107 protein-coding genes, 5 tRNA genes, 1 pseudogene and 1 riboswitch (2 of these 114 cut by a window edge) are annotated in these 115,343 nt (G+C 35.9%); of the genes and pseudogenes, 106 read left to right on the top strand and 7 right to left on the bottom strand.

What is annotated here, in order from left to right; genetic code table 11:
- The 61 genes and pseudogenes from hslO to PGC14_RS08415 all read left to right on the top strand — a co-directional run.
- A protein-coding gene (gene hslO / locus PGC14_RS08720) for an Hsp33 family molecular chaperone HslO (protein WP_271628689.1) crosses the window boundary here: on the top strand, window positions 1-375 show its end. Its footprint begins 483 nt before the window's first position; the window shows 375 of its 858 coding nt (coding positions 484-858); the start codon falls outside the window, past its left edge; its stop codon occupies window positions 373-375.
- Window positions 376-553: 178 nt separating this feature from the next.
- Window positions 554-629 (top strand) — tRNA-Val (locus PGC14_RS08715).
- Window positions 630-637: 8 nt separating this feature from the next.
- Window positions 638-714, top strand: a tRNA-Asp gene (locus PGC14_RS08710).
- 11 nt (window positions 715-725) lie between these two features.
- Window positions 726-801 (top strand) — tRNA-Phe (locus tag PGC14_RS08705).
- A gap of 18 nt (window positions 802-819) precedes the next feature.
- Window positions 820-895, top strand: a tRNA-Gly gene (locus PGC14_RS08700).
- Window positions 896-917: 22 nt separating this feature from the next.
- Window positions 918-992, top strand: a tRNA-Cys gene (locus PGC14_RS08695).
- 163 nt (window positions 993-1,155) lie between these two features.
- The gene (locus tag PGC14_RS08690; RefSeq protein ID WP_039765347.1) at window positions 1,156-3,291 is read left to right on the top strand and encodes a sodium-translocating pyrophosphatase; all 2,136 of its coding nucleotides are present in this window, start codon (window positions 1,156-1,158) and stop codon (window positions 3,289-3,291) included.
- A gap of 178 nt (window positions 3,292-3,469) precedes the next feature.
- A complete protein-coding gene (locus tag PGC14_RS08685; RefSeq protein ID WP_015907310.1) occupies window positions 3,470-3,796 on the top strand; it encodes a hypothetical protein in 327 nt (108 codons plus the stop codon).
- Between the two features lie 918 nt (window positions 3,797-4,714).
- Window positions 4,715-4,999: an Asp-tRNA(Asn)/Glu-tRNA(Gln) amidotransferase subunit GatC gene (gene gatC, locus PGC14_RS08680; RefSeq protein ID WP_013403791.1), complete on the top strand. Its 285-nt coding sequence runs from the start codon at window positions 4,715-4,717 to the stop codon at window positions 4,997-4,999.
- A 30-nt stretch (window positions 5,000-5,029) separates the two neighbouring features.
- Window positions 5,030-6,490 (top strand): Asp-tRNA(Asn)/Glu-tRNA(Gln) amidotransferase subunit GatA, encoded by a 1,461-nt coding sequence (gene gatA, locus PGC14_RS08675; RefSeq protein ID WP_271628688.1) that lies wholly within the window; start codon window positions 5,030-5,032, stop codon window positions 6,488-6,490.
- A gap of 41 nt (window positions 6,491-6,531) precedes the next feature.
- Complete coding sequence (gene gatB / locus PGC14_RS08670) at window positions 6,532-7,974, top strand: Asp-tRNA(Asn)/Glu-tRNA(Gln) amidotransferase subunit GatB (protein ID WP_271628687.1); 1,443 nt, start codon at window positions 6,532-6,534, stop codon at window positions 7,972-7,974.
- Between the two features lie 35 nt (window positions 7,975-8,009).
- Window positions 8,010-8,345, top strand: coding sequence for a nucleotidyltransferase domain-containing protein (locus PGC14_RS08665; RefSeq protein ID WP_271628686.1), 336 nt, complete (start codon window positions 8,010-8,012; stop codon window positions 8,343-8,345).
- Entirely contained in the window at window positions 8,317-8,718 is a 402-nt protein-coding gene (locus PGC14_RS08660; RefSeq protein ID WP_271628685.1) for a nucleotidyltransferase substrate binding protein, read from the top strand. The genes PGC14_RS08665 and PGC14_RS08660 overlap by 29 nt, the downstream gene beginning before the upstream one ends.
- 94 nt (window positions 8,719-8,812) lie before the next feature.
- On the top strand, window positions 8,813-10,069 hold the full coding sequence (gene yfmF, locus PGC14_RS08655) for an EF-P 5-aminopentanol modification-associated protein YfmF (RefSeq protein WP_422653025.1): 1,257 nt from the start codon (window positions 8,813-8,815) through the stop codon (window positions 10,067-10,069).
- Between the two features lies 1 nt (window position 10,070).
- Window positions 10,071-11,351 (top strand): EF-P 5-aminopentanol modification-associated protein YfmH, encoded by a 1,281-nt coding sequence (gene yfmH / locus PGC14_RS08650; RefSeq protein WP_271628683.1) that lies wholly within the window; start codon window positions 10,071-10,073, stop codon window positions 11,349-11,351.
- Window positions 11,352-11,376: 25 nt separating this feature from the next.
- On the top strand, window positions 11,377-12,180 hold the full coding sequence (gene lgt, locus PGC14_RS08645; RefSeq protein WP_039765313.1) for a prolipoprotein diacylglyceryl transferase: 804 nt from the start codon (window positions 11,377-11,379) through the stop codon (window positions 12,178-12,180).
- Between the two features lie 97 nt (window positions 12,181-12,277).
- The gene (locus tag PGC14_RS08640) at window positions 12,278-12,457 is read left to right on the top strand and encodes a Spo0E family sporulation regulatory protein-aspartic acid phosphatase (RefSeq protein WP_039765308.1); all 180 of its coding nucleotides are present in this window, start codon (window positions 12,278-12,280) and stop codon (window positions 12,455-12,457) included.
- Between the two features lie 169 nt (window positions 12,458-12,626).
- Entirely contained in the window at window positions 12,627-13,058 is a 432-nt protein-coding gene (gene mraZ / locus PGC14_RS08635; RefSeq protein WP_039765306.1) for a division/cell wall cluster transcriptional repressor MraZ, read from the top strand.
- Between the two features lie 26 nt (window positions 13,059-13,084).
- Window positions 13,085-14,008 (top strand): 16S rRNA (cytosine(1402)-N(4))-methyltransferase RsmH, encoded by a 924-nt coding sequence (gene rsmH, locus PGC14_RS08630; RefSeq protein WP_271628682.1) that lies wholly within the window; start codon window positions 13,085-13,087, stop codon window positions 14,006-14,008.
- Between the two features lie 27 nt (window positions 14,009-14,035).
- Window positions 14,036-14,530 carry a cell division protein FtsL gene (locus tag PGC14_RS08625; protein ID WP_271628681.1) on the top strand — a complete coding sequence of 165 codons (495 nt, stop codon included), beginning with the start codon at window positions 14,036-14,038 and terminating at the stop codon, window positions 14,528-14,530.
- A 34-nt stretch (window positions 14,531-14,564) separates the two neighbouring features.
- Entirely contained in the window at window positions 14,565-16,724 is a 2,160-nt protein-coding gene (locus PGC14_RS08620; protein WP_271628680.1) for a stage V sporulation protein D, read from the top strand.
- A gap of 26 nt (window positions 16,725-16,750) precedes the next feature.
- Window positions 16,751-18,211 carry a UDP-N-acetylmuramoyl-L-alanyl-D-glutamate--2,6-diaminopimelate ligase gene (locus PGC14_RS08615; RefSeq protein WP_039765296.1) on the top strand — a complete coding sequence of 487 codons (1,461 nt, stop codon included), beginning with the start codon at window positions 16,751-16,753 and terminating at the stop codon, window positions 18,209-18,211.
- The gene (locus PGC14_RS08610; protein WP_271628679.1) at window positions 18,208-19,560 is read left to right on the top strand and encodes a UDP-N-acetylmuramoyl-tripeptide--D-alanyl-D-alanine ligase; all 1,353 of its coding nucleotides are present in this window, start codon (window positions 18,208-18,210) and stop codon (window positions 19,558-19,560) included. Before PGC14_RS08615 ends, PGC14_RS08610 begins: the two co-directional genes overlap by 4 nt.
- A gap of 4 nt (window positions 19,561-19,564) precedes the next feature.
- Window positions 19,565-20,521 carry a phospho-N-acetylmuramoyl-pentapeptide-transferase gene (mraY, locus tag PGC14_RS08605; RefSeq protein WP_039765291.1) on the top strand — a complete coding sequence of 319 codons (957 nt, stop codon included), beginning with the start codon at window positions 19,565-19,567 and terminating at the stop codon, window positions 20,519-20,521.
- A gap of 17 nt (window positions 20,522-20,538) precedes the next feature.
- A complete protein-coding gene (gene murD / locus PGC14_RS08600; RefSeq protein ID WP_039765289.1) occupies window positions 20,539-21,900 on the top strand; it encodes a UDP-N-acetylmuramoyl-L-alanine--D-glutamate ligase in 1,362 nt (453 codons plus the stop codon).
- 38 nt (window positions 21,901-21,938) lie between these two features.
- Window positions 21,939-23,024: a putative lipid II flippase FtsW gene (gene ftsW / locus PGC14_RS08595; protein ID WP_307742511.1), complete on the top strand. Its 1,086-nt coding sequence runs from the start codon at window positions 21,939-21,941 to the stop codon at window positions 23,022-23,024.
- Window positions 23,021-24,133, top strand: a complete 1,113-nt coding sequence (murG, locus tag PGC14_RS08590) for an undecaprenyldiphospho-muramoylpentapeptide beta-N-acetylglucosaminyltransferase (protein ID WP_271628677.1) — start codon at window positions 23,021-23,023, stop codon at window positions 24,131-24,133. The genes ftsW and murG overlap by 4 nt, the downstream gene beginning before the upstream one ends.
- 66 nt (window positions 24,134-24,199) lie before the next feature.
- Entirely contained in the window at window positions 24,200-25,462 is a 1,263-nt protein-coding gene (gene murA, locus PGC14_RS08585; protein ID WP_039765427.1) for a UDP-N-acetylglucosamine 1-carboxyvinyltransferase, read from the top strand.
- Entirely contained in the window at window positions 25,437-26,240 is an 804-nt protein-coding gene (locus PGC14_RS08580; protein ID WP_237738205.1) for a cell division protein FtsQ/DivIB, read from the top strand. The genes murA and PGC14_RS08580 overlap by 26 nt, the downstream gene beginning before the upstream one ends.
- A 5-nt stretch (window positions 26,241-26,245) precedes the next feature.
- Window positions 26,246-26,989 (top strand): DUF881 domain-containing protein, encoded by a 744-nt coding sequence (locus PGC14_RS08575; RefSeq protein ID WP_271628676.1) that lies wholly within the window; start codon window positions 26,246-26,248, stop codon window positions 26,987-26,989.
- A 7-nt stretch (window positions 26,990-26,996) separates the two neighbouring features.
- A complete protein-coding gene (locus PGC14_RS08570; RefSeq protein ID WP_011916489.1) occupies window positions 26,997-27,362 on the top strand; it encodes a small basic family protein in 366 nt (121 codons plus the stop codon).
- Window positions 27,355-28,437 carry a cell division protein FtsZ gene (ftsZ, locus tag PGC14_RS08565; RefSeq protein ID WP_011916490.1) on the top strand — a complete coding sequence of 361 codons (1,083 nt, stop codon included), beginning with the start codon at window positions 27,355-27,357 and terminating at the stop codon, window positions 28,435-28,437. Before PGC14_RS08570 ends, ftsZ begins: the two co-directional genes overlap by 8 nt.
- A 177-nt stretch (window positions 28,438-28,614) precedes the next feature.
- Window positions 28,615-29,448, top strand: coding sequence for a sigma-E processing peptidase SpoIIGA (locus tag PGC14_RS08560; protein ID WP_271628675.1), 834 nt, complete (start codon window positions 28,615-28,617; stop codon window positions 29,446-29,448).
- Window positions 29,449-29,474: 26 nt separating this feature from the next.
- Window positions 29,475-30,209, top strand: coding sequence for an RNA polymerase sporulation sigma factor SigE (gene sigE / locus PGC14_RS08555; protein WP_039765419.1), 735 nt, complete (start codon window positions 29,475-29,477; stop codon window positions 30,207-30,209).
- A gap of 87 nt (window positions 30,210-30,296) precedes the next feature.
- Complete coding sequence (gene sigG, locus PGC14_RS08550; RefSeq protein ID WP_011916493.1) at window positions 30,297-31,064, top strand: RNA polymerase sporulation sigma factor SigG; 768 nt, start codon at window positions 30,297-30,299, stop codon at window positions 31,062-31,064.
- 124 nt (window positions 31,065-31,188) lie between these two features.
- A complete protein-coding gene (locus tag PGC14_RS08545; protein ID WP_271628674.1) occupies window positions 31,189-32,850 on the top strand; it encodes an AMP-binding protein in 1,662 nt (553 codons plus the stop codon).
- A gap of 80 nt (window positions 32,851-32,930) precedes the next feature.
- Window positions 32,931-34,232 (top strand): diaminopimelate decarboxylase, encoded by a 1,302-nt coding sequence (lysA, locus tag PGC14_RS08540; protein ID WP_271628673.1) that lies wholly within the window; start codon window positions 32,931-32,933, stop codon window positions 34,230-34,232.
- A 24-nt stretch (window positions 34,233-34,256) separates the two neighbouring features.
- Complete coding sequence (locus PGC14_RS08535) at window positions 34,257-34,889, top strand: site-2 protease family protein (protein WP_271628672.1); 633 nt, start codon at window positions 34,257-34,259, stop codon at window positions 34,887-34,889.
- A 38-nt stretch (window positions 34,890-34,927) separates the two neighbouring features.
- Window positions 34,928-35,905 carry a tryptophan--tRNA ligase gene (gene trpS / locus PGC14_RS08530; RefSeq protein ID WP_011916497.1) on the top strand — a complete coding sequence of 326 codons (978 nt, stop codon included), beginning with the start codon at window positions 34,928-34,930 and terminating at the stop codon, window positions 35,903-35,905.
- On the top strand, window positions 35,902-36,603 hold the full coding sequence (locus tag PGC14_RS08525; protein ID WP_271628671.1) for a segregation and condensation protein A: 702 nt from the start codon (window positions 35,902-35,904) through the stop codon (window positions 36,601-36,603). Before trpS ends, PGC14_RS08525 begins: the two co-directional genes overlap by 4 nt.
- Before the next feature lie 18 nt (window positions 36,604-36,621).
- On the top strand, window positions 36,622-37,155 hold the full coding sequence (scpB, locus tag PGC14_RS08520; RefSeq protein WP_271628670.1) for an SMC-Scp complex subunit ScpB: 534 nt from the start codon (window positions 36,622-36,624) through the stop codon (window positions 37,153-37,155).
- A gap of 75 nt (window positions 37,156-37,230) precedes the next feature.
- Window positions 37,231-37,776 carry a hypothetical protein gene (locus PGC14_RS08515; RefSeq protein WP_271628669.1) on the top strand — a complete coding sequence of 182 codons (546 nt, stop codon included), beginning with the start codon at window positions 37,231-37,233 and terminating at the stop codon, window positions 37,774-37,776.
- Window positions 37,760-38,143 carry a GerW family sporulation protein gene (gene ytfJ / locus PGC14_RS08510; RefSeq protein ID WP_271628668.1) on the top strand — a complete coding sequence of 128 codons (384 nt, stop codon included), beginning with the start codon at window positions 37,760-37,762 and terminating at the stop codon, window positions 38,141-38,143. The genes PGC14_RS08515 and ytfJ overlap by 17 nt, the downstream gene beginning before the upstream one ends.
- A gap of 87 nt (window positions 38,144-38,230) precedes the next feature.
- The gene (locus PGC14_RS08505; RefSeq protein WP_271628667.1) at window positions 38,231-38,818 is read left to right on the top strand and encodes a M23 family metallopeptidase; all 588 of its coding nucleotides are present in this window, start codon (window positions 38,231-38,233) and stop codon (window positions 38,816-38,818) included.
- 102 nt (window positions 38,819-38,920) lie between these two features.
- Window positions 38,921-40,583, top strand: a pseudogene (locus PGC14_RS13490) (HD domain-containing phosphohydrolase).
- The gene (locus tag PGC14_RS08490; protein WP_011916505.1) at window positions 40,570-41,694 is read left to right on the top strand and encodes an RNA-binding domain-containing protein; all 1,125 of its coding nucleotides are present in this window, start codon (window positions 40,570-40,572) and stop codon (window positions 41,692-41,694) included. The pseudogene PGC14_RS13490 and the gene PGC14_RS08490 overlap by 14 nt, the downstream one beginning before the upstream one ends.
- 18 nt (window positions 41,695-41,712) lie before the next feature.
- The gene (locus PGC14_RS08485) at window positions 41,713-43,098 is read left to right on the top strand and encodes a tetratricopeptide repeat protein (protein WP_039765257.1); all 1,386 of its coding nucleotides are present in this window, start codon (window positions 41,713-41,715) and stop codon (window positions 43,096-43,098) included.
- 65 nt (window positions 43,099-43,163) lie between these two features.
- On the top strand, window positions 43,164-45,083 hold the full coding sequence (thrS, locus tag PGC14_RS08480) for a threonine--tRNA ligase (protein WP_039765254.1): 1,920 nt from the start codon (window positions 43,164-43,166) through the stop codon (window positions 45,081-45,083).
- Window positions 45,084-45,199: 116 nt separating this feature from the next.
- Window positions 45,200-46,417 (top strand): iron-containing alcohol dehydrogenase, encoded by a 1,218-nt coding sequence (locus PGC14_RS08475; RefSeq protein WP_039765414.1) that lies wholly within the window; start codon window positions 45,200-45,202, stop codon window positions 46,415-46,417.
- Between the two features lie 73 nt (window positions 46,418-46,490).
- Entirely contained in the window at window positions 46,491-47,528 is a 1,038-nt protein-coding gene (cheB, locus tag PGC14_RS08470) for a chemotaxis-specific protein-glutamate methyltransferase CheB (protein WP_039765250.1), read from the top strand.
- A gap of 318 nt (window positions 47,529-47,846) precedes the next feature.
- On the top strand, window positions 47,847-51,494 hold the full coding sequence (gene rpoB / locus PGC14_RS08465) for a DNA-directed RNA polymerase subunit beta (RefSeq protein ID WP_271629872.1): 3,648 nt from the start codon (window positions 47,847-47,849) through the stop codon (window positions 51,492-51,494).
- Window positions 51,495-51,521: 27 nt separating this feature from the next.
- Window positions 51,522-55,013, top strand: coding sequence for a DNA-directed RNA polymerase subunit beta' (rpoC, locus tag PGC14_RS08460; protein ID WP_271628664.1), 3,492 nt, complete (start codon window positions 51,522-51,524; stop codon window positions 55,011-55,013).
- Window positions 55,014-55,178: 165 nt separating this feature from the next.
- The gene (locus PGC14_RS08455) at window positions 55,179-55,430 is read left to right on the top strand and encodes a L7Ae/L30e/S12e/Gadd45 family ribosomal protein (protein ID WP_011916514.1); all 252 of its coding nucleotides are present in this window, start codon (window positions 55,179-55,181) and stop codon (window positions 55,428-55,430) included.
- A 25-nt stretch (window positions 55,431-55,455) separates the two neighbouring features.
- Window positions 55,456-55,893: a 30S ribosomal protein S12 gene (rpsL, locus tag PGC14_RS08450; protein ID WP_011916515.1), complete on the top strand. Its 438-nt coding sequence runs from the start codon at window positions 55,456-55,458 to the stop codon at window positions 55,891-55,893.
- A 71-nt stretch (window positions 55,894-55,964) separates the two neighbouring features.
- On the top strand, window positions 55,965-56,438 hold the full coding sequence (gene rpsG, locus PGC14_RS08445) for a 30S ribosomal protein S7 (RefSeq protein ID WP_011916516.1): 474 nt from the start codon (window positions 55,965-55,967) through the stop codon (window positions 56,436-56,438).
- Between the two features lie 32 nt (window positions 56,439-56,470).
- Window positions 56,471-58,546 carry an elongation factor G gene (gene fusA / locus PGC14_RS08440; RefSeq protein ID WP_039767328.1) on the top strand — a complete coding sequence of 692 codons (2,076 nt, stop codon included), beginning with the start codon at window positions 56,471-56,473 and terminating at the stop codon, window positions 58,544-58,546.
- Window positions 58,547-58,629: 83 nt separating this feature from the next.
- Window positions 58,630-59,832 (top strand): elongation factor Tu, encoded by a 1,203-nt coding sequence (gene tuf, locus PGC14_RS08435; RefSeq protein WP_039767326.1) that lies wholly within the window; start codon window positions 58,630-58,632, stop codon window positions 59,830-59,832.
- 143 nt (window positions 59,833-59,975) lie between these two features.
- Entirely contained in the window at window positions 59,976-61,505 is a 1,530-nt protein-coding gene (hflX, locus tag PGC14_RS08430) for a GTPase HflX (RefSeq protein ID WP_011916519.1), read from the top strand.
- Window positions 61,506-61,601: 96 nt separating this feature from the next.
- Entirely contained in the window at window positions 61,602-62,024 is a 423-nt protein-coding gene (locus PGC14_RS08425; RefSeq protein WP_011916520.1) for an NUDIX hydrolase, read from the top strand.
- Between the two features lie 166 nt (window positions 62,025-62,190).
- Entirely contained in the window at window positions 62,191-62,811 is a 621-nt protein-coding gene (locus tag PGC14_RS08420) for a YigZ family protein (RefSeq protein ID WP_271628663.1), read from the top strand.
- Window positions 62,798-63,463, top strand: a complete 666-nt coding sequence (locus tag PGC14_RS08415) for a hypothetical protein (protein ID WP_271628662.1) — start codon at window positions 62,798-62,800, stop codon at window positions 63,461-63,463. Before PGC14_RS08420 ends, PGC14_RS08415 begins: the two co-directional genes overlap by 14 nt.
- On the opposite strand, the gene PGC14_RS08410 is transcribed toward PGC14_RS08415, so the two are convergent.
- On the bottom strand, window positions 63,434-64,921 hold the full coding sequence (locus PGC14_RS08410) for an oligosaccharide flippase family protein (protein ID WP_271628661.1): 1,488 nt from the start codon (window positions 64,919-64,921) through the stop codon (window positions 63,434-63,436). The genes PGC14_RS08415 and PGC14_RS08410 overlap by 30 nt on opposite strands.
- Before the next feature lie 134 nt (window positions 64,922-65,055).
- Between PGC14_RS08410 and PGC14_RS08405 the strand changes: the two genes are divergently transcribed.
- The 3 genes from PGC14_RS08405 to PGC14_RS08395 all read left to right on the top strand — a co-directional run bounded on the left by PGC14_RS08405 (window position 65,056) and on the right by PGC14_RS08395 (window position 66,913).
- Window positions 65,056-65,784, top strand: a complete 729-nt coding sequence (locus PGC14_RS08405) for a YebC/PmpR family DNA-binding transcriptional regulator (RefSeq protein ID WP_011916524.1) — start codon at window positions 65,056-65,058, stop codon at window positions 65,782-65,784.
- Window positions 65,785-65,857: 73 nt separating this feature from the next.
- Entirely contained in the window at window positions 65,858-66,430 is a 573-nt protein-coding gene (locus tag PGC14_RS08400; RefSeq protein ID WP_271628660.1) for a BofC C-terminal domain-containing protein, read from the top strand.
- An 87-nt stretch (window positions 66,431-66,517) separates the two neighbouring features.
- Window positions 66,518-66,913 carry a hypothetical protein gene (locus tag PGC14_RS08395; protein ID WP_011916526.1) on the top strand — a complete coding sequence of 132 codons (396 nt, stop codon included), beginning with the start codon at window positions 66,518-66,520 and terminating at the stop codon, window positions 66,911-66,913.
- 72 nt (window positions 66,914-66,985) lie between these two features.
- Here PGC14_RS08395 and PGC14_RS08390 read toward each other — a convergent pair whose 3' ends face one another.
- Window positions 66,986-67,735: a fumarylacetoacetate hydrolase family protein gene (locus PGC14_RS08390; protein WP_271628659.1), complete on the bottom strand. Its 750-nt coding sequence runs from the start codon at window positions 67,733-67,735 to the stop codon at window positions 66,986-66,988.
- Window positions 67,736-67,999: 264 nt separating this feature from the next.
- Here PGC14_RS08390 and PGC14_RS08385 point away from each other — a divergent pair, with 264 nt between their 5' ends.
- From PGC14_RS08385 to PGC14_RS08335, 11 genes are all read left to right on the top strand, one after another.
- Window positions 68,000-68,410: a 4Fe-4S binding protein gene (locus PGC14_RS08385; protein ID WP_011916528.1), complete on the top strand. Its 411-nt coding sequence runs from the start codon at window positions 68,000-68,002 to the stop codon at window positions 68,408-68,410.
- 1 nt (window position 68,411) lies between these two features.
- Complete coding sequence (locus tag PGC14_RS08380; protein ID WP_011916529.1) at window positions 68,412-70,172, top strand: aldehyde ferredoxin oxidoreductase N-terminal domain-containing protein; 1,761 nt, start codon at window positions 68,412-68,414, stop codon at window positions 70,170-70,172.
- Window positions 70,147-70,377 (top strand): MoaD/ThiS family protein, encoded by a 231-nt coding sequence (locus tag PGC14_RS08375; RefSeq protein WP_011916530.1) that lies wholly within the window; start codon window positions 70,147-70,149, stop codon window positions 70,375-70,377. The genes PGC14_RS08380 and PGC14_RS08375 overlap by 26 nt, the downstream gene beginning before the upstream one ends.
- Before the next feature lie 6 nt (window positions 70,378-70,383).
- Window positions 70,384-71,064, top strand: a complete 681-nt coding sequence (locus PGC14_RS08370) for a HesA/MoeB/ThiF family protein (RefSeq protein ID WP_011916531.1) — start codon at window positions 70,384-70,386, stop codon at window positions 71,062-71,064.
- Window positions 71,059-71,193: riboswitch (molybdenum cofactor riboswitch) on the top strand. Its footprint overlaps the gene before it by 6 nt.
- Before the next feature lie 82 nt (window positions 71,194-71,275).
- On the top strand, window positions 71,276-72,091 hold the full coding sequence (locus PGC14_RS08365; protein WP_011916532.1) for an extracellular solute-binding protein: 816 nt from the start codon (window positions 71,276-71,278) through the stop codon (window positions 72,089-72,091).
- 19 nt (window positions 72,092-72,110) lie between these two features.
- A complete protein-coding gene (locus tag PGC14_RS08360; RefSeq protein WP_011916533.1) occupies window positions 72,111-72,743 on the top strand; it encodes an ABC transporter permease in 633 nt (210 codons plus the stop codon).
- The gene (locus PGC14_RS08355) at window positions 72,736-73,311 is read left to right on the top strand and encodes an ATP-binding cassette domain-containing protein (RefSeq protein WP_011916534.1); all 576 of its coding nucleotides are present in this window, start codon (window positions 72,736-72,738) and stop codon (window positions 73,309-73,311) included. The genes PGC14_RS08360 and PGC14_RS08355 overlap by 8 nt, the downstream gene beginning before the upstream one ends.
- Window positions 73,312-73,317: 6 nt before the next feature.
- The gene (glp, locus tag PGC14_RS08350) at window positions 73,318-74,532 is read left to right on the top strand and encodes a gephyrin-like molybdotransferase Glp (RefSeq protein WP_011916535.1); all 1,215 of its coding nucleotides are present in this window, start codon (window positions 73,318-73,320) and stop codon (window positions 74,530-74,532) included.
- Window positions 74,529-75,692, top strand: coding sequence for a molybdopterin molybdotransferase MoeA (locus PGC14_RS08345; RefSeq protein WP_011916536.1), 1,164 nt, complete (start codon window positions 74,529-74,531; stop codon window positions 75,690-75,692). Before glp ends, PGC14_RS08345 begins: the two co-directional genes overlap by 4 nt.
- Before the next feature lie 16 nt (window positions 75,693-75,708).
- A complete protein-coding gene (gene moaA, locus PGC14_RS08340; protein WP_271628658.1) occupies window positions 75,709-76,635 on the top strand; it encodes a GTP 3',8-cyclase MoaA in 927 nt (308 codons plus the stop codon).
- 5 nt (window positions 76,636-76,640) lie between these two features.
- Complete coding sequence (locus PGC14_RS08335; protein ID WP_271628657.1) at window positions 76,641-77,564, top strand: cyclic pyranopterin monophosphate synthase MoaC/MOSC-domain-containing protein; 924 nt, start codon at window positions 76,641-76,643, stop codon at window positions 77,562-77,564.
- 1 nt (window position 77,565) lies between these two features.
- Here the strand turns inward: PGC14_RS08335 and PGC14_RS08330 are convergent, their stop codons facing one another.
- Window positions 77,566-78,060, bottom strand: a complete 495-nt coding sequence (locus PGC14_RS08330) for a MogA/MoaB family molybdenum cofactor biosynthesis protein (RefSeq protein ID WP_039767304.1) — start codon at window positions 78,058-78,060, stop codon at window positions 77,566-77,568.
- Window positions 78,061-78,175: 115 nt separating this feature from the next.
- Here PGC14_RS08330 and PGC14_RS08325 point away from each other — a divergent pair, with 115 nt between their 5' ends.
- The 11 genes from PGC14_RS08325 to PGC14_RS08275 all read left to right on the top strand — a co-directional run bounded on the left by PGC14_RS08325 (window position 78,176) and on the right by PGC14_RS08275 (window position 86,563).
- A complete protein-coding gene (locus tag PGC14_RS08325; protein WP_271628656.1) occupies window positions 78,176-78,559 on the top strand; it encodes a GNAT family N-acetyltransferase in 384 nt (127 codons plus the stop codon).
- A 25-nt stretch (window positions 78,560-78,584) separates the two neighbouring features.
- Window positions 78,585-79,367, top strand: coding sequence for a CheR family methyltransferase (locus tag PGC14_RS08320; protein ID WP_127352318.1), 783 nt, complete (start codon window positions 78,585-78,587; stop codon window positions 79,365-79,367).
- 29 nt (window positions 79,368-79,396) lie between these two features.
- Window positions 79,397-79,870, top strand: coding sequence for a hypothetical protein (locus PGC14_RS08315; protein WP_039767336.1), 474 nt, complete (start codon window positions 79,397-79,399; stop codon window positions 79,868-79,870).
- Window positions 79,870-80,850 carry an MraY family glycosyltransferase gene (locus PGC14_RS08310; RefSeq protein ID WP_039767298.1) on the top strand — a complete coding sequence of 327 codons (981 nt, stop codon included), beginning with the start codon at window positions 79,870-79,872 and terminating at the stop codon, window positions 80,848-80,850. Before PGC14_RS08315 ends, PGC14_RS08310 begins: the two co-directional genes overlap by 1 nt.
- Before the next feature lie 92 nt (window positions 80,851-80,942).
- A complete protein-coding gene (locus tag PGC14_RS08305; RefSeq protein WP_039767296.1) occupies window positions 80,943-81,932 on the top strand; it encodes a GerMN domain-containing protein in 990 nt (329 codons plus the stop codon).
- A 17-nt stretch (window positions 81,933-81,949) separates the two neighbouring features.
- Window positions 81,950-82,726, top strand: coding sequence for a ribonuclease PH (gene rph, locus PGC14_RS08300; protein WP_271628655.1), 777 nt, complete (start codon window positions 81,950-81,952; stop codon window positions 82,724-82,726).
- Window positions 82,695-83,309 (top strand): XTP/dITP diphosphatase, encoded by a 615-nt coding sequence (locus PGC14_RS08295; RefSeq protein ID WP_271628654.1) that lies wholly within the window; start codon window positions 82,695-82,697, stop codon window positions 83,307-83,309. The genes rph and PGC14_RS08295 overlap by 32 nt, the downstream gene beginning before the upstream one ends.
- A complete protein-coding gene (locus PGC14_RS08290) occupies window positions 83,287-83,763 on the top strand; it encodes a metallophosphoesterase (RefSeq protein WP_039767290.1) in 477 nt (158 codons plus the stop codon). Before PGC14_RS08295 ends, PGC14_RS08290 begins: the two co-directional genes overlap by 23 nt.
- Window positions 83,764-83,767: 4 nt before the next feature.
- Complete coding sequence (locus PGC14_RS08285) at window positions 83,768-84,316, top strand: GNAT family N-acetyltransferase (protein WP_039767288.1); 549 nt, start codon at window positions 83,768-83,770, stop codon at window positions 84,314-84,316.
- Between the two features lie 55 nt (window positions 84,317-84,371).
- On the top strand, window positions 84,372-85,793 hold the full coding sequence (locus PGC14_RS08280) for a rhamnulokinase (protein ID WP_271628653.1): 1,422 nt from the start codon (window positions 84,372-84,374) through the stop codon (window positions 85,791-85,793).
- Window positions 85,794-85,801: 8 nt separating this feature from the next.
- The gene (locus PGC14_RS08275) at window positions 85,802-86,563 is read left to right on the top strand and encodes a DeoR/GlpR family DNA-binding transcription regulator (RefSeq protein WP_011916550.1); all 762 of its coding nucleotides are present in this window, start codon (window positions 85,802-85,804) and stop codon (window positions 86,561-86,563) included.
- Window positions 86,564-86,628: 65 nt separating this feature from the next.
- On the opposite strand, the gene PGC14_RS08270 is transcribed toward PGC14_RS08275, so the two are convergent.
- The 4 genes from PGC14_RS08270 to PGC14_RS08255 form a co-directional block, all read right to left on the bottom strand.
- A complete protein-coding gene (locus tag PGC14_RS08270; RefSeq protein WP_271628652.1) occupies window positions 86,629-87,858 on the bottom strand; it encodes an aspartate kinase in 1,230 nt (409 codons plus the stop codon).
- A gap of 93 nt (window positions 87,859-87,951) precedes the next feature.
- Window positions 87,952-88,878: a homoserine kinase gene (gene thrB / locus PGC14_RS08265; RefSeq protein WP_271628651.1), complete on the bottom strand. Its 927-nt coding sequence runs from the start codon at window positions 88,876-88,878 to the stop codon at window positions 87,952-87,954.
- Between the two features lie 39 nt (window positions 88,879-88,917).
- On the bottom strand, window positions 88,918-90,174 hold the full coding sequence (locus PGC14_RS08260; protein WP_271628650.1) for a homoserine dehydrogenase: 1,257 nt from the start codon (window positions 90,172-90,174) through the stop codon (window positions 88,918-88,920).
- A 27-nt stretch (window positions 90,175-90,201) separates the two neighbouring features.
- Window positions 90,202-90,654 carry an ACT domain-containing protein gene (locus PGC14_RS08255; protein WP_271628649.1) on the bottom strand — a complete coding sequence of 151 codons (453 nt, stop codon included), beginning with the start codon at window positions 90,652-90,654 and terminating at the stop codon, window positions 90,202-90,204.
- A 128-nt stretch (window positions 90,655-90,782) separates the two neighbouring features.
- On the opposite strand from PGC14_RS08255, the gene PGC14_RS08250 reads away from it, so the two are divergent.
- From PGC14_RS08250 to PGC14_RS08155, 20 genes are all read left to right on the top strand, one after another.
- Window positions 90,783-90,977 carry a CLC_0170 family protein gene (locus PGC14_RS08250; protein WP_039767274.1) on the top strand — a complete coding sequence of 65 codons (195 nt, stop codon included), beginning with the start codon at window positions 90,783-90,785 and terminating at the stop codon, window positions 90,975-90,977.
- A 15-nt stretch (window positions 90,978-90,992) separates the two neighbouring features.
- On the top strand, window positions 90,993-92,588 hold the full coding sequence (locus PGC14_RS08245; protein ID WP_271629871.1) for a spore germination protein: 1,596 nt from the start codon (window positions 90,993-90,995) through the stop codon (window positions 92,586-92,588).
- Window positions 92,585-93,685 (top strand): GerAB/ArcD/ProY family transporter, encoded by a 1,101-nt coding sequence (locus PGC14_RS08240; RefSeq protein WP_039767270.1) that lies wholly within the window; start codon window positions 92,585-92,587, stop codon window positions 93,683-93,685. The genes PGC14_RS08245 and PGC14_RS08240 overlap by 4 nt, the downstream gene beginning before the upstream one ends.
- Window positions 93,682-94,977, top strand: coding sequence for a Ger(x)C family spore germination protein (locus PGC14_RS08235; RefSeq protein ID WP_271628648.1), 1,296 nt, complete (start codon window positions 93,682-93,684; stop codon window positions 94,975-94,977). Before PGC14_RS08240 ends, PGC14_RS08235 begins: the two co-directional genes overlap by 4 nt.
- A gap of 72 nt (window positions 94,978-95,049) precedes the next feature.
- Window positions 95,050-95,742, top strand: a complete 693-nt coding sequence (locus tag PGC14_RS08230; protein ID WP_011916559.1) for a stage II sporulation protein R — start codon at window positions 95,050-95,052, stop codon at window positions 95,740-95,742.
- A gap of 147 nt (window positions 95,743-95,889) precedes the next feature.
- Window positions 95,890-96,417 carry an adenine phosphoribosyltransferase gene (locus PGC14_RS08225; RefSeq protein ID WP_011916560.1) on the top strand — a complete coding sequence of 176 codons (528 nt, stop codon included), beginning with the start codon at window positions 95,890-95,892 and terminating at the stop codon, window positions 96,415-96,417.
- A 47-nt stretch (window positions 96,418-96,464) separates the two neighbouring features.
- A complete protein-coding gene (locus PGC14_RS08220; RefSeq protein WP_271628647.1) occupies window positions 96,465-98,645 on the top strand; it encodes a RelA/SpoT family protein in 2,181 nt (726 codons plus the stop codon).
- Window positions 98,646-98,651: 6 nt separating this feature from the next.
- Window positions 98,652-99,101, top strand: coding sequence for a D-aminoacyl-tRNA deacylase (gene dtd / locus PGC14_RS08215; RefSeq protein WP_011916562.1), 450 nt, complete (start codon window positions 98,652-98,654; stop codon window positions 99,099-99,101).
- Window positions 99,102-99,148: 47 nt separating this feature from the next.
- Window positions 99,149-99,748: an MBL fold metallo-hydrolase gene (locus PGC14_RS08210; RefSeq protein ID WP_271628646.1), complete on the top strand. Its 600-nt coding sequence runs from the start codon at window positions 99,149-99,151 to the stop codon at window positions 99,746-99,748.
- A 54-nt stretch (window positions 99,749-99,802) separates the two neighbouring features.
- A complete protein-coding gene (locus PGC14_RS08205; RefSeq protein WP_271628645.1) occupies window positions 99,803-101,263 on the top strand; it encodes a coproporphyrinogen III oxidase in 1,461 nt (486 codons plus the stop codon).
- A gap of 17 nt (window positions 101,264-101,280) precedes the next feature.
- Window positions 101,281-102,183, top strand: coding sequence for a radical SAM protein (locus tag PGC14_RS08200; protein ID WP_011916565.1), 903 nt, complete (start codon window positions 101,281-101,283; stop codon window positions 102,181-102,183).
- Window positions 102,184-102,211: 28 nt separating this feature from the next.
- Window positions 102,212-103,384, top strand: a complete 1,173-nt coding sequence (gene wecB, locus PGC14_RS08195) for a non-hydrolyzing UDP-N-acetylglucosamine 2-epimerase (RefSeq protein ID WP_271628644.1) — start codon at window positions 102,212-102,214, stop codon at window positions 103,382-103,384.
- Between the two features lie 69 nt (window positions 103,385-103,453).
- Window positions 103,454-107,269, top strand: coding sequence for a fibronectin type III domain-containing protein (locus tag PGC14_RS08190; RefSeq protein ID WP_271628643.1), 3,816 nt, complete (start codon window positions 103,454-103,456; stop codon window positions 107,267-107,269).
- 17 nt (window positions 107,270-107,286) lie between these two features.
- The gene (locus PGC14_RS08185) at window positions 107,287-110,910 is read left to right on the top strand and encodes a fibronectin type III domain-containing protein (RefSeq protein ID WP_271628642.1); all 3,624 of its coding nucleotides are present in this window, start codon (window positions 107,287-107,289) and stop codon (window positions 110,908-110,910) included.
- Window positions 110,911-110,926: 16 nt separating this feature from the next.
- Entirely contained in the window at window positions 110,927-111,754 is an 828-nt protein-coding gene (locus PGC14_RS08180) for an S-layer homology domain-containing protein (protein WP_271628641.1), read from the top strand.
- A gap of 101 nt (window positions 111,755-111,855) precedes the next feature.
- Window positions 111,856-112,656, top strand: a complete 801-nt coding sequence (locus tag PGC14_RS08175; protein ID WP_271628640.1) for an ABC transporter substrate-binding protein — start codon at window positions 111,856-111,858, stop codon at window positions 112,654-112,656.
- A gap of 16 nt (window positions 112,657-112,672) precedes the next feature.
- Complete coding sequence (locus PGC14_RS08170) at window positions 112,673-113,335, top strand: amino acid ABC transporter permease (protein ID WP_039766955.1); 663 nt, start codon at window positions 112,673-112,675, stop codon at window positions 113,333-113,335.
- The gene (locus PGC14_RS08165; RefSeq protein ID WP_271628639.1) at window positions 113,322-114,104 is read left to right on the top strand and encodes an amino acid ABC transporter ATP-binding protein; all 783 of its coding nucleotides are present in this window, start codon (window positions 113,322-113,324) and stop codon (window positions 114,102-114,104) included. The genes PGC14_RS08170 and PGC14_RS08165 overlap by 14 nt, the downstream gene beginning before the upstream one ends.
- A gap of 115 nt (window positions 114,105-114,219) precedes the next feature.
- Window positions 114,220-115,131 (top strand): DMT family transporter, encoded by a 912-nt coding sequence (locus tag PGC14_RS08160; protein WP_156823679.1) that lies wholly within the window; start codon window positions 114,220-114,222, stop codon window positions 115,129-115,131.
- 4 nt (window positions 115,132-115,135) lie between these two features.
- Window positions 115,136-115,343, top strand: the start of a protein-coding gene (locus PGC14_RS08155; protein ID WP_271628638.1) for an MBL fold metallo-hydrolase. It continues 2,258 nt past the right edge of the window; the window shows 208 of its 2,466 coding nt (coding positions 1-208); its start codon is at window positions 115,136-115,138; its stop codon lies beyond the right edge, outside the window.

The raw sequence follows: 115,343 nt of genomic DNA, 5'->3' as shown, positions 1-115,343 counted from the left end.
TTGATAGACAAGGACGAGAGTGTAAGGTCAGCTGGGGGATTTATAATCCAAGTACTCCCTGAAACACGCCCTGATATTATTCTCAACCTTGAAGAAAGGCTCAAAAGTTTTTCAAATATCTCTTCTATTCTGGCTGAAAATGATATTGTTGATATTGTAACAGAACTTTTTGGAGACATTGAATATGAGATTTTGGATGAGTATTATCCAAAGTACAAATGTGATTGTTCAAAACAAAAGGTAGAGAGTATAATTCCACTTCTTACTGACGATGAGATATCTGATGAGAAGATAGAAATTGTCTGTAGCTTTTGTGAGAAGAAATATTATTTTACAAGAGAAGAAGCTTTTAAAATTAAATATGGCTCGAAATAATAAGAAAATTTAAGCTATCTTTAGCCTGGACGAGAAAATTTGAAAAAAATCAAAGAAAATTATAAAATTTAGCTTGATTCTGCCTAAAAAATGCTATTGAAAAACACTAAGATGTCAAGTATAATAAAACATGTCGCCGCTGATTAAATGCGGCGACGACAAAAAAAACAATAAATATGGGCGGTTAGCTCAGCTGGGAGAGCACCTGCCTTACAAGCAGGGGGTCGCAGGTTCGAGCCCTGCACTGCCCACCATCTAAAATGGCCCAGTAGCTCAGTCGGTTAGAGCGCCAGCCTGTCACGCTGGAGGTCGAGGGTTCAAGTCCCTTCTGGGTCGCCAGTTTAAGACATGCCTCGGTAGCTCAGTTGGTAGAGCAGAGGACTGAAAATCCTCGTGTCGGTGGTTCGATTCCGCCCCGAGGCACCAAAGAAAATATTATAATGAGCGGGAATAGCTCAGGTGGTAGAGCGCTACCTTGCCAAGGTAGATGTCGCGGGTTCGAGTCCCGTTTCCCGCTCCAAAATTTTATATAGTAAGAATGTGGCGCCATAGCCAAGCGGTAAGGCAAGGGTCTGCAAAATCCTGATTCCCCGGTTCAAATCCGGGTGGCGCCTCCAATATATGAAAGTTATCAAACCTGCTTAAGAAAAATTGAGCAGGTTTTTTGTTTTTCTGAAAGAAGGATTTTTTGACCTTTGCGTAGAATAAAAATATATTGTATGCTTTTTTAAAGGTCGACAAATTGTTGACAAAAAATTTTATCTTTAAGGAGGGATTATTGTGGGAGCCTACATAGCTTTAATCTATGGAGTAATTGTGTTTGCAATTCTTGTAATCATTGGCCTTGTCAAATTTATCTTCTCTCAAGAAAAAGGTAATGAAAAGATGCAGGAGATTGCAGGTGCAATCAGAGAAGGTGCCATGGCATTTTTAAACAGGCAATACAAAACTATTGGTATTCTTGCATTGATTGTTGCTGTTATAATTATAATTGCAAATTATTTTGGTAACCTTTCAAAAGGTTCATCACAGGCCGCTTCGATTGCTTTTCATATAGGTTTTGCTTTTATAACAGGTGCACTCTGCTCAGCAATATCTGGGTATTTGGGAATGTATATTGCAGTGAACTCTAACGTCAGAGCTGCAGCAGGTGCAAGAAAAGGTTTAAATAGAGCTTTGCAGATAGCTCTTCGTGGCGGTGCTGTGACAGGTTTGGCTGTGACAGCCCTGTCGCTTTTGGGTGTTGCAACACTATTTTTACTGTACGGTGGAGCTTCTGGAAAAGAAAATCTTATAAAAGAAGCACCTTCGCTAATTGTCGGATTTGGATTTGGTGCATCGTTTGTGGCACTGTTTGCTCAGCTGGGCGGCGGAATTTATACAAAAGCTGCTGACGTTGGTGCTGACCTTGTTGGTAAAGTAGAAGCAGGAATTCCTGAAGATGACCCAAGAAACCCGGCTGTTGTTGCTGACCTTGTTGGTGACAATGTAGGAGACTGTGCAGGCCGTGGTGCTGACCTTTTTGAGTCAACAGCTGCTGAGAATATTGGTGCTATGATACTTGGTGTTGCATTATATCCTGTATTTGGGTGGAAAGGAATTTTATTCCCACTGGTTGCGCGTGCGATAGGTATTGTTTCCTCTGTCATTGGACTTTTCTTTGTAAACACGAAAGACGAGAGTAAGGATCCAATGAAGGCTTTGAATAAAGGATATTTTGTGACCACGATTTTGAACTTGCTTGTTTTGATATTTGTAGTAAAGGCAATGTTAAGTGGAGAGCTTCCAAATGGTCAGAAAGTTAACTGGTGGCTTTTATATGGTTCTGCAGTTACAGGAATTATACTGAGCTATATTTTCGTATGGCTTACAGACTTTTATACCTCATATCACTACAGACCTGTTAAGGAGATAGCAAAAGCTTCAACAACTGGTCCTGCAACAAATATCATAACAGGTATGTCTGTTGGTATGGAATCAACTGCACTGCCAGTTATATTTATCTCAATTGCAATTTATATTGCATACAAGCTTGGTCAGCATGCACTTCCTGGGTTTGCAACCGGAGGACTTTATGGCACAGCTATTGCGACAATGGGTATGCTTTCAACCTGTGCATATATTTTAGCAATGGACACATTTGGACCGATTACAGACAATGCCGGTGGTATCACTGAGATGTCAGGCGCACCAGAAGAAGTAAGGAATGTCACAGACAGGCTTGATGCTTGTGGAAATACAACAAAGGCTCTTACAAAAGGTTATGCAATTGGCTCTGCTGCTCTTGCAACTTTCTTACTTTTCTCAGCTTACCTTGATGAGGTCAAAAAGATACTGGGAAGACCACTTGAGTCTTGGTTCTCTGTTGATATTGGAAAACCTGAAGTATTCATCGGTGCATTTATCGGTGCGATGGTGGTATACCTCTTCAGCTCAACTGCAATAAGAGCAGTTGGAAGAGCTGCTCAGTATGTTATCTTGGAAGTAAGAAGACAGTTTAAAGAGATACCTGGTATTATGGAAGGAAGAGCAAAGCCAGATTATGCAAAGTGCGTTGACATTGTTACAAAGGGTGCTTTAAAAGAAATGGTGGTGCCTGGTATGATAGTTGTAATTGCACCAATACTTGTTGGAATACTACTTGGCAAAGAAGCAGCAGCAGGATTTTTGATGATTGGCACAATTGCAGGTGTGATTTTGGCACTATTCCTCAACAACGGTGGCGGTGCATGGGACAATGCTAAAAAATACATTGAGCTTGGCAACTACGGTGGCAAGAGGTCAGATGCGCACAAGGCAGCAGTTGTTGGCGACACAGTTGGAGATCCTTGCAAAGATACAGCAGGTCCATCTTTGCATGTTCTTGTAAAGCTCATATCAACAATTACTCTTGTATTTGTGTCTCTATTTAGATAATAGTTTTGACAATTCAGAGGAAGTTTTTGAAAAAAGATAAGGGGAAGGGACTGAAAAAAGCCTTTCCCCTTTATTTTTTTGTTTTTGAGAGTAGTATTGTTTAAAATTAAATTGAGTTGTTAAACAATTTTCAAAAATGGTATAATAAAATTAAGGAAATGAATAGGGGGGAGCACAGATGGGTCTGTTTGGATTAGGTGTGCCAAAACAGATAAAAGAGCTTGGGCGCGACATCTGTGAACCGCTCGATGTTGAGTACATTGAAGGTCATCCAGACATAAAGTATCAGGGTAGAATGAAGTTGCATGTCTGTCAAAACGGTTTTTACCTAATTGACCCATCAAAAAAGCACTTTGGAGTTGTTAAGTGGACAGATTTTAAAGATGCATATCCCAGCAAGACAGGTGACAGAAGAACAGTGATTGCAACAAATAATTTTAAGATCTACTTACTTGGTATTGAAGAAAGAGTTTGCGAGGTTTTGACAAAGAGGATGGCAAGCTAAGGTGAGGTAAGTATATGCTTGAAAGGTGTTTTATAAGGAGAGGGACTGCGCTTTGCAGTCCTTTATTTTTTGGACCAAATACGTCAAAATATTTATACTTCTACAGAAAAGTTATTGAGATGGGAATTTTTAATTTAATCGAGGTCTAAACTCAAAAAATGAAATTACTTTGACGAAAAAAGCAAAATTGAGCATTGACAAAGTTGCAAGTAGTTGTATAAAATTTTAACAGAAAACTACAGGGAATAAGTGGTTAAAAGATTAATTGTAGCAAAAATCATAAATGAACAAGAAAAAACATAAAAGCTATATTTTAGCAAAAGGATAAGGATAATGAAGTAAAGAGGTTATAACAAAATATTTTTGAACTTTCATCATAATTGGGAAACAACATATTTCATACCTTCTGTTTCGATTTCTAATGTGGGACTCGATGGTCCTCTGGTTATTCACTTAATGTAACTTACTCCTCTGTAAATAAATATTGGCAAAGATGCAGTGGAGGTCAAACAATTAATTAATATTGCAAACTTAAGGAATGATTCGATATTGAACAAACAAAACGATTGGAAATTTGCTTTAATGGTTATAGGAACAATAACTTTTGTTTTAATGTTTATAGCCATCTTTATATTCAAAGATACAAACACATCTCTTTTATTTCTTCTTTCAGTGTTAACTGCTACCTATATATATCAAACCATCTTTAATAAAAATAAATAATAAAACGATTCAATATCAATAGTTGGGGTGGGTAAAATAACTAAATGCCTACCCCTGTTTAATTTATTGAGAAATTTAGGTTCTTTATAAATAATTCTACCCTTCTTATTTTTCTTGATAATGAGATTTTTTTACTATAAAATAAAAAAGAGTAGCAGAAAAAAGCTTTAAAAACAAAAGGAGATGAGATAAAGCATGATTACAAGAAACGATGTTGAATATGTTGCAAACCTTGCAAGACTAACTTTGACAGAAGAAGAGATAGAGAAGATGACAAAAGAGCTTGGTGCTATAATTGAATTTGCAAATAAGCTTTCTGAGCTAAATACTGAAGGGATTGAACCAACTGCGCACGTTTTTAACCTTTACAATGTTTTTAGAAGCGATGAGGTAAAACCTTCATATCCACGTGAAGAGATTTTGAAAAATGCTCCATCTCATGACGATGTTTGTATAAAAGTCCCAAAAATAGTAGAATAAATCTTTATATGTAAGGAGGCAAAACAGAAGATGCTCTACAGACTGACTGCGCACGAGGCAATTGATCTTATCAAGAAAAAAGAGGTCAAGTGCCAAGAAGTTGTTGAAAGTGTTCTTGAGAGAATTAAACAGGTTGAAGATAAAGTAAAGTCGTATATAACAATCACAGAACAAGAAGCTTTAGAAAATGCAAAGAAGATTGATGAGAAGATAGCAAAAGGCGAAGATGTAGGGGTGCTTTACGGTCTTCCAATTGCCTTGAAAGATAATCTTTGCACAAATGGAATAAAAACAACCTGTGCATCTAAAATCCTTTACAACTTTGTTCCCCCTTACGATGCAACTGTTGTGAAAAAGCTAAAAGAAAATAATATGACGCTTTTAGGAAAGCTCAATATGGACGAGTTTGCAATGGGCTCATCAACAGAAAACTCTGCTTTCCACACAACAAGAAATCCGTGGGATTTGGAAAGAGTTCCGGGGGGTTCATCAGGTGGGTCTGCTGCGGCTGTTGCGGCAGATGAAGCATTTTTCACACTTGGCTCTGACACAGGTGGGTCTATCAGACAGCCAGCTTCACTTTGCGGAGTTGTTGGCATGAAACCAACATATGGAAGAGTTTCGCGATTTGGGCTTGTTGCTTTTGCATCTTCTCTTGACCAGATAGGGCCTTTGACAAAAGATGTTGAAGACTGTGCTTTAGCTATGAATATCATCTGCGGACATGACCCATATGATGCAACATCAGCACCAGTTGATGTTCCTGACTTTACAAAGGCTCTTGTAAATGATGTCAAAGGTCTTAAGATTGGAGTTCCAAGAGAATATATGGAAAAAGGAATTAACCATGAAGTAAAAAAAGCTGTTGAAAAAGCCCTTGAACTTTTAAAGTCTTTGGGTGCAGATTATGAAGAGTTTTCAATACCAATTGTTGAGTATGCGCTCCCAACATACTACATCATTGCATCATCTGAGGCAAGTTCAAACCTTGCAAGGTACGATGGAATCAAATATGGGTACAGAACACAAAACTATGAAGACCTAATAGATTTATATAAAAAGACAAGGTCTGAAGGGTTTGGGGCTGAAGTAAAAAGAAGAATTATGCTTGGCACATATGCACTTTCTGCGGGGTATTATGATGCATACTACAAAAAAGGGCTTCAGGTAAGAACATTGATTAAGCGAGCATTTGATGAAGCTTTCCAAAAGTATGATGTTATTGTGACACCAACAAGCCCGACAACAGCGTTCAAAATTGGTGAAAAGGTATCAAATCCGCTTGAGATGTATATGTCTGATATATGTACAGTGCCTGTAAATATTGCAGGACTTCCTGCTATTTCTATTCCATGCGGATTTGATAGTAATGGTCTTCCAATAGGTCTTCAAATAATAGGAAAGGCGTTTGATGAAGAGACTATCTTGAGAGTTGCATATACCTATGAACAAAATAGTGGATATAAAAACCTAAAACCCAAGAATTTATAAATCTTTACAAAAAGTTATTAATCAAGAGGTGAAAAAAGAAGATGGAATATGAGGTTGTGATAGGTTTAGAAGTACATGCAGAGCTTGCAACAAAATCAAAGATATTTTGCAGCTGCACCACAGAGTTTGGCGGTGAGCCAAATACCCACTGCTGTCCCATTTGCACTGGTATGCCAGGTGTTCTTCCTGTTTTGAACAAAAAGGCAGTTGAATATGCCATAATGGCAGGGCTTGCAACAAACTGCAAGATTGCAAAATATAGCAAACAGGATAGAAAAAACTATTTTTATCCTGATCTACCAAAAGCATATCAGATCTCGCAATATGATCTTCCACTTTGCTATGATGGTTATATAGATATTGAAGTTAATGGTGAAAAGAAGAGAATAGGTATAAAGAGAATTCACATTGAAGAGGATGCTGGGAAGCTTCTTCATGACCAATGGGAGGAAGGTAGTCTTGTTGACTTTAACAGATGTGGTGTGCCTTTGATTGAGATTGTTACAGAACCTGATTTACGTTCAAGTGAAGAGACACGAATTTTCCTTGAAAAGCTAAAGGCAATTTTGCAATACACAGGGGTTTCTGACTGCAAGATGCAGGAAGGTTCGCTCAGAGTAGATGTAAATCTTTCTGTAAGACCAAAAGGTTCAAAAGAGTTTGGAACAAGGACCGAGATGAAAAACTTAAACTCATTTAGGTCTGTTGTCAGGGCTATTGAGTATGAAGCAAAGAGGCAAATAGAGGTTTTGGAAAGTGGCGGTGTTGTTGTACAAGAGACAAGAAGATGGGACGAGGCAAAAGGTATAACCCTTTCAATGAGGACAAAAGAAGAAGCGCACGACTATAGATACTTTCCGGAGCCTGACCTTCCACCTATAATTGTAGACGACAACTGGATTGAGGAGATCAGAAAGAGAATCCCTGAACTTCCTGACCAGAAAAAGGAAAGGTATATAAAAGAGTATGGGCTTCCAGAATATGATGCTGGAGTTCTTACATCATCAAAGGCAATAGCAAACTATTTTGAAGAGTGCATAAAATACACCCAAAATATAAAGGCTGCAAGCAACTGGATGATGGGAGAGATTATGAGGATATTAAATGACAAAGGATTAGAGCCTGAGGAAATTGTCAACATAAAAATTAGGCCAAATCAGCTTGCAAGCTTGATTAACCTTGTTGATAACAAGACAATTTCCAATACTATTGCAAAACAAGTCTTTGAAGAGATGTTCGAAACAGGCAAAGATCCAGAGGTCATTGTAAAGGAGAAAGGACTTGTTCAGATAACAGACAGGAACGTAATTTTAGAAGCTGTGAAACAGGCAATAGTAAACAATCCAAAATCAGTAGAAGACTACAAGAATGGAAAAGAGAAGGCGTTTGGATTTTTGGTAGGACAGGTTATGAAGATAACAAAAGGCAAGGCAAACCCACAGCTTGTAAATGAAATCTTAAGAGAGGAGCTTGAGAAAATTTAAGCTCCCTCTTTTTTAAATTTTTTGAAAAGGTGAGAATGAAGGTGGAAACCAAAAGGTTTGGAATTGAGGAAGAAATCTTAGATAAGATTATCGAAATTTTTAAGAAATACAAGCAAGTAATAAAAGCTTGTATCTTTGGTTCGAGGGCAAGAGGAGACTATAGAAGAGGTTCTGACGTGGACATATGTATTTGGCTTGAAGAGGAGAGTGAAAATCCAATTTATAAGATCCAGGATGAATTAGAAGAAGTTAATACAATATTGCTGTTTGATGTTGTTGCGTTCAATAGCATTACAAAAGAAAGTCTCAAAGAAAGTATTATGAAAGAAGGAGCAGTTATATATGAAAGAGAGAATAGTAGAGAAGTTTGAAGATTTTAAGAGTGCTTTAAAAAGATTGGAAGAAGGTATAAGTATACAGCCAGATAGGGACATCATTATGGACGGGACAATCCAGAGATTTGAATTTGTCTTTGAACTTTCATGGAAGCTCATGAGGGAATATTTGAAGTATACTGGTTTAGAGATTAACAATCCTCGGGGCGTTATAAAGTATGCATATCAAAACGGCATTATAGAAGACGGTGACAGGTGGCTTAAAATGCTTTCAGATAGAAATATGACTTCACACTTATATAACCAGAAAATGGCTTACGAGATTTACCAAAACATTAAACTTGAGTACGTAGAGCTATTTAGGAAGCTGCTTTTAAAATTTGAAGAGATAATATCTTCTGAGCTGTGAAGATGGCAAATTTGTTGATGGATTTGCAAAAAAAGGGTAAAATAAAATTAAAAACATTGTTGGTTTAAACGTAGTTTTTGAGGAGATGAGAAAAGTGCAGAAGATAGACTCAAATAACAATTTTTATATGGCATTTTACGACGATAGATTCAAGATAAACAGAGTTGTGGTAGCATTTATAGACAGGCTTGAAAAAGAAAAAAACACTTTAAATGCGCTATTTCCAATGGTTTTGATTAGGGGAAACAATAAGTACAAGGATATGAAAGAGATAAACAGGGTTTTGGATAATATGTATGGTGCAACTCTGAGCATTGACGTGGATAAAAAAGGCGATTTGCAGACAATTACCTTTTCAATAAGTTTTTTAAATGACAGATATGCTGGCGAACAGCTTTATGAGAAGTCCTTGCAATTTTTACATGACATAATCTATGGACCAATAGAATATGGTGGTGGATTTAAAGAAGATGTGATAGAACAAGAAAAGAACAATCTCAAACAGGAAATAGAAGGCAGAATCAACGACAAGGTCCAGTACGCAATTGACAGGTGTATAGAAATAATGTTTGAAGGACAAAATTATGCCCTTTACGAAAAGGGGAATGTTGATGATTTGAAGACCATAACGAAAGATAAACTATTTTTGCAGTACAAAGAAGTAGTTGAGAAAAAGCCTATGTATGTGATGATTTATGGCGACTACAACGAAGAGTACGCAATTTCTAAGGCCTTAGAAGTATTTGGACAAAATCAAAGAGAAGATATCAAAAATGATTTTTCTATTAATTTTCCTTTTGCTGGTACAAGGTATATTACAGAGGAAATGGAAGTAAACCAAGGCAAGATTTCAATTGGTATAAGGACAAATGTTGACACAAGGTCCACTGATTACTACAAACTTTTGATGTTAAACGGAGTTTTAGGTGCGTCACCAAAATCAAAGTTATTCGAAAATGTGCGTGAAAAGGCTTCGCTTTGTTACTATGCATTTTCAAGGGTTGATAGATTCAAGTCAGTCATGGTTATAAGTTCTGGAATAGAGATTGAAAACTATGAAAAAGCTTTGAATCTGATTTTACAGCAGCTTGAGGATATCAAAAAAGGCGTGATCACAACGGTTGAATATGAAAGTGCCATAAATTATTACAAAACAGCGCTGATGGCTATTTATGACAGTCCAAGAGATCTACTTGGATTTTACCTCAATCAGGCTTTAGTGGGTGAGATGCTTGAGCCAAAAGAGATTTTTGAAATGCTTAAAGATGTGAATGTTTCAGATGTAAAAGAGATTGCTAACAGATTTGAGGTTGATACAGTATATTTCTTGAGAAACAGAGGTGCAATGTAAGATGGAGAGAATATACGATGACGTTTTGCACGAAGAAGTTTATGTAAACTCATATACAAATGGACTAAAAGCGTTTGTTATCAAGAAAAAGAACTTTAGTAAGGCCTTTGCTGGCTATGCTACAAAATATGGATCTGTCGACAGCAAATTTATTCATCCTAAAACAAATGAGATAGTTGAAGTTCCAGATGGAATTGCGCATTTTTTGGAGCATAAACTGTTTGAAGAACAAGAGGGAAATGTATTTGACAGGTTTGCAAAGTTTGGTGCCATGGCAAATGCCTTTACTTCATTTAAAGAGACAGTTTACTATTTCATCTCAACCCAAAACTTTTACGAAAACTTTGAAATACTTTTGGATTTTGTACAAAACCCATATTTTACAGACCAAAATGTTGAAAAAGAAAAGGGTATAATTGCACAAGAGATAAGAATGTATCAGGACAATCCAAATTGGAGAGTGTATTTTAACCTCTTGAACGCCCTATACGTTGAACATCCTGTTAAGATTGACATAGCAGGGACACTTGATAGTATCCAAAAAATTACAAAAGATGACCTTTACCTATGTTACAATACATTTTACCATCCAAGCAATATGATTATTGTAGTATGTGGTGATGTTGACCCACAGAAGGTTTTTGATATGATTGAAAAAATGGAAAAGACAAAAGAATATCAGAGCTTGATCGAAAGAATCTATCCTGAAGAACCCGATAGGGTAAATCAAAAGAGGATAGAGGTAAAGCTGTCTATTTCGACGCCTATTTTTTATATAGGTTTTAAAGACCATTTAAACGACCTTCCACCGTATGAGATGATAATGAAAGATATAGAAACACAAATCTTAGCCGAGATACTCTTTGGAAAGTCCACAGATTTTTATGAGCAGCTTTACAAAGAAGGATTGATCAATCAGAATTTTGGTTTTGAATATAATTGCGAGCCTGATTACTCCTTTTTCATGATAGGAGGAGAGAGCAAGGACCCGGACCAGGTGTACCAAAGGGTGTTAGAGCACATAGAGAATGTGAAGAATAATGGTATTGAAAAGAACGAATTTGAAAGAGCAAAAAAGGTTGTTCTTGGAAATCACTTGCGAAAGTTTGACAATCCAGAAAAGCTATCAGTTGAGTTTATATATAGCTACTTCAAAGGCATAAATATATTTGAGTATGTAAAAGAGATAAATTCAGTGTCCTATGAAAGTTGCCAAAATAGGCTAAAAAACTTTTTTGAGGAAGACAAAAGCTGTATTTCTATTGTTTGGCCGATACAATAAAAAATTGTTGGATGTGAGAAAACAAATGTATGACAACAGTATAGTATTTCCGGGGTTCCACCTTAAGTTTAATTTTAGTCCAATAGCGTTTAAGATTTTTGGCCTTGAAGTTAGATGGTATGGGATAATAATTGCATTTGGTTTTTTATGCGGCTTTCTTGTTTCGAGCTATATTGCAAAAAAGGAAAATGTACAAACAGAAGTTTTACTTGACATTGCAATAATTGCAACACCTGTTGCGATTATATTTGCAAGGGTGTATTATGTATTGTTTAATTTTAAAGAGTTCAAAGATAATCTTCTTAGTATATTTGCAATACGCCAAGGTGGTATTGCAATATACGGTGCGGTGATAGGTGCACTTGTCAGCACTTATATATACTGTAGAACAAAAAGAATAAGTTTTTTGAAGATATGCGACATAGGTGCACATGGTCTTATTTTAGGGCAGGCAATTGGAAGATGGGGAAACTTTGCAAACCGCGAGGCATATGGTTATGAGACGAATCTTCCCTGGCGTATGCAGATTTATAGTGTGGAAGCAGGAAAGCGTATAGAAGTCCATCCAACATTTTTGTACGAATCAGTATGGGATTTTCTTGTGTTTTTTACCTTGCTTATTTTGAGAAAATATAAGAAGAAAGATGGCGAGATTTTAGGGTTTTATTTAATTTTATACTCTATTGGAAGATTTTTTATAGAAGCTCTGCGAACAGACAGTCTAATGCTCGGTCCGATAAGAGTGTCCCAACTTGTTGCAGTAATTTGTGTCATTATTGGATCAACTATTGTTTTAAAATTGAGATTACAATATTTCGACAAAATATAGCAAAAAATCAGTACAATGTATTTTTAGAGTATTTTTGTTGACAAAATGCGCATTTGGTTTTATAATTAAAATACAATCTCTGTAAGATGGTGGGAATATGATAACTGAAAAGATAATGAAACTCAGAGAGAAGCTGGATGAGCTTATAAACAGTAATGCAGATTATGATGCGATATACCATGTCAGTACTGAGCTGGACAAACTGATTTTGGACTACTATAAAGAGCAGAATGAGGTAGTTTTTAAGAAGCTGGTACAAAAAGAGGGGAAGGTCTAAAAACTTTTTTTTAGCAGAGGCGGGGGGTACATTTACAGAAAAAATTTTAAAAGAAAGGCATAAAAATAGGGCGATTGAATTGCCCTATTTTTTTTCTTTTATTGAAGGATTTTTCGAATTGATATAGAATATTTTTATAAAGTGGTTCAAAGTGGAGTAAAGTGGTTGAATGTTAATAGGTGAGTATAAACACGTGGTGGATAACAAGGGAAGGGTAACTTTACCTTCTAAATTCAGAGAAGAACTTGGTGAAAGATTTATATTGACAAAAGGGCTTGACAACTGCCTTTTTGGGTACTCGCTCAAAGAGTGGGCAGTGTTAGAAGAAAAGTTAAAGAAGTTGCCACTTACAAGTAAAGACGCAAGGGCATTTTTGAGGTTTTTCTTTGCGGGGGCGTGCGAATGTGAGGTTGACAAGCAAGGGAGGATACTGATACCACAAAATTTGAGAGAATATGCAAACTTGCAAAAAGAGGTATTTATCATTGGTGTTATGACCAGAATAGAGATATGGAGCGAAGAAAACTGGCAAAGAGAAATGGCAGATGAAAGTCTTTCTGTTGAAAAAATTGCACAGAAAATGGAAGAACTTGGGATATGAGAATTAAACATTACAGGTGAAGAGAGATGTATGAGCACATACCAGTTTTGCTTGAAGAATCCACATCGTATTTAGTGACCAAACCAAATGGGATATATGTTGATGCAACATTCGGTCTTGGAGGACATTCGAAGAAGATACTTGAAAAACTATCAAGTAATGGTTTTCTGATTGCAATAGACAAAGATGAAGAGGCAATAGAGCTTGGCAAAGAAAAGTTTAAGGAATGCAACAATATAAAGATTGTTCATTCACCATTTTCAAGGTTAGATGAGGTACTTAACTTTCTTAGGATTGACAAGATTGATGGAATATTGTTCGACCTTGGTGTATCGTCTTTACAACTTGACAAGCCAGAGAGGGGTTTTTCATACAATAGTGACTCTTTTTTAGACATGAGGATGGACAAGACAAGCAAGCTCACAGCATATGATGTTGTCAACAAGTACTCTGAAAAGGAGCTTGAGAGAATAATAAGAGAGTATGGGGAAGAAAGGTGTGCCAAAAAAATTGCAAAAGAGATTGTAAAAAGAAGGAAACAGAAGCCAATTACAACTACAAAAGAGTTAAATGATTTAATAAACTCGGTTGTCCCGAGACCAAAAGACGGTTCAAATCCTGCAAAAAGAACTTTTCAAGCAATCAGGATTGAAGTAAATGGTGAGCTTGAAGAGATAAAAGTAGCACTTGAAAAAAGTATAAGATTTTTAAAAAGTGGTGGGAGAATTTGTGTTATATCATTTCATTCTCTTGAAGACAGGATAGTAAAGGAATTTTTTAAGTATCACTCACTTGAGTGTATATGTCCAAAGGATATACCAGTTTGTGTGTGCGGGAAAAAGAAAGAGCTGAATATTCTCACAAAAAAACCCATAACCCCTACCAAAGAGGAGATTGAGAGGAACAAGAGAAGCCACAGCGCAAAGCTGAGAGTGGCCGAGAAGATATGAAACAAATTTAAGGGGGTTTTATTTATTATGGCAAAAGAAGCTTCTGTGCTGTATGATGATGATTTTTTAGAGGAACTCAAGAGAAGAGAGGTAGAAGAAGAGATAATTAAAAAAAATGAGCTAAGAAAGGAGATAAGTAAACAAAGAAAGCTTGAGAAATTAAAGTTGGTGAAACGCCTTATATTTGTAAGTGTATTTTGTGGTATCTCAATAATCTTAATGTGCGGATATGTAAATATTACAGCAGAGAGGGCAAAACTTGCAAAACTCCAAAATGAGTTGAAAATCCAAAGTGACATAAACAAAGAGTTAAAACTTCAGATAGATGGTAAGTTTACACTTTCTGAAATAGAAAGAATTGCAACTGAGAAGTACTCTATGACCCATCCTGATTCATCGCAAGTTATTTATGTAACTGTTGACGACAGCAGCAGTAATAATAAGGTTTTGGCAAAGAAAGATAAGGCAAACTATAATAATAGAATATTTTCAATAATAAACTTTATTAAGAAACTATTTTGATTATTTTTAAACTTACAATGGGGGAAGCGAAAGCTTGAAAGAGGCATCGATCAAGATAAAAAAGAGAATTATATTTATGATGGCAATATTTTTTTTGAGTTTTGTATTGCTTGTTGGAAGACTTTCATATCTTCAGCTGATAAAAGGAGAAGAGCTCAAAAAAAAGGCGTTTTCGCAGTGGACCAGAGAAAGGCTTGTTGCTCCAAAAAGAGGTAGTATAGTTGACAGAAACGGCAAGATTTTAGCAATGTCAATCACAGCAGAAACAGTTGTTGCTTCTTTGAGTCAGGTCAAAGACAAAGAGTATACAGCAAGAGTGCTTTCAGGTATTTTGGGTATGGACTATGAAAAGATTTTGAAAAAACTCAATACAAAAGGAGTTTCTGACGTTTACATAGCACGCAATATTGACAAGGACAAAGCAAATAAGATAAGAAAATATGACCTTCCCGGGGTCTATCTTACAGGCGGTGCAAAAAGGGTTTATCCAAACGGGAATTTCTTAGCACAAGTGCTTGGATTTACTGGTGTTGATGACCAGGGGTTAGCAGGACTTGAGCTTTATTATGACAAGTATTTGAGAGGGAAACCAGGCAGCATTGCTGCCCAAACAGATGCAAGCGGGAGGGCAGCACCATTTTCTGAGGAGTTTTTCAAAAAACCTGTTGATGGCTATGACGTTATGCTCACAATTGATGAAACAATACAGCACTTTGCAGAAAAATACGCACAGAAAGCTTTGTATGATAACAAGGCAAAAAGTGTAACAATAATAGTTGAAAAGGTCGAAACAGGTGAGATATTAGCTATGACATCAAAACCTGACTTTGATCCAAACAAGCCTTTTGACCTGCTTTACAAAGACAGATTCCCTGATTTTGATAAACTTCCACAGTCTGAGAAGGTCAAGATTATTCAGTCAATGTGGAGAAACAGGGCACTTAACGATGTGTATGAGCCAGGTTCTACATTTAAGATAGTCACTGCAGCCGCAGGCCTTGAGGAAGGAGTTGTAAATGAAAACTCTCAGTTTTACTGTAGGGGTTATGTAAAGGTTGCAAATGCTATACTTAGATGTTGGCGATACTACAATCCGCATGGTGCAGAAAATTTTGTGGAAGGTGTGCAAAATTCGTGTAACCCAGTATTTATAGAAGTTGGTCAGAGACTTGGCAAAGAAAAACTGTATAAGTATATAAACCTATTTGGGTTTGGGCAAAAGACAGGAATTGATCTTCCTGGTGAGGCGAAGGGCATTGTACAACCTATTGACAAGGTTGGACCAGTTGAACTTGCAACAATATCGTTTGGTCAAGGTATTTCAGCAACACCTATTCAGGTAATTAGTATGATAAATACCGTTGCAAACGATGGTGTTTGGGTCCAGCCTCATATTGTCAAGGCCATTTATGATAAAGATAAGAAAGTAATAAAGTCGTTTGACAATCCACAAAAAAGAAGGGTTATGAATCCTGAGATAGCAAGAAGACTGAGAAGTATTTTACAGTCTGTTGTAACAAATGGTACTGGTCACAATGCTTACCTGTTAGGATATAAAGTTGCTGGCAAGACAGGTACATCACAAAAATATGATAAGACGGTGAAAAGGTATATAGCATCATTTGGTGGGTTTGCGCCAGCTGACAATCCAAAAGTGTCTGTGCTTGTGATTATTGACGAGCCAGACCCATCGCTTTACTATGGCGGTTTGATTGCAGCACCTGTTGCACGTGACCTGTTAAATGATATTCTAAGATACCTTGAAATACAACCACAATATACAGCCGAGGAATTAAAGAAAATTGAATTTTACAAAGAGTATATTGTACCTAATGTTACTGGTATGGACATTGAAAGCGCAAAAAAGACAGTTTTAGACAGCAAATTTAATGTCAAAGTTGTAGGCAATGGCAAAAATGTAATTGACCAAATACCTAGGGCAGGATTTATGCTAAAAGAAGGTTCAACAATAGTTCTTTTTACTGTGCAGAACAATGAATCAGAAGTTGTTGTACCAAATGTGGTAGGGCTGAGTATGCAAGATGCACAGAAGGTCTTGACAAGTAATATGCTTAATATAAAGATAAAAGGGATAAAAGGCAAGGCCATAAGACAGGACCCTCAGCCAGGTACAAAAGTGCCAATTGGCTCAATAGTTGAAGTTGAGTTTGCTGACAAAGAAAATGCTGAATAGAGCTTGAAAGACAAGGGGGCTTTGAGGTGAAAATAAACAAGCTAATAGAAGGTTTGGATATGATTGAAACAAATATAAAAAATTTTGATGAAGATATAAAAGATGTTGCTTATAGTTCAAAAAATGTAGAAGATGGCTTTGCATTTGTGTGTATAAAAGGATTTAAGACAGATGGGCATGAGTATATAGATGAGGCAATAGAAAGAGGTGCAAAGCTTATAATTGTCGATGAATTTTTCGACACCTCAAAGTTGAAAGATAAGGTCCTCTTTATAAAAACCTCAAATACAAGGAAAGCTCTTTCGGTTATTTCTGCTAACTTTTTTGAACATCCATCAAAAAACTTTTTACTCATTGGTGTTACAGGGACAAACGGCAAGACTTCGACCACCTTTATGATAAAGTCAATCCTTGAACAAAGTGGTCGTAAGGTCGGCCTTATTGGAACAGTTAAGAATATGATTGGTCAAAAGGAGATAGAAGCAAAGCACACAACACCTGAATCCTACGATTTGCAGAAACTATTCTTTGAGATGAAAAAAGAAAATGTAGACAGCGTTGTAATGGAAGTGTCATCACATTCGCTTGAACTGCATCGGGTTGATTGTTGTGACTTTGATGTGGGAGTATTTACCAATCTTACCCAAGACCATCTTGATTTTCATGGGACAATGGAAAATTATTTTGCTGCTAAGTTAAAACTTTTTGAGATGAGTAAAAAAAGAGTTGTCAATGTAGACGATGAATGGGGGAGAAAAATTGTCAATATTTATCCGGATTCCGTCACATATGGTATAAATTCTAAAGCAGACGTTTGTGCAATGAATGTAAAGCTTTATGTAAATAAAAACCAATTTGAGCTTTGGCAATTGGACAATAGAGAGCAAGTAACGCTTAATATTCCCGGCATCTTTTCTGTATACAATGCCCTGGCAGCTGCAAGCTGTGCCTATGCGCTTGGAATAGACTTAAAAACAATAAAGGCAGGCCTTGAATCTGTTAAGTCAATACCTGGTAGGTTTGAGATAGTTGAGTCAAATGACAAATTCACAATTGTAATTGACTATGCACACACGCCAGATGGGCTTTTAAATCTTATGAAGACAGTGGATGAGGTTGCAAAAGGAAGAAAGGTGCTTCTTTTTGGCTGTGGAGGCGACAGAGACAGGACAAAAAGGCCGATTATGGGTGAGATAGCTGGGAAAATGGCTGATTTTGTGATTGTCACATCTGACAATCCGCGGACTGAAGATCCGATTAAAATAATAGAGGATATTCTTGTGGGTTTGCAAAAGACAAACGCCGAGTATGTAGTTATTCCAGACAGATTTGAAGCAATCAAATATGCTATAAAAAATGCTAAAGAGAATGACTTTATTGTCCTTGCTGGCAAAGGTCATGAGACTTACCAGATACTAAAAGATAGGACTATTCACTTTGATGAGAGAGAAGTTGTGAGAAGTATCTTGGAGGAACTAAAAAAATGAGTCTTTGGCTGTCAGAAATTGCAGAAACATTGCACACGAACATAGAGAATTTCAGGGATGATGTATTAATAGAAAGCTTTTCAATTAACAGCAAAAACATAGGCAAAAACACACTATTTATTCCATTAAAAGGAAATAAATTTGATGGACATGATTTTATTCAAGAGGCAATAAGCCGAGGAGCTATTAGTTTTATTACACAAAAAGATGTTAACACAGAAAAAAGCTGCCCGTATTTAAAAGTAGAGGATACATTAAAGGCCATGCAGATTTTGGCTAAAGCTTACAGGGAGAAAAGAAAAGATCTTATTGTAATTGGAATTACAGGAAGTGTAGGCAAGACAACAACAAAAGAATATGTATTTAATGTGTTGAGTAACAAATTTAGGTCGTATAAAAACGAAGGAAATTTTAACAATCATATTGGGCTTCCGTATTCTATATTGAACATTCCTGATGAGGCAAAAGTGGCCACTTTAGAAATGGGCATGAGCAATTTTGGAGAAATATCTTTTCTCTCGAAAATTGCAAAACCTAATATAGGAATAATTACTAATATTGGAGTTGCACATATTGAGAATCTTAAAACAAGATACAATATCTTTCTTGCAAAGTCTGAGATACAAGATGGTATGCCAGAGGATGGAATATTAATTGTTAACAATGACAATGATATTTTATATTCGCACAAGCATGAACTAAAAAGAAGAGTTGTGACAGTTGGCATTGAAAATGATGCAGACTTTAGAGCCGAAGACATTCAAAAAGTAGACAATGGATTTTTCTTTGTGGTAAGTAATCACAAGTATTTTATAGAAAGCTTTAACTTTCATGATATCTACAATTCACTTTTTGCAATCGCAGTTGGCGAAATTTTGGGAATTGAGAAAGAGGCAATTGAGAAAGGGATATTGAAAAAATGTGGGCTTAGAAGAAGGTTTGAGGTAATAAAGAAAAATGGGGTGACAGTTGTAGACGATAGTTATAATGCAAGTACACATTCGATGATGTCTGCAATAGATGGTGTTTGTGGTTTTAGTGGCAAAAAGATTTTAGTACTTGGAGATATGTTAGAGCTTGGTGAATTTTCTGAACAAGAGCATAGAAAAGTTGGTAAATACATAGTGTCAAAGCCAATTGATGTTATCATTTGTACTGGTAAAGATGCTTTTTATATATTTGACGAGGTGAGAAAAAACAGCAGCAGTATAAAGGCTTATTATGCCTCAAAGGAGGAATGCCTTAATATTCTTAAAAAAGAAATTGAAAAAGAGGCGATTGTGCTATTTAAAGCATCACGAGGTATGAAGCTGGATGAACTTGTAGATAACTTTCTCAGGGGGCTTTAAAAATATGCTTGACGTTGATACAATACTTGCAATTATAATCTCATTTTTGATCGTACTGATTGTAATGCCAATTGCAATTCCGTTTTTAAGATATTTAAAATGTGGTCAGGTAGTCCGTGACGACGGACCACAAACTCACCACAAAAAAAGTGGTACTCCAACAATGGGCGGACTTGTAATATACTTAAGTATTTTGATAACTTCCTTGCTATTCTATAAAAAATATCCACAAATAGGAGCACCGCTTGTTTGTGCATCTGCCTTCGGACTGATTGGCTTTATTGATGATTTTATAAAAGTTGTTTTGAAAAGGTCGTTGGGGCTGCGTGCACGTGAGAAGTTGGTTTTGCAGTTTTTAATTAGCATAACATTTTTGTATATTGTAAAAAAGTATTTGGGCACCGATGTCTACATACCCATTTTGAACAGGTATGTAGATTTGAACTGGGCATATATACCCATAATGTCAGTTCTCATGGTGTTTACCGTGAATGCTGTTAACTTGACAGATGGGCTTGACGGACTTGCAAGTGGTGTTACTCTTATTGTAGGTTTATTTTTAGCAATTGTTTCAATTTTTTCAAAAAAACAAGACATGGCAATCTTCAGTGGAGCAATTGTAGGCAGCTGTATGGGGTTTTTAAGATACAATGCACATCCTGCAATGGTGTTTATGGGAGATACAGGGTCACTGATGCTTGGAGGAGCAATTTTTTCAATTGCTGTTATGCTAAAGCAGCCCGTCTTGGTGATGATAATAGGGGGGCTTTATATCATAGAGGCTATTTCTGTCATGTTACAAGTGATGTATTATAAGCTTACAAAAAGGCGAATATTCAAGATGGCACCTTTACATCATCACTTTGAGCTTTTAGGATGGGATGAGGCGAAGGTTGTTGTTGTATTTTGGATATTCACAATCATCTTCTGTTTAGTGGCTTTAGCAATAATACAAATATGAATTGGAGGTATTTAAAATTGGATTTATTTGGCAAAAAGGTTCTGGTCATCGGAATGGGAAAAAGTGGGATATCATCAGCAAGATTTTTAAAAAAACATGGCGCTTATGTTGTTGCATTTGATGAGAAAAGAGAAGATGAGATGAAAAACCAACAAAAAGAAACTATAAAAAAATTTGCGGATGAACTTTACTTTAATGATTTACCAGATGCTGTAGTAGATACATCTGACATGGTGGTTATAAGTCCTGGTGTTCCCCTTACCAAAAGATATATTACACTGGCACACAAGAGAGGAATTGAGGTAATTGGTGAGATAGAACTTGCATATAGATTCTGTAGAAGTAAAAATATAGTTGCAATCACAGGCACAAATGGTAAAACCACAACTACAACCCTTGTAGGTGAGATTTTAAAAAAAGCTTTTGACAACGTAATTGTTTGTGGCAATATTGGTTTTCCTTTTATTGACTATGTTGAAAGTTCAACTGATGATACTATCTTTGTTATAGAGATTTCAAGCTTTCAGTTGGAGACAATTAAATACTTCAAGCCAATGGTTGGGTGTATTTTGAACATAACGCCTGACCATCTAAATAGGCATATGAATATGGAAAACTATATAAGAGCAAAGATGAGAATATTTGAAAATATTGACCAAGAAGGTTACTCTGTGCTTAATATGGACAACAGTATAACAAGGGATTTGATAGGTTGTGCAAAAGGCACGGTAATAACATTTTCAAAAAACGAGTCAGATACACAAAACAGCGTTTTTGTTGATGGAGATTTTATATACCGTAACTTTTTAGGTAAGGTAGAGAAAGTGATGAGAAAAGATGACATATTTATGCCAGGTGAGCACAATTTAGAAAATGCTCTTGCAGCAATTGGCTGCGTTCTGCCTTTTGAAATACAACCTTCGATCATTGAAAAAACTCTTAAGGAGTTCAAGGGTGTCGAACACAGAATAGAGTTTGTGAGAGAGATAAATGGTGTTAGATTTTACAACGACTCTAAAGGCACAAATACAGATGCTTCTTCAAAGGCTTTAAATTCGTTTGAAGTGCCAATAATCTTAATTGCAGGTGGTTATGACAAAGGAGAGAGTTTTGAAAAGTTTGCAAAGCTAATTTCACAAAAGGTCAAAAAGGTATTTTTGCTTGGTCAGACAAAACAGAAAATAGCAGATCAGCTTCAAAAAATAGGATACTTAAACTTTGAGTTTGTAGAGGATTTAAAAGAGGCAGTTAAAAAGAGCTTTGAGATTGCAAAAGAAGGTGATGTGGTTTTGCTATCACCTGCATGTGCAAGCTGGGATATGTTTGAGAGTTATGAACAAAGAGGTAGACTTTTCAAACAATATGTAAATGAGCTTTGAGTTTGTTTATGGGATGTGAAGGATGAATGGAAAAGAGGATGATTGACTATCCGCTTTTGTATATTGCACTTTTGTTATCTCTAATTGGGGTTGTTATGATATTTAGTGCAAGCTACTACTATGCTTACTATCACTTTAATGATAGTTATTATTTTCTCAAAAAACAATTAATTGGTCTTTTATTAGGAATAATAGTGATGTATATAACAAGCCAATTAGATTATAGAATCTTCAAAAAGTTTTCCATACTCCTTTACGTAATAGGAACAATATCACTTATATTAGTTTTAATTCCTGGTATAGGGAAACTTGTTAACAATGCACGAAGATGGATTGATATTGGGCCTGTTCAGTTTCAACCTTCAGAACTTGCAAAGTACGCGCTTGTGATATTACTTGCGAGCTATCTTGATGATACTGCTGAAAGCAAATCGAAGTTTAAGATTTTTGTTATATCCATGCTCTTGAGTGGAGTTTACTTTGCGCTTATATACAAAGAACCAAATATGAGTACGTCTATCTTAATACTTTGCATTACAATGCTGATGCTCTTTGCAGCAGGGCTTAATATAAGTTATTTTGTGACAATTGGGGTTTTATCTTTGCCTGTGTTATATTATCTCACAATTAAAGAAAAATATAGGGTTGAAAGAATCCAGGCCCTTTTCAATCCCTGGGCAGATCCAACTGATAAAGGTTATCAGATAATTCAGTCACTATATGCTATTGGTTCTGGTGGACTTTTTGGGATGGGGCTTGGACAGAGCAGACAGAAACTTTTGTATATTCCTGAACCTCATACTGATTTTATTTTCTCAATTTTATCTGAAGAGCTTGGTTTTGTAGGGGCTGTATTTGTAATAGTGTTATTTATATTATTCATCTGGCGTGGCATTGTCATTGCACTCCATGCACGTGATAGGTTTGGAACATTGCTTGCGTTTGGCGTGACAAGCATAATTGCCACTCAAGCAATTTTAAATATTGCTGTTGTGACAGCTTCTGTCCCTGCAACAGGTGTGCCACTCCCTTTTATAACGTATGGAGGGTCTTCTATACTATTCCACATGTTTGGTGTTGGTGTACTTTTGAGCATTTCAAGGAGGATTAAGGTGTTAAAATGAACAGGGGAGAAATTAGTATCGTATTCAGTGGTGGTGGAACTGGTGGACACATCTATCCAGCAGTTGCCGTTGCTGACTATCTTAAAAAAAGGTACAATAACTTAAATATAGTGTTTATAGGGACAAATGAGGGGTTAGAGTCAAAGATAGTTCCGCAGCATGGTTATAAAATTGAATATATTCAAGCAAAAGGACTAAAAAGAAGTTTAACCGTGAAAAATGTTGAGGTTTTTTTAAAGTTTATAAATGGGTACAGGCAAGCCTTGCAGATACTAAAGAGGATAAAACCCAAAGTGGTGTTTGTAACAGGCGGTTATGTGTCATTGCCTGTTGCATTTGCAGCAAGAAGGCTTATGATAAAAACAATTCTTCATGAACAAAATGCATATCCGGGGCTTGCCAATAAGATAATTTCAAGATTTTGTGAGAAAATCTTAATTAGCTTTGAAGAAAGTAAGAGATTTTTTAAAAACTCAAACAAAGTAGTGCTCACAGGAAATCCTATAAGGCTTGAGATATTCTCCTATGATGTAAGGGCTGCTAAAAGCTCCTTGGGTTTGGAAGATAAAATAGTAGTTTTGGCAGTTGGTGGGAGCAGGGGGGCTGAGAATCTCAACAAGGCAGTAATTAGACTTTCAAAAGAGTTTGAAGGATGTAAAGATGTGTATTTTATCCTCTCATCAGGTGATACAAAATATTTAGAGGCTGTGAACTTTGCTAATAGTTTAGGGGTCAAGTCAAATATAAAGATACTGCCTTATATTTCAGATATGCCAAGATATTTGGCAGCTGCAGATATTGTAATATCAAGAGCAGGTGCAATTGCCATATCTGAAATAACTGCATTGGGGAAGCCAAGCATAATTGTGCCATCGCCATATGTTGCAAACAACCATCAAGAGTACAATGCAAGGGCACTTGAAAAAGTAGGGGCTTGTTTTGTTGTGCTTGAAAACGAACTTGAAAGTGATAAGTTGAAAAGTTCTCTTGAAAAGCTAATATACGACAAGGATTTATACAAAAAAATGAGTGAAAACAGCAAAAAGATGGGAAAACCTGAGGCAACTCAGAATATAGGAAAGATTTTTGAAGAGTATTTATCATTGTAACAAATATTAAAGGCAATGAATAAAATAATATGCGACACTATTGTTGGTGCTTTGCAGGGTACAAACATGCAAACACTCATTATTGAGGGTCCAACTTTTTTATATGGTGAGATTGAAATTGAGGGTGCAAAAAACGCAGCATTGCCCATTCTAACAGCTTCAATCTTAGCAGAAGGGCAAGTCATAATAAAAAATGTACCTGACATTGCTGATGTAAGACATACTATTGAGATACTTGAATATCTTGGATGCAAAACAAGGTTTGAGGACAACATTGCATATATTGATCCAACTTCAATTAAGAACTTTACAATTCCTCCACAGTGTGCCAAGATGATGCGCTCAAGCATATTATTTCTTGGAGCAATCTTGAGCAAATTCAAAGAAGTGAGACTTACAAACCACCCTGGGGGTTGTGAGATAGGCCAACGTCCCATTGACCTTCATATATCTTCATTTGTCCAGCTTGGCATAGAGGTTTTTGAATATGACAACACAATTGAATGCAGATGCGATTCCGTAAAAGGTGGAGAGGTGTTTTTACCAATACCCTCTGTTGGTGCTACCGAAAATATTATACTTGCTTCGGTTTTCTGTGACGGTGAGGTTATAATTAGAAATGCTGCAAAAGAACCTGAGATAGCAGACCTCTGCCACTTTTTAAACAAGCTTGGAGCAAGGATAAAAGGCGCAGGGACTCATACCATTAAGATTGAAGGCGTAAAAAGGTTAAGAAATGAAGTAGATCATTATGTTGTCATTCCTGATAGAATTGTTGCAGGGACGTATCTTTGTGCTGTTGCAACATGTGGGGGAGAAGTTTTACTGAAGAATGTTTTTCCGCGGCATTTAGATTCGATACTTCATATCCTTAAAAGTGCGGGATGTAAAATAAAAGAGCAAAGAGATAAGGTATATATCAAAAAAGACAGAAGATTAAAAGGAAACCAAAAGATTACAACACATTATTATCCGGGATTTCCAACTGATCTTCAAGCTCCTGTTTGTACTGTGTTTTCTATAGCTGAAGGGGTAACCATAATAAAAGAAACTATTTTTGAAAGCAGGTTCAAGCATGTTCCAGAACTTAATAAAATGGGTGCTCAGATACATGTAGAAAAGGACATAGCTATTATAAATGGAATTGAGAAGCTAAGGGGTTGTCAGGTTTTTGCTCAGGATTTAAGAGGTGGAGCAGCACTTTTTATTGCGGGGCTGTGTGCAGAGGGAAAGACAGAGATTGTAACTGCAGAGCATATAGACAGAGGGTATGAAAGGATTGAAGAGAAGTATTCAACCTTAGGTGCCAAGATTAGAAGAGGTCAATAAACTAAAATTAACAATTGCTATAAAAGGTGAGTGGAAATACCAAATGGGTAGATTTGCGAGAAAGTTTATTGTATTATTAATCTTAGTAGTACTAACTGCTATATTTGTTTTCAGGTTAGATTACTTCAATGTGAAAGAGTTTAGTATACATAATTTGAAAAGAGTCAAAAAAGATGATATTATAAAAATACTACAACAATATCAAAATCAGAATATACTGAATATAAATACAAAAGAGATTAGGCAAAAACTTCTGGAAAACCCCGAGATTGAAGATGTGAAAATCACAAGGCGTTTTCCAAATATGCTAATTTTAGAGGTTTATGAAAAAGAGACTGTGGGTCTTATAAAATATTTAAATTCTTATATAGAAGTTGATAAAAATGGGTATGTAATAAGAATAGAAGGAGATTTGCCGAAAAAGTCAATCATATTTGAAGGTCTCAAAGTGAATGAAGCTACGGTTGGCAAGAAACTTGATATAGACGATGAGCTGCTATTTGATGAAGGATTGCGAGTTGCAAATAGTTTAAAAAAGTTTGATATTTTTGGCAAATTTAATGTTGATTGTGTCACTGTCTCACTAAAAAGTGTAAACAATATTGAATTCAAAATAGACAAGCTAATAGTCAAGGTAGGTGACCTCTCAGAAATAGATTATAAGCTAAGGCTTTTAAAAAGCGTTTATGAAAAGCTTCCCAGACACATTGAAGGTACAATAACTCTGAATTCAAATGGAATTGCTACATTCAGTCCAAACACTGAGGAGGACAATTGATTGCTATGAAAATCAGGATAAAAAAACCAACAGGTGGACAAGTTGCAACTGCTATTTTGTTATTGATTTTAGGAATTTTAATTTCAATGCAGATAAAGAGTGTAAGGCAAAGTAATGAGCTAAAAAACCTTGAAAAGGCAAGAGCAATTGAACTTGCTGAACAGATAAACCAGCTGAGAAAAGAAAATAGTAGTTTGAGGTCTCAAATTTATGAGTTGGAAAGCAAAATAAAAGAATATCAAGATTCTGCTGCAAGCATTAGCAAAACAACAGAGCTTTTAAAAGATGAACTTGACAAGGTAAAGATATTAGCAGGACTTACAGATGTTGAAGGGCCTGGTATAATAATTACACTTGATGATAGCAAAGTTCCTGCAACAGCAAATGTTGACCCGAATAGTTTTCTTTTGCACGATTCAGATATATTACAGGTTATAAATGAACTGAGAGCAGCTGGGGCTGAGGCTATATCTATAAATGACCAGAGGGTGGTTAGCACAACCGAGATAAGATGTGCAGGTCCAACAATCAGCATAAACAATACTCGTTATTCTACCCCGTACATAATAAAGGCTATTGGTGATCCTAAAATTTTGAAAAATTCACTTATGATGCGGGGTGGTATTATAGACCTTTTAAAGGAGTTTTCTATTGAGGTGAAAATTGAAGAGGCTTCAAATATTGTAATTCCGAGGTATACAGGGACTTTAAAATTCAACTACGCGAAGATTAAAAGTGAGGGAAGTTGATGAGAAGATGATTATACTTGTACTTGCCCTTGCGATAGGTATTTTGATAGGTATATTTATTCCAGTAAGTATTCCACAGGATTATTCGTCATATGTAGCAGTGGGACTTCTTGCAGCACTTGATTCAATATTTGGTGCTCTAAAATCAAACTTGAAAGGTGATTTCAAAATTGACATATTCATATCTGGTTTTGTTGGCAATACATTAATTGCTATGCTTTTTGCGTATTTAGGTGACAAGCTTGGTATTCCTCTATACCAAGCGGCTGTTGTTGCGTTTGGTGTTAGGATTTTTCAGAACTTTGGTGAGATGCGAAGAGTACTTTTGCTAAAAAACAAGAGTTTTGCTAAGGGGGAGAACAAGGATGATTAGTTTTGACACTGAAAAGATGACTGTTGCTCAGCTAAAAGTAATTGGTGTTGGTGGGGCGGGTAATAATGCAGTAAACAGGATGATTGATGTTGGAGTATCTGGGGTGGAATTTATTGCAGTCAACACAGACAAGCAGGCTTTGCAGCGCTCAAAAGCACATTATAAGATTCAAATAGGCGAAAAAGTAACAAAAGGACTTGGAGCAGGAGCTGACCCGGAGATTGGAAGAAAGGCAGCGGAGGAGAGCAAAGAAGAGATATCTCAGGTTTTAAAAGGTGCTGACATGGTATTTATTACAGCTGGGATGGGCGGTGGTACAGGGACAGGTGCATCCCCTGTTGTTGCTGAAATTGCAAAAGAACTGGGTATATTGACAGTTGCAGTGGTCACAAGGCCTTTTAAAAGTGAAGGTGCAAAACGTAGAATCAATGCTGAAAAAGGAATTGAGGAACTAAAGAAAATAGTTGATACTATAATAATTGTACCTAATGATAGACTATTTATGCTTTCAACAAATAAGAGCTTGAAGATTTCTGATGCGTTCAGAATGGCAGATGACGTTCTAAGACAAGGTGTTCAGGGTATCTCTGATATAATCTTGAATGCGGGGCTTATCAATGTTGACTTTGCAGATGTAAAGGCTATTATGATGAACAAGGGATATGCACATATGGGTATTGGCAAGGCAAAAGGAGATGAAAAGGTTTTGAAAGCTTTAGAGCAGGCTATTAACAGCCCACTTTTGGAAACGTCAATAAAAGGTGCAAAGGGAGTATTGGTCAACTACACAGGTAACCCAGAAGAGCTTTTGCTTGATGAGATTGAAAAGGCAAACGAACTTATCTCATCTGAGGCTGATGAGAATGTCAACTTTATCATGGGAATTGTTTTCAATGAAGAGATGAAGGATGAGGTTCAGGTCACTGTCATTGCAACTGGTTTTGATTCTGTGGAAGATAGTCAGCAAAATCAGCAAACCAGTAAGATTTCTTCATCCAAGACAAGTAATCTACAAAGTCTTTTCCAAGACGATGATATATTTGAAATTCCAATATTCCTAAAGAACAAAAAATAAAGCAAAAAGACCCTCTGCAGAATGTATGCAGGGGGTTTTTTTGTGGCGAAATTGCATGAAATATGGATAAAAATGAAAAGTGGATTCTTTTATATTTTGACATAAATTTCAACTGTAGAGAAGTATAATTTTACTTAGAAATACCAATTTGATGAGAAAGATGTTTTAAATCAAATCATGATTATCTATGCTGATGTGTATATATTGGAGAACTTAGTTATTAACTACTTTATTTTCCTCATAACTGCGTATATCACAAGAACAAATGTTAGTAGTTTCAAGATACTTTTTACAAGCATTTTGGCTTCACTTTATTCTTTGCTACAATTTTATCCCCCCATGCAATTTTTATACTCAATATTTGGTAAGATAATTGTATCTGTAATTTTTGTTTATCTAACTTTTTGGCCCAAAAAATTTTTCATCTTTCTAAGACAGCTGCTCAGTTTTTACCTTGTTACAATAATGTTCGGTGGTATGGTATTTTTCCTTTATTATATAACAAAAAGCAGCTTTGTAATTGATGTTCAGGTTAAACTTAAAAATGTACTGATAGCTCTTGGATGTTCTTTGATTGTCTTTAAACTGTCATATGAGCTGATACTCAAAAGAATGTATAAAGAATCACTTATAAGATACATAAAATTCAAGATAAATGACGTAGAATACAATTGTACGGCTTATGTTGATACAGGGAATAACCTAAAGGAGCCATTTTCAGGAAGACCAGTTGTAATTGTGGAGAGAAATTTGCTAAGAGAAAAAGGTAACCAAGCTGACATATCTACCCAGAATTTGGAAGAACTACAAAAACATCTTGGACATAAAATTGTTCTCATTCCTTACAATTCTATTGGACAGGAACATGGAGTTCTAATTGGAGTGATACCTGATGAGTTTTACATCTCAGAGAATAGGAACACATGGACAAAAAGGGATGTGGCAATCGCTTTGTACGATAAGAAGATATCAAACAGGTATTCAGCCTTACTTGGCCCTGACTTAATTTGATTTTTAAAGGAGGTTTTAGGATGAAGATGAGATTTGAATCAAAACTTTTAAATTATGTTTTGGAACTTTTTAAAAAGCTTGGTTTTCAGCTTTCTGATTCACAGATAACTGAACTATTTTATATTGGCGGATGTGAGACATTGCCACCCCCACTTACTCCAGAGGAAGAGTCTGAGATTTTGAATAAGATTCATTATGAGAGGAAGGAAGAACTAAAAAAGGTATTGGTTGAGAGAAATTTACGACTTGTTGTCTATATTGCAAGAAAATTTGAAAATACCAAGATAAATCTTGAGGACTTAGTATCAATTGGTACGATTGGACTTATTAAAGCTATCAATACATATAATCCTGACAAAAACATCAAGCTTGCAACGTATGCATCAAAATGTATTGAAAATGAAATTTTGATGTTTTTGAGAAGAAACTCACATAGAAAACTGGAACTTTCAATAGACGAGCCATTAAATATTGACTGGGACGGAAATGAGCTTTTGCTATCTGATGTTTTGGGAACAGATTCTGAGGGGGTTTACAGCAGTATTGAAAGTAATGTCGAAAAAGAAGCACTTCTCAAAGCAATCCAAAAACTTCCAAAAAGAGAAAAGAGGATTGTAGAGCTCAGATTTGGATTTAGTGATGAAGGTGAGAAGACGCAAAAAGAGGTTGCTGATATGTTGGGAATTTCCCAAAGTTATATCTCCCGATTAGAAAAAAAGATTATTACAAGACTTAAAAAAGAGTTAGCAAAGATTATATAAAATACCAACTATTTTTAGAATAATTGCCTCCCTTAGAGTAAATACTAAACCTTAGTTAAGCTTTTGAAAAAAGGGGGAGGCTACAATTTGAACAAGGTAGAGATTTGTGGTGTTAACACATCAACTCTCCCTATGCTGAGTCATGAAGAGAAAATTGAGCTTCTAAAGAAAATGAAAAACGGAGACAAAGAGGCACGGAAACAATTCATAGAAGGGAATTTAAGGCTTGTTTTAAGTGTTGTTCAGAAATTTGCAAATCGTGGTGAGAATTTGGATGACTTGTTTCAGGTTGGTTGCATAGGACTTATTAAGGCTATTGACAATTTTGACCTTTCACAAAATGTCAAATTTTCAACTTATGCTGTTCCAATGATAATCGGTGAGATAAGAAGGTATTTGAGAGATAACAATGCAATGAGAATATCAAGGTCGTTGAAAGACACAGCCTACAAGGCACTAAAAATAAAAGAAAGGTATATAAGCCAAAATTACAGAGAACCGACCTTAGAGGAGATAGCTAATGAGCTTTGTATTTCAAAAGAAGATTTGGTTTTTGCACTTGACTCTATACAAGAACCTATTTCACTTTATGAACCAATTTTCCAAGACAGCACTGATACAATGTATGTAGTTGACCAAGTAAGTGACCAAAAGTCGTGTGAGAATCTATGGCTTGAAGAAATTTCATTAAAAGATGCATTGAGCAGGCTAACAAAACGCGAAAAAGAGATTTTATACCTAAGATATTACAAAGGGAAGACACAAATGGAGGTAGCGACTATTATTGGTATTTCACAAGCTCAAGTGTCGAGAATAGAGAAAAGTGCAATTGGACATATTAAGAAATATATATAAGATTTTCTCTGTTGACAATTTATGCATTTAAAATTTATAATAATCTAAAACCATTAATGAGCCTTTTACCTTATTTCAAAAACAAGGTAAAAGGCTTTGTGAATTTTAAGGGGGCAATGGCAGGATGGCTTTGATTGATATGACTATTCCTGATTATTTTGATATAATAGCAGAAAAGTATGCAGAAAATCTTGCTGTAATTTATCATCATGAGAAGATATACCTTACATATAAACAGTTTAAAAAAATAGTTGAAGATACAGCAAAAGGGTTTTTGGCAATAGGGATTCAAAAAGGTGAGCATGTTGCTGTATGGGCAACCAACAAGTTAGAATATCTTGTCTCTATTTTTGCCCTTGCAAAGATTGGAGCTGTTTTGGTCACAGTAAATACTAATTATAAAATCTATGAACTTGAATATCTGCTAAAACAGTCAGATAGTTCAACTCTCATATTTATAGAAGGCTTTAAGGATTCAAATTATTTAGAAATTATAAAAAAGTTAAATCCACAACTTAAAAACTGTGAAAAAGGAAAACTTGAAAATCCAAACTTGCCATACTTGAAAAGACTAATTTTTATCGGAAAAGAGTCCCACAGAGGAATGTACACATGGAATGAGGTTGTAGATCTCGGTAGAAGGGTTTCAGATGCTGATCTTTATCAAAGACAAAAAAGCCTTCAGCCTGATGAGGTTATCAATATGCAATACACATCCGGCACGACAGGATTTCCAAAAGGAGTTATGCTTACACACAAGAATATTCTAAACAACGGATATGCAATTGCTGAGTGTATGAAGCTTACGCATAACGACAAACTTTGCATTCCTGTTCCGTTTTTTCACTGTTTCGGTTTGGTGCTAGGAATTACTGCTTGTGTTACAAAAGGTGCTACTATGGTACCTCTTGACCATTTTAATCCACTTATGGTAATGGAGACAGTCCACTATGAAAGGTGTACCGCTCTTCATGGTGTGCCTACAATGTTCATTGCAATCTTGCAGCATCCTGATTTTAACAAGTTTGATTTTTCGTCACTCAGAACAGGTATTATGGCAGGCGCACCTTGTCCTATAAAGGTCATGAGAGAAGTTGTTGAAAAGATGAATATGAAGGAAATAACAATTGCGTATGGTCAGACAGAGGCATCTCCTGTGATAACTCAAACAAGGGTAGACGACCCTCTTGAGTTTAGAGTGTCAACTGTGGGTAGACCATTAGAAGGTGTTGAGGTTAAAATTGTTGATATAAACACCAAAGAAGAGGTTCCAAACGGCACAATTGGTGAAATTTGTACAAGAGGCTACAACATTATGAAAGGGTATTATAAAATGCCTGAGGCAACAAAACAGGCAATTGACCAAGATGGGTGGCTTCACACAGGAGATTTAGGGTACATAGACCAAAATGGGTATTTGAGAATTACTGGAAGGCTTAAAGACATGATAATAAAAGGAGGGGAAAATATATACCCTCGTGAGATAGAAGAATTTTTGTATACACATCCTGCTATAAAGGATGTTCAGGTGGTTGGAGTTCCGGACAAAGTATATGGTGAGGAAATAATGGCGTTTGTGATTTTGAAAGATGGAGCCTCAGTGACTGAGGAAGAGATAAAAGAGTATGTAAGACAGAATCTGTCACGTCATAAAACGCCCAAGTATGTCATATTTGTTGATAGCTTTCCTACAACTGCTAACGGTAAGGTTCAAAAATACAAGCTTCGAGAGATGGCAATAGAAATGTTAAATCTTCACGATGCAGCGAATATTGAAACTGCCTGAGATTTTGCAAAGTGCAGCTTGAATTTGAGCAATTTTGTATGTTAGAATTATTAAAACCTTTTTTGGAGGGAAGAAAAAAGATGCAACTTCGATATGGACTTGAAATTTCCCATAAAGGCAATCTTTCGTGGGAAGGAATTGACCTTCTTGATTTAATAGAGATGTATGGAACACCTCTTTATGTTATGAATGAGAGAATGATTAGGGAAAATATAAATAGATTCAAAAATGCATTAGAAAAATATTTTGGACAAAACGGGCTGGTAATCTATGCATCAAAGGCGTTTTGTACAAAAGCAATGTGCCAGATTGCAAAACAAGAGGGAATAGGGCTTGACGTTGTGTCAGGTGGGGAGTTGTTTACTGCTCTTTCAGTAGACTTTCCAACTGATAAGATATTTTTCCATGGAAATAATAAGACATATGGTGAACTTGAAATGGCAGTTGAAAATGGAGTAAAAATTGTAATTGACAACTTTGACGAGCTTGAGATGCTAAGTGTTATCTGCAAAACAAAATCAAAGAAAGCAAATGTTCTCATCAGGGTAAAGCCGGGAATTGAAGCACACACTCATGAATTTATCCGAACAGGTCAGATAGACTCTAAGTTTGGTGTTGCTCTTGAAAACGGCGAGGCATTTTCAATGGTAAAAAAGATTTTAGAGATGGATGAGCTAAAACTGATAGGTCTTCACTGTCATATAGGTTCTCAGATTTTTGAGACAGCACCGTTTAAGCTTGCAGCAAGGGTTATGCTTGAGTTTATATTAAAAATAAAGAGAGAGCTTAATTATGAAATAGATATTTTAGATTTAGGTGGTGGATTTGGAATTAAATATACTGCTTTTGACCAGCCACCTCAAATAGAAAAATTTATAGAGGCTATATCTGAAGAAATAGAAGAGTTTTGCCAGCAAAAAGGGCTCAAAAAACCTTTTATAGTCTTAGAGCCAGGTCGTTCAATTGTAGGTGAGGCAGGAATTACTCTTTATACAATTGGAAGCATAAAAGAAATTCCTAATGTGAGAAACTATGCATCTGTTGACGGTGGGATGACAGACAATCCACGCTATGCTCTTTACCAGGCAAAGTATGATGCATATGTTGTTGAAAATCCAATTGGCGAAAAAGTAAAGGTGTACACAATTGCAGGAAGGTGTTGTGAGTCAGGAGACATTTTAATAAAAGACATTAAATTACCAGAACTCAAAACTGGTCAGCATCTTGCTATTTTGGCCACGGGGGCATATAATTATTCTATGTCGAGTAATTACAACAGGTTTACACGCCCTGCAGTTGTACTTTTAAAAGACAGTCAGGTTAGAGTAATTGTAAAGCGAGAGACTTATGAGGATATAGTCAGAAATGATTTGGAAATATAAATAAACTTTTTGGAGAGGTATATTATGATTTTGCCAAATATTTTAACTGTGCTACTTCGAATTCCTGGGCTTTTGTTTGCAATCTCTGTCCACGAGGCAGCTCATGGATATGTTGCTTATTTGCAAGGAGATGATCTTCCAAAAAGGCAGGGAAGAATTACGTTAAATCCGCTGCCGCATATTGATATTTTTGGAATAATTGCTTTGATGTTATTTGGTTTTGGGTGGGCAAAACCTGTTGTCACTGACCCAAGAAACTACAAAAATCCAAAGGTTGGAATGGGTCTTACAGCTTTAGCAGGGCCTGTTGCAAATATTCTCTCAGCAATTGTATTTGCTATAGTATTGAAGTATATTGACAAGTACAACCTTGTTTCAAATAGATATGTTTTGATTATGCTGCAACAAGCGTATTTCATCAATGTATATCTTGCTATATTCAATCTTTTGCCAATACCACCACTTGACGGGTCTAAGATCTTGTTTATATTTGCACCCGCAAAATATATAGAATTCTACTATAGATTCGAATTAATTGGACAGATAATACTCATTGCATGTATATTTTTTGCACCGTATTTGCTTTCATTTGTCTTACAGCCAATTGCTTATTTTGTCTTTACTTTTATTGATTTTATCTTAAAGCTATTTCCTTAAATTTCTTTTCAAACATCAAAAGATGGGAGAAGGAGAGAATGAAGAGAGTTTTGTCAGGCACAAGACCAACAGGTATTTTACACTTAGGAAACTACTTTGGGGCGATAGAGAGCTGGGTAAAACTCCAAGACCAATATGAATGTTACTTTTTTGTTGCTGATTGGCATGCACTTACAACAGGGTATGAGGACACTACTAATTTAAGAGAGTACACAAAACAGGTGGTTATAGACCTTTTGGCAAGCGGGCTTGACCCTAACAAGTGTACAATATTTGTTCAGTCGCATGTGCCAGAACATGTTGAGCTACATCTTTTATTTTCCATGATAACGCCACTTTCTTGGCTCTACCGCTGCCCAACTTATAAAGACCAAATGAGAGAGTTGAAAGAAAAGAATATTGCTACCTATGGTTTTTTAGGGTATCCTTGTTTGCAGGCAGCAGACATATTGATATACAAAGCTGAACTTGTTCCAGTTGGAGAAGACCAGCTTCCACACTTAGAGCTCACGAGAGAAATTGCAAGAAGATTTAATTACTTGTATGGACAAATATTTCCAGAACCGCAACCAATTCTAAATACTGTTAAAGTTTTGATTGGCACAGATGGGCGAAAGATGAGTAAAAGTTATGGCAATACAATTGCGCTGTCTGAAGATTTAGAGAGTGTACGCAAAAAAGTAATGAACATGGTTACAGACCCAGCAAGAATTCGAAAGAATGACCCAGGACATCCAGAAGTTTGTACAGTATTTGCTTACCATAAGATATTTAGCGAAGATACTGTTGATGAAATAGAGATAAACTGCAGAGAAGGTAAAATTGGTTGTGTAGAGTGCAAAAAGAAGCTATTTGATAATCTTTCTAAGTTCTTAGAGCCAATTCAAAGCAAAAGAAAGAAACTTGAAAATGATATTGATTATGTCCTTGGTGTAATTGAGGAAGGTGCAAAAAAAGCTCGAGCAATTGCTTCCCAGACATTAAAAGAAGCAAAGGATAGGGCAGGGCTGTTATGAATTTTGAGGTGAAGCTTCCTAATTTTGAAGGACCGCTTGACCTTTTGCTTTATCTTATAAAAAAAGAGAAGATAAACATCTATGATATTCCAATTGCTGAAATTACTAATCAGTATCTAATGTATATAAACCATTTAGACACAATAAATGTAGATTCTATATCTGAATTTTTAGTTATGGCAGCAACACTTTTGGAGATTAAATCAAAAATGCTTTTGCCAAAGCTACAAGAGGAAGAAGAAGACCCGCGGCAAGAACTTGTTGAAAGGTTGAGAGAGTATCAAAAGTACAAAGAGGTTGCAATTTACTTGAAAGAAAATCATCCATATAGAGAAAGCTACAAAAGAGCATTTGAACTTAGAAATTTTGAGAGCAATTTCGTGGTAAAGGTTGATGTGAATAAACTCATTGAAACATACAGGAATATTTTATCAAAAAAAGAAACTACTTCTTCTGACAATGACAAAAGACTCCAAGAAATTACCAAAAAGCAGACAATCTCTATTTTGAAAGTGATAAAACAGGTTTTAGAGTATATAAAACAAAAAGGGGTTGCGTATTTTAGTAGCCTTATAAGAGGGATTTCAAAAGAGGAGATAGTATATAGATTTTTGGCCATTTTGGAGCTATGCAAATTAGGACATATTTCTGTACATCAGCAAAAGGTATTTGATGATATTAAAATCACAAAAAGGTAGAGAGGCTCAAAATAAAACATGGATAAGGCAGCTGTAAAATCAGTTTTAGAAAGCATATTATTTTTGAGCGCAGAACCCATTGAAATAGCCAAAATTGCAAAGATTTTGGATATTTCAGAGAAGGAAGTTGAAGATTGCATTGAAGAGCTAAAAGAAGAATACAAGAACCAGAAAAGAGGCTTTATAGTTATAAAAGAAGAAAAAGGGTATACTTTAGTTACGAATCCTGAAAACTCAAAGTATATAAAAGAATATTTTGATTTTGAGCAAAAACAATCTTCACTTTCGCAGGCAGCGTATGAGGTGCTATCAATAATTGCATTAAATGGTCCAATAACAAGGCAGGAGATAGAAAAGATAAGAGGTGTTAGTAGCGATAATGTTATAAAGAGCCTTCTTGAAAAGGGGCTTATAAAAGAAGCAGGGAAGCTTGATACAATAGGAAAACCCACTTTGTATGAAGTGACAGAGCTTTTTTATTACTCTCTCGGTATACAAAATCTTGAGGAGTTAAAAGAAAAGATTATGCAAAGAGAGGATACATCAATTTGATGTATCCTCTTTTTATTTTGTGGAAATAATTTTTAATAAAATCTGAGAAAAGGAAGAAATTTATGAGAACTTGAGATGGTATTGTTAACCTTAATTTTATTGACTTTCGTATATCTCATTCTCCCTAAGGTATTTAAGATTGATATAGAGTTTAAAGATTTTTTTATAGTCAATATAAGATTTAAAGTTATTTCATTTTATATAAGAATTTTTAATTATAAATTTCCGAACAGAGCCGATTCCAAGAAGGCACAAGCAGTTAAAAAGAAGAAAAGAAAAAGAGGCAGACCTAAAGTATCTTTAAAAAGTTTTTATAAACTTTTCAAGATTTTTTTGTCAGTCTCAATTATAAAGATAGAAAAAATAGTTACATGGGTATATTGCACAGACATTTTTGTTTTGAGTATTTTAAGTGGAATTATATATTCTATCTGGGGAATATTATTATCATGTGGGGAAAAGGTGAAGATTGATTATAAAGGTTTTACTGAAAGCAATTTTGCGGATAGCTATTTCAAAATTAACTTGAAACTTAAAATTTTTCCAGTGAAAATTTTGATTAATTCAAAAGCAATAGTAAAAAATTTAAGGGGTGTTTTGAACTATGACACATCCAATTGAGATGTTAATGCAGACAACTATGGAAAACTTAAAACAGATGATTGACGTAAACACAATTGTAGGCGATGCTGTTCAAAGTTCTGGTGGTGCTGTTATTATACCAGTTTCCAAAGTGTCTTTTGGATTTGTAGCAGGCGGTGGTGACATAAAGCAAGATAGTAACAAGGGTAACAAAGCAGAGGACAACACTCCCCTTTTTGCAGGTGGAACTGGTGCTGGAATTTCTGTGATGCCAATTGCCTTTTTAGTTGTGACACAGGACCAAATAAGACTTTTAAATGTATCAGCAAATAACAGCGTGGAGAGAATTATTGACATCATCCCATCTATTATTGAAGACATAAAGGATATTATTCAGAGAAGATGATAGCAAAAGCTTGCTATCATCTTTTTTTGTTCCGCAGAATAAAAATTAAACAGAAAAAAATAAAGAATAAAAAGGGGTGTTTGGAAAATGAAAAGGAAAAAATTTACAAAGGATACCTCAAGTTCAAAAAACAATTTATTGGTTGTAAAACTTTTTGTAGTTTTAGCTGTAATAATATTTATAGTGGCTTTCAGATACCAATATCTTAAATTTGAAAACTTTAACATTGAAGAGCTTAAAAAATACTATACGTCCGATGAAAAGGTGTATAAATATATAGAAGATTTTGTCAGAGATTTTTTAAAAATAAAAGGTGCAACTGTCAATGTTTACAAAGACAGTTCAATTAAAAAGGAAGATTCAAATACTTTTTTATATCCAGCAGATGGTCAGATAGAATTTTCACAAGATGGAGGATACTTTATAGTTGTTACAAAAACGACTAATATAATTGCTCCATGTAGTGGCACAGTCATAAGTATCAAAAACAAAGCTGGCAGGTTTGATATAGCAATCCAAGATGAGAAAAATGTCTTCTACATACTAGAAAATTTAGATATTTTAAGTGTACAAAAAGGAAAAATGGTAAAAAAAGGTGAAGTAATTGGTCAAAAAAAGCCTTTTGAGCTTTCAGAGAAAGATTTTATATATTTTAAAAGGAAAGAGGCTATGTAGTTTATTTATTTTTTACAAATGACTTGTTAAGTCAAGATATGTTATACTAAATTTAGACAAAAGTCAACAAAGGATTAAGTTTAAAATAGAGGATGTGGCAAAGTGGAATTGAGAATTAAAATACTTATTGTTACTATTTTGGTGGCATTTTTACCAACTTCGATTGTAGCTGCATATGTAATGACGAGTATAATACCACAGTATGAGAAGATTACGTATGACTATTTTGTAACTCAACAAGAAAAATCATTAGAAAGAATTAAAGCAAAGGTTTTCGAAGACATGACGAATTTTGCCAAAGAATATGCCATATGGAATGAGATTTATGAAGCAGTTTTGATGGGTAAACTAAGTACAATTGAATTTTACTGGACAAATTGGTTATATCAAAAACCATATGATTTTTCAATTATTGTAGGTTTTGATAAGCAAGGAAAGATTATTTGCTCATATTCTAAGTATCAGTCGATTAAAGATATAAATATTAACAAGTTATCTAAAATTGTACAAAAGACAATAAGTAAACAATACATTATTTATAAAGAGGTTAGTTTAATACCTGTGGAAAAAGGATTCATAAAATTTAATGATAAAATTTATGCATTTGTTTGTAGCCCGGTTTTAGATGACAAAAATCTTAGTCGGCCAGTTATAGGTGCTCTTTTTTTAGCAAAGGATATAAAAAATTTTGTTTCTTTGATTCAGCCCTATGTTGTAAATAATGTGTATTTTCAACCTAAGGAATCTTCAACTCGGCCAAATAGATTACTCAGAAATGAAATTGCCATAACTGATATAGACAATAACATCTTAGGTAGTATAGTTTTAGACTATGACGAAAAGCCGCTTGTTTTGGTAAAGAAGCATTTTGAAAACCTTTTAATAGCTATGTTTATGATTTTAACAATCCTAACCTTATTGATCTCATTTATAAGTGGAATGTATTTGACAAATAGAATACTCAAGCTTGAGGAGTATGCGATAGGCCTTTTTTCAAGGATAAATGGTGAAGCTACTCTTCCAAAACCAAATGTAAAAAAAGAAGGTAAGTTTGAAAATGTTGAGACAATTCTCACTTATTTTTCGAATGAGATAAAGAGCAAGATTTCACTTTTGAAAACTCAAGATGACCTTTAGAGAGTTTTTTGAAAAGGAGAGGAGAAATTTTGAAGGAGCAATTAAACTACTTATATCTATAATAGAAATGAAAGACCCATATACTAAAGGACATGCTGAAAGAGTAATGCAATATAGTAAAAAGATTGGACAGAAGCTTGTCAATCAAAAAGGGTATAAAATAAATTTATTTGATTTAGAAATAGCTGCATACCTGCATGACATTGGTAAGATTGTAGTGCCAGAAAATATTCTCAACAAAAGAGGAAAGCTTACTGATGAAGAATATTCTATTGTCAAAAGACATTCCTTAGATGGATATAACATTCTTTCAAATATTGAATACTTTGATAGTATAAAGGATATTGTCCTGTATCACCATGAGAACTTAGATGGAACAGGATATCCACTTGGTATAAATGGAGATAAGATTCCAGTGGAATCAAGGATAATAGCGATAGCAGATGTGTTTGATGCACTTACGACTGACAGACCTTACAGAAAAGCATTCTCTGAAGAAGAAGCACTGATTATGATGAAAAATGATGTGGGAAAGAAGTTTGATCCAGAGATATTTGAGGTGTTTTTAGAGGTTTTAGCAGAGGAAAAAATTTCAAATGTTGAGATGAAGATAGATGGACAAGTATAAACTTAAGATATTGCTTGAGTCTGACGAAGGACCAAAACTTGATTTTAAAAGTACTCTTTCCTTAGAGACAGAAGGTGAAAAAAAAGAGCTTGTTAAAGATGTAATTGCTATTGCGAATTCAAGAGGTGGCAGAGGTTATATCATATTTGGTGTTGAAGACAAGACGAAGAGAATTTTTGGAATAAAAAATGAAAATTTAACAGAAGAAAAAATTCAGCAGATAATCTCAAGTAGGTGTGATCCACCCGTCTCAATCAAGTTTGAGATTGTGGAGTACGAAGGAAAGAAGTTAGGAATACTTACAATCTATAAAAGTAGTTTACGTCCTCACCAAATGGTGCAAAACGGAGTATTCTATATTAGGCGCGGTTCTACTACAGATGTTGCAAAACGGGAAGAGATTGCTTCTATGTTTGAAGAAAGTGGTATTGTCAACTTTGAGATGTCAATTATAAGAAATGCAGGAATTTCTGACCTTGACTCAGAGCTGATAAGTTTGTTTTTTAGGAAAAGTGGGATTGCTTCCGAGTGGGACAATACAATTCTGCTTGAGAGCTTTGGGATTATTCAACGAGACAGAGAAAATGGAAATTTCTACCCTACTATAGCAGGAATGCTTGTATTTGGCAAGTGCCCAGAGCGTTTTATACCTTCTGCTTATTTGAGTTTTGAATTTTTTGACCACAATCAAATTATTTGTGGTAACATATATAGTATAATAAATACAGTTATAAATGAGCTGACACAAATGTACCCACAAAAAGATTTATGGGCATTGTTTGAAGCTATTGCAAATGCGCTTGTGCATAGAGACTATTATGATTTAACAAGGTCTACTGTAGTAAAGATTGGTGAAAAGTTTATTGAAGTTGCAAATCCTGGATGTCTTTTGGAAGGCAATATGATTTATAACATGGGAAGAGAGATTATACCGCGAAGGCGAAATCCGTGGATTTATCAAAAGATGATCATTTTGGACGAACATAATCTGTTTTTAAAGGGTGGTAAAGGAATAGGGAGAATCAAAAAGACATATCCCACCGCAAAGATAATAAATATAAACTCTCAAAATACCTTTAAAATTATTTTGCCGCCAATAGATAAATTGTAAAGAGGAGTATGTATTGAAATGGTCAAAGGGAAGGTTATAAATTTGCACCCTACATCATCAAGGTTTTTTAAAATAGGGATTAAACATTATGAAAGAGGCGAGATAGAGCTTGCCATTGAGAGATTAAAAAGAGCGCTTGAGCTTGACAGCAAAAACATAGAGATAAAGTTCAACTTAGCAGGGCTATTGGCTCAGATTGGGGATTTTGAAAGTTCGAATAAACTCTTGACTGAACTTACCACCGACAACCCTGAGTTTTACGACTCACTATTTGGGCTTGGTTGTAATTTCTTTGAGATGGGGAAACTGAGAGAAGCAAAACATTTTTTAAGAAGGTATCTCAAGCTTAGCAATAACACTGAGTTTAAAGAAGCTGCGGAAGACCTTCTTGACTTTATTGAGACCCAGCAGGAATTTGAAAGAGAACAAAAAGAGATGGAAAAACTGACAAAACTGTTGGAAAGGGGTAACTTTCTTTTAGAAAATGGTCGGTATGAAGATGCTGTAAAGTATTTTAAGATGATATTGGCAAAGGACGATACAATCTTTGCTGCAAGGAACAATTTGTCGCTTGCTTATTTTTATATGGGAGAGATCGAAAAGGCTATTCACGAGGCAAAAAAGGTTTTAGAGATTGATAAGTACAATGTTTATGCAAACTGCAATTTGGCGTTTTTTTATAGTACAATTGGCAAGACAAAAGAACTCAAAAAACAGCTAAGAACAATTTTAGAGCTGAAAACATACGACCATAAAGACAAGATTAAGGTTTTAGACACGTTAATAAAATTAAACCAACATGCTGCAATTGTAGACAGGGCAGGTGAGCTTTTTGAAATTACAAAAGAGCCCTATTTTAAACATATCCAAGCTATCAGTTTGTATAATACAAGACAGTATGTAAAAGCTAAAAAGATATGGAAAGACCTAAAAAAGAATTATAATATGCCTGAGATAAAGATTGATTATTTTCTGAAAAAAATTGATGATGTAATGAAAACATTTAAAAAAGACACAATAGACTATTTTGAAACAGGTTTTGGAAATCTTTCAAAGTTAGAAGAGAAAGAGTTTAGAAGCCAACTTCAAAAACACATTGACATGTATTTTTCTCAAACATTTGAGGAAAATGCAAAGAGGATAATGGATATTATAGCCGAAAATGTAAAGCTCAACAATGAAGACAAAGATGGTATTTCTCAGCTTCTTAATGCTCTTCCACTTGAGAAGCAAAGGCTAAACTTTACTGCAATTGCAGCTATTGTTTATTACGTGTATAAGAAGTATCTTCTTAGGCAAAAGGTAAAGCAAAAAGATGTGGCTGAACGTTTTGGTATTTCTCAAGCTGTATTTTCAAAATGGTTTAGAGAATTCAAAGGACTTTTATTGGGAGAAGACGTATAAGGTATCTTCAATTTATTAGAAAATTTAATACTAATCTATATACAAAAAGGAGGAAAAGACACAATATGGAAAAAGTAAATGTCACGCTTCCAGATGGTAAGATAATTGAGGTTGAAAAATCTACCTTAGCTTTGGATTTGGTAAAATCAATAAGTATGAAGCTTTACAAAGAAGCAGTTGCGTGTAAAATAAACGGCATTTTGAAAGACTTATGGACACCTATTGATGAGGATTGTAGCTTTGAGGTTGTCACATTTGCGAGTGATGAAGGCAAAAGAGTATACTGGCACACAACCTCACATATTTTAGCCCAGTCTGTCAAAAGGCTCTTTGGGGATAAAGTAAAACTTGGTATAGGACCTGCAATTGACAATGGTTTTTATTACGACTTTGATGTTGAAGAGTCAATTACAAAGGAGCTTTTGGAAAAGATTGAAGAAGAGATGCAAAAAATAATAAAAGAAGATTTGAAGATTGAGAGATTTGAACTTTCAAGAGAAGAAGCAAAAAAACTTATGCAACAAAGAGGAGAAAACTACAAAGTTGAGCTTATAAATGATATTCCAGAGGGAGAGATTATATCTTTTTATAAGCAAGGTGAATTTGTTGACCTTTGTACCGGTCCACATCTTCCTTCAACGGGGAGGGTAAAAGCGTTCAAACTACTTTCTGTAGCAGGTGCGTATTGGCGCGGAAATTCTAAAAATAAAATGCTTCAAAGAGTTTATGGAATATCATACGAGAAAAAAACGCAACTTGATGAATACCTTACAATGCTTGAAGAAGCAAAGAGAAGAGATCATAGAAAGCTTGGAAGGGAGCTTGATTTATTTGATATTTTCGAGGAAGGGCCAGGATTTCCTTTCTTTTTGCCAAAAGGGATGATTATAAGGAACATATTAGAAGACTTTTGGAGAGAAGAACATAAAAAAAGAGGTTATCAGGAAATAAAAACTCCTATAATGTTAACGAAAGACCTTTGGGTTCAGTCAGGGCATTGGGATCATTATAAAGAAAATATGTATTTTACCAAAATAGATGATCAGGAATTTGCAATAAAACCTATGAACTGTCCGGGTAGCATATTGGTATATAAAAGAAAATCACATTCGTATAGGGAACTTCCTGAGCGACTGTGTGAACTTGGGCTTGTCCACAGACACGAGCTATCTGGTGTATTGCATGGTCTTATGAGGGTAAGATGCTTTACACAAGATGATGCTCATATATTTATGTTACCTTCACAGATAAAAGATGAAATAAAAGGTGTAATTGATCTTATCGATTATTTTTATAGTGTATTTGGTTTCAAATATCATGTTGAACTTTCAACAAGGCCTGAAAATTCAATGGGAACAGATGAACAATGGAATATGGCTGAAACTGCCCTTAAAGAAGCTTTAGAGGAAGTAGGTATAAATTACAAAATAAATGAAGGTGATGGAGCTTTTTATGGACCCAAAATTGATTTTCATCTTGAAGATAGTTTGAAAAGAACGTGGCAGTGTGCAACAATTCAACTTGATTTTCAAATGCCAGAAAGGTTTGACTTATATTATATAGGTGAAGATGGTGCAAAACATAGGCCAGTAATGTTACACAGAGTTGTTTTTGGCAGTATAGAGAGATTTATTGCAATACTTACTGAACACTTTGCTGGTGCATTTCCAGTATGGTTAGCACCAATTCAAATAAGAGTAATACCAGTATCTGATAATTTCAATGACTATGCAGCTAAAATATCCCAAACACTCAAGGAGAATGGATTCAGAGTTGAAGAAGATTTCAGATCAGAAACCGTGGGGTATAAAATAAGAGATGCTCAACTACAAAAAATACCATATATGGTGATTGTGGGTGAAAAAGAGCGAAGGGAAAATACTATAGCGGTAAGAGACAGAAAGAAAGGAGATTTAGGTTCATTTACCATTGATAAGTTTGTATCAATGGTGAAAGAGAAAGTAGAGAAAAAGGTTATAGAATGAAAATTAAAAAAGGCTGCCAGAACATTATTAATGAGAACATGGGCGGTTTTAATGTGGCAGCCTTTTTTAAATTCTTTTTATTATACAAAATAAATCTCAAAAAGGGGCGAACTGATATGGAAGTTGTATGGGAAGAGCCGTACGAGTCTTTTTCAAGATTTATAAATAAAAATGGTTATAATTCTTTGTTGGTTATATGTGATAAAAATACCTTTGATGTGTGTGCAGTCAAGGTGAAAGAGACAGTTGAAAAAAGCAATAGGAAGTGTAAAATAATATGCTTTGAAGCAGATGTAACAGCAGATGAATTTGCGCTTGGAAAGGTATTATTTGAAATAGAACAAGCAGATATATTTGTGGGCGTAGGAAGTGGAACAATTTCTGACATAACACGGTATACAGCATACAAGTTCAAAGTCCCGTTTGTTTTGTTTCCAACAGCACCTTCAATGGACGGGTTTGCTTCTTCTGTTGCAGCACTTACTATAAATGGATTAAAAACAACAGTACTGGCTTCATCACCAGAAGCTATATTTGTGGATACGGAAGTTATAGAAAATTCGCCTGAAATTTTGAAAAAGGCAGGATTCGGAGATTTGATGGGTAAGATAACTGCTTTACTTGACTGGCAACTTTCAAATATTTTGTTTGAAGAGAAAATAGACTGTGAAGTATTACGTATTATGAAAAATACGTATCTGAGAACATTAAATTCAGTTGGTGTAAATGATTTTTGTAAAAATTTGCTGGAAGGTCTAATAACCTCTGGTATCATGATGGTCAGGGTTAACTCTTCTCGTCCTGCATCAGGTTGTGAACACCATCTTTCTCATTTTTGGGAATATCACAGAATAAAAACTTATCATGGGATAAAAGTTGGGCTTGCAACCCTCTATGTGCTGAGGTTTTATGAGCACTTTTTAAATCTTGATAAATCCAGAATTCATGAAAGGAAAGAATATAAAGTAGATATTAAAACGTGGGAGGATGCAATAAAGAAAGGATTTCAACCAACTTTTGGAAGTATAATAAAGAAAAATATTGAAAGAGTAAGCAAGTTAAATGATAAAGAGTTTAGAACTCAAGTGATAAACAGGCTTGTTGAAAAGAAAGAGGTTATAGATAAGTTGATAAGAGACGCAATTGGTGTGTATGATGAGCTGATTGATGCTTACAAAAAACTTGAAATGCCTATGAATTATTGGGAGATTGGTATAGATGAGAATCTTTTTAAGATATCATTTTTATGTGCACCGAATATCAGAGAAAGATTTACAATACTGCATTTGTACGAATTTTTAGGCTTGACAGATGAGGTTGTACGAAGCTTCTGAGTATGTTCTGTTTTGATACCAGCAATTTTGGGAATAAATATTAATGAAAAATGATTGTATAGGTGAATAGTTTATGTACAAGGTATTGGTTGTTGACGATTCGGCATTCATGAGGCAGCTCATCAAGTCAATTTTAGAGCAAACAGGAATGTTTTCTGTGATGGTTGCTCAAACACCTCTCATTGCCCTTGATAGAGTAAGAAAGTTTAAATTTGATGTTATAACAATTGACTATGAGATGCCATACATGAACGGTGTTGAACTTATAAGGAAGATAAGAGATGTTTCAGACAGTAAAATCTTAATGATAAGCGCATATACTCATCCTGGAGCTCATACAACATTTGAGGCATTATCAGCAGGTGCTTTTGATTATATATTAAAACCGTTAAAGGAAGAAGAAATAGAAGAGTTCAAATATGAACTAATCAAAAAGGTAAGTGCTGCATGTGAAGAGTACAAAAAGACCCAGACTGCGCCAACTACCGTCGAGGATGTAAAAGTTTTCAAAGTTCCAATAGAGGATAGTTTGGTCGAAAGAGCAAAAGTTGCAAAGGTTGTAAGTATCGGGATATCAACAGGAGGACCCCCTGTTTTAGAAAAGATGTTTAGAAGCCTCAAGAAGGATTTTTCTCTTCCAATCTTGGTTGTTCAGCACATGCCACCAAACTTTACAAAAGCATTTGCAGAGAGGCTTGCTTCTATTACATCTAAATGTATTAAAGAAGCAGAGGACAGGGAAGAGGTAAAACCAGGATGTATATACATTGCAAAGGGCGGATATCATTTGGCTATTGAAGAAAAGGCAGGGAAACTCTACACAAGAGTGCTTGACCTTGAGAAGATAAAAAGTCACAAACCTTCTGCAGATATTCTTTTTAGCTCAATTGCAGAGGCATGCGGGAAGGATGCAATAGGTATAATTATGACTGGCATGGGGTCTGATGGAAGTGATGGAATATTAGAAATGAAGATGAAGGGAGCTATAACTATTGCGCAGAATGAAAAAAGTTGTGTCGTATTTGGAATGCCCAAGGTAGCAATTGAAAAAGGTGCTATTGAACTTATTATGAGTCCTGAAGAGATAGTGGAGCTATTGAACAAGATATAATCACCTTTTGGAAAATATTAATATGGTTTGTTATTAAAGATGACCACAAATATTTGATGGTGGTCATCTTTAATTTTGTACACAAAAAATTTTTTAATTAATTGACACATAAAAGTGCTTATGTTATAATAACAAAATGCGTTAATACGGGCGTGAATTCCTTTCAGATCCAGGCTGCTCTAAATAAGCTTGATGTCTATAAATGTTTTCATGAATAAATTGTAATTTTGAGGAAATAATAATAAAGATAAGGAAATTTTTTAAGAGGTGATTTAGTTGGCACTACCTCGTCCTGTGCAGTATGGAAAGGTACAAAGAATGAGCTATGGGAAGGTAAAAGAGGTTCTGGATTTGCCATATCTATTGGAAATCCAGAAAAAGTCATTTCAGTGGTTTTTAGACGAAGGACTTAGAGAGGTTTTGCGAGAGATTTCTCCTATCAAAGACTACACAGAGAATTTGCTTTTAGAGTTTGTTGACTATTACTTTGACGGGCCACCAAAATATTCAGAACAAGAGTGTAAGGAAAGAGATGCAACATATGCAAGGCCCCTAAAGGTTAAGGTAAGGCTCATTAACAAAGAAACAGGTGAGATAAAAGAGCAGGACATTTATATGGGCGAATTTCCAATAATGACTGAAACCGGAACCTTTATAATCAATGGTGCTGAAAGAGTAATTGTAAGCCAGCTCATACGCTCACCTGGGTGCTATTTTGCATCTTCAATTGACAAACAGGGTCGGAAGATTTTTTCTGGTACTATAATTCCAAACAGGGGCGCATGGCTTGAGTTTGAGACAGATACAAGCGAACTTCTATCTGTAAGACTTGATAGAACAAGGAAAGTTTCTTTAACCACCTTGCTCAAGGCATTTGGTCTTTACAATCAGCAACTAATATTTAACAAATTAGGAGAAGACGAGAGATTAAAAGCATCCTTAGAAAAAGAGGCAAATAAGGGTGAGATAGGGAATCCTGTTGAAAATGCACTTTTGGAGATTTACAGAAGACTGAGGCCCGGAGAGCCGCCAAATGTTGAAAATGCAAAAAATCTTCTTGAAAGGATGTATTTTGACCCAAGAGGTTATGATTTGGCAAAAGTTGGAAGATACAAATTGAATAAAAAATTATCATTGTGGAAAAGAATTTTCAACAAAAGAGCTGCTGAGGATATTGTTGATAAGAGAACAGGCGAGATATTAGTAAAGGAAGGAGAAATTATTTCAAGAGAGGCAGCACTTAATATTCAGGATGCAGGAATTAATGAGGTATTGGTATATGTAGAGGATGACAAGGTGTTCAAGGTAGTTGGGAATAACACTGTGAAGCTTGACAGGTATGTGGATTTTGATGTATCCGATTTGAATATCAAAGAACTTGTGTATTTGCCTGTTTTAAATGAGATTTTGTCCACAACAAACGATGTAAATGAAATAAAACAGCTGATAAAAGAGAGAGAAAGAGAGCTTGTTCCATATTGTCTTACAAGAGATGATGTATTTGCTGCGACAAGTTATTTCTTGGGCTTGAAATATGGCATTGGTCATACAGATGACATAGACCATCTTGGAAACAGAAGGGTCAGGGCTGTTGGTGAGCTTTTACAAAACCAGTTTAGAATTGGTCTTGCGCGAATGGAAAGAGTCATTCGCGAGAGAATGACAATACAGGATATTGATTCTGTCACACCACAGACATTGATAAATATTAGACCTGTAACAGCTGCAATTAAAGAATTCTTTGGTTCAAGCCCACTTTCTCAGTTTATGGACCAGGTAAACCCACTTGCAGCGCTGACCAACAAGAGAAGACTTTCTGCATTAGGGCCTGGTGGACTTTCAAGAGACAGGGCAGGATTTGAAGTAAGAGATGTTCACCACTCTCACTATGGAAGGATGTGCCCTATAGAGACGCCAGAAGGGCCAAACATTGGTCTTATTACATCACTTGCAACATATGCAAGAGTTAACGAATATGGATTTTTAGAAACCCCTTATAGGAAAGTTGACAAAAAAGAAGCGAGAGTAACTGATGAGGTAGTGTATCTTACAGCAGACGAGGAGGACACATACAAGATAGCTCAGGCAACAGAACCTGTAGACGAAGAAGGGAGGTTTATAAACCAAAGAATTACTGTGAGATTTGGTGAAGATATCATTGAGGTTGACAAGCATGAGGTAGACCTTGTTGATATATCGCCAAAACAGATTGTTTCAGTTTCTACATCATTAATCCCATTTTTAGAGAATGACGACGCAAACCGTGCACTTATGGGTTCTAACATGCAACGTCAGGCGGTACCACTTTTGACTACAGAATCGCCGATTATTGGAACAGGTGTTGAGTACAGAGCTGCGGTAGACTCTGGTGTTTGTGTACTTGCCAAAAAAGATGGTATTGTTGAAAAAGTATCTGCTGATGAAATTGTCATCCAGAATCATGATGGTACAAAGGACGTATATCACCTTTTGAAATTTAAGAGGACAAACCAAGGCACATGTTTCAACCAGCGACCAATTGTAAGAAAAGGTCAAGAAGTAAAAACAGGAGAGGTTATAGCAGACGGTCCATCAACCGACCATGGCGAGCTTGCACTTGGTAAAAATGTCCTTGTTGCGTTCATGCCATGGGAAGGTTATAACTATGAAGATGCTATATTGATTTCTGAAAGACTTGTAAAAGAGGATGTATACACATCCATTCATATAGAGGAATACGAGTGTGAAGCAAGAGACACAAAGCTGGGACCAGAAGAGATTACAAGGGATATACCAAATATTGGTGAGGATGCAATAAAAGACTTAGATGAAAGAGGAATTATCAGAATTGGTGCAGAAGTGAAAAGTGGAGACATTCTTGTAGGTAAGGTCACACCAAAAGGTGAGACAGAACTCACTGCTGAGGAAAGACTTCTTCGTGCTATCTTTGGTGAAAAGGCAAGAGAGACAAGAGATACATCTTTGAGAGTACCTCACGGTGAGGGTGGAATAGTTGTTGATGTAAAAGTATTCTCACGTGACAAAGGCGATGAGCTGCCGCCTGGTGTAAACCAGCTTGTAAGAGTATATGTTGCACAGAAGAGAAAGATTTCAGTTGGCGACAAGATGGCAGGAAGACACGGAAACAAAGGGGTTATTTCAAGGATTTTACCTGTTGAAGATATGCCATTTTTACCAGATGGTACTCCGGTTGATATAGTGTTAAACCCATTAGGTGTGCCGTCACGTATGAACATTGGTCAGATTTTGGAGACACACTTGGGATATGCAGCAAAGGCGCTTGGCTGGAAAGTTGCAACACCTGTATTTGACGGTGCAAAAGAGGAAGACATTGAAGAAGCATTGAATCTTGCAGGACTTTCACCAAATGGAAAGACTATCCTATATGATGGCAGAACAGGCGAACCATTTGATAATGAAGTCACTGTAGGATACATGTATATGTTAAAGCTTGTTCATCTTGTTGATGATAAGATTCACGCACGCTCAACCGGACCATATTCGCTTGTTACACAACAGCCGCTTGGTGGTAAAGCTCAGTTTGGTGGCCAGAGATTTGGTGAGATGGAGGTTTGGGCACTTGAGGCATATGGTGCTGCGTATACGCTGCAAGAGCTTTTGACTGTTAAATCTGACGATGTGACAGGTAGAGTAAAGACTTATGAGGCAATTGTAAAAGGAGAGAATATTCCAGAACCGGGTATTCCTGAATCATTCAAGGTTTTGGTGAAAGAGCTTCAGAGCTTGTGCCTTGATGTAAAACTCCTGTCAGAAGATAATAAAGAGATTGAACTTAAAGAGTCTATAGATGAAGACGAACAGCCACAAGGTCTTGGTGCATTTGAGCGAGGACTTGAGGAAGTTGAGAATGGCGAAGAAGATGATGATAAAGAGAAATTCTATGAAGATTTAATGGATGCAAGCCAAGAACAAGATGAGAGTGCAGATGACGATATCGATGAGTAAAACCTCAAAAAGGTGGGTGTAAGGCAGATGGATTTGTTCAATTTTGATGCCATAAAGATTAGCCTTGCTTCTCCAGAAAAGATTAGAGAGTGGTCACGCGGAGAGGTCAAAAAACCTGAGACTATAAACTATAGAACATTAAAGCCAGAAAAGGATGGACTTTTTTGTGAAAAAATCTTTGGTCCGACAAAAGACTGGGAGTGTCATTGTGGAAAATACAAAAAGGTAAAATACAAAGGTGTTGTTTGTGACAAATGCGGTGTTGAGGTGACAAAATCAAAGGTAAGACGTGAGAGAATGGGGCACATTGAACTTGCTGCCCCTGTTTCTCACATCTGGTATTTCAAAGGTGTTCCAAGCCGCATGGGTCTTATACTTGATATGACCCCAAGAAACTTGGAAAAGGTTTTATACTTTGCGGCATATGTTGTCATTGACCCCGGCGATGTGCCAAACTTAGAGAAAAAACAAATACTATCTGAAAAGGAATACAGGGAGCTAAAAGAAAAGTATGGCGACAGATTCAGGGCTGGAATGGGAGCAGAGGCTATAAAAGAGCTTTTGAAAGAGATAGATTTAGACAAGCTTTCTCAAGAGCTACGACAAGAGCTTGAGACAGCAACAGGTCAAAAGAAGCTAAAAATAATAAAAAGGCTTGAAGTTGTCGAGGCATTCAGAAAATCAGGAAACAGACCTGAGTGGATGATATTAGATGTAATACCTGTTATCCCACCTGAACTTCGTCCAATGGTCCAGCTCGATGGAGGGAGATTTGCAACATCTGATTTGAATGATCTGTACAGAAGAGTTATAAATAGGAACAACCGTTTGAAAAAGTTAATGGAGTTAGGCGCACCTGACATAATTATCAGAAACGAAAAGAGAATGTTACAAGAAGCAGTTGATGCACTTATTGACAATGGTAGGCGTGGAAGACCTGTAACAGGTCCTGGAAACAGGCCTTTGAAGTCACTCTCTGATATGCTAAAAGGCAAACAGGGAAGGTTCAGACAGAATCTTTTAGGAAAACGTGTTGACTATTCAGGTCGTTCTGTTATAGTTGTTGGACCTGAGCTAAAGATTTATCAGTGTGGTCTTCCAAAAGAAATGGCACTTGAGCTTTTCAAGCCATTCGTAATGAAAAAACTTGTTGAAAAGGGAATATGTAACAATATAAAAAATGCTAAAAAAGCAGTCGAAAGACAAAGAAGTGAGGTATGGGACATATTAGAAGAGGTCATAAAAGACCATCCAGTTTTGTTAAACAGAGCTCCAACCTTGCACAGACTTGGAATTCAGGCATTTGAACCAGTTCTTGTTGAAGGAAGAGCTATAAGGCTTCATCCTCTTGTATGTACAGCATACAATGCAGACTTTGACGGTGACCAGATGGCAGTACATGTTCCACTTTCTGCAGAGGCACAAGCTGAGGCAAGGTTTTTGATGCTCTCTGCGAATAATTTACTTAAACCTGCTGATGGAAAGCCTATTGTAGTTCCAACGCAGGATATGGTTTTGGGAATCTATTATCTAACGCTTGAGAAAAAAGGAGATAAAGGTGAAGGAAAGATATTCTCCTCAGAGGATGAGGCACTGCTTGCATATGAGCACAAAGTAGTTGGACTTCATGCAAGAATTAAGGTGAGAAGGACAATTGAAAAAGATGGAGAAGTGGTTTCAGGTATTGTTGAGACAACACCGGGTAAGATTATACTAAATCAGGTAATACCACAGGATTTAGGTTTTGTTGATAGGAGCAAAAAAGAGAACTTGCTAAAGTATGAGATAGACACTCTTGTTGACAAGAAGATGCTGGGTAAAATTATTGATAGATGTATCAAGGTGTATGGGACGACAAGGACAGCAGAGATATTAGATGAGATAAAAGAACTTGGATTTAGATTTTCCACAAGAGGAGCAATTACAATCTCAGTTTCGGACATGGTAATTCCAGGAGTCAAGCAAAAACTCATAGCAGAGGCAGAACAAAAGGTTGAGAATGTTGAAAAACTATACAGACATGGTTTGATTTCAGACGAGGAAAGATATGAACAAGTTATCAGTATATGGAACGAGATAAAAGACAAACTTACCGAAGAACTTATCCGAAATCTCGATGAGTTTAACCCAATATTCATGATGGCAAACTCAGGTGCACGAGGTTCAAAAAATCAGATATCACAGCTTGCAGGTATGCGTGGACTTATGGCAAACCCGTCTGGAAAGACAATAGAGATGCCTATAAAGTCAAACTTTAGAGAGGGCTTAAACGTAATAGAGTTCTTTATCTCAACACACGGTGCAAGAAAAGGTTTGGCAGACACAGCATTGAGAACTGCAGACTCAGGTTATTTGACAAGAAGGCTTGTTGATGTTGCTCAGGATATAATTGTTCGAGAAGAGGATTGTGGTACAGATAAAGGTATTTGGGTAGAAGAGATTAGGGATGGCACAGAAATTATTGAAACGCTTGAAGAAAGGGTCATAGGAAGATATGCTGCAGCTGACATTCTGCATCCGCAAACTGGTGAGGTCATAGTAAAGAGAAATGAACTTATCACAGAAGAGATAGCACAGAAAATAGTAGATGCTGATATAAAGAGCGTGTATGTCAGGTCAGTACTTGAATGCAAAACAAGATATGGAGTATGTGCAAAATGTTATGGACTTGACCTTGGCACAGGTCAGCCAGTAAACGTAGGTGAAGCAGTTGGTATAATCGCAGCACAGGCAATAGGTGAGCCAGGAACCCAGCTTACAATGAGAACATTTCACACAGGCGGTATTGCAGGACAGGACATCACACAGGGACTTCCAAGGGTTGAAGAGCTATTTGAGGCAAGAAAACCTAAGGGCGTTGCAATAATTTCTGAGATAGAAGGGTATGTCTCTATCAAGGAGGACAAGAAGAGGACAATCACTGTTCGAAATGACAATGGTGAGGAGAGGACGTACGAAGTACCTTACGGAGCGCGATTAAAAGTAAATGATGGAGACTATGTCAAAGCAGGGGATGAGCTAACAGAAGGTTCGATCAATCCACATGATCTTTTGAGGATAAAAGGTCCAAGAGGTGTTCAAAGCTACCTTTTGGCTGAGGTTCAGAAGGTTTACAAAATGCAGGGTGTTGATATAAACGACAAGCATATAGAGATAATAATCAGGCAGATGATGAAGAAGGTCAAGATAGAAGACCCAGGAGATACAGAACTTTTGCCAGGCGACATTGTAGAGATATACAGGTTTGAAGAAGAAAACGACAGAGCGATAGCAGAAGGCAAACGTCCTGCGCTTGGAAGAAGGGTGCTTCTTGGTATAACAAAAGCAGCACTCTCTACAGAATCGTTCTTGTCGGCTGCGTCTTTCCAAGAGACTACAAGAGTTCTGACAGATGCAGCAATTAAAGGTAAGGTTGACCCACTGATTGGTCTTAAAGAGAATGTCATTATAGGTAAGCTTATTCCAGCTGGGACAGGTATGGCAAAGTATAGAAATATTATAGTGGAAGAGAAAGCATAAAGAGATTTTTAAAAGGGGTATGTCTTAAAAAGAAAGCTTAAGGCATGCCCCTTGTGAAACTTCAAAAAAACCTTGTTTTAAACTTTCTTGACATAAAATCATTTGAGTGTTATTATATTTGAGTGTAATTTTACACCTTCCATATGAAAAGGGGAGGAAGTGAATTTGTCATCAGACATAGAAGCTTTAAAAACTTCTCCTAAGACTGTAGGAGCGCGCCAAACTGCCCAAGCTATCCAGAAAGGGAAAGCCAAGGTAGTTTTTGTTGCAAAAGATAGCGACGAATGGGTAGTGAGGGATATTATAGATATGTGCAAACAAAAGGGTATAAAACTTGTCTTTGTTGATTCTAAAAAGGAACTTGGCAAGATTTGTGGTATAAGTGTGGCAGCATCATCTGCCGCAATAATTGAATAAGATTTTTTAACAAGGAGGTGTACAGATGCCGACAATAAACCAGCTTGTAAGATTCGGACGAGAGAAGAAGGTTGAAAAGTCAAAAGCACCAGCACTCCAAAAGGGTTTTAATTCACTAAAAAAGAAATACTACGACATAAGCTGCCCACAAAGAAGAGGAGTTTGCACAGTTGTTAAGACTGTTACACCTAAAAAGCCAAACTCTGCTTTGAGAAAGGTAGCGAGAGTCAGACTTACAAATGGTGTTGAAGTGACAGCTTACATTCCTGGTATTGGCCATAACTTGCAAGAGCACTCTGTTGTGTTGGTAAGAGGTGGAAGAGTCAAAGACTTACCAGGTGTCAGGTACCATATTGTAAGAGGTACACTGGACTGTGCTGGTGTTGCTAACAGAAGACAGGGCCGCTCTAAATACGGGGCAAAAAGGCCAAAACAACAGGCAGCAGGCGCTGCAAAGAAATAAGGTGGCTTAAAGTGGCGTAAAATAATGTGAGGTGAAAGAAGTAATAGAGTTTTTAAAAAGGAGGGGTAGAGTTGCCAAGAAAGGGGCCAGTTAAGAAAAGAGAGATATTGCCAGATCCGGTCTACAATGATAAGGTTGTAGCAAAGCTTATAAACAAAGTGATGTATGATGGGAAAAAGTCCATTGCACAAAAAATAGTATATGGTGCATTTGATATAGTAAGAGAAAAGACTGGTAAAGATCCACTTGAAGTTTTAGAAGCAGCACTTAACAATGTGATGCCAGTGTTGGAAGTAAGACCAAGAAGAGTTGGTGGTGCAACATACCAGATTCCAATTGAAGTTTCACCTGATAGAAGACTTTCGCTTGGTATTAGATGGCTTGTTGAGTATGCAAGAGAAAGAAAAGATAAAAGAACGATGAAAGAAAAACTGGCAGCAGAGATTATGGATGCAGCAAACAACACAGGCGGTGCAGTTAAGAAGAAAGAAGATACACATAGAATGGCAGAAGCAAATAGAGCATTTGCACATTATAGATGGTAATACTACTTTCTTAACAAGGAGGACAGAAGAAATTGCCCAGGCAGTTTCCGCTTGAAAAAACAAGAAATATTGGTATTATGGCTCATATAGATGCGGGAAAAACAACAACAACAGAAAGAATCCTTTTCTACACTGGTAAGGCCCATAAGATGGGCGAAGTCCATGAAGGTACAGCCACAATGGACTGGATGGAACAAGAGCAAGAGAGAGGAATTACTATAACCTCAGCTGCTACAACTTGTGAGTGGCGAGGGCACAGGATAAACATCATTGACACACCAGGACATGTGGACTTCACTGTTGAGGTAGAAAGGTCTTTGCGCGTGCTTGACGGTGCTATTGCTGTATTTTGTGCCAAGGGCGGCGTTGAGCCTCAGTCAGAGACTGTGTGGAGACAGGCAGATAAGTACCGTGTTCCAAGGATAGCCTATGTCAACAAAATGGACATAATGGGTGCTAACTTTTTCAATGTTATTGAAATGATGAAAGAAAGACTTGGTGCAAACCCTGTTGCAATCCAGGTTCCAATTGGGAAAGAGGATACTTTCAGAGGTATTGTTGACCTTCTTACAATGAAGGCTATTATATATGTAGATGACTTGGGAAAGGTTGCACAGGAAACAGAGATACCAGATGAGGTAAAAGACATTGCTGAGGAATATAGAATCAAGCTTTTAGAAGCTGTTGCTGAGACAGACGAAGAGATTATGATGAAGTATTTAGAGGGTGAAGAAATTACAGTTGAAGAACTTAAAGCCGCAATAAGAAAGGCAACAATCAATATGCAAATGACACCTGTGCTTTGTGGTTCATCTTATAGAAATAAGGGTGTTCAACCACTTTTGGATGCAGTTGTTGACTATCTGCCATCACCGGTTGACATTGCGGCAGTAAAAGGATTTTCACCTGATACTGGTGAAGAGATTGAAAGAAAGACAAGTGAAGATGAGCCGTTTTGTGCATTGGCATTTAAGATTATGTCTGACCCATATGTTGGTAAACTGACATTCTTGAGAGTTTACTCAGGTGTTCTTCATGCAGGGTCGTATGTTTATAACTCAACAAAGAATAAGAAAGAAAGAGTTGGAAGACTTTTACACATGCATGCAAACCACAGAGAGGACGTTGATGCAGTATATGCCGGTGATATCTGTGCAGCGATAGGTCTTTCTAATACTACAACAGGTGACACGCTCTGTGATGAAAATCATCCAATTGTCTTAGAGTCTATGGAGTTTCCAGAACCTGTTATACAGGTTGCTATTGAACCAAAGACCAAAGCTGACCAGGAGAAGATGGGTATTGCGCTTCAGAGACTTGCAGAAGAAGACCCAACATTTAAGGTATCAACAAACCATGAAACAGGGCAAACACTCATTGCAGGTATGGGAGAGTTGCACTTAGAGATTATTGTTGACAGAATGAGAAGAGAGTTCAAGGTAGAGGTCAATGTAGGTAAACCTCAGGTTGCTTACAAAGAGACAATCAAGAAATCTGTCAAGGTTGAAGGCAAGTACATTAGGCAATCTGGTGGTAGGGGTCAATACGGTCACGTTTGGCTTGAGCTTGAACCGCTTGAAAGAGGAGCAGGGTATGAGTTTGTCAATAAGATTGTCGGCGGTGTGATACCAAAAGAGTTCATACCATCTGTTGACGCAGGTGTTCAAGAAGCTATGCAATCTGGTGTGTTGGCAGGATACCCAGTTGTGGATGTTAGAGTAACTCTGTTTGACGGTTCATACCACGAGGTCGACTCGAGTGACATGGCGTTCAGGATTGCAGCAGCTCAAGCCTTCAGAGAAGGTATGAAAAAGGCAGAGCCAGTACTGTTAGAGCCTATAATGAAGGTTGAGGTTGTTGTACCTGAAGAGTATATGGGTGATGTAATGGGTGATATAAACGCAAGAAGAGGTAGAATTGAAGGTATGGAACTGAGAGGAAATGCTCAGGTTATTCGCGCGTACGTGCCACTTGCTGAGATGTTTGGATATGCAACTGATCTGAGGTCCAAGACCCAAGGTCGCGGCACGTATACCATGCAGTTTGATCACTATGAAGAAGTTCCAAAGAATATTGCTGATAAGATTCTTGAAATGAAGAATAAATAAGTGTTAAAATAATCTTAAACTGCGGTTGCAATTTTAAAAATTCACATAAATAAAATATTATCGTGAAGGAGGATAAAATTAGGATGGCAAAGGCTAAATTTGAAAGAACAAAACAACACGTAAACATAGGTACAATTGGGCACGTTGACCATGGTAAGACAACATTGACAGCTGCAATCACAAAGGTTTTAGCTCTCAAGGATAAGGCTCAATTCATGGCTTATGACCAGATTGACAAGGCACCAGAAGAAAGAGAAAGAGGTATTACAATCAACACAGCTCACGTTGAGTATGAGACAGATGCAAGACACTATGCGCATGTTGACTGTCCAGGACATGCTGACTACGTTAAAAACATGATAACAGGTGCTGCACAGATGGACGGTGCTATCTTAGTTGTTTCTGCAGCTGACGGTCCAATGCCACAGACAAGAGAACATATTTTGCTTGCAAGACAGGTTAACGTTCCATACATCGTTGTATTTCTCAACAAGGTAGACATGGTAGATGACCCAGAATTGATTGAGCTTGTTGAGATGGAAGTAAGAGAGCTTCTTTCAAAGTATGGTTATCCAGGTGACGAGGTACCAATTGTAAAGGGTTCAGCTTTGAAGGCTTTAGAGTCACCATCACAGGATCCAAATGCACCAGAGTATCAATGTATTTTAGAGCTCATGGATGTAGTAGATAAGTACATTCCAACTCCACAAAGAGACGTTGACAAACCATTCTTGATGCCAATTGAAGACGTGTTCTCAATTACAGGTAGAGGTACAGTTGTTACAGGTAGAGTTGAAAGAGGAACACTCAAAACAGGTGAAGAGGTTGAGATTGTTGGATTTGCTCCAGAGCCAAGAAAGACAGTTGTAACAGGTATTGAGATGTTCAGAAAGGTGCTTGACGAAGCAGTGGCAGGTGACAACGTTGGATGCCTTCTCAGAGGTATTCAGAAGAATGAGGTTGAAAGAGGTCAAGTTCTTGCAAAGCCAGGCACAATTAAACCTCACACTAAATTCAAAGCACAGGTTTACGTATTGACAAAAGAAGAGGGTGGAAGACATACACCATTCTTCAATGGTTACAGACCACAGTTCTATTTCAGGACAACAGACGTTACAGGAACCATTACCCTGCCTGAGGGTGTTGAAATGTGTATGCCTGGTGACAATGTTGAAATGACAGTTGAGCTTATCTCTCCAATTGCTATTGAGTCAGGACTCAGATTTGCTATCCGCGAAGGCGGAAGAACAGTTGGTGCAGGCTCTGTTACAACAATAATTGAATAATAAAAAAGCCCAAGCCTAAGGTGAAGAAAAAGTCTCTTAGGTTTGGGCTTTTTTTGACTAAAAGATTTTATCCAAGGTAAAGTTACTAATAAGGAGGTGTTTTAACAAACTGTATGGCACGAATAAAAGAGTATTATCACAATATGATTCAAAAACTTAAATTCCATCAGACAGAAGAATATATGATTGATGAGTTTGTATACAACACACTGAAAGAATTTTCACTGAACCTCAATAAGGAAATAGCAATTGCTCTAAACAGAAAAGGCAGAATTGAAGAGGTTCTAATAGAAAAGAAAGAATTTGCAGAGCTTGAAAACCAAGATTCTTTCCCTAAAAAGGCAGCATTGATCTTTACAAGGTTATCTTCTGCATCACATCCTTCAATACTTGACCTTTCCATACTCATAATGAAAAAGTATGACTATGTAATGACAATCTCGCTAAAAACTGAGGAAGCTAGCATAGCTTTTTGGGGTAGCCAACTGAAAGAGGTTGAAATTATTGGACCGCATAAAATAGAGTACTTTTACAATCTTGATATTTCGTCGAAGATTTCAGAAGTTGATGAAAAACAGAAGGAAAGAGAAAAAATTCACGAGATTTTGGTCGAAAAAGAAGAAAAGGCTCTGCTTGTTGATGTGTGGACAAAAAGTTCATCTGAACTTGACAGGCACCTTTTAGAAGAACTTGAGAGCTTATGCAAGACAGCAGGGGTTAAAGTTGTTGACAAGGTAGTGCAAGTAAGAAGGAATATAGATCCTGCGTATTTTATAGGAAAGGGTAAGGCAGAAGAGATATTTTCAATATGTCAACAAAAAGATATAGATGTTGTGATATTTAACAGAGAACTTTCACCTGCTCAGATAAAAAACTTAGAAGAGCTACTTTTAAGAAAAGTGATAGATAGAACTGATGTGATACTTGACATATTTGCAAGACGTGCAAGGACCAGAGAAGGGAAACTTCAGGTAGAACTTGCACAGCTTTTGACTCTGCTTCCGCGCCTGCGTGGGACTGGGGTGCTGCTTTCAAGACTTGGTGGTGGAATCGGAACAAGAGGGCCTGGTGAGACCAAGCTTGAAATTGACAGGAGGCATATCCAGCGCAGAATTGAAGAGATAAAAAAAGAGCTTGAAAAAGTAAAAAAAAGCAGGGAAGTACAGAGAAAAAGCAGAATAGAAAACCAGGTGCCGGTGGTGTCAATAATTGGTTACACAAACGCAGGGAAGTCTACTCTCATGAATAGAATCTCAAAGGCAGATGTTCTGGTAGAAGATAAACTATTTGCGACACTTGATACTACTACAAGAAGAGTGTACCACAAAGGCAAAGAATTTTTGCTCACTGATACTGTTGGGTTTATAAGAAACTTGCCACATCATCTTGTTGAAGCATTTTCCTCAACGTTGGAAGAAGTCAAGTATTCAAACCTTATACTGAACGTTGTAGATATATCTGACCCGTATTATTATGACCACATAAAGGTATCTGAGAATTTGCTAAAACACCTTGGAGCAGAAAATATCCCTCTAATAAGGGTTTACAACAAGATAGATAAGGTGGACCTTTCAACTGTGGATGTTTTTGACAATGTACCTCATGTTTTTATCTGTGCTCAGGATGGCAGGGGTATTGATAATCTGCTTGATATGATTGTTGAGAGAATTTAATCATATAATGAAATTTGTTGAATATGGTGAATAAAGAGGGTATTATTAAAGTAGGGGGGAAATTTTTATTAAAATAAAAGAAAGGGGTTGTCCGTAGTGCTGATTAGAAATTGTGCAGGTGGGGTTGTATTCTACCAAGGGAAGATTTTTATTATGAAGAACGAGAAAGGTGAGTGGGTCTTCCCAAAAGGTGTTATTAGAAATGGTGAGATTGCACCAGAGGTAGCAGTAAGACGAGTAAAAGAAGAGGTTGGAATTGATGCGACAATTCTCTCAACAGCAGGTCAGACAAGTTATGAGTTCTATTCAGTAACACGTCAGAAGCCAGTGTGCAACAAAATTGTGTGGTATATCATGGAGGCAAAGTCCCCAGAGTTCTTGAAAGAGAATAAAGATGAAAACGTGTTTGACGCTGGGTATTTTGATATTGAAGAGGCTATCCAGAAGATTACTTATAGCCAAGACAAGGCTTTGGCATCCTATGCGTATGAACAATATAAGCAGCTTGTGAATATTTAAATTGATGTTTATAATATAATTCGGAGAAATTCAGGGTAAGGGCTGTCCTTTTTATAAAAAGTGACAGCCCTTTTGCTTCAATGTTTTGGTTTTTACTAAGAAATCACAATTACCATAAATATATCATATTTATAACACTCTTACAAAAAGGAGAAATGATACAAAGATGGGCTACAAGACTATAAAACAAAATGCACGAACAGAAATTGTAGAAAAAAGGTCAAGGTTTATTGCCTCTGCATTTAGAGTAGAAAATCAGCATGAGGTGGATTATTTTTTGAATGAAGTCCGAAAGGAGTTTTATGATGCAACTCATAACGTTTATGCCTATACATATGGTATTGAGTATCCAATCCAGAAATATTCAGACGATGGAGAACCACAGGGCACAGCAGGTCTACCTGTAATGGAGGTTATAAGAAAAAATGGACTTTCTAATGTACTTGTTGTTGTGACACGCTATTTTGGTGGTATACTTCTTGGTGCATCTGGTTTAGTAAGAGCATATACACAAGCTGCTGCGGCTTCTATTGAAAAAGCGGGGATTTTAGAGTATCATGAATGTGAGAAGATAATTGTCACTTTAGACTATCCGAATTTTGAGAAGATCAGGTGGTTGATAGAGAAGACTAATGCTAAGATATTGGGAATAGAGTATTCGCAGGTGGTAGACATCATTGTTTTAGTAAGAGTAGAGGATGTGGAGAGCCTCATCAAAAATATTTCTGATGTGACAGCAGGCAATTTTTTGGTTGAGAGAAAAGGGCTATTTCTTGAAGCAATTTAGAAGATTAGAAAAACTTCAAACAAAAGGATGTGATATTTCTGTGAGCAGAAAAGAAAATATATACAAAAATATTATCTTGAATCCTTTGCATTTTATCAAAGACATTTCTCTTATCAATAATTTTATTGTGGGAATAATAGTATTTTTAATTTATTTGATTTTATTTTCATTGTATGTATATATCCAGATTCGAAGTGGGAATGAAATGTTGCCACATGAATCTGGTCTGATTTTCTTCACAGATAGAATAAAATCTGATATAGAAGATTTGAGGTTGGCAAAACTTGTAATAAACCTTTTCTCTGTAGAAATCTTGAGACTTTTTATTATGAGTATAGTTTTGTTTGTTATATCATCAATATTAACAAAGAAAAGAACAAATCTTTCGCAGATTGCAACAACACTTACCGTTTCGTATTTAATTCCATGTTATATATTCTTAGCAGGAATTGTATTGTCATTTTTGCCGCTGAATTTTGTAGTTTTCAAAGTAAGTGAAATGTCATTTTTGGTATCTCTTTATGAGGCTTTTTCAAAAGGGTTTGGTATATCAAAAGCAAAAGCGTTTTTAATTCTGTTCGTAGTGGTTACAGCTCAGGCATTGTTTTATGTATACGTACCTTCAATTTTTCTTACGCCATTTTTGATATAGCATAGTAACAAAAACAAAAAATGCATACCCGCTTAAGAATAATGGTATGAATATCTTTATATTTGTAATATGAAAATGAAGAAGCACAACCATAATAAGCAAACAAATGCATGACAAAAAAAGAAGAACACGAATTGTACTTTTTTCAATTGTGAATTTAAATTTTAAATTTGAAATCTTCTCTATCATTACAATACAGGAAATTAGAGCAAAGATATTTGTAATCCAGATATATGGCAACTCATTTTTGATAACTAATATGAGGAGTACATAAAGTACAAGACGAATAATTGTCAAAATGGTATTTTGGACAAAATTAAAAATTACTTCCCCAAGGGCATTTAATATACTTGAAAGTGTAACAGAAAGATAGTAAAACACTATTGCTGGGGAGATGTGTTTTAAGTAAACTCCAGCTAATTGATTTTTGTAAAGTAACTGGCAAATCTCCACTGGGTAGAGCAAAAATATGCAGGTGATTGGCAGAGAGACTATCAACGTTGCGAGGATAAAATAGTTTATTCGTGAGTTTAAGGTTTTGTTATACATCTTTATCTCAGAAATTGTAGGGATTATTATAGTCGAAAGTGAATTGATTATCACAAGAGGTAGTAACGCAGCAGGAAAGCTCATCCCATTTATAATTCCATACACTGAAATAGCTTGAGTACTTTTCATACCAATTAACTCAAAGAGTTTTGGTATAATCATATTTTCAAGCGATTGAAATATCATTCCAAGTACGCCTATTGTTGCTAAAGGAATAGAGATTTTGAATATCTTAGAAGGTATCTCAGCAAGTTCGTTTATATCAATCTTAAGTCTGTTTTTTGAACATTTAATCTTATATGCTGCTATGAGAAAACCACAGCTCGAAATCTCACCCAAAAGTATTCCAAGAAAGGTAAGTAAAAGTTTTGTTTCAAATGAAGCACTTTTGTCAAGACTTAAAAAAAGGGGACATATAATTGAAAGCCTCATGATATTTTCAAACACTTCAGCAAGAGCAGGTGGAGCAGGATTTTGGATTCCATAAAAAAAGCCTTTTAGGATTGCTGATTGTGAGACAACTACTGTACAAATGATAAGAGGATATATAGTTTTTTGGAGTATAGGTGTGTTAAATATGGTATTACAAAATATGGGGTTTAAAAGTGAAAAGAAAATTGCAATTACAATGCTCCACAAAAATATAATTCTGCTCATTACAAAAGCGGTTTTTATTTTTATTTCAGGCAAATCAGAGGTTTCAGCTATATACTTTGATATTGCTGTCAAAATTCCACCGCTTGAGATGTTATAAAATAGATAATATAAGGTCATGCCAAATGTATAAAGACCCATACCAACAGACCCAATTTGTCTTGAAATAAAAACTCTATAAAAGAAAAATAAGCTGTATGTTAAGATGTTGCACAGCGTGAGTGTGAGAATTTGGTTTATAATCTTCTTATTCATTATCTCTTAATTTTTATGCTATATTAATGTTCAATATTAATATGTATGAATAAATTCCATTTGACATTAACCCTAAATTGAATTTATAATTCCATAATGAAAATACATGAGCATTTAAGGTAGGGGGAAAACGGATGTCTGGACACTCGAAATGGGCAAATATCAGGCACAAAAAGGAGAAAACAGATGCTCAGAAAGGAAAGATTTTCTCAAAGTTAGGAAGAGAATTAATGGTGGTTGCAAAGATGTATGGGCCCGACCCTGAGACAAATCCGAAACTGAGAGATGTAATTGCCAAGGCAAAGGCTAACAATATGCCTATGGATAAGATAATGGGGTTTATAAAAAGAGCAGCTGGTGAGATTGACACAACAGGCTACGAAGACATTACATATGAAGGCTATGGACCAGGCGGTGTTGCTGTAATTGTTGAAGCTATGACAAATAACAGGAATAGAACAGCAGGCGAAATCAGGCATATATTTGACAAAAATGGCGGTAATTTGGGTCAGACTGGATGCGTTTCTTGGATGTTCAACAGAAAAGGTGTAATAGTAATAGAGAAAGAAAACTTTCCAGATGAAGACTTTGTAATGGAAAAGGCTTTAGAGTACGGTGCAGAGGATTTTGCTTCAGAAGAGGATGTGTATGAAATAATAACCACTCCGGAGGACTTTTCAAAGGTCAGAGAAGGCTTAGAAAAGGAAGGATTTACATTTATAAGAGCTCAGATAGAGATGATCCCTCAAACAACTGTGAGACTTTCTGAAGAAGATGCACAAAAGATGAGAAGGCTGATTGACATGCTTGAGGACAATGACGATGTGAAAGAAGTGTATCATAACTGGGAAGAGGAAGAATAAATTTTTTATGTATAGCAGTGAGATTGGCAGGGAATAATAGTAAAAAAGTCCATCTTAATGGAGGCTAAGTTATATGAAGCTCTATTTTAGGACTGCCGTTCTCACTGCTATTATAATTTTCTTATTTCTAATATCATTTGTGGTAGGATTTACTATAACCATAGAAAAAAGCAAGATAAAATCAAAGCAGCAGTTAAAAGGAAAGAACATTACTGAAATTGCATATATAAAAGACAGTTTTTCACAGAGAATAAATGAGGACACAATTTTAGTTGTGAGAAAATATTTTAAAGGCTGTGGGCACATTATTGAAGAGAAGTCCAATATCTCTAAGGAATTTGTCAACATGACCAAGGAGGACTTTAAAAGCCTTTTTAGTGGCTGGGAAATAGATGCGTTTAACTCTAAATATGTAGTAATCAGTAGAACGTTTGAAGGTTATTGCTCTAATCACTTTATAATTTCAATCAAAGATGACAGGGTAGCGATTTTTTATTCTCAGCCTATTGATGGTGACAATCTTAAATTGGTAACTCCAATAAGCATAGACGATTTACCAGAAAAAGAGGTTGAGGATTTGAAAAAGGGCATAGTTGTAAACTCATTTGAAGATGCAATAAAGATTGTTGAGGACTTTGGAAGCTAAAATATATTTTGTGTAACATAGTTTACCCATAATTCATATTATGTTAGTGAAAGGTGACATAATATGAATTATGGGGGGTAAGATGATATGTCAGAAGAAATGGATTTAAGGTATGAGGACCACGAGCACCACTGTCATGACATTTGTGAGCACATGAGAAGATACTTAGGAGAGACAGTTACCGTATTTACCGAAAGTGGCGGCGAGAGCGGTCAAGGATTTACAGGTGTGTTGGCTTTAGTTACACCAAGGTTTATAAGACTCATTGTCACAATTGGAACAGCACCAGATGACCCATTTATGTACAGAGATTTTATGTACAGAGACTACGACGAAGGAAGAGACAGAGACAGAGATTATGATGAACACCATAGAAGACAAAGATACTGTTGTTATCATCGACCAAGAAGATTTTGTGGTCTTGGTTCAATAGTTGACATTCCATGCCGAAAGATAGTTGCATTTGTTCACAATGCAGTCTAAAACCAAAAAAGGTTGCAAATTTTTTTAAGATTTCAGGGGCTGCAAAGTTAATTATGCAGCCCTTCATGCTTTTTATTCAACATAATTGGTAAGCCTTCCTATTCCTTCAATTTCAACTTCAATAATATCACCTCTTTTCATTGGTCCAATTCCTGAAGGAGTGCCAGTTATAATCACATCGAATGGTTTTAATGTCATTATTGAGCTTATATAGCTTACAAGAGTTTCTACATTGAATATAAAATTGTTGGTATTTGAGCTTTGTACCACTTTTCCATTCAGGTATGTTTTAATTCTACTATTATTTGGATCAATCTCATCTGTTATGATAGGGCCAAGTGGCAAGAATGTGTCAAATGATTTTGCAACTGTCCATTGTCCATTTTTGGGTTGCAGGTCTCTTGCAGTGACATCATTTGCACAGGTATAGCCCAATATGTATTTTTTTGCTTCGTCAGGTGTGACATTTCGACACTCCTTTTTAATAACTATTGCAAGCTCACCTTCGTAATCTACCTGTTTGCTCATATCCTCTGGGTATATGATACTTTCCATGTGTCCGATTACGCATGTTGGGGGTTTTAGAAAAAGAACAGGAGTTTGAGGGATTTCAAGTTTTAGCTCATTTGCATGGTCTTTATAGTTGAGTCCCACACAGATGACTTTTGAGGGTTTTACAGGAGATAAAATTTTCAAGGCTTCTTTTGGATAAGTTTCATTGCTTACAGTCAGTGGGTCTATACTTTTTACAACTCTTACCATATCATCTTCCGCAAGTCCGAAAAATGTCTTATTTGCATAAAAAAATCTTCCAAGTTTCATTTATACTTGTCGCCTCCTACTATTGAATAACGACATTTTAGTTAAAATTATATAACATGGGTCTTCAGAATACAAATTTTAAATTGCAAGAAGACATATTGTAAACTTTCATATCAAGTGGTATAATAAGATTGTTAAAAAATAAACAAATACAAGCTGAACTGTTTAGTTTGGAGTCCATGTGGCTATAAATAATTATATACTGCCTATTTGGGAGTAAATAATTGTTATAATTAATCAATTCGTTAATAGGTGGTGATTTAATTGCCAAAGGTTCTTCGGGCTGACAATATGAACAAATGCCTTGGATGTTTTACATGCATGCTTACATGTGCAGCTGTGAATCATAACAATCATAACTTGGCAAAAAGCTCTATAAAAGTAAAGACAAGGGGAGGACTTCAGAGCAAGTTTGCAGCAACAATATGTGTTGCTTGCAAAGAACCTGCCTGTGCAGAGGCTTGTCCAACAAATGCTTTAGTTAAGCGTCCGGGTGGAGGCGTAAGGCTAATAGAAGAAAAGTGCATTGCCTGTGAAAAATGTGTTTCGGCTTGTATTGTAGGTTCTATTCACATGGACTACGATAGGAAAATTCCTATAGTTTGCAAGCATTGTGGAGCATGTGTTAGAATGTGTCCTCATAATTGCTTGAGTATGGAAGAGGTGAGCGAGTAAAATGATAGGGACAGATTTTATAAGGGTTCTATATATAGACCTTACAAACAAAAAAGCAGATATCCAAGAAAGAAAGGACTTGTATAAATACTTAGGTGGAGTCGGAGTTGCTGCAAAGCTACTTGAAGAGAACATGAAAAAAGACCTTCCGCCACTTGATCAGCAGCAACCACTTATTATCTCAATTGGTCCGCTTTCAACAATATTTCCTGTTGTGACAAAAGCTGTTGCGACGTTTATCTCACCTCACACAGGTGAGTATGGTGAGAGCCATGCAGGTGGAAGACTTGCCATGGCAATCAGAAATGCAGGGTATGACGCAATTGTCATAACTGGAAAAGCCCAAAAGCCGACATATCTCGTTATAACAGACAAAACTATAGAATTTAAAGATGCGCGAGCTATGTGGGGGCTTGATGTTGAAGAGGTCGGAAGACTGATAAGAGAAAGAGAGCCAGGCCCTGGTAAAAGAAGTATCATAAGAATTGGAAAAGCAGGAGAAAATCTTGTGACATATTCGTGTGTAAATGTAGATACTTATAGACATTTTGGAAGACTTGGAATTGGAGCAGTCTTTGGAAGTAAGAATTTAAAAGCAATGATGATAATGGGCGAGGAAGACCTGCCAATTGGTAATCTGAAAGAGTATTTTAAAACGTATCAAGAGATTTACAAAAAGGTTACACAAACAGACGCCATGGCAAAATACCATGAGCTTGGAACTCCGATGAACATCAAGGTTTTAAACGCTATAAATTCACTGCCAACAAAGAACCTTTTGCAGTCCAATTTTGAGCATGCAGATGACATATCTGGGGAGACTTTTGCAGAAAAGAATCTAATAAGAAAGGTTTCATGTGTCGGCTGTCCAATTGGATGTATTCATATAGGACAGTTCAGGCGCGAGTTTGACAAAGGATATGAATATGAGTCAATAGCAGTATCATACGACCATGAGCTGATTTATGCTTTGGGAAGCCTTCTTGGAATAAAGACAACAGATGAGGTTTTGCAGATTATAGAAGAGGTTGAACTTGCAGGGCTTGATGCAATTTCAACCGGTGTTGTTTTGGCATGGGCAACGGAGGCACTCAAAAAAGGTCTTATTACAAGAGAAGACACTCTTGCAGACCTTGAGTTTGGCAACACCATGGAGTATGTTAAAGCAATTGATAATATTGCAGATAGAAGCAACGAGTTTTACTACACAATTGGCAAAGGTTTGAAAGAAGCTGTGAAAAAATACGGTGGAGAAGAGTTTGCACTTTTGTATGGTGGCAATGAGATGGCAGGATATCACACAGGCTATGCGTTTGCTCTTGGTCAGACTGTTGGTGCAAGACACTCTCACTTGGATAATGCAGGGTATGCATATGACCAGAGTGCGAAAGAACTAAATGATGAGGATATAATAGATTATCTAATAAACGAGGAAAAAGAAAGGGCTGTTTTGACTTCACTTTGCATCTGCCTTTTTGCAAGGAAGGTATATGACAGAGCAACAATTTTGAAAGCTCTAAATTCAGTAGGTATTAATTGGACGAACGAAGACCTGACCCGCCTTGGCAATGACATCTTTTTTACGAAACTAAAGATTAAAAAGGAACTTGGCTATTCACTTGAAAATTACAAATTCCCAAAGAGAATTTTTGAAACACCAACTCTTTGGGGAAAGATGAACGAGGAGAGGTTAAACAGGCTTTTGAAGATGTATATTGAAAGGGTGGAAAGAGAATATGAAAATTGGAGTAGAGGTAAATGATTTTTTCAAAAGGTATGGCAGCAGAGTTGGCAAGTTTGAGCTTGAGATAGAAAAGAACACAGATGTTTTAACCCTTCTTCAGAAGCTTAATATTCCAGCTGACAAAGTTGGATTTGTTATTGTAAACCAAAAAAAAGTTGACAATACTTATATTTTTTCAGACAATGATAGTGTGTATATTACTCCATTTGCAACTGGAGGATAAAGTTTTATGCAAAAAAGATTCTTAAAAAATATTGGTGCCTTAACTGAAGAAGGACAAAAAAGGCTTTTTGCAACAGTGGTTGCTGTTGTTGGTGTCGGTGGCATAGGCGGGTTTTTGATTGAAGGTTTGGCAAGACTTGGGGTAAAGAAGATTATAGCAGTTGACATGGATACATTTGATGAAACAAACCTCAACAGACAGGTGTTATCAAATATTAACAACTTAGGCAAATACAAAGTCTTTGAAGCTGAAAAGAGGGTAAAAGAGATAAACCCTAATGTGTATTTTGAACCCATAAAAGAAAAGGCATATTTAGAAAACCTTGAAATCTTTTTACTTGAGGCAGATTATATATTTGATGCAACAGACAACATGGAGATAAGAAAAAGTTTATCTAAGTTTGTACAACAGACAGGCAAGATTTTAATCCACGGCGGGTGTGCTGGCTGGTATGCACAGATTGCCATCATCACAAAAGACACACCTGGAATAGAAAAACTTTTAGGAGAGAAAAATGTTGAGGGTGCTGAAAAAGATCTTGGCAATCCAATTTTTGCACCAATGTTAACAGCAGCACTTGAGCTTTCTGAGTTTTGTAAACTGGTCTCAAAGCAGGGAGAACCGCTTGTTGGTAAGTGTTTGATTGTAAACCTTTTGACAAATGAATATAGAAATTTTGAATTTTGAAAATCTTTCCGAGCCATTGCAACCTAAAAAGAGGGGTTTTTCCCTCTTCATGGTGCTTTGGCCGATAGGGTGCAGGTTTGGGAAACCACTGCGCCTCCCGCTTTGGAAAGGAAAGATTTAAAGGATACTCTTTCCGAGTTTGTTCAAAGCGGGGGAGTATCCTTTTTTGTTTCAAAAGAGTGACTATGTTAAAAAAAAGGAGTGTTAAAAGATGAAAAAAGTTATATTTAAAGTTGTTTTAGTATGCATTCTTTTAACTTTTGTCTCTACTTTCTCACTGTATTCTTTTTCAAAACCTGTTAAAACATATAAAATAGCAACAACTACAAGTATATATGACAGTGGATTTTTAAGTTTTGTTGTTCCTGAGTTTGAAAAAAAGAATAATATGAAACTTAATTTTATCTCTGTTGGCAGTGGTCAGGCTGTGAAGATATTCAAAAATGGAGATGCTGATGGAATAATCATCCATGAAAAATCTTTTTTGGATGATCTCAGAAAACAAAAGCTTATCCAGAAGTATACTCCTTTTGTTTCAAACTACTTTATACTTGTGGGTCCAAAAAGCAAAAAGAATTTATTCAAGAAGGTAAAATCTATTGAGGCGGCATTTTTGATAATAAAAAATAAAAATTTAAAATTTGTGTCCCGGGCTGACAATTCTGCAACGTATATTAGAGAGCTTGAGATATGGAAACTGGCAAAAACAAAGCCAAATTTTAAAGGCTATATAAAGTCAGGTCAGGGGATGGGGATGAGTTTAAATCTTGCAAATGAAAAGGAGGCTTTTATTTTAACTGATGAGGCAACATTTTATAAAATGAAAGACAAACTTGATAAACTGGATGTTATATATCAAAATCCCAAGGAAGAAATATTAGCAAACACATATTACTTTGCCTTTTCACCCAAAAAACCAGACTTGAGCCTATTTGACACTTTTTTAAAAAGCGATGAGTTCAAGAAGCTTGTTAATTCTTTTAATCAAAAATATTTCAAAAAAGAGGTTTACAGAGCAGTAAAATAAAAAGGCAGAGGTAAACTCAATGCTTGCAAATGTTGTTGTCTCAACCCTGATTGTCTGTATTCCATCAACGATTGTTTCGATTATAATAGGTGTTCCAATTGGATACTTCTTGAAGATAAAAAGGTTTAAAGGCCGAAAATTTGTGTTGAGGTTGGTATATACTCTCTCTGGTCTTCCACCAGTTTTAGCAGGACTTTTGGTATATATTATTCTCTCAAAAAAAGGTCCACTGGGGTTTTTAGATATACTTTTTACCAAGTGGGCAATGATTATTGCCCAGGTAATTTTGATTGTGCCAATAGTTGTACTCTATACATTGTCAGGCCTTAAAAATGTGCAATTAGTTTTGGACAACTTAGACTACTTAAATGTAGAAGGCAAAAAGAGATACATTGCACTTATAAAAGAGTATTCAAAAGAGCTGGTTTATGCAACCATCCTTGGGCTTTCGCGTTCAATTTCCGAGGTAGGAGCTGTTTTGATTGTTGGGGGGAATATAGAGGGAGAGACTCGTATTCTGACAACAGCTATTATCTATGAAGTTACAAAAGGGGAATTTTCAATGGCGCTTTTGCTGGGTATGGTTTTACTCATTATATCATTTGCATTTAATACCATTTTGCAGATATTGCAGGGTGATATAGTTGATTGAGGTAAAAGAGGTTGAGAAGTATTTTGGAGACAGGTTTTTGTTTAGGTGTAAAAACTTAAAGTTTGATAATAAAGGCTTATACATTATAAGAGGACCAAATGGATGTGGAAAAACAACATTTTTGAGAATGCTTTTTGGCAAAGACAGAGATTTTAAGGGAATGATTAAGAATACATTTAACAAAAAAGTTATGCTATCCCAGCAGCCATATTTTTTCAAAGGAAGTGTAGCGTATAACCTTTCTTTGAGTTTAAGGCAGCAAAGATTTAAAGATGCTGAAAAGGTATTAAAAATGTTTGCAATAGACCCATATGCGAATATAAACTCACTTTCACTTGGGCAAAAACAGCTTGTTGCTTTTTTAAGAGCATTTTATATTGAGTCAGACGTTCTCTTTTTAGATGAACCAGATTCGTACCTTGACAGTTCAGTAAGAAATTTTATTTTTGAAAAGGTAGAAAAAGATGCACAAAATAGATGTATAATTATGGTGACACACAACTCACAGATGGTGGCTTGCTCAAAGCTGGTATACTTTGAAGATAATCAAATAATAGAGAAAAGGTGATTAACTATGAAGGTTTTAATGACTTACTTTGAAGTGTTTAACATTTTGCGAAGGGAATTTTCAAACGTTAGCTTCAAAACTGAGACCATCCCCATCCAAGAGGCCTTGGATAGGATTTGTGCAAAGGACATTATATCAAGTATAGACGTTCCACACTTTGACAAGTCAACTGTTGATGGATATGCAATAAGGTGTGAGAAGACATTTTCGGCAAACGATGAAAACCCTGCCATCTTTGATTTGGTTGGTGAGGTAAAGACAGGGGAGATTCCAACATTTGAGATTGGTGAAGGTCAGGCGGCGAGGATTTTTACAGGTGGTCATGTGCCAGATGGCAGCAATGCCGTGGTCATGCTTGAAAATACCATTGAAGAAGATGGGAAGCTTTTTGTCTTTCGACCAGTAAAGCCAAATGAGAACATACTTAAAAAAGGTGAGGATATAAAGAAAGGCTGTGTTGTTATTAAAAAGTATCAAAAATTAAAAGCGCCTCAAATTGGTGTTTTGGCAGCAATAGGTCAAAAAGAGGTTGAGGTTTTCTCAAAGCTCAAAGTTGGAATCATTTCAACAGGTGATGAGATAGTCTCACAAGACCAGAATCTTGAAGGAGCTAAGATTTATGATGTAAACTCATATACACTTTATGCTTCTTGCATTGAAGAGTACACAGTACCTAAATTGTATGGAATTGTGAAAGATGATTATAATGCTTTGAAAGATGTGTTACTACAAGCCATTTTAGAAAACGACATTGTGCTGGTATCTGGCGGAAGTTCTGTTGGGACATATGATAACACACTGAAAGCTATTTCAAGCTTAGAGAATTCAAAAATTCTTGTTGATGGAGTTTCGATAAAGCCGGGGAAACCAACAATAATTGCAAAGGCTTTTGACAAAGCTATATTTGGGCTTCCAGGCCACCCTGTTTCTTGCCTTTTTATATTTAGGTTCTTTGTCAAAAAGCTGATTGACATTTTACTTCATCAGCAGGATACATCAAAAAAAGTCTTAGCAAAAATGAAGACAAACTTTGCAATCTCAAGTGGAAGAACAGAATTTGTATTTGTGAAGCTTATATACTCTGATGAAATTATTGCCGAACCGCTGTACGGAAAATCCGGTTCGATAAATCTATTGAATAACGCCTCAGGTTATATCAGAGTAGATAGTACAAAAACAGGGATTAAGGCAGGCGATATTGTTGAGGTGACATTGCTATGAAGGATTATCACTTTTCAGCTACGCTTCCACAAGATGCAAGAAATATAATTGAGAAAATATTAAAAGAATATTTGAGCCTCAAGACAGAGACCATTTCAGTATACAAAGCACATGGTAAATTTGCAGCGAAAGACTATCTTTCACTCAATACATCGCCTCCTACAGATGTTGCTGCAATGGATGGTTATGCAATAAATGCGGAGCAAACTTTTAATACTACAGATGCCAATCCTGCAATAATTGAAAACTTTAAAGTTGTTCAAACAGGAGAAAGCATTGAGGGTTTTGATGCTGTCGTGCCGTTTGAAGAGGCACAAGTAGAAAATGGAAGGATAAAGATTTTCCAAAGTTATTATCCACGACAGAATGTACGTTCAAAAGGTGAGGATGTACAAAAGGAGCAGTTACTTATTAAAAAAGGAGATCTTTTAACCATTTTTGACAAGGTGTATTTAAAAGCTGGTGGCTATCTTGAAGTTGAGGTTTACAAAATGCCAAAGGTTGCTTTTTTGCCAACAGGTGAGGAGCTTGTTGACATAGTTGAAAAAGAAGGACAACTTGTTGAGTTCAATTCTGTCATATTCAATGATTTACTTCAAAGATATGGTTTCGAAGTTGGAATTTTTAAGCCTGTAGAAAACAATTTAAAAAAACTTACAGAAAAGATAAAAGAACTTTTACAAGAATTTGATATAGTCTTTGTAAATGCTGGATCGTCTAAGGGTGATAAAGACTTAACAGTCGAGGCTATATCAGCTTTAGGAGAGGTACTTGTCCACGGCATAGCCATAAAACCCGGCAAGCCAACAATTATAGGAAAGGTAGAAAATAAGCTTGTGATAGGACTTCCCGGCTTTCCTGTTTCAATGTTTTTTGTTTTAAGAGAGATATTCTTAAGGCCATTTTTCAAAACATACAATTTAAATCCAAAAGAAAAAAGTATATTTGCCACACTTGAGAGAAGACTCTCATCTGATATAGGCTCTGAAGAGTATGTGAGAGTTAGTATTAAAAATATAGATGGTAAGAATGTAGCCAAAGTTTTAAAAAGAGGAGCAAGTGTAATATCAAGTTTAAAGAGAGCAGATGGATATGTCACAGTTCCAATTAATGTAGATTTAATTGAAGAGGGAAGCTTGATAGAGGTTAAATTGATTTAGAAAAAGGTGATGGTAAATGTATGATGGATTTTTTAGAGAGATTGAATACCTAAGGCTTTCAGTAACAGACAGGTGCAATTTCTTCTGCAAGTATTGCAGGACAAAGGAAGCATGCGAGATTGAGAACAAAGATCTTTCAAAAGATGAGATTTTTAGAATTATTTCGGTGTTTAAAAAACTTGGTATAAAGAAACTGAGGTTTACAGGAGGTGAGCCATTTTTAAGAGATGACATATTTGATATTATAGAGTTTGCTGATAGCATTGGTATAAAAAACATAAATGTTACAACAAACGGCTACTTAGATGAAGAAAAAATTGAGAAAGTAGCAAAAAGCAGTCTTTTGTCCATTAACATTTCACTTGATACCTTAGATAAGCAAAAATACAAAGTGTTAACAGGCGTTAACGGACTTGGCAAAGTAATAAGCACAATAAAAAGCCTGTCAAAGTTTAAGAAAGTAAAGATTAACACAGTTTTGCTAAGGTCAGTAAACTTTGATGAGATTGATAACTTAATATCATTTGCTAAGGAGAACAAGGTTGTTATTAGATTCATTGAACTTATGCCAGTAGGAGTTGCAAACAGAATTTTTGAAAGTGAATTTGTGAGTATAGAAGAGATTTTAAAAAAATTTAAGAACTTTCATGAAATTGAAAGCAGTGAAAACTCTGTTGCAAAGTACTACTATATTGAAGACTTTGACCACATTGTTGGGTTTATAAACGCTGTTTCAGGACATTTTTGTGACAGGTGTGACAAGGTAAGGGTTTCATCAAAAGGAGTTCTATATAATTGTTTATTTGATAAATTAGGGCTTGATTTAAAAGAGTATTTAAATGATGAAGATGTTTTGGTGGAAAAAATCCAAGAATTTATTAAAAGTAAAAAGTTTATAAGAAATCCAACAACAGATTTAATGATGTTTAAGATAGGAGGCTAAGGAAGATGGAGTTTACTCATTTGAATAAAGAGGGAATACCGCAGATGGTTGATGTATCAAATAAGGAAATAACCGAAAGAATTGCGAAGGCAAGTGGCAGAATTTATGTGGGAAGCGAGGTCATAAAAGCGATAGAAGAAAGCAGGCTACCAAAGGGTGATATATTCTCTGTAGCAAAGATTGCTGGGATAATGGCGGCGAAAAAGACATCAGAACTGATTCCGCTTTGCCACAATATATTTCTATCACACGTCGATATCTCATATTCGGTAAACAAAGAACAAGGTTATATAGAGGCAGTAGCCGAGGTAAAGACACAAGCACAAACAGGTGCTGAGATGGAGGCAATAACAGCAGTTTTGATTTTTTTAGAGACAATCTATGACATGTGCAAGGCACTCAAAAAGGATATGGTTATTACAGATGTGAGATTAATTGAAAAGATGGGTGGAAAGTCAAGGTATTATATCTTTGATGAAAGAAAAAGCTCTGCGAAGGTCATTTCAATAAATATAAGCAGGCAAAAAGGTACACCAAAAGAGCCAGTTGAAGAGGCACATGTAATTGAGAATTTTGGCATAGAAGGAGATGCTCATGCAGGAACTTCTTACAGACAAGTAAGCCTTCTTGATATGTCCAGCATAAAAAAGATGAAAGAATATGGTATAAAAGGCCTTTGTTTTGGCAAGTTTGCAGAAAATATTACAACAGAAGGACTGGATATAAGCAAAATCCAGCTTGGTACAAAGCTAAAGATAGGAGATGATGTGATACTTGAGATAAGCCAGATAGGGAAAAAATGCCATGGGGATGGATGTGAGATAGCAAGGACGGTTGGCGTTTGTATAATGCCAAAAGAGGGGCTGTTTGCAAGGGTATTAAAAGGTGGTAAAATAAGGGTAGGAGATATCATAGAAATTTTAGGCTAAATCACTCTGTCTTACCACATTCCCTCTCATTTTCAAGCAAGATATTTAATCCATGCTCTAAAATTGGAAAAACTGCCTCAATGCACTCTTTTACTGCCTTTGGTGAGCCGGGAAGGTTGATTATGAGGCTATTTTCATATATTCCCGAAACTCCGCGCGAAAGATAGCTCCTTTTATTTATCTTGCCTGTCTCATACCTGATTAGTTCAGAAATACCAGGGGTTTGTTTTTGGATAACCTCAAGTGTTGCCTCAGGTGTAACATCTCTTTTATAAAAGCCAGTGCCTCCAGTTGTCAAAATGAGGTTTGCACCGGCATTTGCTGCTTCAATTAAAGCCTGTTTTATTTTTTCTTTTTCATCAGGTACAATCTTGTAATACACATTTGAAAATCCATGAGCTTGTAAGAGATTTATTATCTCTTTTCCACTCAGGTCTTCTCTTTCTCCTTTTGAACCCTTGTCTGAGCATGTTATCACTGCAAATGTAAATGCCATTTTAAACTTTCCTCCTTTTTTCAAAACTATTTTTCCTCATTTAGATTTTAAACTGCCTTACAATTTGTTATAATTATATAAGATATCATCTTAATTTTAAAGAGGGTAAAGCTTTATGGTTGAAATAAGGCAGATGAATCCTTCTGAAAGACATTGGGTTAAAAAGTTTATAGAACAATATGGTTTTCAATTCTATGATAGTGCGATAACCCATGTTGTGGATGATAAAGGTAATATTATTGCAGCTTCGCAGCTGGCGGTAGAAGAAACTCAAGCTCGAATTTTATCAATTGTGGTAGAAGAAAACTTTCGCAAGATGGGATTTGGCGATGGACTTTTAAAGATGCAAATAAATCATTGTTATAAAAACAACATTCCTATTATCAAGGTAAAAAAAGGAATGGAAGATAACTTCTTTAAAAGAGTTGGTTTTATCGAAGATGGTGATTGGCTTATCTTAGATGTGCAAGCATTTTATTTGAATTTGCATTGCAAGTAAAAGTGGTATAGAAAGAGGGTAAGATATGAATCTTGATTACGAATGGTTTAAAAAGAAGATTTTGGAGTATGTAGGAATAAATCTTTCGTATTATAAGGAAAAACAAATGAAAAGGCGAATAGAGTCTTTAATGAAGAAAAACGGCTTCCAAAACTATGCTGACTACTACAGTGCTCTGACAAAAGACCAAAGGCTTTTTAATGAGTTTATTAACTATCTGACAATAAATGTCTCTGAGTTTTATAGAAATCCACAACAGTGGGAAATACTCGAAAGAGAAATTATGCCATATATTCTCAAAAGGACAAAAAGACCAAGAATTTGGTCAGCTGCCTGTTCAACGGGTGAAGAGCCATATTCAATTGTCATGCTTCTGACAAGGTTTTTTCCATTAAATGAAATAAAGATTTTGGCAACAGACATTGATGATGATGCTATAAAGAAAGCAAAAGAGGGTGTATATTTGAGAAAAAGTCTTGAGGGACTGCCGCAGGAATTTGTAAGAAGGTTTTTTAGAGAAAATGGAGAATTATATTACATAAGTGATGAGATAAAAAGATGTGTTGAATTCAAACACCATGACCTCTTAAAAGACCCTTATCCAATTGGAATGGATTTAATTGTCTGTAGAAATGTTCTTATTTACTTTACAGAAGAGGCAAAGGATATGGTGTATAAGAATTTCAATAAATCCCTTGTAATGAATGGCATTTTGTTTGTGGGTTCAACCGAGCAGATAATTATGCCTCAAAAGTACGGACTAAAACCAATAAGAACATTCTTTTATGAAAAGGTGATGAGTATTTGAAAGCAAGAGAAATTTCATATGCTGGTTTGATGGGAGCGCTTAGTATAATTTTTTTGTTCTTTGCTTCAGTTTTACCAAAGGGAAATAGCTTGTTTTACATTCTCTCTTCGGTTTGCATAATGATAATTGTATGGCTGTATAGCATAAAGCTTGGTTTTGTTGCGTACATTGTAGTATCTTTACTGAGCCTAATGATTGTTCCAAACAAACTTGTAGCTGTGCTGTACATTCTTATTTTTGGGCTTTACCCACTGTTTAAGGCTATTTGCGAAAGAGGTTTCCCGGTTTATATTGAACTTGGGTTAAAACTTTTGTTTTTTAATATTGCGCTGATTATTTTATATTTTGTGTTTAAAATAATAATGAAAGAGCTTCCGCATTTTAAATTTGGAATAGCTTTGACGATTGCTTCTTCTGAGGTTATCTTTGTACTTTATGACTATCTTCTTACACTTATTCTACAAAAGCTAAAGAGTCTTAAAATTCCTTGGAGGGGAAACTAATGACAGACCTTATAATAAAAGATGCACTTTCGTTTTTGATTTCGTTTGTTTTGGTAACAGTTATAACACCGTATATCCAGAGAAAATCAATTGAGATAGGGTTTGTTGACAGACCAAATCCACGAAAGATACATTCATATCCAATTCCTGTGACAGGCGGAGTTGCACTATTTGTTGCATTTTTCATCTCACAGTTTTTGATAAGAGGATTTAGCAGAGAATTTTTAGGTTTCTTTATAGCATCAAGCTTGATTTTGGCAATTGGTCTTGTTGATGACTGGTATAAGTCTCAAGGTAAAGAGTTTAGCGCTCTTCCAAAGTTCTTGGTGCAAATTTTGGCATGTTCAATAGTTTTTTTTATGGGTATTCAGATTGAAGGAATAACAAACCCATTTACACACAAGTTCATAAGCTTTCCTGTGTGGTTTCAATATATAGCAACAGTAATTTGGCTTTTTGGTGTGACAACAGTGATAAACTTTATTGATGGCATAGATGGGCTTGCAGCAGGTATTACAACAATCTCAGGTACAACTTTGTATTTTGTAGCTCTCATGAACCTTAGCATAATCTCAACAGCAAGGGTTTCAACATATATGGCAGCAGCACTTGTAGGTGTTGCTTCAGCATTTTTGATTTTCAACCGCCACCCAGCCAGAATTTTTATGGGTGATTCAGGTGCCACATTCTTAGGATTTGTTCTTGGAACAATTGCTGTTGAAGGAACATTTAAAGTGGCAACAGTAGTGTCTTTGATTGTACCAATCTTGACATTAGGACTTCCTATATTTGATAATCTTTTTGTCATATTCAAAAGAATTAAGGAAGGGAAACCTATTTATAAAGCTGACAAAAGTCAGGTACACTTTAGACTTCTTGAAGCAGGCTTGAATCAGAAACAAACAGTGCTATTTTTGTACTTGGTTAGCATTTGTTTTTCGCTGACCTCTCTTATCATAATGCTTTTGGCAAGAAGATAACAAACAGTTCTTTTTCTTGTTCTAAACCACCCTCATTTTAAATATGCTAATAAAAAGATTAACATAAGTCTTTTAGAGAGGGTGGTTTTGGAATGAGAAAAAGAATTTTTTTTATGTTAATTTTATGTTTAATATTCTTAACAGCTTGCAGCGCAGATATTTTGCCTTCAACTATTCGAAGTGATGTGTATCGAACTGGTCAAAATGCAAAAACTGAAATAGATTTTGAGGTTGTGGATAGTGATGTTTACACTCCTCAGTATTCAAAGGAAGAAATAGATACTAACAATTCTTTCAAAGTTCTTAGCATATTTTGTGACAAAGACAAAAACCTTGTTTTAGCAAATATTTACACCACAAGGACTTTGTCTGCAATGAGAAAGGGGCTTGAACTTTCTATATTTTCTCCACAGAAACAAAAGAAACTTAGGGATTTTGGACTTTTTTGTATCTTTCCTGATGATATTCATATAAACTCTATTGAGATAGAAGGAAACTGTGCTAAAGTTGATTTAAATCAAAAGTTTTTTCAGAAAAAATACAGCAATTTTTATATAAAAGCTATCACATTTTTTATTACCTCAGTGAATGGTATAATAAAAGAAGTTTGTTTTTATAAAGACGGCACAATTTACAATAAGACTCCACTTTTGCGTCGACAAGATGACCAGCTAATCTTGTTTGTCCCCCAACGGGTTGAAGGCAATGTTTTTCTTGTTCCAAAATGGATAAATATATCACAAACTTACAGAAACGCACCTTTGACTTTTGCTTTGGGGCAGCTAATAAAAAGTCTTAGCTATAGATTTTCTAAACTAAATGGGTTAAAATTGAATAATGTAAACCTAAAAGAGAAAACCCTATATCTCGATTTGTCAAGCCAGATTTTGAATTTAAAAGGAAGTAGCGAAGTTGACACTATCTTAGCCTCAATTTGTTTTACAGCAAAAGAAATAGACAACTCCATACGATATATTAAATTATCTGTGAAAGGAAAAGAAGGATATCTTGATCAGTACGATTTAAAGGATAAAATAGATGTAAGCCAGTTTGAATTAAATCCTATAAATCTAAAACTGTGAAAGGAAGGTAAAGAGCCATGAGACCAGACCAGAGAACATATAATGAACTTCGACCAATAAAGATAACACGAAACTTTATAAAATATGCTGAAGGTTCATGCCTGATTGAGATGGGCAACACAAAAGTGATTATCACAGCAACCATTGACGACAAAGTTCCTCCTTTTAAAAAAGGAAGTGGTGAGGGCTGGATTACTGCTGAGTATTCAATGCTTCCAAGGGCAACCCAGCAGAGAAATGTAAGGGATATAAACAAACTCAGACTCAGCGGCCGAAGCCATGAGATACAGAGACTAATAGGAAGAGCCCTAAGAGCTGGCATAAACTTTAAAGCCTTGGGTGAGCGCGTGATAATCCTTGACTGTGACGTCATTCAGGCAGACGGTGGGACAAGGACAGCGTCCATCACAGGTGGGTTTATTGCAATGTTTGATGCGTGCAAAAAACTTTATGATGAGAAAGTGATAGAAAATTTTCCAATTACAGATTTTGTTGCTGCAGTGTCTGTTGGTATTTGCGACGGAGTTGAGATGCTTGACCTTTGTTTTGAAGAGGATTCTAAAGCCTCTGTTGATATGAACCTTGTTATGAACGACAAGGGCGAGTTTATTGAAATTCAGGGCACAGCAGAAGGTGGTGCTTTTACTCAGGAGCAGTTTGAAAAGTTACTTGAGCTTGGGAAACAGGGTATTCAAAAGATTATTGAGATACAAAGAGAGGTTTTAGGGGAAGATAGCAAACTAATTGGGAGTGTTCCAAAAGATGAGAAAACTTCTGGTTGCGACCAAGAATAGAGGAAAGGCAAAAGAGATAAAAGAGCTAATTGGGGATTTTTTTGACATTATTTTGACACTGAGCGATTTTGATGAAAATATCAACATAATTGAGGATGGAAAAACTTTTGAAGAAAATGCTTTGAAAAAGTCAAAAACTATATACAGCCTTTACAAATTACCAACTTTAGCAGATGACTCTGGACTTGAGGTGGATGCACTTGATGGAAGGCCTGGTGTGTATTCTGCAAGGTATGCAGGTGATAATGCAACAGATGAAGAAAAGATTAAAAAGCTTTTAGAAGAGCTTAAAAACATACCAGAAGAAAAAAGAGGCGCACAATTTGTTTGTGTGCTTACATTTATTGATGAGAATGGCAGAGTGTATCAAACAAGAGGAGTCTGCAGAGGTAAAATTGGCTTTGCACCAAAAGGTCTAAATGGATTTGGATATGACCCAATATTTATTCCAGAAGGCTACAATGCAACATTTGCAGAGCTTGAAAGTAATGAGAAGAATAGAATATCACACAGAGCAAGAGCTTTTGAAAAACTAAGAAAGATTTTGGGTGAGATTTACAATGAAGATACTTGTGATAAGTGATACACATGGAATTACTTATGATGCAGAAAGAATTGTAAAAAATTACGAAAAAAATATTGTTTTGTGCGTTCATCTTGGAGACTTGGTGAAAGATGCTGTGTATCTCCAAAATAAATTTCCAAATCTCAAGTTTGAGATAGTGAGAGGGAACAACGACTTTACAAGAGACTTTCCATCAGAGAAGATTATAGAAGTTGGGAATAAAAAGATTTTAATAACACATGGTCATATGTATTCTGTAAAGTCTACATATGACCTTATTGTTAACCATGCAAAATCTTTCAAAGTTGATGCAGTGTTTTTTGGACATACGCATCAGCAAGAGGAGTTTTACTCTGACAACGTCCTATTTTTAAACCCAGGCAGCATAACTTTCTCAAGAGACGGCTCAAGGTCATATGCTATTGCAGAGGTAACTTCGTTTGGTGTTGTAGCATATTTAGAAAAGGTGTGAAAAGATGTTAATAGCAAAGGGTGAGCTTGTAAATATAAGAGAACTGAGATGGGGAGATTTAAAATATATTCAAAAATGGTCAAATGATCCAGAGGTTGCGTACTGGGCTCGTGGCGTGAAAAATGCTGCTGATACATCTATTGAAGAATTTAGGAGATGGTACCGTTCCCGATCATCCTCAACCATTAAAAGGTTTATAATTGAAACAAAAGACAGAAAACCAATTGGTTCTATCTCGTATCGCGACTATGACCCTATAAATAAAGTAGTTGTACTTGGAATTCATATAGGCGAAAAGGAATATTGGGGGAAAGGTTTTGGCACCGACGCAATAAAAGCATTTGTCAAATACCTTTTTGCGACACTTGATATAAACAGAATAGAACTTGACACATTTGATGATAATATAAGGGCTATTAAGGCGTATCAGAAGTGTGGGTTTAAAATTGAAGGGGTTTTGCGTGAAGCAAAGCTCATTGATGGAAAGTTTCATGATGTTATCATAATGGGTATGACAAGAAAAGATTTTGAGAAGATAGCAAACAAAAATTAAATATGATATAATAAAAACAAACATAAAAGAAGTAAAAACAAATGGGGAGGAAAAAATGAAAACAATCAATTGCGTTGGTGCTGATTTTGGTGCGTCAAGCGGGAGAGTGTTTGTTGGAAGTTTCAATGGTGAGAGTTTAGAGCTTTTTGAAGTGCACAGGTTTGAAAATACCCCCGTAAGAATTAACCAGAGTTTATTTTGGGATTTTTTGTACCTGTTTAACAACTTGAAAATTGGGATTTACAGAGCTAAAAAACAATTTGGAGAACTTCACAGTATTGGGATTGACACTTGGGGAGTTGACTATGGACTTGTTGACAAAAGAGGTGACTTGCTTTCAAATCCTTATCATTACAGGGATTTGAGGACGAAAAACGCAATTGAAGAGGTATCGAGAATAGTTTCGCTTGACAAAATTTATGAGATAACAGGCATTCAGTTTATGAATTTCAACACAATCTTTCAGCTTTACATAGACTACAAAACACGGCAGGATATAATGAAAAATGTGGATTCGCTTTTGTTTATGCCAGACCTTTTTGCATATTTTTTGACAGGTATTAAAGTAAATGAATACACCATTGCATCAACCTCACAGCTAATAGATGCACAAAAAAGAGGATGGTCAGATGAACTGATAGAAAAACTTGGGTTTGAAAAAAGAATATTTAATGATATAATTTATCCAGGAAATGTTTTAGGCAAATTAACACCTGATGTTCAAGAAGAGCTTGAAATTGGCGCTATTCCTGTTATTGCAGTTGGTAGCCATGATACAGTTTCTGCTGTTGCGGCTTCTCCCTTTTCTGATGGCAAAACCACAGTGTATCTCAGCTGTGGTACATGGTCGCTGATGGGAGTGGAGCTTGAAAGTCCTCTTATTAATCAAAGTAGTTTTAACAAAAACTTCACAAACGAGGGCGGAGTGGAAAACAAAATAAGGTTTTTAAAGAACATCACTGGTCTTTGGCTCATCCAGCAGATAAGAAGCACATGGAGCAAGAAGTATAAAGAAGTGAGCTTTAATGAAATCAGTGAACTTGCTCAAAAATCGAACTATGAGTACGCAATTGACCCTGACAGTAGTGAATTTTTAGCCCCGATTGACATTCTGGCAGAGATAAGAAAGTGGTGCAAAAATCATTTTGGAAAAGAACCACAAGACTTAGGGGACATCGTAAAAGCAGCCTACAGTGGGATTGTACAAAAGTATAAAAAAACAATTGAAGAGATTGAAGAGTTAACAGGTTTTAGCATTTCTAAAATCAACATGGTTGGCGGTGGAATTAAGGATAAACATCTTTGTGAGCTTACAGCAAGAGAGACAAAAAGAGAAGTTATAGCAGGGCCTGTTGAGGCAACAGTATTGGGCAACATTATGCTTCAGCTAATAGCACTTGGATATGTTAAGGATTTGCGTGAGGCAAGAGAACTTCTTAAAAAGAGTATTCAGTTTGAAATCTATACGGGGAGGTAAGAAAAAAGGTGCTTGCGATTGAACGAAGACAAAAGATAATGGCAATGCTAAATGAAAACAAGAGTGTGCTTGTTCCAGAGCTTGCAAAGCTTTTTAATGTCACAGAAGAAACTATTAGGCGCGACCTTGAGAAGCTTGAAAAGGAAGGACTTTTGAAAAGAACATATGGTGGGGCAGTCCTTGTTGAAAACTATAATGTTGATATTCCGTTTGAGTTTAGAAATGTGACAAACATTGAAGGCAAAAAACAAATAGCTCTGACTCTAATAAAGTACATTGAAGATGGTGACACGCTTGTCATGGATTCAAGCACATCAGCTCTGCAGGTTGCAAAGCTTCTCAAGACCAAGAAGAAAATAACTGTTATCACAAACTCTGAACAGATAGTAAATGAGTTAAAGGTTTTTGAAGACATCAAGGTAATCTCAACAGGTGGGACGCTGAGAAATAGATCACTTTCACTTGTTGGACCCATTGCAGAGAATACATTAAAATCTCTTAATGCAAACAAGGCTATAATTTCGTGTAAAGGGTTTGACATTGAAAAAGGCTTTACAGAGTCAAACGAGCTTGAAGCACAGGTCAAGAAGATGATGATTGAAATAGCAGACCAAATTTACATGATTGTAGACCACACAAAGATGAACAAAATAGCACTTGTCAACATTGCAACACTTGATGATGTAGACTTTATCTTCACCGACAAGGTACTGCCACCAAGCCAAGAAAATGCAATAAGGGAAAAGAATGTTGAGATTGTATACTGTTAAAAGTAAAGGGGCTGCCCGGGAATTTTGAAGCAGCCCCTTATGTATTATTACTAAAACTTTGCCCTTTATTTTCCGTTGCTATTCAAAAGATGTAGTTTGAACTTATCATGTATAGCTCTTACCGCCTTTTCAGCATCCTTTTCATCAATTAAAACAGAAATCTTGATTTCCGATGTTGAAATCATCTCAATATTGATTCCTGCATCGTAAAGTGCTTCAAACATAGTTGCTGCAACGCCTGGGTTGTTGACCATTCCAGCACCTACAATTGACACCTTTGCAACATTGTCTGCGTATGTTATATCCTTTGCTCCGATTACATGCAAATTCTTTGTCAAAACATCCAATGTCTGCTTGAGATTGCTCTTTGACACAGTAAATGATATATCCTTTGTCTTTTCTCTTCCAATTGATTGTAAGATTATATCAACATTTATATTTTCTTTAGCCAACAATGAAAATATCTGAAATGCCTTTCCTGGGACATTTTCAACTCCAATCACAGCAACCCTTGCGATGTCCTTGTCACACGCAACACCCGACACAAGCAGTTTTTCCACAGAACTTACCTCCTTCACAATTGTTCCTTCATTGTCATTGAAAGATGACCTAACAACTAAAGGAATGTTATATTTTTTTGCAAGCTCAACAGACCTGTTATGAAGAACCTTTGCACCAAGCGTTGCAAGCTCTAACATCTCATCATATGAAATCTCTTTTAGCTTTGAAGCATTTGGAACAATTCTTGGGTCTGCTGTGTAAACACCATCAACATCTGTGTAAATCTCGCACTTATCAGCTTTCAAAGCTGCAGCTAAAGCCACTGCTGTTGTATCAGACCCACCACGGCCCAAAGTTGTGATGTCGTCATATTTATTTATTCCCTGAAAGCCTGCAACAACAACTATGTTTCTCTTGTCAAGCTCTCTTTGAAGCCTTTCTGTGTCAATTTCTTTAATCCTTGCGTTTGAATAGTTGCTATCTGTCTTTATTCCTGCCTGCCAGCCAGTGAGTGATATTACAGGATACCCGAGCTTTTCAATTGCCATTGCCATAAGAGCAATTGATATCTGCTCACCTATTGAAAGTAGCATATCCATCTCTCTTTTAGACGGATTTTCATTTATCTCTTTTGCTTTTTCAATAAGCTCATCAGTCGTGTCACCTTGAGCAGAGACGACAACAACTACCTTGTTTCCCTTTTCATACTCGGCTACAGCTCGTCTTGCTGCACGAAATATTCGCTCTTTGTCTGCGACAGACGTTCCACCATATTTTTGAACAACTATTCCCAATTTTTGTCCCCTCCCTTTCTTAAAACTAAAACGTGTAAAGCTTTTTATTATTTTTGTTTGATAATATTATATTACACTTTTTTTATGATTGCTTTATCTTTTAAAGCTACTGCTACTTTGCACAGAAAAGACTGTAGCACCGCTGTTGTCAGCTTCTAAAATCATCAAATCCCACTTAGATTTCAATTCCAATGAACTTAGTGCAAGCTTAACATTTTGTTCAAAACTGTCGTAATTTTCATCAATCAATGCTATTATAGAAGGACCAGCACCCGACAAGAATGCTCCTTTTGCACCAAACTCCAAAGATAAATTAACGATCTTATCAAAATCAGGAATAAGATTCTTCCTGTACGGCTGATGAAGTCTATCTTGTGTTGCAGCAGGCAAAAGATCATAGTTTCCGGTTGTGATTGCGCTTGCAAAAAGAGCTGCCCTTCCAACATTGAAAACTGCGTCTTTGAACTCAATATACTTTGGCAGAATATTTCTTGCATACTCAGTAGACAGCTGAAAGTCAGGAATGAAAACTGCAAACTTGAGCCTGTTTGGTACAACAAACTTGATGTAGTTCACTTTATTTTCTTCCAGTACTGCAAAAACAAGTCCGCCAATCATTGCAGGTGTTGAGTTATCAGGGTGTCCTTCCATTTTTGCTGCCAAGAAAATCATCTCTTCTTCAGAGAGTTTTCCGCCACATAATAGGTTTGCAGCATATATACCGCCTGAAATACATGCAGCAGACGATCCCAAACCGCGTGTCAGTGGAATTTCATTTATAAGATTTATTCTCAAACCCTTTGGATACCAGCCAACCTCATCAAACACAGTTTTCATTGCTTTGAACACAAGATTGTTTTCATCTTTCGCAATTGAAGGGTCATCTGGGATTGAGGTTATCTCTAAGCCTTTTTCGATTTCTTCTACCTCTATAATGTTATAAAGTTTTAGTGCAACTCCCATACAGTCAAACCCGGCACCAAGGTTTGCCGATGATGCCGGAACCTTTACAGAAATCATTTTGCAACTTACCTCCAAGCGTATGAATTTGTCAATGCTTCATATATTTTCATCATATCTTATGATTGACAGAACCTTTTCTAAAGCAGGAAGTTTTTCAAGCTGGGATATCTTTTCTTTGAATTCTCTTTCTTTTATCTCATGTGTAACAAATGCAAACTCATTTTCACCAATTGGTTTGTGTGTATTTACAATCATACAGTCATTAAAAATTATTGAAACTGCATCTTTTGCTTTTGAGAGGTCTTTGTACTTTACTCTCACAAAAAATCTGCAGCTTGTTTCCTCTATATTCAAAACCTTTATATCGCCGGAGATTCCCCAAGTGTAGACATATGACTTGTCAATATGCTTGACAATATCAATTATATCTCCAACAACCGCACTTGCAGTTGGAAGCTTCCCAGCGCCTTGACCATAGAACATCACATCACCTATTGCGTCACCTTTTACTAAGATTGCGTTGAATACATCATCTACATTCGCAAAAGGACTTTTTTGAAGTATCATAAGTGGACTTACCCTTGCAAAAACAGTTGTACTATCTAACTTTTTACTCATAGCAATGAGTTTTATTGTACACCCGAGCTCCTCTGCATATTCCATGTCTTCTTTTGTAACTTTTGATATACCCTCTGTATAAATATTCTCATAATTTACATAGTGAGAATATGCAATTGAAGATAAGATTGCAATTTTTCTGCATGCGTCATGTCCATCAACATCATTGCTTGGGTTTCTCTCTGCATATCCTTTTTCCTGTGCTTGTTTTAGCGCCTCTTCAAATGACAATGAGTATTTGCTCATCTGTGTCAGGATATAGTTTGTTGTGCCATTTAAAATTCCTGCAATTTCTGTTATTTGATTTCCTGCCAAACAGTTCTGAAGAGGTCTTATAATAGGTATTCCACCGCCAACACTTGCTTCAAAGAAATAATTGATATTCTTCTCCTTTGCAATTCTCAAAAGTTCTGGTCCATGTTTTGCAACAAGCTCTTTATTTGATGTAACAACATGTTTTCCTTTTTCTAAAAGCTTTTTTGTATAAGTATACGCAGGCTCAAGCCCGCCAATTGTCTCCACAACAATAGAAACCTCATCGTCATTTAAAATTTTGTCGAAGTCTTTTATAATCAAATTCTTTGCCGGGTGGTCTGGAAAATCGCGGATATCCAAGATGTATTTAATCCCTATCTCATCTCCAGCTCTTTTGGCAATTGATGCTGCGTTTTTTGTCAAAACTTCCCATACTCCTGAACCAACAACTCCAAATCCCATTATTGCAATCTTTACCACTTCAAGTTTCCCTCCTTTTTGAAAACTTTAATATTCTTCTCTTCCTAAAATTTCAATTTTCTTAACTCCGTCAACTCTTTCTATTTCTTGAATCAACTCTTTTACAGACTTTGTCATATCGGATGTCCTTATAGATATTGTGACAGTTGCAATTCCACCCAAGGGAATGTTTTGGTTGATTGTAAGTATATTTGCGTTTGTGTCAGAGATAATATTTAGTATTTTAGAAAGAATTCCAGGTATGTCTTGCAAAACAAATGCAAGTGTAATTATCTTCCCTCTTGAGCTTTCAAAAAAAGGAAATATACAATCTTTGTATTTATAAAATGCACTTCTTGAGATTCCTACCAATCTAACAGCTTCGTTTACTGCCTTAACCTCACCCTTTTCTAAAAGCTCTTTTGCCTTGATGACTTTTAAAAAAACTTCAGGTAGCACGCTTTCCTCAACTATATAGTACGTGGCATCTTTCTTTAGCATTTTTGTTGTTCACCTAATATAAACAAATGTCTTTATGGAATGGATTTTAGCATACTCGGAGGCGAAATTCAAGTATAAAAAAAGATATTTTATTTCATATTAAATGGTTAGAGAGGGGATTTTATATGATGATAAGCCTTTCGGATATTATTACAAAGTATAGTATTTTAATGTTTTTCTTAAGTGGTATTTTAATATTCTTGCTTGACATAAGAGAGCTTAAATCAAAGAATTTAAAGAGAGAAACTAATTTGGCAAAAATTACAGGAAGTGTTTTAATCGTACTTGGTATCATCTTTTATATAGTAAAAATTTTCCTTTAAGAGTGGTGATTTTGGATATGGGATTTTTTTGAGATTATAAGAAGAAAAAGACAAAGAGAAAAAGAAAAGCAACACACACAAGAAGTTGAATTTGCTAAGGCAAAGGATGAGATTTCAAGAACAATTGATGACAATCTCAAATATATAAAAGAACTTCTTGTTGACAACGACGATATTGTGTACAGGGAGTTTTATTGTATGAATGTAAAATGCGCAACAGTGTTTGTGGACGGTCTTGTTTCAAGAGAGATTATAGACAGGGATGTTATAAAGCATCTTATGATTGAGACAAGCCTGATGGATGAAGATATAAGTCAAATCAATGCCTATGAAAAGATTTTAAACCATATCCTTGCAACCGCTGACATAAAAGAAGTTACAAGTTTTAAAAACGCTATCTTAGACCTTCTTTGTGGTGAGACGCTTCTTTTTGTGGACGGTAGCAATAAGATTATTAGAGTTTCAACTCGAAACTTTCCAAACAGAGGCATCCAACAGCCAATTACTGAAAATGCTGTAAGAGGCCCAAGAGATAGCTTTAATGAAGTCGTAAGGTTTTCAACAGCTGTTATTAGGCGAAGAGTAAGAGATACCCGCCTTAGAATGAAAAATATGAAGCTTGGGAGGCGTTCTCAAACTGATATATACCTTGTGTATATAGACGATATTGTAGACAAAGATGTTTTAAATGAGTTAAAGCAGAGATTATCTAAGATAGACATTGATGCAATAATTGACGGTGGAATGATAGAACAGCTAATTGAAGATGATGTATTTTGCTTTTTTCCAACAATACAGCACACAGAAAGGGTCGACACAGCGGTTGCTGCAATCTATGAAGGCCGAATTGTAATTTTGTGCGACAATACAAACACTGCTCTCATTGTTCCTGCAACTATTATGACTTCTATTCAGCATGCAGAGGATTATTACGAAAGATGGCATATAGCAACAGTTATACGCATACTGAGAGTTATTGCTGCCATTACTGCTATGACGCTCCAAGGCTTTTATATATCCATCTCATCCTTTACACCGAGCATGATTCCACCTGATTTAGGGCTCTTTATTGCTGCAACAAGAGAAGGTGTGCCAATTCCTGTTTTCATTGAAGCACTTTTTTTGGAGTTCATGTTAGAGCTTCTAAGAGAGGCGGGCTTACGACTTCCTGGACCAATTGGCCAGACTATTGGGATTGTAGGGGGATTGATTATAGGACAGGCTGCTGTACAAGCGGGGATTATTTCGCCTATTATGGTTATCCTTGTTGCAACAACCGCAATTGCGTCGTTTGCTGTACCTGCTTATAATCTTTCAATTTCTTTGAGGCTTTTGAAATTTGTATATATACTTGTTTGTGCAGCATTGGGACTTTATGGATTTATACTTCTCAGCCTCATTATATTGGGTAATCTCGTAAAACTCAAAAGCTTTGGAGTGCCAATACTATCGCCATTTGTCTCATTTGAAATTATGGACTACAAGGATGCAATTGTAAGACTTCCAACAAGATATCTTTGGGCAAGACCTATTTTTGCAAGTACACAACAAAAGATAAGAATGATGTATGAAAAAAGTCAACCACCAAGTGCGGCAGGTGAAAATAGATGATAATAAACGACAATGACAAAATATCCAGTTTTCAGTGTTTTGTCCTTTTTGTATCTGCTATGATTGGAATAGGTATTATGTTTATGCCATCAGGAGTTGCAAGATATGCCGACCAAAACGGCTGGATTGTAGTGCTTCTCGGTGGTATAATCTCCTTTTTGGCCTTTGTGCTTTTATCTAAGGTTGCAATGTCAAATCCAGATGTTACTTTTATAGAACTTTTAGACTCTGCATTTGGAAAAGTACTTGGCATAGTTTTTTCTTTTATTTACGTTATTTATTTTGTAGTTTTTTCTTCATTTGAAACAAGGCTAATTGCAGAGACAGCAAAAGAGTTCTTGTTTAATCTCACACCTACCGAAGTCTTAATAATCACATTTCTTTTGACATGTGGATATCTTTCAAGATATGGTGTTGAGGTCATAGCAAGAATGTGCGAGATTCTCATGCCAGGAATTATTGTAATCATAATTGTACTCTCCTTTTTTGTATATCAAAGACTTGATTTTTCAAATATCTTGCCAATTTTAAATATCCCTATCAAAAAGTTAATTCAAGGTATAGGGAGTACAATATTCAGTTTTTTAGGGTTTGAAGTTTTTTTATTTTTCTTACCATATATAAGAAGAAAAGATAAGTTAATCAAAAGTGCTTTTTTTGGGTTTTTAGTAACAATTTTAGTTTATGAGGTTATAATAATATTTTGCACTGCTGATTTTGGTTCGAAAGAGATGCAAACTATGGTTTGGCCCACTTTAAATCTTTTTAGAGATGTGACAGTTTTAGAGATTGTAATAGAAAGACCTGAAAGTATAGTTGTTGCTCTGTGGATGATAACAACATATACAACCGAGATTATATTTTTAATGGTAGCAAGTTTGATATTAGCAAGGATATTCAATACAAAAGAACATAACTTTTTCGTGTTTGCCCAGCTTCCGTTTATATATATCCTTTCTTTGATTCCACAAAATGTTTTAGAAACTCAAAAGTATATGGACTTTTTCAGCTACTTTTTTGCAACCTTTGCTGTTTTGATATTACCACTTATCACATATATTGTGCTTGTCTTTAAAAAGAAGGTGAAAAAAACATGAGAAGGTTGAAAATATCAGGTTTAGCATTGATGCTTTTTATAATAACCTTAACTTTTACAGGGTGCTGGGACAGGATTGAGATAGAAGACAGGGGATACATTTTAGCTCTTGGTGTTGATAAGTATGACCCGAGTGATTTGAACAAATATGAGAGTAAAGAATACATTGACCTTGAAAGAAAGACCGAAAAAATTCCACCAGACCAGAAAAAACCAGAGATTAGAACAGACAAGAAAGGCATTGACCCCAAGACAAAACGAAAGGTAAAACCACCTCTTCCTACTAAAGAAAATCAATATAAGTTCTCTGTTACTGTGCTTTTTCCAAATCTCAGAATGATGAGTAAGACCTCAAAAGCTGATGAACAGATGAGATTTTTGTTTGTAAGGCCGACAAATAATGTGCTTGGTATAAGAAACTACCTTGAAAGGGATATAAACAAAAGACTTTATTATGGGTATCTTAAGGTTGTTGTGTTAGGAAGGGATTTGGTGGCTGACCCGGGCCTTGTAAAAGAAGTTTTGGACTCATTAAATAGAGACAAAGACATTCCACAAAATACCTTTTTATATGTTTCAGAGACAACTGCGAGAGACACTTTAAATACAATGCCTCTTGTTCAGCCTGTGACGGGAATTCACCTTTTTGAGATTTCAAAAAACGCAACAGTATATGGGAGAATTATAGAAACACCTCTCAGTGAAGTTATAAACAATTTTATAAATTCAAAATGCGCTGTTATCTCAAGAGTAGAGCCGGGAATTGAGACATTGAGAATAGCTGGTGCGGCAGTTTTGAAAAACTATAGGTTTGTTGGATGGCTTGATGAAAAGCAACTCATAGTTTACAAACTTTTGATGGGCAAGGCAAAACATACATTGATTGATGATTTAAAATACAAGTCCACATATGTTCCATTTATCACAACAGAGGTCCAGACTAAAAAAAAGTTAGAAGACAAGAATGGTAGAATAAAGGTTATATACAATCTCCGAATTGAAGGTGAAGTAAACCAGTTTGTTTTTCAAAGTGGTTATAAAGTTTTAGAAGATCCCATGAGAAGCTATATACAAAGTCAGCTTGAAAAAATCATCAAACAAAAGGCAAACGAAGTTGTAAATCTTTTAAAATACAAATACAATGCTGATATCTTGGGTGTTGGGGACTTTATTTCGAAAAGAAAGCCAGAAAGCTGGGAAAGACTTAAGAAAAACTGGGATGATGAATTTAAAAAGATTGAGATAGTAGTTGTGCCTGATGTAAGATTGAGAAGAAGTGGTACCATTTATTGAAGATAGACATGTATAAAACTTCTCTTTTGTGGCAATGCTAAAAAAAGAAAGGTTAAATCAAGGAGAGAAAAAATGACGCTAAGTAGAAAGAAAATTCAAGAATATCTCTTTGCAGCTTTGCTTTCTCTGCTGTGTTTTGTTTTTGCTTATTGGTACTTGAGCTTTAGAGAACTTAATAATCTTCAAAATGAGTTGGCAAACCAAGTTATAAGGCTTCATATTCTTGCAAACAGCAACTCAAAAAAAGACCAAGATTTGAAGATATATGTAAGAGACAAGCTACTTGCTTATCTTTCTTACAAAGTGGACTACTCAAAGGGCAAGAGCTATATACTAAGACAAATTGCAGAGCAAAGGCCTCAAATAGAAAGATACTTACAGCAGCAAATAGCTCAAAAAGGGTATAACTACAGCATAAAAGTAGCCATACAAAAAGATTTGTTCCCAAACAGAATCTACAATGGCTTTTTGTTTCCCTCTGGGGTTTATGACGCAGTGAAGGTATTTATAGGAGAAGGTGGTGGAAAGAATTGGTGGTGTGTAATATTCCCTCCGCTTTGTATTGTTGACGAGGCAAAACTTGAGCTTCCTGATGAAGCAAAAAAGGAGCTTAAGAAATCACTTACAAAAAAAGAGTATATGATTGCTACAAACTACAGCAGCATTGATAAGATGCCTGTAAAGCTGAAGCTTAAAATATATGAAATACTAAAGACAAAGTTTTACAAAGAGGCATGGTTTAAAAGAGTGTTCAAGAATATATAAAATGTAAAAAAGCTCTTTTATTTCCCTTGTGAAATAAAAGAGCTTTTTATTTTTTTGAAAGATTTGAAGAGTAGGTATTCAAAAATTATTATCTTTTTTGATATACTTAATATCGTAAACACTAATTTGATAACAGGAGGATATGGAATGAATCTCAAGGAAAAATTTAGACACGTTTTGAATTTTCCAAAAGAGGGTATAGATTTTATTGATATAACAACAGTTTTGCAGGACAAGGACGCATTCAAGTATGCAATTGACTCCTTAGTTAACTTGGTAAAAGACCTTGACTTTGACCTTATTGTTGGTCCTGAATCAAGAGGTTTTATCTTCGGCGCACCAGTTGCATATGTATTGAACAAAGGCCTTGTACTGGTCAGAAAAAAAGGAAAACTTCCATACAAAACTGTATCTGTTGAGTATGAACTTGAATATGGCAAAGACATACTTGAGATGCACATTGACGCAATACAGCCAGGGCAAAAGGTTGTCATAATAGATGACCTTTTAGCAACAGGGGGTACAACACTTTCTAATATAAAGCTTGTTGAAAAGCTTGGTGGCAAGGTTGTCGGTATTGCATACCTTGTTGAACTTACCTATTTGAACGGAAGAGAAAATTTAAAAGGATATGACGTGAGGTCTGTTGTTCAGTTTGAATCTTCACTGATTTAAAAATTAAAGCCAAAAAAGTGGGCCAAAAATTAAAGTGGTCCATCGAGGTGGAATGGAATTTGAGTGACAAATTTGAACAGCTAATAGAAAAGGTGAAAAAGTACGCAACAGAGGAAGATGTCAATCTAATTAAAAAGGCATATGAATTTGCAAAAAAATATCATGACGGACAAGAAAGAAGCTCTGGTGAACCATATATAGTACATCCTTTAGAGGTTGCTTTGATTTTAGCTGACCTTGAGCTTGACATTGCTTCAATTGTTGCAGGACTATTGCACGATGTCGTAGAGGATACCTCTGCTTCACCTCAAGAAATCGAACAAGAGTTTGGTGGCGAAATTGCATCTTTGGTTGATGGTGTTACAAAACTTGGAAAGCTTGAGTTTACAAGCAAGCTTGAGCAGCAGGCGGAGAACTATCGTAAGATGCTTATTGCAATGGCAAAGGATATAAGAGTGATTTTGATTAAACTTGCTGACAGGCTTCATAATATGAGGACGTTGAAATACCTTCCACCAGAAAAACAGCGCCAAAAAGCACAAGAGACAATTGACATCTATGCACCGCTTGCACACAGACTCGGAATTTCAAAGATAAAATGGGAGCTTGAGGACTTAGCTCTTCGCTATCTTGACCCAGAAGGCTATTATGACCTTGTTGAAAAGATTGCTAAAAAGAGGGTTGAAAGAGAGGAGTATATCCAGAGGATTATTAATCTTATATCAGAAAAACTCAAAGAAGCAAACATTGAGGTTGGTCAGATAGATGGAAGGCCAAAACACTTTTACAGCATATACAGAAAGATGAAGCAACAGGGAAAAACATTAGAAGAGATTTACGACTTGTTTGCTATAAGAATTATTGTAAACTCTGTAAAAGATTGCTATGGAGTTCTTGGTATAATTCATACATTGTTTAAGCCAATGCCAGGCCGTTTTAAAGATTATATTGCAATGCCAAAGCCGAACATGTATCAGTCACTTCACACAACGGTAATAGGACCTGAAGGAGAGCCGTTTGAGGTACAGATTAGGACTTTTGACATGCACAGAACAGCAGAATATGGAATTGCTGCACACTGGAAGTATAAAGAGGGGAGAATAAAGTCTACTGATGAGGATGAGAAATTTGCATGGCTCAGAGAACTTTTGGAATGGCAAAAAGAACTAAAAGATGCAAAAGAGTTCATGGAGTCTTTAAAGATAAACCTCTTCTCTGATGAGGTATTTGTGTTTACACCAAAAGGCGATGTTATAAGCCTGCCACAGGGTTCAACTCCCATTGACTTTGCATATGCAATCCACAGCGAGATAGGAAATAAAATGGCAGGAGCTAAAGTCAATGGCAAGCTTGTTCCAATTGACTATGAACTCAAAAATGGTGATATTGTTGAGATTATTACATCCCCCAATGTACACGGGCCAAGCCAGGACTGGCTCAAGATAGTAAAAAGCCCTCAGGCAAAGAGCAAAATCAATGCATGGTTCAAAAAAGAAAGGAAAGAAGAGAATATCCAAAAAGGAAAGGACATTTTAGAAAAGGAAATCAAGAAGATGAATCTTCCATTGCAATATGCCTTTAAGGAAGATGTCTTGCAGGCAGTTTCACAGCGCTACGGATACAGAACATCTGAAGACATGTTTGCAGCACTTGGCTATGGCGGAATTACAGTTGGCAAGATTGCCCTGAGGATCAAAGAAGAGATAAAAAAGTACATCAAAGATGACACAAACAAGGAGATTCAGACTGAAAAACCAAAACCAGCCAAAGCCTCTTCTAACAATGGTATTTTGGTAAAAGGTGTTGAAAATGTACTTGTGAGGTTTGCTAAATGCTGCAATCCTGTACCGGGTGATGAGGTGATAGGGTATATAACAAGGGGGAGAGGCGTTTCAATCCACAGGCGTGACTGTCCGAATGTTGAGCAGTATTTAAAAGAGCCTGAGCGAATAGTCGAGGCTGAGTGGCATGTGACAAAGGACGCAAAGTTTGACGCACAGATTCATGTTTTGGCAAACGACAGAACAGGTATTTTGATGGATATAACAAACCTATTGGGTGAGAACAAGATTTCAGTAAAAGCAATTCAGGGAAGAACAACGCGCGACAGGATTGCAAACATCAATTTAACTGTTGAGATAAGCTCAACCGAGCAGCTTGAAAAGATTATAAGAAAACTTAGAAAAATTGACAGTGTATTTGATGTTCAGCGTGTAAAAGGAGGCTAAAGCGTTTTGAGAGCAGTTGTACAAAGGGTAAAAAGAGCATCTGTTGCTGTTGATGGAAATGCAGTTGGAGAGATTGACAAAGGACTTTGTATATTGCTTGGGGTTGCAAACGATGATACAGAAGAAGATGCCAACTATCTTTGCGAGAAGATTGTAAATCTTAGGATATTTGAGGATGAAACATCTAAATTTAATCTATCATTAAAAGACATAGATGGAGAAGTTTTGGTGGTCTCAAACTTTACAGTCATGGGTGACGCAAGAAAAGGAAGGCGACCAAACTTTATGTTTGCAGCTGACAAAGAAAAGGCAGAAAGGCTTTATAACTATTTTGTAGAAAGGCTAAAAGGATTGGCAAAGAAGGTTGAGTGCGGAATTTTTCAGGCACATATGGAAGTTGAGATTGTAAATGACGGTCCTGTTACAATTCTTCTTGACAGCAAAAAAGTTTTTTAAATTTATCTTTTTGTTTTCTTATAAAGTAGAGGGGGTAAAGAATTTAAATGTTTTTTAAATGTATTGAGGTTGGAGATATTCTGACAAACTGCTATATCTTTGGGGAGAAGGAAGTTGTGATAATTGACCCAGGGGATGATGCAACAAAGATTGAAAATGTAATTGTGGAGAATAAACTTGTGCCATGTGCCATACTTCTTACACATGGTCATTTTGACCATATTTTGGGCTGTCATTATCTTAAGCAAAGATTCAAGCTGCCAATTTATGCACATGAAAATGAAAAAGAAATATTGCTAAATCCTGCGTATAATCTCTCATATATTGTTGGCTGTGAGGTAACAATAAACTGTGATGAGTATTTTAAAGATGGTGATGTACTTGAGTTTGGAGATTTGAGTTTTAAGGTAATTCACACACCAGGGCACACACCGGGATCAAGCTGCTTTTTGTACGGTGGCGATATTCTTTTTTCAGGCGACACGCTTTTTAAAGACTCTTATGGCAGGTGCGACCTTCCACTTGGAGATGAACGACAGATTTTTGAGTCTATAAAAAATAAACTTTTGACTTTGTCAAAGAGCACAAAAGTTTATCCAGGTCATGGGATTCCTACTACAATAGGTGATGAGTTGAAAAATTTTTAAGGTAAATAATAAAGGAACTTATAGCAAATAAGCAAGCTATAAGTTTTTTATTTTATGTTTTTTAGATTTTTTGTAAAAAGGGGTAAGCTTGAGTTGAGGATTACATACTGTTCAAATAGCCAAAAATTTTTATACGATTTTCAGCATATAATCAGAGCATTTTACCCAGGCGCTGAACTTATGTTTGGCAATGGTGGAGATATTCATTTTGAGGCACATTTTGATGGCTTTAATGTTAGGATACAAACAGAGATGGAAAATAAAGAAATTGTAGTAAAAAACTTTATACTCACAGACGATGACCATGAGTCAAAGAGGATATTTGGCCGAAATCTTTATGACATTTTAAAGACTTTGACTGGTAAGGAACTTCCATGGGGTATTTTGACAGGGATAAGACCCACTAAAATAGCATATCCGCTTGTGGAGGCAAATCTTCCAGATAAAGAAGCCTCAGAATATTTGCAAAGGGAATACTATATTTCAAAGAAAAAAAGCTATTTTCTTCTTGAAGTTGCTAAAAATGAAATCAATATTTTGAATAGAGCAGATTCTTCTGCTGCTTGTTTGTACATTGGGATACCTATCTGTCCGACTAAGTGTTTATATTGTTCATTTTCTTGCCATGAACTGACCAAAAGAATAGAATCGCTTTTGAGCCTTTACACTCAAGCACTTTTGACAGAGCTTGAAAAAACTTATAAGCTAATTGAGGAAAATAAAAACAAGATTGTTGCTATTTATTTTGGCGGTGGAAGTCCGGCTGTCATAGGCGTTCAGAATATAAAAAGAATTTTTGAGAGCTTGTTTGCCAATTTGGATGTAAAAGATATTCGTGAGACCACATTTGAGGCAGGAAGACCAGATACTATTAATCGCGAGCTTTTGGAACTTTTGGCTCTTTATAAAAAGGACTTTAACATAAGGCTTTGCATTAACCCACAGACATCAAATGACCAAACATTAAAGATAATCGGCCGAAATCATACATTTGATGACATTAAAAAGGCATTTGAACTTGCAAAAGAATACGGCTTTGAAAATATAAACAGTGATGTGATTTTAGGTCTTCCAAACGAAATAGAGGAAGACTTCAAAAAGACAATTTACGATGTATTAAACTTAGGGCCTGCTTCTATTACAGTTCATACACTCTCAATAAAAAGGGCAAGTTTACTGAGGTTTAAGTGGCAGAACTATCGGTTCATGGACGAACATACAGTAAACAGCCTTCTTGATTGGGCAAGAGCAATTTTGAAAGAAAGGGGATATATTCCATACTATATGTATAGACAAAAGAATATGATAGGGAACTTTGAAAACGTAGGGTATTCAAAGAAAGGTTTTGAAGGTCTTTACAATGTAATGATAATGCAAGAAAAGCACAATATCTATGCCTGTGGTGCAAAAGCTGTTTCAAAGTTCATATTTGAAAATGACAGGATTGAAAGAATGTTCAATCCTGCTGATATACAGATTTACATTTCACGAATTTTAAATATTGAAAAGCTTTAAAGGAGGGACAACCATTTTTGCGCTACTTACAACTTCTTGAAAGCTGTACAATTTGTCCTCGTGAATGTAGGGCAAATAGACTTAAAGGTGAGACTGGATTTTGCGAAATTGCAGGTGGGATTAAGGTTTCCAAAGCATTTTTGCATTTTTGGGAAGAGCCATGCATCTCTGGTAAAAACGGTTCTGGCACTGTATTTTTCTCAGGATGTAATATGGGTTGTGTGTTTTGCCAAAACTATGAAATTAGCCAAAAGAGGTTTGGTGTGTATATAGATGTTGAAAAACTTGCAATGATATTTTTGAGTCTGCAGGCAAAAGGTGCTCACAATATAAATCTTGTAACCCCCACAATCTATGTTCCATATATAATTGAGGCTCTTGAAATTGCAAAAAGAAAAGGGCTTTCTATTCCAGTTGTTTACAATACATCAGCCTATGAAAAACCAGAGACAATAGAACTTTTGAGAGGATATGTAGATATATTTTTGCCAGACCTCAAATATTTTGATGATGAAACAGCCAAAAAATACTCAAACGCACCTTTATATTTTGAATATGCTACAAAGTCAATCCTAAAAATGTATGAGATTGTTGGAGATGTGAAGATTGAAAATGGTATAATGAAAAAAGGTGTGATAATTCGTCACTTGGTTTTGCCAATGCACACAAACGACTCAATAAAGGTGCTTAGCTGGATAAAGGATAATCTAAAAGGGAAGGTTCTTTTGAGCCTTATGAGCCAGTACTATCCAATGTACAGGGCAGGTGAGTACAAGGAGATTTCAAGAAGGCTTACAAAAAGGGAGTATCAAAAGGTTGTAAACTTTGTGTTAGAAAATGGCCTTGACTATGGATATATTCAGGACTTAGATTCTGCAACAGACAAATACACTCCTGATTTTGATTTGGAAGGAATATAAATACGAAAGAAAGGATGGCTGCAAAACTATGATAAAAACCTTAATAGTGTTCGGTACAAGACCAGAGGCAATCAAGATGGCACCTTTGATAAAAGAGCTTCAAAGTGATTCACACTTTGAGGTTCGGATTTGTGTCACAGCCCAGCATAGGCAGATGCTTGATCAGGTTTTGGATATATTTAAAATAAACCCGGATTATGATTTGAACATTATGAAACAAAATCAGAGCCTTTATTCTCTAACAGCTGATGTAATAATAAAGTTTGAAGAGGTTTTAAAAAAAGAAAAGCCAGACATTGTTTTGGTGCATGGTGACACAACTACAACCTTTGCATCAGCTTTATCCTCATTTTATTTTAAAACAAAGGTTGGACATGTTGAAGCAGGGCTTAGAACTTATAATAAATTTTCACCTTTTCCAGAGGAAATGAACAGAAAGCTCACAGCAGTGCTTTGCGATATTCACTTTGCCCCAACAAGAAGAGCTAAGCTAAATTTGCTAAACGAAGGTGTTGAGGAAAAGGATATTTTTGTAACAGGAAATACAGTTATTGATACTTTGAAATATACCGTAAAGCAAAACTATAAGTTTAGAGAGCCAATTCTAAATGAGATTGATTATACAAAAAGAATAATCACTCTTACTGCTCACAGGCGTGAGAATTTTGGGAAACCGCTTGAGAACATATTTGAAGCAGTCTTGTGCCTGGCAGACTCTTTTGATGACATTCTTTTTGTATATCCTGTGCATCTGAACCCTAATGTGAAAGATGTTGCAGAAAGAGTTTTGAAAGGTCATCCAAGAATCATCTTGACAGGTCCCATTGATGTTGATGATATGCATAATCTCATGGCAAGAAGTTACTTGGTCTTGACAGACTCTGGCGGTCTTCAGGAAGAGGCGCCTTCATTGGGAAAACCTGTTGTTGTTTTGAGGGATACAACAGAAAGGCCGGAAGCAGTTTTAGCAAACACAGTAAAGGTTGCTGGTACAGATAAAGAGAGGATAATTGAAATAGTGGAAAAGCTTCTGACTGACAAAGAAGAGTACTCTAAAATGGCTCATGCAGTAAATCCTTATGGTGATGGATTTGCGTCAAGGAGAATAAAGGATGCACTTTTATACTATTTCGGTTACAAGAAAGAAACGCCAGAAGAGTTTAAAGGAAGTGACATGTACGTGCAGAAACTTTACAGATAGGTTTTAAAAGCCGATTAATAAGTTATGAAAGAAAGTTATTGAAGATTTATTTGCAAGGTGGGATTATTAATGTACAACATAATGAAAAAACTGATTGCTATTTTGTGTATTGTGGGAATTTTGACACCTAATTTTAATTTACAAGGTTATTCCCAGACCTTGAGTTCTTCATTAAGCTTGACAGTTGTACGTGATAGCAATGGCGTTTATAAAATAACAAAAAATTCAATTTCAATCAAATGGAGTGCGGTTGAAGAAGCAACTTATTATACAGTTGAAGCTGCTTATTCAAACAGCCGAATAGATTTTTCAACTGTAACTACCAATACATATTGTGATATAACTGGACTTGCCCCAGCAACCCTCTATAAGATAACGGTGTCTGCAAAAGATCAAAATGACAAGGTTATAACTTCCCAATCAATTTATGTTATTACAGAGTTTAAACTCTCTGCCCAACCAGAGCCAGACCCTGTAAAAGAGGAGGATATTCCGCTTGGGTCAGGCGGAGAACACCCAAAGCTTATTATATATTTTAACAAAATAGACATTTCGCCCGATTTTCAAGATGATGTAGGATTTAGAGGCTATAATATCTTTGTTGGAAAAAGCCAAACAGCCTCAGATGCTAATCAGTATTTTGTTGATAGTACTACGAATGAAGTATATAAATATCAAGGGGATGTAAATACTACTATTCCGATAAGGCTTGTAAAAGATGGGCAGGAGCAATTTGCTTCAGAAGATAGAGGAATAGTGAGCTTAACTGTATATGATAAATACGATGGAATTGACACACCAGAGCTTTATCCTGGTACAATGTACTACATTACTATGAATCCCAAATTAGACAACACAGCTGTTATATACAAGCCACTTAGCAATATATCTAGTCCTACTTTGATGCAAGTAAGTGCTGCAAAGATAGGCGAGATTGAAAAGGACGGAAAGATTTTGGCTTTGGTAAGGGTGCAGTGGCGTGGTGTTGATCCCGGCAATTATAAGCAGGATGAGATAAAGTATCAGGCTTATTATGCGACAAGTGCAAACGAACTTCCAAGAGATAACCTTCCTCCTCAGAATATCTTTGCAACAACTTCGTATTATCAAAATGAGGCTTATATACCAGGTCTTTCTATGACAACAAAGTACTATTACATACGAGTTGAGGCAGTCTTTGCAGATGGAACAAGAATTCCGTCTGCTTTGATAAAGGTTTCAGTTACTGAGCTCACTGACATTCCACCAACACCCAGGAATTGTCAAGCTGAGAAACTATCACAAACCGAAATTAAGGTTTCATTCGACAAACCTGTTTCTGACGATGCGTATTACAGGTACCAGATTTGGTATTCAACTCAGTACCAAGATGTATTAGATGCTAATAATAATCCCACTGTGTACAAGCTTGTATATCCATCCGAGAGCTATAATCCTAATATAGATGGATTTGTTTCAAGTGATTTTATAAAAGATGGAACAAAATATAGCTACATTATCAAAAATCTAAATCCCAACACAGTTTACTATTTCAAGATAAGAATAATAAATATTGCTGACCCAGACAATCCAAAGAAATCTGATTTTTCCCTTGTGTTTGTGGGTACAACAGAAACAATACCAACCTTATTAGTTCCTCCAATTGACGACAACTTTGTAACAAAGATAGACTCAGATACCGACAAAATTGTAATCTATACGTATCAAGATAATCTATTAAAAGAAGTACATGACAAGGTATATGAATATGTAAAAAACAGTGTAGTATTTACAAATTATCAAAATGTTCAAGAGTCTGTGTATTATCAAGTATATGTTTGTGAGTCTATTTGGGATGAAAACAAAGTGGTTGTACACTTTGAGCTTTCAAGTGATGACCTCAAGAGCCAAAATCGAATTGAGATAAACAATTTAAAACCAAATACCATTTACTACATCAGATTTAAAGTAAGAGTTTTGCTTCTTGATAAAAATTATTTTTCAGATTTTAGCAAGGCTTATGTAGTTACAACAAAACCTCAACCGGTGCCTCCAACCATTTCAAGACCAGAGATTCCCAAAAACTTTATGATAGCACCAGAAGATGAAGCTTTGACCCAGGTTTCTGTAAAGCTGAGGTGGGATACAAAACAAAATCAGTCTTATGTAATTCTTCAGACGTTTAGACCTTTAGAGGACAATAGTTTGAGCTTGGATGATACAATTAGGTATTTTACAAATACTTTAAAACAAAGAGTTGAAATTTATTCGCAGAGCCAATCAGGGGGTTTTGTGTTAGAAAAGGTGGTATATGACCCGAATTATCCTAATGCTCCGGTTGGTGCAAAGGTGTATAAATATGTTACATCACCTTGTGTTTTTAATAACCTTGCTCCAAATACGCTTTATTATTTCTCAATCAAGGCAATAGAAAATGGCTTAGAGTCTTACTGGGGAAGCATAGCCATTACAACATCGCCTATAGAAAAGCCTGAAAATTTAATCATTTTATCAAGAGACTCAAGTGGTCATGGTTTAACAGTCCAGTGGCAGGGAAGTCAAGCTTATGGTTATCAGATTTTTGTAAAAACAGAGAGCGATACTGGTTTTACTTTAGTGTACTCTGGCAATATAACTCCTTCTTCCATAATTGACTCAAGAACAGCTCTTTTTAAATACTATATCGGAAATCTTAAGTCAAATACTCTTTATTACATCAGAGTAAGAAGTATTCATATCCCTACAGGCAAGGTTTCTTTGTTTGCTGAAATTTTGGGAAGAACACTATTTAATCAAAGTGACTTTGACCAAGATCAGAAAAAAATTAAAGAACAAGAGGAGAACAGAATAAGAGAAATTCAAAGCCAAAAACAGACTACAGTAGTTTTAGAAAATAGCTCTGATAGATATTTTCTCTATATAATTGACCAAAATGCTTTAGATGAGATAGAAAGATCAAATAGCAGTGAATTTATTATTGACTTGACAAAGGCACTGTATAGTAATGCAAAAGGACAGGTCCAATTTTCATACAGAGTGGCTGACAAGCTTGAAAAGATGCAAAAAACTCTTGTGATAAAGTACAGGAATATAACAATAAAAGTACCAGCAGGTGCTCTGAATGTTCCTGAAGTTGAGATGCTTTCTAAAAGATATAACATTGATAAAGGAAATATCTTGCTTTTTGCTGAGGTGGCATTGGCTTCATGGCAAAGTATTCCTTCAATGTACAGTGCAGATTCGGATGTAGTAAGTTTTAAATTCTCTGCCAAATATTACTACAATGATGATATACCTATTTCAAACCTTCCAAAGCCCATAGATGTTACTATGTTCTACAATACGCCAATTGTGTTGCCAAATGAAACAAGAGTTGTCTACAACTTTTCGGATAGCAGTTTTGTAAGTAGCTTTAGCATTGATAAGATGGCAAACAAAGTTATGTTTAATACTACTAAAACAGGAATATATGGTATTTTAAAAACTTCAGCTTCTTCAACTTACACAAGTAGCAAATACAAAGATGACATAGTTTATCTTGCTCAAAAATACAATCTCAACGATTTGTACTCCAGCTTTTCTAAAGTCTTGACTCAGGAATATGCTGAGGTGGTTTTGAATACAGTATTTGCCTCGGCAGTAGAAAACATCAAAAATGGCTATCTTACAAGACAAGAAGCAATTTATCTTCTGGCTAAGGTTTATGAGACTAAAAAGAATACATCGGTGGATAATATTCTGATTACTAAGTCTACTAATTTTAATCCTGATGGAAGATATAAAAAGTATATACTTTCTATGATGTCAATTGGGGTAGTAGACATAGATTTAAACCCAACTGATAGTATAAATGTTGATGAGTTTGTTCACTACGTTGTCAACTTAGAAAGACTTCTAAATTTCTAAAGAATGGGTGATTCCAAATGAGACTTTTTGCTAAAAGACTAATTTGCATATTTTTGTTGATTTCTTTTGTTTTTAGTCTAATACCATTAACAGTTTTATCGCAAACTACAATTGTGCTTCCTGCACCCCAGCAACTTTCTATTGCAATGCAAAATAATCTGCCAAGAATAGAGGTTGGGCAAGACGGTACAATTACAATATATTTTTCATGGCAATATTCTTATTCTGATTTTGACTATTTCGAGCTATACTTGGGGGATGACCCTAACAAGTTCAGCTATGTATATACAATCTACAAAAATGTAGACCCAAATTTAACTGTAACAAATGAACAAAATTATGTTTATAAAGTTCAAGGACTTCCCGATGGGCAAAAGATACCAAGTGGTACAATCTTCTATGCAAAGATAAGAGCAGTAAAAGTTTTGCAACAGCAGACAGGAAATGTTGTATATTACTCATCTTATTCTAATACCATAGTTTTTTTAACTCCAATATTTGTTGAAGCTACTACAGCTTCAGAAACTTCGATTGACATTGTTTGGGATGATGTGTATTATGCAGGAAAAAGGATTGACTATGATATATATGTATCAAAAGATATAAGCTTTACCACACCAACTAAATACCAAATTGACGGGGATAGAATTACACTTTTGCAGAGCCAAAAACCAGGCGGAAGAGTTGAGATTCTGCCAAACAGAAAGTTAAAATATACAGTAACAAATCTTGCGCCGAGCAGTTTATACTACGTAAAGATTTTGCCCAGGAATCTACCCTCTGAGGTAATTTGGCGAGACCCTCAGACATACACCCCGCCAAATCCAAAGATAATTGGCGAGGCTGCAACCTACATTCAGGCAGAGGCCCAAAGAATTGCTGACAATGTAGTGTGGCTCAAATGGGCAAAGGTTAGTATTGCTGTAGGAAATGATTATGAGATATATAAGGGTAGCAAAGACCAAGTACCAACCTTGCTTGGTACGGTTTCAACAAATGAGTTTTTTGCAATGGTGAGTATAACCGAGGATGTATTTTTCAGAATTCAAGTTGATGTGATTGATGCATTTGGAAGGAAGGTCTCAATAAGGTCTAATGATTTGTATGTACATCCCTATACACTGCCTTATGCTCCACCAGCAGTAGAAGATTTGACAGCTTTTCCAAAAAGTCAGGACACTATAACCCTAAGGTTTAAGATTCCTTCTGATAAAGAGGTTGTGTATGACTTTTATTACAAAAAGTATATTGATACAAACTCAGACTTTACTCTATATGTTCCCAATTACCAGATGAAAGATTCTGATATTGAGAAGGATGCCAACAACATTCCTACTGACTACTATAGATTTGACATTACTGGACTTGAAAAAAATACTGTATATGTCTTGAAAGTAGTTGTAAAGAAAAGATTCTTTGACTATGAATCTGGTACTTACATATACAGAGAATCAACACCTGCCATGGCGATCTCCTATACACTATCTGGAGATATTGCTCCGCCAACCACCCCCACATCACTTTCTGTGGTGTACTGCACATATGATAGTGTAACGCTTTCTTGGACGCCCATTTACATTGCAGGTACTCAACCACCTGTAATTGACCAGAGTATATCATATGAGGTGAACTTTGCACTATATAAGGATGGTATGGACCTAACTCACCCAGAAAATCTTGACTTGACAAATTTTCAAAGAGTTGTACTTTCAAATCCTCAAATTGACTCAAGTGGCAAGATAACTTTTAAGGTGGGAAATTTAAATCCTGATACAAGATATGTATTTTTCATAAGAGCAATTAGGAGGATAGATAACAAAGACTATTATTCACTGCCTTCAAATGTAGTTATGGCAACAACACTTGCAAAGTATGAAGTGCCTCTTCCTTCAAAGCCGCCGATTGTCGAAAATTTGAGTGTAGTATCAACTACATACAATACCATAACACTTTCATGGCAGTTTATGGAAAATCTCTATTTTGAGATTCAGATTTCGGAGGATATAAAAAATAGTAGTGGATGGAAAACAATATCTGATAGTTTCAAGCCTTCTATAAAAGAAATTGACTATCAAGCAGGTATTTGTTATTTCACAGCAAAAGATTTAAAACCGGATACATTGTACTACTTTAGGGTAAGAGCTTATATCATAAAAGACAACCAGAGAATTTATTCAGAATATAGTAGTCCTGTGTTTGGTAAGACCAAAAAAATGCCACCACCAAAGACACCAATTGCCTTTGGAATAAAAGATTACGGTAAAGACTATGTTGTTTTTGTATGGGAACTTGCAGAAACAGGAAGAAAGTACATGATTGAGATTGCAGACAACATTTCTTTTACAAACTCACAAAAGTATACAACTGATGTAGACATAACAGAGTATAAGGTTGATAAGCTAAAACCAAACACACGTTATTATGCAAGGCTTTTTGCAATTGGCTCAGACGGGCAAATGTCGCAGGCTACTGACATTATCTCATTTATTACAAAAAAGGATGTGAGTGAATACACAGGGGTAGTTGAACCGATTGAAGATACAACAGCTCCTACGGTGATAACTGAAGATGTTTCTAACAAGACAATGATTATTGAAATTACCTATAAATACGTAAATGACACATTAGATTCAAAACCGGTTGTGATAGACTTTACAAAAAGGGCAAATAATGTAATTTCGCAGTTTTTATTAAAGATAAGATATGATGTTTTAGGTGCACTTATAAGACTTAACAAGAGTTGTCAAGTTATCTTGGATGAAGCAAATGCCGAGTTTGATTTTAGCAGTCTTAATGTAGATGAGTTAAAAAAGCTTTCCATTTCTAATTTTTCGCCAAGTAATATATATGTACAGCTTTCTTTTGTAAAGAGCAGTAGCAAGTTTAACATTCCAAATGCTATCTCAGAAATTTATGACATAAAATTTTTGGCTTTGACATCAACCCAGCAAATTGGTATTAGCAGTTTTAACTCTCCAATAAGTTTTAGTATTTCAAATAGGGAACCTTGGTCAACCATCGTACCTTATGTATTTGATCCAGTTATTATGAACTGGAAGCTACCGAGTTCTTATAAGCTTTCAAATGATAACAAAAATGTATCTTTTATCTTAAACTGTCCACAAGCAGTTGTGATTACAAGAAAAGGATTTTACAATGACATTGTACAAAGTAGTTATGCATCAAAGCTTTATTATTTATTCCAAAGCATTCCAAGTGATGACCAAAGTAGTTCCATAGGCATAAAAAATCCTGTTGGAAAGTTAGAACTGGCTTCATTTTTGGTTTACTTTGCAGAGAAGAAAAGACTTTACAGATTTGAGGTTATAAGTGAATATGTGGAAAAGGCATATAAAGCAGGTCTTATTAGCAGCATTGATGATAATTCTTATCTTACAAAAGAAGCTGCAGTTGATATGCTTGTTAAATTTTATGAGATTTACACAGGTGATAAGATTGCTACTGAAAATATAACGTGGAATAAGAGAGGGGTTGACGATGCATATATTGATTCAATTAAGAAAGCTTATAAAATGGGATGGCTTTTTGACTATGTGACGTTCAATCCAAAAGAGACTGCAACAAGAGAGTATGTTTTGGCAGTGTTTTATCACATTGTTTCAAGAATTACTGGAAAGTAAGGGGGCAGTTTAAAAATTGAGAAAAAGTATATTTAGTTTGTGCGTAACTGTTTTATTGATATTTAGTGCAATTAAAGTTTTTGCAGCTGATGTGTGGTGCAAAGTAGAATATTATTACAACGGCACAAATTATATGAAGGTGACGCTTTATTCGAAGAGTAACAAAACTTACTATGTAAAAGGATTTACCAGGGATTCTGACAATCAGGTGAGTATATATTTTTCAGATAAGAAAAATTTAATTTCTGACACAAATACAGTTCTTATACCACAAAGCATGTTTCTGATGCCGGTAAGAGTAATATTGGTAAACTCAGATGGCTCTCCTTTGTTTAGCGATATTAAAGATTCTCCATATAAAGATTACATCTTATACCTTGCAAGTATTGGAAAGATTGATGGATATAAAGATGGTACTTTCAGGCCCAAAAAAGGCGTAACACGTCAAGAGTTTGCAAAGCTTTTTGTAAATGTTTTTGATATAAAGACAAATCAAAGTGTAACAAGATATTCTTTTGCAGATATAAAAGATTGCTGGGCGAAAAATGAGATTGAAACTTTGGCTAAAATGGGGATATTAACAGGTGTGAAAGGCAAAAATGGGGTTTTGTACTTTAAGCCACAAGAAGGCATTACTTATGAGCAGGCAATTGCTATTATTGCAAGATATTTAAAATTAGAGGCTGTTTCAAAGAAAGATTATAAGTCGTGGGCAAATGATTATATAAATGCCTTTATTGACAATAATCTTCTGAGTGAAAAAGAGATAAATGTTTTAAAATTGAATAGCTTTGCAACACGTGAGTGGATTGCATACATTTTGAGCAAAGCTGTATTAAGATAGGTACAATGAGAGCCAGAAATAAGGTATTGATAAAAACAAAAATGGGTGTATAATTATAACGTATGTTTATAAATCTGACCAACGAAAGGAGTATGAAGGCGGTGTATAAAAAACTAATTGCTGTTTGTCTACTTGTTCTATTTATAGCTACATTTTTGAGTGGTTGTGGTAATAAAAACCAAAACATTTCCACACTGCAAAAAATAAAACAAAATAAAGAGTTTGTAGTTGGAATGGACAATACGTTCCCGCCCATGGAGTTTACAGATGATAACAACAACACAGTTGGGTTTGATGTTGACCTTGCAAATGAAATAGCAAAAAGGCTTGGTGCCAAACTTAAAATTGTTGCAGTTGACTGGAGTGGGATTCAAACTGCTCTCAAATCCAAGAAATTTGATGCTATAATTTCATGCTTTAGTATTACAGATGAAAGAAAGAAGGCATTTAACTTAGCTGGTCCATACCTTTATATTCGTCAGGTTATTGCTGTTAAAAAAGGTGATACCTCTATTAAGAGTTTTGAAGATTTGAAAGGTATTAAGATAGGTGTTCAGGCAAACACCACAGGTGATAGTGCTGTTCAAAAGATGAAGTTTATAAACTATGAAAAAGATGTAACAAGGTATGAGAGGATTACTGATGCTTTTAATGATCTGGACATTGGTAGAATAAAGGCTGTTGTGATTGATAGTGTTGTTGCATATTACTACAAAAAGCAAAATCCTGAAAAGTTTGATATAGCACCAGCTGAGCTTGAAAAGGAGCCTGTTGGTATTGCACTCAGAAAAGAGGATAAAGACCTTTATGAAGAGATTCAAAAGATTTTGAACCAGCTAAAGGAAGATGGAACTATCGCAAAGATATCAAAGAAATGGTTTGGCGAAGATATTACCAAGTAAATAGAGGTGGCAGAAGTTGGCTGAAAATGTCATAATAAAATACTTCCCTGTGCTTTTGAAAGCAAGCGTTGTTACAATCGAGCTCACTGCAATTGCAGTAACAATTGGGCTTGTTTTTGGACTGATTGCAGCGCTGTTTAGAATTTCGAAGCTGAAAATTTTAAATTTAATAGGTAGCTTTTATGTTTGGCTATTTAGAGGTACTCCACTACTTTTGCAGATATTCTTCATTTACTATGGTCTTCCCAAAATTATTCCTGCACTTACCCTGCCTGCTTTTTTAGCAGGAGCAATTGCTCTTATTATTAACTCTGGAGCATACACAGCAGAGATAATAAGAGCTGCTATTTTGTCTATTGACAAAGGCCAGTATGAAGCTGCAAAAGCTTTGGGTATGACATACCTTCAGACAATGAGGTATATAATTGTTCCGCAGACATACAAAAGACTTATACCACCTATTGGCAATGAATTTATCGCGCTTTTGAAAGACTCATCCCTTGTGTCTACAATAGGAATGGTTGAACTAATGCGTGCAGCACAACTGAAAGCATCTCAAACAGGAAGGGATGCAGAGATTTATATTGCTGCGCTTATTATCTACTTAGCACTCACCACAGTTTTTTCCACAATATTTAATTGGCTTGAAAAGAGGCTGGGGAGATATGAAGGACAATGAAATGACAAACAGGAAAATGATTATAGCAAAAAACATTGTCAAGTACTTTGGACATAACCTCATATTGGACAAGGTCTCGTTAGAAGTTGATAGAGGAGAGGTTGTAGTAATTATAGGACCTTCTGGTTCAGGCAAGAGCACATTTTTGAGGTGTCTTAATCACTTAGAGAGGATTAACTCAGGGTACATTGAGATTGACGGGTTTGTAATTGAGGATAAAGGACTTCATGAAAAACACAAAAAGCACAGTCCAAAGGAGATAGCAAAGTTTTGTTCTCAGATAGGGATGGTGTTTCAGCGATTTAACCTTTTCCCTCACATGACAGCACTTGAAAATGTCATAATTGGTCCGATTGTTGTCAATAAAATGAAAAAGGAAGAAGCAATGGAGATTGGACTTGAGCTTCTTGATAAGGTGGGATTAAAAGATAAGGCAAATTCATACCCTGCTCAGCTTTCTGGTGGGCAGCAGCAAAGAGTTGCAATTGCCAGAGCTTTGGCTATGAAACCCAAAGTGATGCTGTTTGATGAGCCAACATCTGCGCTTGACCCAGAACTTGTCGGCGAAGTTTTGAACGTTATGAAAGAGCTTGCAAATGAAGGAATGACAATGCTTGTTGTAACTCACGAGATGGGGTTTGCAAGAGAGGTTGCTGACAGGGTTGTGTTTATGGACAAAGGGAAGATAATCGAAGAGGGGCTACCGGATGAGATTTTTACAAACCCGAAAGAAGAGAGAACAAGACAGTTTTTGCAAAAGATATTGTGAACAGTTTAAAGAAAATAAGCTGCTTGGCTGGATTTTTAAAGGGCTGTCTGAAGGCAATATTGGCAGCCCTTCAAGTTTATGTATAAAATTATAAATGAAAGGAAGAAGTATTAAGTTGGGCACAAGAAAAAGGATTTTAGCGGATGGAATACTTCTTTTTGTCACAATGGTGTGGGGAAGTTCATTTGTGCTTATGAAGAATACAATCTCCCAGCTTCATCCTTTGACATTTTTGGCAATAAGGTTTTTGTTAGCATGGCTTGTTGTCACAGCAATATTCTGGAGAAATCTTAAAAAATTAAAACCAAAAGAAATAGTTTATGGAGGCATAATTGGTTTTTTTCTTTTCTTAGGAATGGCTCTGCAGGTTGTGGGATTAAAATACACGTACGCATCAAAATCAGCGTTTATAACAGGTTTGACAGTAGTTTTAGTGCCTATTTTTGCAGGTATAATTGAAAGAAAGGTTCCCAGAGTAAATGTCATAGTTGGTGTAATTTTTGCTTTTGTAGGGCTCTTCCTTTTAAATGGAGCTAAAATCTCACATTTTAACTTTGGAGATTTTCTTACCTTGCTTGCAGACTTTGGATTTGTTTTTCAGATTATATTCATTGACATCTTTACATCAAAAGAAAATGTGAGTACAATCAACATTGCAATATTTCAGCTCATGAGCGCTGCTGTTTTGTATATTATATTTTCTTTGGTCTTTGGAGTAAATCCTTTTAGTATCAAGCTTACATTAAATTCACTACTTACAATCTTAATCACAGGCATTTTTGGAACGGCTCTTGCTTTTACAGCACAGGTTTTTGTTCAAAAATACACAACACCAACTCACACGGCTTTGATATTCTCTGCCGAACCTGTGTTTGGTGCGATATTTTCTGCATTAATTCCTTCTACAGTTACTCACACAACTGAAATTTTGCCTTTGATTTCTTACATAGGATGTGGTTTAATCTTGATTGGTATGATCATAGCAGAGCTAAGCTTTAATAAAAATCTGGATATGGAGTTGAGCTGAAAAAATGGAGATAGTTTTCTTAGGCGGTGCAAAAGAGGTTGGTGCATCTTGTGTTTTAATAAAAACAGGTGGCAAAAACATCTTAATTGACTCTGGCATAAGAATGAAAGAAGACAAGCTCCCAAACTTGCAGCTTCTTCGAGAGCTTGGTGGGGCTGATATCTGTCTTATTTCACATGCTCACCTTGACCACATAGGAAGTCTTCCGCTTA

Source organism: Caldicellulosiruptor sp. DIB 104C, from assembly GCF_028198085.1.
Lineage (GTDB): Bacteria > Bacillota > Thermoanaerobacteria > Caldicellulosiruptorales > Caldicellulosiruptoraceae > Caldicellulosiruptor > Caldicellulosiruptor saccharolyticus.
The sequence above is the reverse complement of the archived record's forward strand: the minus strand, read 5'-3'. Positions and strand labels throughout refer to the sequence as shown.

Excerpts from the sequence above, each read along its gene's own strand:
- thrS (WP_039765254.1), top strand. The coding sequence starts at position 43,164 with ATGGAAAAAGTAAATGTCACGCTTCCAGATGGTAAGATAATTGAGGTT.
- ftsW (WP_307742511.1), top strand. The coding sequence starts at position 21,939 with ATGATTGACTATCCGCTTTTGTATATTGCACTTTTGTTATCTCTAATT.
- PGC14_RS08665 (WP_271628686.1), top strand. The coding sequence starts at position 8,010 with ATGAAGGTGGAAACCAAAAGGTTTGGAATTGAGGAAGAAATCTTAGAT.
- PGC14_RS08210 (WP_271628646.1), top strand. The coding sequence starts at position 99,149 with ATGTTTTTTAAATGTATTGAGGTTGGAGATATTCTGACAAACTGCTAT.
- PGC14_RS08405 (WP_011916524.1), top strand. The coding sequence starts at position 65,056 with ATGTCTGGACACTCGAAATGGGCAAATATCAGGCACAAAAAGGAGAAA.
- lysA (WP_271628673.1), top strand. The coding sequence starts at position 32,931 with ATGCAACTTCGATATGGACTTGAAATTTCCCATAAAGGCAATCTTTCG.
- moaA (WP_271628658.1), top strand. The coding sequence starts at position 75,709 with ATGTATGATGGATTTTTTAGAGAGATTGAATACCTAAGGCTTTCAGTA.
- PGC14_RS08475 (WP_039765414.1), top strand. The coding sequence starts at position 45,200 with ATGGAAGTTGTATGGGAAGAGCCGTACGAGTCTTTTTCAAGATTTATA.
- tuf (WP_039767326.1), top strand. The coding sequence starts at position 58,630 with ATGGCAAAGGCTAAATTTGAAAGAACAAAACAACACGTAAACATAGGT.
- PGC14_RS08640 (WP_039765308.1), top strand. The coding sequence starts at position 12,278 with ATGATAACTGAAAAGATAATGAAACTCAGAGAGAAGCTGGATGAGCTT.
- wecB (WP_271628644.1), top strand. The coding sequence starts at position 102,212 with ATGATAAAAACCTTAATAGTGTTCGGTACAAGACCAGAGGCAATCAAG.
- trpS (WP_011916497.1), top strand. The coding sequence starts at position 34,928 with ATGAAGAGAGTTTTGTCAGGCACAAGACCAACAGGTATTTTACACTTA.
- rsmH (WP_271628682.1), top strand. The coding sequence starts at position 13,085 with ATGTATGAGCACATACCAGTTTTGCTTGAAGAATCCACATCGTATTTA.
- mraZ (WP_039765306.1), top strand. The coding sequence starts at position 12,627 with ATGTTAATAGGTGAGTATAAACACGTGGTGGATAACAAGGGAAGGGTA.
- rpsL (WP_011916515.1), top strand. The coding sequence starts at position 55,456 with ATGCCGACAATAAACCAGCTTGTAAGATTCGGACGAGAGAAGAAGGTT.
- PGC14_RS08250 (WP_039767274.1), top strand. The coding sequence starts at position 90,783 with ATGATAAGCCTTTCGGATATTATTACAAAGTATAGTATTTTAATGTTT.
- PGC14_RS08545 (WP_271628674.1), top strand. The coding sequence starts at position 31,189 with ATGGCTTTGATTGATATGACTATTCCTGATTATTTTGATATAATAGCA.
- PGC14_RS08190 (WP_271628643.1), top strand. The coding sequence starts at position 103,454 with ATGTACAACATAATGAAAAAACTGATTGCTATTTTGTGTATTGTGGGA.
- PGC14_RS08625 (WP_271628681.1), top strand. The coding sequence starts at position 14,036 with ATGGCAAAAGAAGCTTCTGTGCTGTATGATGATGATTTTTTAGAGGAA.
- gatB (WP_271628687.1), top strand. The coding sequence starts at position 6,532 with ATGGAATATGAGGTTGTGATAGGTTTAGAAGTACATGCAGAGCTTGCA.
- PGC14_RS08400 (WP_271628660.1), top strand. The coding sequence starts at position 65,858 with ATGAAGCTCTATTTTAGGACTGCCGTTCTCACTGCTATTATAATTTTC.
- scpB (WP_271628670.1), top strand. The coding sequence starts at position 36,622 with ATGGATAAGGCAGCTGTAAAATCAGTTTTAGAAAGCATATTATTTTTG.
- PGC14_RS08380 (WP_011916529.1), top strand. The coding sequence starts at position 68,412 with ATGATAGGGACAGATTTTATAAGGGTTCTATATATAGACCTTACAAAC.
- PGC14_RS08660 (WP_271628685.1), top strand. The coding sequence starts at position 8,317 with ATGAAAGAGAGAATAGTAGAGAAGTTTGAAGATTTTAAGAGTGCTTTA.
- PGC14_RS08390 (WP_271628659.1), bottom strand. The coding sequence starts at position 67,735 with ATGAAACTTGGAAGATTTTTTTATGCAAATAAGACATTTTTCGGACTT.
- rpoB (WP_271629872.1), top strand. The coding sequence starts at position 47,847 with ATGAGCTATGGGAAGGTAAAAGAGGTTCTGGATTTGCCATATCTATTG.
- PGC14_RS08365 (WP_011916532.1), top strand. The coding sequence starts at position 71,276 with ATGAAAAAAGTTATATTTAAAGTTGTTTTAGTATGCATTCTTTTAACT.
- PGC14_RS08165 (WP_271628639.1), top strand. The coding sequence starts at position 113,322 with ATGAAGGACAATGAAATGACAAACAGGAAAATGATTATAGCAAAAAAC.
- ftsZ (WP_011916490.1), top strand. The coding sequence starts at position 27,355 with ATGATTAGTTTTGACACTGAAAAGATGACTGTTGCTCAGCTAAAAGTA.
- PGC14_RS08290 (WP_039767290.1), top strand. The coding sequence starts at position 83,287 with ATGAAGATACTTGTGATAAGTGATACACATGGAATTACTTATGATGCA.
- hflX (WP_011916519.1), top strand. The coding sequence starts at position 59,976 with ATGATTCAAAAACTTAAATTCCATCAGACAGAAGAATATATGATTGAT.
- PGC14_RS08240 (WP_039767270.1), top strand. The coding sequence starts at position 92,585 with ATGATAATAAACGACAATGACAAAATATCCAGTTTTCAGTGTTTTGTC.
- PGC14_RS08235 (WP_271628648.1), top strand. The coding sequence starts at position 93,682 with ATGAGAAGGTTGAAAATATCAGGTTTAGCATTGATGCTTTTTATAATA.
- PGC14_RS08375 (WP_011916530.1), top strand. The coding sequence starts at position 70,147 with ATGAAAATTGGAGTAGAGGTAAATGATTTTTTCAAAAGGTATGGCAGC.
- PGC14_RS08570 (WP_011916489.1), top strand. The coding sequence starts at position 26,997 with ATGATTATACTTGTACTTGCCCTTGCGATAGGTATTTTGATAGGTATA.
- PGC14_RS08330 (WP_039767304.1), bottom strand. The coding sequence starts at position 78,060 with ATGGCATTTACATTTGCAGTGATAACATGCTCAGACAAGGGTTCAAAA.
- PGC14_RS08535 (WP_271628672.1), top strand. The coding sequence starts at position 34,257 with ATGATTTTGCCAAATATTTTAACTGTGCTACTTCGAATTCCTGGGCTT.
- PGC14_RS08575 (WP_271628676.1), top strand. The coding sequence starts at position 26,246 with ATGAAAATCAGGATAAAAAAACCAACAGGTGGACAAGTTGCAACTGCT.
- PGC14_RS08225 (WP_011916560.1), top strand. The coding sequence starts at position 95,890 with ATGAATCTCAAGGAAAAATTTAGACACGTTTTGAATTTTCCAAAAGAG.
- PGC14_RS08325 (WP_271628656.1), top strand. The coding sequence starts at position 78,176 with ATGGTTGAAATAAGGCAGATGAATCCTTCTGAAAGACATTGGGTTAAA.
- sigE (WP_039765419.1), top strand. The coding sequence starts at position 29,475 with ATGAGATTTGAATCAAAACTTTTAAATTATGTTTTGGAACTTTTTAAA.
- PGC14_RS08315 (WP_039767336.1), top strand. The coding sequence starts at position 79,397 with ATGGGAGCGCTTAGTATAATTTTTTTGTTCTTTGCTTCAGTTTTACCA.
- PGC14_RS08525 (WP_271628671.1), top strand. The coding sequence starts at position 35,902 with ATGAATTTTGAGGTGAAGCTTCCTAATTTTGAAGGACCGCTTGACCTT.
- PGC14_RS08685 (WP_015907310.1), top strand. The coding sequence starts at position 3,470 with ATGGGTCTGTTTGGATTAGGTGTGCCAAAACAGATAAAAGAGCTTGGG.
- PGC14_RS08395 (WP_011916526.1), top strand. The coding sequence starts at position 66,518 with ATGTCAGAAGAAATGGATTTAAGGTATGAGGACCACGAGCACCACTGT.
- PGC14_RS08320 (WP_127352318.1), top strand. The coding sequence starts at position 78,585 with ATGAATCTTGATTACGAATGGTTTAAAAAGAAGATTTTGGAGTATGTA.
- mraY (WP_039765291.1), top strand. The coding sequence starts at position 19,565 with ATGCTTGACGTTGATACAATACTTGCAATTATAATCTCATTTTTGATC.
- PGC14_RS08310 (WP_039767298.1), top strand. The coding sequence starts at position 79,870 with ATGACAGACCTTATAATAAAAGATGCACTTTCGTTTTTGATTTCGTTT.
- PGC14_RS08610 (WP_271628679.1), top strand. The coding sequence starts at position 18,208 with ATGAGTCTTTGGCTGTCAGAAATTGCAGAAACATTGCACACGAACATA.
- gatC (WP_013403791.1), top strand. The coding sequence starts at position 4,715 with ATGATTACAAGAAACGATGTTGAATATGTTGCAAACCTTGCAAGACTA.
- PGC14_RS08485 (WP_039765257.1), top strand. The coding sequence starts at position 41,713 with ATGGTCAAAGGGAAGGTTATAAATTTGCACCCTACATCATCAAGGTTT.
- PGC14_RS08420 (WP_271628663.1), top strand. The coding sequence starts at position 62,191 with ATGGGCTACAAGACTATAAAACAAAATGCACGAACAGAAATTGTAGAA.
- yfmH (WP_271628683.1), top strand. The coding sequence starts at position 10,071 with ATGGAGAGAATATACGATGACGTTTTGCACGAAGAAGTTTATGTAAAC.
- lgt (WP_039765313.1), top strand. The coding sequence starts at position 11,377 with ATGTATGACAACAGTATAGTATTTCCGGGGTTCCACCTTAAGTTTAAT.
- thrB (WP_271628651.1), bottom strand. The coding sequence starts at position 88,878 with ATGATTTCTGTAAAGGTTCCGGCATCATCGGCAAACCTTGGTGCCGGG.
- murG (WP_271628677.1), top strand. The coding sequence starts at position 23,021 with ATGAACAGGGGAGAAATTAGTATCGTATTCAGTGGTGGTGGAACTGGT.
- PGC14_RS08295 (WP_271628654.1), top strand. The coding sequence starts at position 82,695 with ATGAGAAAACTTCTGGTTGCGACCAAGAATAGAGGAAAGGCAAAAGAG.
- PGC14_RS08515 (WP_271628669.1), top strand. The coding sequence starts at position 37,231 with ATGGTATTGTTAACCTTAATTTTATTGACTTTCGTATATCTCATTCTC.
- PGC14_RS08185 (WP_271628642.1), top strand. The coding sequence starts at position 107,287 with ATGAGACTTTTTGCTAAAAGACTAATTTGCATATTTTTGTTGATTTCT.
- PGC14_RS08360 (WP_011916533.1), top strand. The coding sequence starts at position 72,111 with ATGCTTGCAAATGTTGTTGTCTCAACCCTGATTGTCTGTATTCCATCA.
- PGC14_RS08280 (WP_271628653.1), top strand. The coding sequence starts at position 84,372 with ATGAAAACAATCAATTGCGTTGGTGCTGATTTTGGTGCGTCAAGCGGG.
- PGC14_RS08345 (WP_011916536.1), top strand. The coding sequence starts at position 74,529 with ATGAAGGATTATCACTTTTCAGCTACGCTTCCACAAGATGCAAGAAAT.
- ytfJ (WP_271628668.1), top strand. The coding sequence starts at position 37,760 with ATGACACATCCAATTGAGATGTTAATGCAGACAACTATGGAAAACTTA.
- PGC14_RS08560 (WP_271628675.1), top strand. The coding sequence starts at position 28,615 with ATGATTATCTATGCTGATGTGTATATATTGGAGAACTTAGTTATTAAC.
- PGC14_RS08305 (WP_039767296.1), top strand. The coding sequence starts at position 80,943 with ATGAGAAAAAGAATTTTTTTTATGTTAATTTTATGTTTAATATTCTTA.
- rph (WP_271628655.1), top strand. The coding sequence starts at position 81,950 with ATGAGACCAGACCAGAGAACATATAATGAACTTCGACCAATAAAGATA.
- PGC14_RS08285 (WP_039767288.1), top strand. The coding sequence starts at position 83,768 with ATGTTAATAGCAAAGGGTGAGCTTGTAAATATAAGAGAACTGAGATGG.
- murA (WP_039765427.1), top strand. The coding sequence starts at position 24,200 with ATGCAAACACTCATTATTGAGGGTCCAACTTTTTTATATGGTGAGATT.
- PGC14_RS08255 (WP_271628649.1), bottom strand. The coding sequence starts at position 90,654 with ATGCTAAAGAAAGATGCCACGTACTATATAGTTGAGGAAAGCGTGCTA.
- PGC14_RS08230 (WP_011916559.1), top strand. The coding sequence starts at position 95,050 with ATGACGCTAAGTAGAAAGAAAATTCAAGAATATCTCTTTGCAGCTTTG.
- PGC14_RS08205 (WP_271628645.1), top strand. The coding sequence starts at position 99,803 with ATGTTTTTTAGATTTTTTGTAAAAAGGGGTAAGCTTGAGTTGAGGATT.
- PGC14_RS08335 (WP_271628657.1), top strand. The coding sequence starts at position 76,641 with ATGGAGTTTACTCATTTGAATAAAGAGGGAATACCGCAGATGGTTGAT.
- gatA (WP_271628688.1), top strand. The coding sequence starts at position 5,030 with ATGCTCTACAGACTGACTGCGCACGAGGCAATTGATCTTATCAAGAAA.
- PGC14_RS08490 (WP_011916505.1), top strand. The coding sequence starts at position 40,570 with ATGGACAAGTATAAACTTAAGATATTGCTTGAGTCTGACGAAGGACCA.
- PGC14_RS08505 (WP_271628667.1), top strand. The coding sequence starts at position 38,231 with ATGAAAAGGAAAAAATTTACAAAGGATACCTCAAGTTCAAAAAACAAT.
- cheB (WP_039765250.1), top strand. The coding sequence starts at position 46,491 with ATGTACAAGGTATTGGTTGTTGACGATTCGGCATTCATGAGGCAGCTC.
- PGC14_RS08410 (WP_271628661.1), bottom strand. The coding sequence starts at position 64,921 with ATGAATAAGAAGATTATAAACCAAATTCTCACACTCACGCTGTGCAAC.
- glp (WP_011916535.1), top strand. The coding sequence starts at position 73,318 with ATGAAGGTTTTAATGACTTACTTTGAAGTGTTTAACATTTTGCGAAGG.
- rpoC (WP_271628664.1), top strand. The coding sequence starts at position 51,522 with ATGGATTTGTTCAATTTTGATGCCATAAAGATTAGCCTTGCTTCTCCA.
- PGC14_RS08370 (WP_011916531.1), top strand. The coding sequence starts at position 70,384 with ATGCAAAAAAGATTCTTAAAAAATATTGGTGCCTTAACTGAAGAAGGA.